Below are 106,872 nucleotides of genomic sequence, written 5' to 3' on the forward strand. Positions count from 1 at the left end.
CACACACCAAGACTTTCGCAATGCGCCGGTTGATTGTCTCCGTCCGTGCCGCCGAGGGGTACCCCGTTGCCGTCTAAGATGACCGGCGGGGTGCCGCTGGCCCCCGGCGGGGTCGACAGCGGCAACGCGATTTTCGCGACCTTCTTGCGGTCGTTCATGTCGAGCCGATCCCGTCATAGACTTCCTCAACCGTCGCCAGGGCCGAGCGAAGCTGCCGGAGATAGGCGTCGGTCATTTCCTTGTCGCCCGGCGCGACGGGATAGCCCACAACCGTCAAGCGCCGTTCGACGCTGGCGATCTCATGGACAAGCAGGCCGCGCAAACAGCCGAAGTCGAAGGCCGAAAAGGTGACTGAGATTGCCGGATGCGTCATGATGCCCTCACGCCCAGGATTTGCGCCTTGATCGCCTCGGCCGTCTCGGCCGACATGCCCTTGGCCTTGGCGACGGTGTCGACGGCCTTCTCGACATCGGCCTTGAATTCCTTCGCCACCTTGGCGCGGCGATCGCTGGACACGCTCTGCGCCTGCGTCGCCATCTTCAGCGCCGTGGCGAGCTGCATGGCGCCGATCGGCGCCATGCCGCTCTCCTGGGCGTCGGTCAGCAGCTCGAACACAAGGGACTTGATCGTCTCGGCCGCGATCAGCGTCAGATCGTCGGAACTCTGTGCGTCGAAGCGTTTGGAAATGGTGGCGGCGATCTCGCGGGTATCCTCCAGGCGGCGGGTCAGCATCGCCAGCCTGATCGAATAGCGGTTGAACGCCGAGAAGGAAGGGATGACGAATTCCAGCTCGCCTTTATGCTCGGCCTGCAGGGCCTGCATCTTCAGGAAAAACTCTTCGTAGATCTCGGTTTGGGTGCGATCGCGATCCTGCAGCGCGGTAGCCGCCCAGGTGATGATCGGGCCGCACTCGTCGGGAAGACGCTCGATCGCTGAAAGCTGACCACGGCCTTTGCGTGCCATCTCGCTGCCTCAGTCCGGATCGCTGGGACGCTTGACGCCTTCCAGGAACTGCGCCCGTTCAATGTGGGCGCGCCCGGCCTTGCGAATGGTGGCGACCATCACCGATCCGCCGACGATGTTGCGGACGGCGCCAGCGGTCTTTTCGAGAAACGTCAGCTGGTTGCGGATGTACGCGCGCGTCTTGGTGTATCCGAACCGCTTCAGCTCGAGCTCCAGGCGGCCCTCATGCATGGTGCCGTTGTCTTCGGCAGCCAGGGCGCGGAGAATGATCAGCCGGATGTCCTGCTCAACGTAGTCGTCGTAATCGTCAATGTTCAAAGTCATGCCGCCTTCGCCCTATCCAGCAAGAATTCCTCCACTCGACGGCTCGTCCGCGCGGCGGCCTGGGTTTCCGCCTTGACGTTGGCCATCTCTATTTGGATGTCCTTCATGGTCATCTGCAGCTGGTGCACCATGTCCTTGTCTGGCAGGTGCTTCATTTCGCTCTCAATCGACTGAATGCGCGAACCGTAGTCATCCAGCTTTGTCTCCAGTCCCGAACAGCGATCCTCTACGGCCGTTTTGTGAACTTCGAGATCGCTTGCCGTTTTCTTTGCTCCGCTGGTCATGAGCGTGAAAACGGTCGTGCCCAGATTGAGGAGAGTGGAGGCGGCGAGAAGCCAGGGCATCAACGCAGTGAGATCCATCAGGCACGCTTCCTGTTCTGTCGTTCAATGAAGGTCTCGCAGTCGATGCACCTGGTGCAGTTCGGGACCGCGTCACGCCGGGCATCGGGTATGCGCTCGCCGCATTCGCAGAACGGCGAGCTAGTCACCTCGACGGCAGCGTATTGCCCCCGGAGCGCCGCCTGGATGCGAGCGACGCCGGCGGCACACTCCTGCTCGACGCGCCGCTCGGCCAAGTCGATTGCTGCGTTGCCGGCCGTCATTTCGGCTCCCTCGCGGCCTTGCGCTCGTCATACCAGCCGGCGCAACCGTCGATCTGGTCGTTGGCATTGCCCAAGGCGATATCAGCCTTCTTGTTGGCAACGCCGAGCTTATCGCCGAGCTTGATGCCGCTGCGGTGGTGGCGGCGGCACTCCGAAGGATAGTTGGGCATGCGCCGCGCTTCCGCGACCGCGCGATCGGCTTGCGTCAACGCCTCTACGACGACGCTGGCCTTGGCCTTGTCGGGATAGGCTTTGCCCAGGGCAGCCTTATCGGTTGTGCAGGCTGTCAAGCAGCTGCTGATCAACAAGGCCGTCAACGCGGGCTTGAAGCACGGCGAGGTCATCTTCCGCTTTCCTTTTTTCGGCGTCGGTCAGTGTGAGCGTGGTTTCGAGGTGGACGCGGGCGGCCCGCTCATCAGTCGCAATCTTACTGGCCTCGTCGGCCTTGCCGTCGCTCCAGGCGCGCAGCCGGCGCTGTTCGACCAGCTCGGCATTGAGCGCGTCGAGCCTGGCACTAGCCACGAGTTCCGTCACGGCCTTGTCGACCGCCTGGCGCACGGCCGAGGCTTTGTCGAACCAAAGCCAGATACCCGCGGCGAGAAAGAACCACACCGGTAGCGTGATGCCGAACGTCAGCACCGGTAGCACCCATCTTTTCAAGAAGAGGCCAATAGCTGCGCCGGTCATTGCGCCAACCACCACCACAGCAGCGCCACGCCCACCAGGACGAACACCGTCGCGGTCCCCGATGCCGAGCCCACGAAGCTGGACCAGAAGATGCGCGGATCGATCATTGTACGTTCCCCTCGCTGAACGGTTCGGCCGGCTCGCCGCCGTCTGTCACTGACAAAGGTGTGGTGGACTGCCCGGACACCATAGCGCGGACGATCTGCCTCAGGTCCAAGTGGCCGATGCCCATGTAGGCTCCGCTCACCGCCAGGATCAGGCCGATCGCCGTCGCGGCAACGTAAGCCGCCTGGGCATAGACGATCGAGGCAAACACCGCCGCCCAGGCCAAGGCGCAATTGATGATGACCAAGCCTTTCGAGAAACGGCGGCTCTTCTGGACAAGCGACATCAAAGTTTCGCTTTCACCTCGGCCCGGAAGCGGTCGCCGCACTCGCGCGCCGTGTCGAAAGCGGGATCGAACGGCAGCTTGGCGATGTCCCATTTGCCGCGCTGCTGAATGCCGAGGTTGGCTTGCACCTCGGCATGCGACAGCACGGTGTGTGGTCCTACAAGGATCGTGTAGCGCCGGCAAAGCTCGGCGACGACAGTCGAGGCGGCGTCCCACTGCGCCTTCGTGAGCGGCTGCGAGCCAGCGTTGAACGGCCGCTCGATCGCGCCGGCCATCGCGCACATCGAAACGCCGATCGAGCCGGTGTTGCAGTTCAGCGTGTGCGCGGCATAGCCGGCCTTGGCCTTGGGTAGCGAATTGAGGTCGATCGACGGGACGCCACGGATCAGCTTGCCGTCATCCTCGATCAGCAGATGATAGTGCTGCCGGTCGAAATCCGTCGCCTTGTGGCTACCGGCCGTCCAGTGGAGGATGACGCGCTGGATGGTCGCATTGGGCAGCCAGCCGCTTGGGATGGTCATTGAGTGTCCGCCTGTGAAATCGGCCGGGAGAGCCCCGGCCATTTCGCAACACCATGCCTTCGGCGGCAGGCGGCAATCATGCCCGCCAAAGCGGGCGGTCTGTCAGTTGCTGGAAAAGAGGTCGGTCTGGCGCGGATCTCGGCTGCCCTTGACGGGCTTGTCCGGCATGCGCCGGAAGAGCTTGTCGACGCCGGTCTCGGTGATGCCGAGCCGTCCGGCGATCTCGCCGTTCGAGGCGCCGTTCGCGCGATACTGCCGTGCGCGAAGCTCGCGAGCAAGAGGCACGCGGATATACGATCCGGAATAGCGGCGGGCAAGCTTCTGGGCGGCCGCAGCGCCCAGGCTCCTGACAAGGGCTGTGTCGTCGCCGGACGCCGGCACGTAGAGACGGCGTCCGCCATAGGTTTCCGCGAGGCGCACGAAATCCGCCAGGCCTATCAGGCTGAGCAGCTCAGCGGATCGCAGTTCGTCGCTCACGCCACCTCCAGCCGCAGATTGCGCATGGTGGTGGTCAGCGTCTCGCGGTTCGGCCCGTGCCAGATCAGGCAGAGCGTGTAGAGGCCGCTGCGGCAGCGGTATAGGGCGGAATGCTTGGTCAGCGTCCAGTCGCAGCCCTTGGCGGCCGCAAGGGCATTGCTGGCCAGCTCCGAGGCCGCGAACGCCTCGATCTTGGCGAAGTCGATCTTGACCCGGCCGGTGAAACGTCTGCGCGTGCTCATGCTGGCTCCCACTCGATCAGCTTGCCTTCGAACAGGCCGGCGCCATGCTCGGCCTGCCAGAAGGCGCCCATATTCCAGCGGGCCGATCCGTGCCTGCCGATGCGCTTCCAGCGCCAGTCGCCAACGTGCTCGATCGCGAAGCCGTCCGAAGCGGCGAAGGCCTCTATTTCGTCGCGGTGGAGCGATCGGCAGTCGATGACGATAGAGCCGATGAACTCGTCCAGGAGTGGCGTGGTCACGATGGCGATCGGCAGCACGCGGACACAGATGGGGTCAGGATCGACCAGCTTGACGCAGGTTCGGGTCCGCATGCCCTGGTAGAGCTGCACCGGTTCACCCGGCCGGGCATGCCGCTTGCGTTCGGCGCGCACTGTGTGGCGCTTGATGAGACCCGACACCTGAGGCCCGAACATCGCCTTGAAGCTGTAGGCGACCATCAACCAACCCTCGCCTTGTGGACGCCGCTGGCGATGGCATCAAGGATCATCGATCCTCTGTGCTCTTCGACGAGTTGGATTGCCGCATCGTATTCAGCCCGGGTTGCGCCATCGAAGCGCGTCACCAAGAGATCCGCCGATGCTAGGAATCTTGCAGCGTCAATTTCGATATTCTGCGGGGTCTCTGCCAGAACGACGCGGGCCATTTCGACAGCCAAAGTGGAGTGTTTCTCGGCCATCAGCGTACCTTCCTGATCATGTCGCCAAGCGCGTTCATCACAGCCGGCCAGTCGCGATCGGTCATCTGGTCGAGCGGCTTCGCTGTGTCCCAAACGAACTGACGGAAGCCCTTGGGGTCGACCGCCTTAGCGACCGAGAGTAGCTGCCACTGTGCGAGTGCAATCTTTGCACCTGAAGGCCGCAGCCATTCCGGCGTGTTGACGGACAGGCTCCAGTCGACGCCGGCCTCCCGCGTCATCCAGGCTTTCAGCGCGTCGATCGCCTTGGCCGAGTCTTCGGCATCGAGGAGGAACCGGGTGTGCTCGATGCCGGTCTGCCGCTTTACGAACGACAGCATGGCGGCGTCGCGCCGATCGCGGATGATGCCGAGGTTCCAGGCGGCGATCCAGAGCGCCTGCAGCTTCTTGGCGAAAGGCCCCTGAAGGCCCTTTTCAGCCGGCTTGAAACCCTGCCGGCGTTGCTCTTCGACAATGCGCAGCTGCTCGCGCTCGTTCATCTCGCGCAGGCTGCGCTTGCCAGTGACACGCTGGTAGAGATCGCGCGCGGTGTCTTCGTCGAGACCGAGCTGCTTGTTGGCGACGTGGATGGCGGACAGAGTGCTCATGATGCCAATTCCTCCGCATCGTCCAGGACGGCGTCCACCAGGTCGCTTTCGGCAACCGCGTCGACGATCATCCAAGCGAGCGTCTCGCGAGTGAGGCCACGCCTCCTGGCGTGGGGCGCGAGGCGTTGCAAGAGGCCGACCGGCAGGTGAACGGTCCGGCAGGTGCTATCGCCGCGCTGGGACTTCGGCGGGTATCGGCGAACCGAGCATTCGAGCGCTGAGACAGTCGACGGAGATATGCCGATGCGCTCGGCGATGGCGTTGATCTCCATGCCCTGGGCGCGGAACGCCGCCACGGCAGCGGTGCGGCTCGGATAGCCAAGGGTCGGCTTGGCGCTGCTCATGGCTCGTCCCTCCGCTCGATCGGGACCGGGCCGCTTCCGTGTGCATTGAAACCGTCATCGACCGCGATCTTCTTGCGGGCGGCCGTGCGCCAGTTCGTCAGGGCGCCGGTTGTCCCGCTGGTCGAGCTGGCACGCAGGCCAGCCATTATGACCGAATGTTCACTGGCCGGGCGCGGGTTGAACCTTGCGCCTTCCTCGTTCGTGAAGAACTCGACCAGCTTGGCCTCTGCCATGTCGTGGCGGGCGCGCCATGCCGAATAGTCGGCGTGCCGGAATTCGCCGGTTTCGGCCTTGGCGACCGCCAGCTTCTCGTCGAGTAGCGCGACGAGGCGCTCAAGAGTTTCGATCCAGAGCGTCATTGCCATCACGCCTTCGCCAGGTCGATCGTGACCGCCCGCCAGTCGGCGTCGAGACGGTCGCGCTCGTAGCAGCGGACATAGATCTTCGAGCCGACCACGCGCATGGCGTCGCGGATGGCCGCCATGGCGCGTTGCCAGCGCTCGTCGCCGATATCGAGGCGCAGCAGCATGAAGATCGCGGCGCGGTTGATCTGGCCTTCCTTGTCGGTGTTGAAGGCGCGCGTCACGATAGCGCGGATCTCCGGCCGGCTGTCGGCTGACCATTCCGTCAGGCACTCGTCGATCAGGCTCTTGGCGATCTGCAGCTGGGCGCCGAAGTCGATCGTGTCGGCGACCTGCACCTTGACCATCTTCATGCCGTCGAAGGTCATGAAGGTCTTGTTGCCCTTCGCACCGCCCTTGCTCGCTCCGTATTCCTGGGCGAGCAGCGCCTCGAAGGCGCCGAGGTCGTTGAACGTATGTTCCTTGAAGCGGCCGATCTGCGCCGAAAGATCGGTGGCGTAGCCGAGGATGGTGCGGACCGTTTCGTCTTCGAGCATCTCGGACGGCTTGATCATTTCGACCGGCACGAGATTGCCCTTGGCGTCGGCCATATATTGCTTGTCGCCGACCAGGACTTTTCCGGTGGCACGGGCTTCAGTTGCTGCTTGCATGATCATTCTCCTGTTGGGCGGTGGTAGGGGATAGGGCTCGGCATGAAGGCGAGCAGGTCGCGGACGTGGGCCAGCTGGTGTGCGACATGCTGCTGATGTTCGACGCCGGCCAAGCTGGCCCAAGCGCCCTGGTCGAGAGCTGAGATCAGGAGCCTGGTCTCCAGCGCGATCGCCCACAGGCCTTCGGTGGCCATCGCAAGGGCAAGCACCTCGGCCGTGGTGGCCCGGACACCGTTGCGCTCGGGGTCGGCGACAATGCGGCCGCACAGGTCGATCATGTCGAGCTTGGCGACGGCGGCCAGCAGCGCTTCACTTGCGGGCATTGTTTTGCCTTTCCAGTTCCTTCTTGAGGCGAAGGGCCGACCGTTCCAGCGCCTTGCGCGCCGGGATTTCACCGGGCGAGAACTTCGCCTGCAGCAGGCGATCAACGGCGGCACCGACTTCCTTGCATGCTGCCATCATCTTGCGGTCAGTTGCGTTCGGGTCGGGCCGGCGCCTAGGCGTCGTCGCCTGGATCTCTTCGACGACAATTTGCAGCACTCGGCCCATAGCCTTCATGGCAAGGTCGGTTGTGACGATCTTGTCCAACGGGTGGCTCATGCCGCACCTCTCGGCCGGCCGTCCGAAAACGGCCGCGGGATGACCGGGAACAGCCGCACGTTCGACCCTGGCCGGCACGCCGCCTCGGCGATGCGGTCGGCCTCGGCCTCGCGCTCTGCCTGCGCCTGGTCATTCCAGACCTTGCAGCTCAACCGATTCTCGATGTCGCGGGCTTTCCCGCGAAGTTCCGTGATGCATTCGCAGAGAACGCGGGCGTCCTCGGGATCGAGGATGCGGGGCTCGTGCTGGTAGTCGGAAATCAGGTCACGCAGTTCGGACAGGCCGTCCGAGAGCGCCAACGACATTCTTTCGCCCATGGCTATTTTCTCCTTTGGGGGCAGGTTTTGCAGGCGTGGAAAAGTTGGGCGCGATGCCGCGACGTGGCGCGGAACGGCTCCTTCTGTTCGGTGAGGCAGCGGTCGCGGCCGATCTCGCCGAGCACCGGGCATTCGACGGTGGCGGCCATCAGGGCGCCGCGCACCATCTGCTCGACGCGGGCGACGTCGCCGAGATACTTGCCGCTGATGATGGTCGAGACGGCCGAGCGGCTGTAGCCGATGCGCTGGCCGGCAACGCCGAGATCACTGGCATCGGCAAGCCGGGCCAGCTCGTCCAGCCAGTCGGGCAGCGGCGAGCCGTACGCGACCATGGCCTTTTCGACAAACGACTGGCCGGCCGGCCGGCTGTGCTTGACGGGGCCGCGGTTCATGGCAGCACCTCGCGCGTGACGGGTCGGCCGATGACCGTTTTGCTGTTCGGATCGAACACCATTTTTGTGGCGAGGATCTTCGGTGCCTGCAGGCCGAGATTGTGCACAAGCCGATAGCGCCCTGGGCTGCCGGCCACGACGCCAGCGGTAGACAGCGCGTAGAGATAGGCTTCCACCGTCCGCCGAGGCACGTCAGGGCAATTTTCTGCCATGTCGGCAAGGCTGAACACCTTGGCCATCTTGATCGCGCGCCAGACCTGCTCGATGGCTGTCTCGGGCGGGGTCTTGCCGTCCGGCGTCAGCCGGGGTGCTACGGCCGGCCGCTTGGCCAGGCGATAGACGACGGTGGCCGGGAGATTGGCACCGCCGCCATGGCTGGCGGTCTTCTGGTCGACGACTTGGGCAATCCCCGCGAGGCGAAGCTTCCGAACGAACCTGCCGACCGCTTGCGTCTTGACGTTCGTCCGATCGCAGATCTGCCGCACCGTCCAGGGACCGCCGAGATCGAGATCGCGGATGATCGACCAGTAGCCGGCTTCGCCGCGCGGCACTGCGATGCTGATCTGCACGATATCGAGGATGGATCGCCCGCTCATGCGAACTTCCTCGGGGTGAATTTCGGCGTGCTGAAGATCGCGACAGCACCGCCGAAAGCGGCAAGGTCGATCTGTTTCGTTCCGAGTATCTGGCTGGCCTCAACCACCTTGGTCAGGTTGACGACGATGCGGCGCGTGTTGCCCTTGGTCTTGTCGAGAATGGCGGCGGCCAGATCGCTGGCGATCTCGATGCCGGGGCAGCGATTGGCGGCGAGCAGGCCAAAATCCTCGGCGTCGCAAGGCACGGCCGACAGCCATTCGAGCACGCGGTTGTGCACGCGCTCGAACTCCTCGAGATATTTGGGCAGCATCTCCTCGCCGATCATGACGACCGGCGCGCCCGACTTGTCGGTCAACTCGCGCAGCAGGTCGACGAAGCGCTTCTTGGCGACAAAGTGCGCCTCGTCGATGATCAGCGGCCGGCGCGGTTCGGCCACCATCAGCATGATGGCGTCGGTCTTCAGATCCTCGATCGAGCCGCGCGGGCGTGTTTCGCCCAGCTCGATCAGGATTTGCGAGAGAAGCGAGCGCGCTGTGGTGAACTGGCCGCATTCGACATAAGCCGCCCGGTAGCGATTGGCGCCATAGATCCCGGACTTGGTCTTGCCCCAGCCGGACGGGCCGGAGAACACGGCGAGCCCCGGCAGGTCGGGGTCGCGGTCGACCATCTTGGCAAGCAACGTCGAAAAGGCCGCGACGTTCTTCAATGGCGCCGGCCGGTTGACTTTCAGTGCTTCGTTCATCATTTTCCTCGTTGTGTGGTGCCGCCATCTAGCGGCTCTGTTCTTGCGGAGAGCCCGGTTTGCAGACCGGGCTTTTCCGTTACTCAGGACAGGTACGCGTCCCCGAAATCGCGGTGCATGCCTTGCTGGGCCTTGAACTCGGCTGACAGCTCGTAGCCGCCGAGCCAATGGGCATCGGCAGCAACCACCGGCTCCTCGGCTTCGATGCGCTGGCGAAGGGAGAAGGCGCGCCGGTAGCGCTCCTTGGCCGTTTCCGGCAGCGCCACCACATTGGTGTCCTTAGGCAAGTGCGCGGTGCGCAACGCCTCGATCTCGTCCTGCCGACGCTGGAGCTTCGCATCCGTTCGCGCGAACAACTCGGCCTCGTCCTGCCGCGTCATCTCCTCGATCAGCCGACGATGCGCGGCCGCCGCTGCCGGGTCGAGCGGCTGGCTGGGATTGAGCCGCTCGCCGAGCGCCTCGATCGCCGCAGCGATCTGCGGTGTCGAATGCGCCTGGTCGCGCTTTGGCAGCGGTATGACGTTCGGCGCGTCGCGGCGCGCGACTTCCAAGGCGCGCTCGATCAGCGGCGCGCCCTTGGCAATCTTCTTCATGTCCGCCTTCAAGTCGCGGGTCAGTTCATTGACCAGCTCGCTGCGGATCTCCTTCGCGGCGCGCACCAAAGTCTCGGGGTGGATGCCGGAAAGCTCGGGGCAGATCGCGTCGCCGAGGAACTCAGCGCCGTCCTGGGCGAAGGCATAGGCGCGGCCGGCATCGTTCGGGTCCTGCCGCACGAACACGGCGGTGCCGGGCAAAATGGTCGGCGTCATGTAGTGATAGCCGTCGATGCGGATGCCGAGCTTGGTCACGATGCGCTGGCCATCCGAGCCGGCGACAGGCATCAGCAGCAGGTCCAGGGCGCGCTCGTCGACCTTGCGCGGTTGCTTTGTCGAGGCGAGCGCTGTGGCGAAGGGCGTGGCGTTCTTCAGGCCAGCATGCGGCCTGTGCTGATAGACGGTGCTTGCCCAATCATCGACGTGCTTCTGCAGCTGCGGGCCTGTGAGCGTGACGCCGAAGACTTCCGCGTCGCTCTCGCCTAGACGTTGCGCAAAGCTCTTGCGGCTTTCGATCGCCTTGCGGTCGGTGACCGAATGGCCGACAAAGCCCGGCAACAGCGGCCCGACGTCGTGCTGAAACGTCTTGATGACGCGCTCGACATGGCCCTTCTGCTCGGGCGAGTAGGCGTCCGACGTCTCGGCCTCGATGCCGAGCGAGACGAACAGCCTTTGCGTGTCCTGGGCGACGAAGTCGGAGCCGTTGTCGGTCTTGATGACGTCGGGCACGCCCCACGCGATGATCGCCTTTCGGATGAGCAGTGCGACGGCCGAGGCGCGTGGCGTCCGCGACAGCAGCCAGATGCTACGGCGGGTGGCGATGTCGATGCACGCATAAACTGAATGCCGGCCGTCGGTGCACAGCGCATCGACCGGCGAGGCGTCGATCTGCCAGAGTTGGTTCGGCTCGGTGATGTGGCGCAGCATGCCTACGCCGGCGGGCGCCATGTGCGAGCGATAGCGGTCGGGGTTGGTAAGCTTGATCAGCTCGACCTTGTGGCTTTCCCTCAGGCCCTTCAGCGCATGCTGGAAGGTTCGGACGGGCGGCATCGGTATGATGGTTTCATCGCCCTTTGAAACCGTTTTCAAAGTGTCGCCGAACTCCGACCGGCAGAGGGTACGGACATGGTGGCCGGACAGATGTGGCTGCTGCGCGATCAGGGCCAGCATGAAGGCGCTGACCGCACCGCCATTTGCGGTTTCGAGGATGCCGGTGCCCTTGCGCGCCTGGGCGGGATCATGCGCGAGCGCGTTGACCTTGCCGTCGCGCTTCTGCGACTGCCAGCGGGCAAGCGATCGCTTCGACAGGGAAGGCACGATCTCTCGCACCCATTCGTCGATGGTGAGCGAGCCGACATTGTATCGATCGGTGAAGACCTGGACGCGGGTGGCATAGCCGAGCTGCATGCCGCGCGAAAATTTCTCGAAGGCGGCGACGATCGCCAGCCGGGCATCACGCTCCTTTTGCGCGCGGGCGGTCAGGCTGGTATCCGGCGCGGCACTCGCTGGCGTGACCGGCCGTTCGATGACGAGGTGCTTCTGCTGATAGGCGACCTGGGCAAGCACCGGTAACAGCGAGACGTGATATTCGGTAGCACCGCCCCGACCGGCGCGTTGGCGGGCCTGTGTGGCGCGCTCGTCCCAGCCTTCACGCTCAGCCATCAACTGGACGCCGCGTTCGCTCCACGGCATGTCCGGCAAGGCCTCGGCGGCGATCTCGCGGGCGGTCAGGCAGTCTTTCATGCGGCCACCTCTGCACCCATGCGCCGGAGCATCCGGCGGACGAGGTAGCGGCCCTCAGCGGTCAGCTCCAGGCGGCCGGTCAAGCCGCCGCCACGGTATTTCAGGCGACCGCTCAGCAATCCGGCTTTGAGCGCGTCCTTCGTGACGGAGGGCGCGTGCGCCACGGCAAGGTAGAAGTCGGTCGGCTGGCAGAGATCATCCTTCCACCAGAACCACACTAGGTTGTTGATGAGGTCGGGGCGGAACTTTTCGAGGAGGTCGAGGCGGGCTTCGATCATGGCTTAGTTACCGCCCGCCAACAGATCGAAAATCGTCACTTGCCGAAGGATCGCTGCTCATGATGCCCCCCCCCCAGACTTTTCGGATTTGGCGGCTATGAAGGCCCGTATCTCGGCCTCGTGCGCTTGGCAGAACATCAGGGTCGCCAGCACGGCCTCCATGCGGCGCATGCAGAGGTCGGCTTCCGCCTGTTTCATCTTCTTGTCGCGGACGCGGATCGGGAACACGTTGCGGCGCAAGGCCAGCTCGCGGTTCACCTCTGCGATCTGCCCGAGGATCGGGATTTTGCCGTCAGCCATTGGATGCAGCCTCGCTTGCCTTCACGCGGTCGTGCTCGCTGGTCAGCCAGTCGATCGCCGCGTGCATGGTCGAGAACTTGGCGCTGTTGGCTTCGCTGACGGAAATCCGGTGGATCGAATAGGCGACCCATCGTTCCGCGCGGTTGTTGCCGGCGAATTTGGCGATCGTGCCAAGGCGAACGCCGTCGATGACGATGCCTGTCATGCTCGTGCCTGTTGGTTGGCGCCCGCCGCGTCTGTGCGGCGGGCGCTGCTGGCCGGGGCGGCTTGGGAGATCGCCTCGGCGGATTGGAGGGTGCGGATGGCTTCTTGCGTGTAGCCGTGCAGCTGCTCGCGCATGTGCTGCTTGGTGTCAGCATCCTCGCAGCGCAGCATTTTGAACTGCCAGCGGACGAGCCAGTGCGCCTGCGAGGCCGGAAGCCTGAAATAGTGATCGGGGCAGAAGATGCCTGTCGCAGCGTTCGAGCATGCCGGCATGGCGCAGTGGCTCATGACCAAAGGCCTCCGCCATGGACATGCTTCTGGACACGGCGCCGGAATGCCGCGCCGGCCGCGAGACGGGCACCCTGCTGGCGCGTGAAAAACACGTGCAGGCCGTAGAGAAAGACAGCGTAGAGCAAGGCGCCGGCGAGGGCGATTGCGAGGAAGCTCATTGGCCGAGCCTCCAGGCGATGACAGCCGCCGAAATGCCGGCGCTGCCGAAGGTGGCGAAGGCGACAAAGCCGGCCACTGCCAGCAGCGACAAACAGTCTTGTGCAAGGTCGAGAAGATCGCGTCTCATGTGAAAGCCTTTCATCGTTTCGCTTTCCACTGTGCATCGAACGCCTGCCTATCGAGGGTCGCCCGCTGGATGGCCTCGTCGGCCATTTCCCGCATGATCAGCGCCTCGTATTTTTTGGGGACGACGATCATCCCGGCCTCTTCCAAAAGGGTGTTGAGCGCGCGTACGTCGCCGGTGACCGCGATTAGAGCGAGCAGGCGGAGCGCCGAAATCGAATGCTCCTTGGCCTGGCTGGCGTAGGCATCCAGCATCGGCTTGGAGACCTCGTCCTTCAGGTAGTCGGACATTGCCTGGGCAATATCGGCCCGGCTCTTGTCCGCTTCCGTCAGCGTCAGGCTGACGGCCTTCGACAGTCGTCCCGCCATCGACCAGGCCTGGACCTTTTCCGCATCGAAACGCTCGACCACTGGCGCCGGCTGGTAGTCGCGGAACAGATCCAGGGTCGAGTTGTTGCGGGGTGGCCTGGCCATCAGCTCTGCCGGCCTTTCATCCACCGTTGGATGGCGGCCTCGTGCAGCTCGAAGAACCGGTCTTGCTCGCTTGTCTTCATCTTCGAGAAGTCGGTTGCGAGCTTCTGCCAGCGCGGCTCGGTCGCCGGTTTGGGCGTCCGGTCGAGGGTGGCGATAGCATCGGCTACCGAGCCAGCTTGTGGGGGCTCACTGGTCAGCAGCGCGGCAATATCGGCCTGACGCGTTGGCTGTTCGGCTGCTAGCGCCAGAAGCTCGGATTGGTTGTCGGCGATGCCGTGTAGGGCGATCTGGTCGCGGACGTCTGTGGCAATCGTTGCGATCTTCACGGCGTTGAAGATGCTGCGTTCTGACAGGCCGAACGCCTTCCGAGCGGCCTCCGAAAAACTAACTGCAAACTTTGCAGTAGTTTCTTCTAATGTAATCTTCTTCGGCCGCCCCCCACGATTTGCAACGTGCGCAGCCTCGTAGATCTCGCGCCAGCGGGCGATGTCGACGGCGCGATCAAGGGCGCTCAACTCCCGCCGCGCGAGGTTCTCGGTAATTTCGGCCAGCGCGATTTCAGCCTCGGACGCGAAGTCCTCGGGGCTCTTCACAACGGCTGCGATCGCGGGCGAAGCGAGAAGTTTCGCGGCGGCTAGGCGGTGATGGCCGAACACCAGCCGGTAGCGCTCGCCGGTGGCGATCACCTCGATCGGTGTCTTCTGGCCTTGGGTCCGAAACAGATCAGCCAGCGTTTCGACCCATGCAGGATCAAGCTTGCGCCGGCCGGCTGCGACATCGATCAGGCACACGTCAATGGCAGAAATGACGGCCGGTTTGGACAGATTGGCCATCAGAAGCGGCCTCCGATGTCAAAAGCAGCGCTGCGATTTGCTCTAGTCGGCCCAAAATCGGCGCTGATAATCTCGGCGTTCTGTGCTGCGTGGAGTTGCGTGATGTCGAACGGGTTTATTGACGGTCGCCGGATTTCCGGCATGCGTGCAAGGGCGCTCGGCATGGCTCAGGCAGCCTCGCCGGGGATCTCGAAGAACCAACTGTCATCCCAGGACAGGCCACGGCCGATCGCCGCCGCACGAATGCGCTGCATCTCGCGCAATGAAGGGCGCCTGATACCACTTTCCCAGCGCGAGACTTGGCTCTGTCGAACGCCCGCTAAGGCGGCCATTTCAACCTGAGTGATGGCAAATATGTTGCATCGAATGTGATGGAGTTGGTTCATGCTCGCATTTCATCCCAACAGGGATAAAAGTCAATCCCTATTGGGATTAGGTTTTGATTATCCCTTCTGGCATATTGAGGCGATGGATGTTCCGGTCGTTCTGAGGGCGCTATTGAAGGCTACCGGCTGGACGCAGGCCCGGTTGGCGGGACGTTTGGGCGTCAATCAAAATGACATTTCGCGATGGTTAAAGGGGCGGGAACCACGCGGGAACGCAATGGAAGCGATTCGAACGCTGGCCCTTGAGCACGGCGTCCTTGAAGATCCTACGCTTCGCGGATCCCCTCAGGATCCGAACGAACGTCGCCTACAGAGCGTGTTCGCGCGCGTAGCCGCAGCGCCACTACTGCTTCAGGATCGAGTTATCAGTTTCGCGGAATTTCAGCTTGAGCAGTTCGAACGTCAAAAGAAGTCGCGCGAAACCGCTACGTAAGCGCTTTGATGATCGATGGCCCATTCGCCGCCATAGGCGGCATGCATGGCCTCAGCGAGCGCTTCGGCACATCGCTGAATTCGGTCCAGCGGCGCCGCAGCCCCTACCTCGCTCCCTGCCATCGACGCCGCCGCCAGCAAGAGCCCCGATAGTGCTACCCGCCGATTGACGTTGATACTGCCCGCCGCTTCTTGCCCGTCCAATTTCCGTGACCCGCCCTAGTTATTATTTTAGAACCATACAGGAAGATATTCCTCGCCGAGGTACCCTTAGGGCGCCTCCGAGGTGTCCCAATACGAGACGCTTACAACCATCTGTATCTGCTTAACAGCTTCCCTCAACCTTTAGCGATCGGCTGTGGATAGTGGGGATCAATTGCACATTTTTCGATGTTTTTTGCACTATATCGAGTCGCCTGGGTTTCCGCCATAAAATCGGCGCCATGCCGCCGAAGCAAACAGACGAGTCGAGCCCGGAGCGCGAGCGCCACAATCTTCATATGACGCCGGAACTGAAGGCACGTCTGGCCGATGCGCGTAATAAGAGCGGCAACAGCATGAATGGCGAAATTCATTCCCGCCTGGAAGCGACATTCGACGACTCTGCTCAACGCATCGCTGCAGTGATCTTGCCGCTCCTTCAAAAGCTCGACGAGGGCGATCAGGCAAAGTTTGCGGACTTGATTGCCGCTATGGCTAGATGACGCGTAGCCGAGGGCTCTTCCCAGCCAGCGGGAAATTCGGGCGCGGGAAGCTTTCGGAGTTCGGTCGCCTCGTCCTGAGCTGTGGTTACGGGCCAACTCTCTGATCTCGTTACCGATTTCCGGCTGATGGGCGTTGTTTTCAAAACTCCGAAGTCGTTTCGGAGTTTGTCGCCGGCGCTCCAGCCCCTCAGATGAAGTTTGAACGCCTTGTTTTCCGGGCTTTTGCCCGATCTAAGTGGTGCCATCTGATCTTGCGCGCGGTCGGCCCGCCGGCCGTTTTGGTGCCAAGTGAAGTTGCGCGGCCGTTTTCTGGCCACCGGGCTTTCTGGCCCCGCCTGTTACCGCTGAACGCCTTGTTTTCCGGGCTTCTCGCGGCTGTTCCCGGCAATTATCACCTTTTCCCAGGATTAGGCGGCTGATGCCATCTGATCTTGCGCGTTACAGGTCGGCCGCCGGCATTTCGTGCCGCATGTGCCGGGCACCCGCTTCCTCGATGCGTCCTCGGCCGGCGAATTCGCCACCGATGCCGAGCTGGCACTGGCGGCAAACTGGGACCGCACGGCGTCGAGCGTCAAGCACATGACGTTCATCGCGCTGAAGACGACCGAGGCCTGATCGGGCGAAGGGGCGGGCGTCAGACGTCCCGCCCCTTCGGGACACCAGGTCGGCGAATCCCAAGTTCACCCGCTGCGCTGCGTCGGAGTGATGTGAATTTTGGCGTTCGCTACAACATTCATGTTGCCCTTTGGCCAATCGACGGCACCAAACAGTTACAAGAAAGGGCGATGCTGCCTTGTCTTGGTAAGGGAGGTCACCATGAACATGAAGTACAAAACAGTTCAGGAAGTGCTCCGAAAAGCGGGCATTGTCATGAGCAAGAAAGGGGAAGTTCATCGCATAAACTTCTTCAGCGGCCTGGAAGACACCGCCTACTACACGCCAAGTCTTCAGGACGCCCTGGACAGGGGCTTGGCTTTGGCGGGAGGTGCCGGAAGGGTGAAAGCAAGCGTCTTTGCCAAGTCAGCTGAAACAGGGATCTCGACCGGCGCACACGTCGGCTGACACAATTCAGGCAAGACATCGCCGCGTTGCGCGGCGGTGTCGTGAAACTGCAATAGCCGAAGCATTGCCGTCTTCCTTGCTCGAATGGGAAAAAGACGGCTGACGAAGCGTCTGCCACGCCGTTTCATGACGGGCGGGTGGCGTCGTGACGGCCCCCGTGCACGAGACGTGCAACGTTCTGCCCAAGCCACAAATCACAAAAAATCCCCAGCCGCTTCGAAGCGGCTTTTTGCCGTGGAGGCACCATGCCCCGTTTTCTCCGACCAACCATACAGACAGAGGCCTGAGCCATGGCCATCACCCCGCTCGACATCGCCAACATGGCGCTCGCCGTGCTCGACGAGGCGCCGATCGAAAGCCTCGACCAGGACGCCAAGGCGGCGCGCCTGCTCAATCTGCATTTCGACCTGACCCGCGAGGCCGAATTGACCAAGCATGCCTTTGTCTTCGCCATCCTGGCGGCCTCGGTCGCCGGCTTCGACACCGGCGGCGGCGCTGGCACGCTGAACTTCGCCTATGAGCTTCCCGCCGATTGCCTGCGGCCCTTGCCGCTGACAGGGAATGGCGAGCCGGATGGCGTGCCGCTCTCATGGCGGCAGGAGGCCGGGCTGATCTATTCGGATCAGGCCGGGCCGCGCATCATCCGCTATGTCGCCAACCTGACAGACCCCAACGACTGGGACGCGCTGTTCACCGAGGTGCTGGTGGCGGCGCTCGCCATCAAGATCGCCCATCCGTTGACCCACAAGGCCAGCATGATCGACGTCGCCCGTAGCGCCTATGACAGGGCGCTGGATGCAGCCTACTCGGCCAATGCGATCCAGCGCGGCGGCAGATTTTCGACGACGTCCTGGGCTTTCCAGCGCAGCGACAGCCGGGGCGTCGGCCGATGACCACGCTCTATCCGATCCAGGATGCTTTCATCCGCGGCGAGATTTCTCCCCGCTTGCATGCTCGCGCCTCGCTCGAGCTTTACCGGGCGGCGCTGTCCAAATGCACCAATTTCGTCACGCTGCCGCATGGCGGTATCAGGAGCGTGGCGGCACCTATTTTTGCGCGCAGGTGAAGGCTCCGTCAAAGGCGACACGGCTGATCCCGTTCATCTTCTCGGCTGATCAGGCCTATGCGCTCGAATTCGGCGATCTTTACATCCGCGTCTATGCTTATGGCGCGCGCGTCGGCACGGTCGAAGTCGTTTCGCCTTATCCCGAGGCCGATCTCTTCGACCTGCAATTCGTCCAGTCGGCAGACCAGATGTGGATCACCCATAAGGATCATCCGGTCAAAGTGCTGACGCGCACCGCGCACACGACCTGGACGCTGGCCGATTTCGTCTTTCTCGACGGCCCTTACGACAAGATCAACACCACCGCCACGACGCTAACGCCGGCCGCAACCGGCAACGCCATGCCGGTCATGGTCGCGAATACGCTGCCAAGCGGCACGGTCAGCAACAGCAACGGCTCATCCGACGTGTGGCAGGTGTTCGATGGCGACAAGCAGAAGGGGGAGAACATAGCGGGCTTTCCGAGCGGGTATCTGCGCTACCAGTTCGGCGGCGGGGCCAAGACGGTCGACGCCTACTGGATTACCGCGACGAATGATCACTCAGACACTGCATCGCCGACCCAGTGGCAATTCCAGGCCTCGCACAACGGCACCGACTGGACGACGCTCGACAGCCGCGACGGAGAGACCGGCTGGTCCAAGTCGGAAACCCGTTTCTTCGACGGCTTCAACAACACGGTTGCCTACGAATATTATCAGCTACTGTTTTCAGGTGGCGGCAGCGATGGAACCGCTATCGCCGAACTGGCCCTGCACGAATACGCGCCGTCGCAAACGCCGTTCGATCTCTCGGCCTCCTCGATCGTCGGCATCAACGACGGCATCGGCTTCCAGACCAGCGATATCGGCCGCGCCATTCGTCTGCTTGGCGCGGATGGCTTCTGGCGCTGGGCCAAGGTCGTTGCCCGGACCAGCACCACGGTGGTCACGGTCCAGTTGTACGGGCATGCTCTGCCCGATCTCAGCCCGATCATTCGCTGGCGTCTCGGCACGTTCGTGCCCGGCAAGTATGTCCAGAGCGGTTCGCTTTACGAGGAGCGCCTGGCGTTCAGCCGAAAATTCTCGGTCTATGCCTCGCAAACCGGCGATTTCGACAACTTCGCCACCGGTGAGAAAGACACCGACGCGCTGGAATTCGTGCAGGCAGGTGGCGGTCAGGCCAACGACATTACGTGGGTGGCGGAATCGGACGGCGCGCTGATCATCGGAACGCTTGGCGGGGTGAGGGCGCTGTCGGGCTCCGGGATCGACGAGGCGCTGACGCCGTCCTCGTTCAAGAACCGCCGGTCGCGGACTTTCGGTTGTGCCCCGCTGCGTCCCGTCGACGCGGGGCAGTCGTTCCTCTATGTCACCCGCTCCCGCAAATCGATCGCCGAGCTGACGCAAAACGCCACCGGCCGCTTCACCTCCGACGATGTCGGTCAAATATCGGAGCACATTCCCAAGAAAGGCGTCGTCGAACTCGCCTTCCAGACCGACCCCGACCCGCTGCTGTGGTTCCCGCTCGGGGATGGCGAACTCGGCGGCTACACGCACCAGCCGTCGCAGGACGTTCGCGGCATGCACATCCACCAGATCGCCGGAAGCTTCGCAGGATCGAACTGGGCCGTTGTCGAAAGCGCCGTGGTGACGCCCGGCCAGGACGGCAACGACGATCTCTGGCTGATCGTCAAGCGCACGATCGGCGGCGTGACCAGGCGCTATATCGAAATCAAGACCGTGCCGTTCGAGTATGGCGGGATCGGCGATGCATTCGAAGTCGACTGCGGCCTGACCTATTCGGGCGCCGCTGTGGGCACGGTCTCAGGGCTTGATCATCTCAACGGCGAAACAGCCGACGTCCTGGCCGATGGCAAGGTCTACAAGGGCCTTGCTGTGGCCGCTGGCGCGGTCTCGCTGCCCGGTGGGGCTACGGCAGCCAAATGGCAGGTCGGGCTCGGCTACCAGTCCGAAGCCAACACGCTGGAGCTCGATGTCGGCGGCCGCGACGGATCGATCGTCGGGCGGCGCAAGAAGGTGGCCAAGCTCATTCTTTCGCTGCTGGAAACCGACACAACCGGGCTTCAGGTCCAGTCGTTCATCCGCGGCCGCTGGGAGCAGGTTCGCATCCCGTCCGTGGTCGCACCCGACGGCATGGCGAAATTGTTCACCGGCAATGTCGAGGTGCCGATCGACGATAGCTGGGAAGGGCAGGGGCGGGTGAAGATCCGCCACGTCAATCCAACGCCCTGCACGATCAGGGCGATGACACCGGTGTTCGACGCCGAGCCTTAGAAACTGCTGATCTCCCCCCTCGAGGGGGAGATGTCGCCGAAGGCGACAGAGGGGGTCGGTTCGTCCTGACGCGGCCTCCTATCGCCTCCATCGCGGGGGAAGAACGCCGGCGCTCCACGCGAGACGACCCCCTCTGGCCTACCGGCCATCTCCCCCTCGAGGGGGGAGATCACCCGCTCCGTCTTCCATCGCTTCCCCAACCAAGGAACCCACCCGTGACCCCAACCCATGCCGAAGACCTCGGCAGGGCGCGGACGGCTGCCGATTTCGCTGCCATCCGCGCCTTGCTCGACACCGACCTCAACGATGCGATCGCCCGCAAGGGCGAGCTGGAAACGGAAAAGTTTCACGCGATCTTCGGCGCCGGAAATTTGACGGCGGCGCGTGCCGCATTGGACGACTGCAACGCTGAAATCGCGCTGATCGAGAAAACCATCGAGGACGTGGACGAGCGCCGCGTTGGCGCCCCCCTGGACGAACCCCCCGCCGAAGCCGTCGCCGCCACGCCGGCGCCGGGCGACGCGGTCAGGACAAAGGCCGAGGCGCTCGGCGAGCGCTGGCGCACGATCCACTGGCTGATCGAGCAACTGCGGCAGGAGCTGTTCGCGGCCGATGCCTTGAGCCGCGCCGTCATCGTCGCCAACGGCCATTTCGATGCCGACGGCGCCGTCGACCTGAAGGTCAACCTGACCACCATCCGGCGCACCGCCATGGCCGGCCCGCGGGCCGTCGCGCCATCGCGTCTCAGCCGCCCGGCAATCCAGGCCGACCGGCTGCTTTTGTCCTTCCTCAGCCCCGGCGGCGTGCTCGACCGGCGGCCTTCGATCGGTGCGCCGGTCGACGGCATCAAAAGCAAATTCATTCCCGCCGGCGAACGAGGCTGACCATGTGCACACTAGCTCTTATCGGTACGGCGCTTTCGGTCGGCGGCGCGCTGGCGGAAGGCCAGCAGTCCAGGCAAATGGCCGACTACCAGGCCAAAGCCTATGAACAGCAGGCGCGGGCCGACGCCCAAAGCTCGGCCTTCGAGCAGGGCCAGGAGCGCCATAAGCAGGATCTGCTGCAGGCGCAGGCGCGTGCCCAGGCCGGCGCTTCGGGCGTCGCCATCGCAGGTTCGCCGACCGAGGTGCTGGCAGCCAATGCCAGGCAGGGCCAGCTCGACCTCAAGGCGATCCAGTACGGCTCGCAGCTGCGCCAGAACGGTCTCGCCACGCAGGCGGCGATCGCGCGCTTTTCCGGCAGGCAGGCGGTCGGCGCCTCGATCTTCAAGGCCGGCGGCAACCTCGTGTCGGGCATCTCCGGCCTCTACGACCCGGCCAAGACGGTGACGTTCGGCAGAAGCGCCTTCCCGCCGGCGCCGGGCGGAGGCCTCTACTGATGGCCACCATCCCGCTCCAGCTTGCCCAGCGCCGGCTCGATACCGGCAATGTGGCCTCATATCCCAACGGCTCGCCAGTGGGCGCCGCTATGCAAGGCTTTGGCGACGAGCTGTCGGCGATAGCCGAACGCTTCCGGCAGCAGAAGCAGCAGCAGGATGCGTTCGACGCCGACATTATCGGCCGCGAGCTGAACGCACGCATAGCGCACGCCGAGGCCGTGGCGGTGCAGACCGCGCCGGCCGACGGCGGCGGCCTGCACGACTTCATGTATGGCCAGCTCGATCCGCGCAGCGACGGCGTCGTCAGGCCCGGCCTGTTCGACCAGATGTTCGACGACACCGTAGCGAAAGTGCCGGAGGGCGAACGCGCCAATTTCCTCGCCCAAAAGCAGGCATTGCGGCTGGCCGGCTCGGCGCGCATGGCCGCGCAGCAGCACGCGCGGCGCCAGAACTATGAGCAGGCCGAGTGGAGCAAGGTCGAGGACGGCTACACAAGCGCCATCGCGCAGGGCGACCCGGACGACACAGGAACATTCGAGGCGATCCGGCAGAGCGGGCTCGAGCTGATCGGCAAGATGGGCAACCCGGTGGCCCGGCAGGCCGCCGAGGCCGCCTGGCGCAGCAACACGGCAAAGGCGCTCGCCCAGGCGATGATCGCCAAGGACCCGAAGCGCGCTGCGGAGGTGCTGGGGACTGGGCCGGTCTCAACGGACGGCAGGACTAAGGACGATACCATCGAAGCTGTGGGCGGACCTCGGGCGAGTGGGTCCAGCGTGCTGGCGACGCGCGAAGCGCCCGTAGGTGGCCTTCCGTCCGACGAAACACCTATCCGCACGGGTTCCGTGGGGCCCGTCGGAAATACGGCTTGGGCTGCCGCAGGACCCTGGATTGCCGACTTGTCGCCGGACACGGTTCAGGATCTCGGCCAGAAGGCGCAGGTAGCGACTGTGGCAAGCCTGGTCGATGCGCGCACGAACATCGACATCGCCTTGCAGAACGCGCCGGCTGCCATTGCCAATACCGGCAGCTATTCTGGCAAGACACCGGGTGCCGAAGACTTCACTGCCGTGTACGGCGCCGAAGATGGCGGCAAGCGTCTCCAAGCCTTCGACATAACGGCTGATATCGGCCGCGCGGTTTTCGACATGCGACCCGTCCCGAACCAGGCGATACACGCCCAGATTCGGGATTTTGAACCCGGCCCCTACGGCTCGCCGGAAGAGCGGGAGCAATATGAGATAAGGGCCGGCGCCGCGCAATTGGTGCTGGGTGCCAGGCGCGCCGATCCCGCCGGTTACGTCGGCCAACTGTTCCCGAACCATGCTCCGGACTGGGATAAGATCACAGCTCCTGAGGATTATAAGGCTGCCGTCACCTGGGCCGTCGCTGCTCAGCAGGAGTTGGGCTTCGACCGAATACTGCCAATGCCCTGGGCCGTAGCTGGCCAGCAGGCGGCGAAATACATCGACCAAGGTGTGCCGTTCGAAAAGCGCCTTGCCAAATTGAGTTCGATCGTCCTGGCGGTTCGCGATCCTGATGCCCGCAAGGCGACAACCCAACAGATTTCTGTGGCGGCGGAAGCCCAGTGGCGAGCCGAGGCCGCCCAAGATCCGAACGTCGCGCCAGAGTCGTTGGAAGCCCAGGTTGCGGTGCTCAAGAACGGGCTGGCGTGGATCGGGGAACATCCGGCCCAAGCCCAGTACAGCGCCATGCCGTGGCTACAGCAATTCGGCTTGGCGTTCTCGGATGTCGGCCGCCTCACGGCTAAGGGCGCGGCCGCCGGCGGTGCGGATGCGATCTCCGCCGGGCTGGACTCCGTTTGGTCGGGAGGAAACTACCAGCACCTCCTCGAAGATGAACAGGCCAAGACCGAGGACGCCGAGGACCGGGCCGGCTCGGCCGGTTGGGCGGCGGAAGCCCTCGGCACCGGCTTAAGCGGATATGGCCTGGCGGAGAGTTTGTTCGGTTTGCTGGGCCGGGCAAGCGTTGGCGCGGCGGCAGAGAACGGCTTGATCGGTCTTGCTGCCCGAACTGGCGTCGGGGGTGTGGCGGGTGGCACTTATGGCGGGGCATACGCCTTCAACACAGGACAGAGCGTCCCCTGGGGAATTGCCAACGGCGCGCTTTGGGGGGCGGGCGGCAATGTCCTTGCCGAAGGGCTCAGTGCCGTTGGCAGCCAGGTGTTGGCAAGGCTTGCCGGGCGTTCTGCGAATGCTAAACCTGATATCGTACTGGATAGTGGGGCTCCCCCGGTTTCTGTCAATGCAGAAGAGATTCCGATCTCGACCGGCAAGGCCCGAGAAATAAGGAGGCCCTATACGCATTTGGAAGATCCTCCCAACGTTGCGTCCGGCAAGGATCCAACAAAGAAGCAGAAGATAGCTATTTTCGAGGAAAATAAAAGGGTGAATGATGGAATTTTGAGATCGGATGAGAGTGGTATAGAAATAATTCCAGCAAAGAAAAGCAAAAGAGGCGTAACTCCTCCAAAAAATGAAGCTCATATCGATCACATAGATCCGGTTAATCCCGCTGACAAGACAAAATCGTCAGGATCAAATAGCTATAAAAATCTTCGTCTTACGGCTGGGTTTGAGAATATAGAAAAAACGAACAAATAGGTGACATATGACCGAATGGAAGTTCGAAAACCCAAAAAACACAGCCGTTATTTCGACTCGGAAGATATTTAGGGGGGGCGGCTGGATTGCGTATGTGTCACATGATGATGACGGCGACGATAATGAGTCGTGGCAATTCTACGGAAATGAAGCTGAAGTTGATCAAGATGACCTAATTTTAGTGGCCTTGGTCGAGGTGGTCGAGCTTGATGGAACTGTTGCACAGTTGGCGGATTTGCCGTTAGGCTGGCGTGCGTGGCGCGATACAAAGTCTTCGCCATGGAAGCGGGACAAAATCACCTAAACACATTCTGAATGGTAGCGGAGTTTACTCTGCTTTGACCCGGTAAAAGTAAAAAAAGGCGTTACTCCTCCGCCAACGAATCACAGTTTGATCACATCGATCCGCTTATTCCAGTTGATCCGACAAAGACTCCCGGATCGAATAGTTACACCAATGCAAGGATGGTTGCAAGAATTCGAAACAGAGAAAGTGGAACAAATAGGCGCTGTGATGACTAAATGGAAGTTTGAAGACCCCCAGAACGTAGCTGTTTTTGTAAACAGGAAAGCTATACCCAATGGTGGGTGGGTTGCTCGCGTCGTGCATGATGATGATGACGGATCATGGCAGTTTCACGCGGATGAATCCGAAGATTTCGATGAAAGCGATATTATGATCATAAGCCTAAAAAATATGGTTGAAAAAGACAAGACTATTATGCAGTTGGCTGATTTACCTTACGGCTGGTATGCTTGGCGCGAGACAAAAACCTCGCCATGGAGGCGAGGCAAAACCCTCGACGAACACCCAGAATCGGAGCGGAGTTAGTTTCGACTTCCAATTGTAACGGTTGACATGGGTGATTGCGACGCTGAGCGGCGGAGCCGACAGCGGTGCAAGAAACCGGGGCGTCACTTCGCACGGAGCGTTCTGGCAAGGACCAATCAGCCCACGGGCCGGAATATGGATGTGTCTCACGAGAAAGCGCTGGCCGACGGGGGGCAGATCACCTCTCAAACATCACGCATCGTGCGAGAGCAGATCATATTAAACACCATGGCGATGCAAGAGACTATGCTCGCTGGGCAAGAAGAAGACGGCTCAAGCAAGAAATGAAAGGGAACACAAGTGGTCGAGAGAAATTATAGCGACGTCAAACCCGACTTGACTAGCGTCACCCGCTTGCCGTCGGCTGACAAAAGCACAGGCGATGAAGAGCTTGATGCTGCACGTCTGGAAGCCCGAAAATATCTTGATTTCTATGATTGGGTTTCAGACATCAAGGGGGAGTACCTTGGATACGGTGCCGATGGCATAATCTATATTTCCTCTTCGAGATTGTTCCGGGCAGGCCAAAAGTTGACCCATGGATATGGGTAATCGTCGGCGATGTGCCCCCGACATATCTGCCGGCTGTGGACGCCAAGACTCCATACGAGGCGCTGGATGGATATATCGGCGCCATGGAAGAGTGGGTCGAAGCTGCGCGACGGGGGGACTCGGTGGCAGATCTAATCCCGGTCAATGTGCCGGCTAGCCCAGCCAACGCCGAAATGTTGGATAGCCGTCTCAAATTTCTCGACGAAAGGGTATTGCCGGAACTTCGAGAGTGATCGGTTGCCGCTTGTCGGCAAGCGCCGTCGGTTCCTTGACGAGAACGTGCTTCCGTTGCTCCCAAAGTGATGTACAGCCACGCTCCGTCGCTCGTCGCTGATGCAGGCCCGGCAGTCGGCTCGACCGGGTCAGCGCTGGCGCTATCACCGGTGAGTACGCCACTCCGGCGATGGCAACCACTCCGGGGTTTGGTGCCACTATCGGGCCAGCGGTCTGATTGTGGTCACGATGCTGGCTTATGGCCTGCTAACCGCCGGGCGGTCAGTTGGCGGTGCCTCCTGGATCGCCTCCTGTTTAAGATGAAGGATTGACCTGTTGCGCACAGACACTTTTCCGACCATGGCAAGGATCGTTTTTCTGCTCACCTTGGCCGGCGTCCTCCTGCTCGCGCTTTCGCCGGTGCGCTTCCTGCAGGAGTTGGACATGGGCTTCACCTTCCAGCACGACAAGCTCAACCACGCCGCGGCGTTCGCGGTGTTGGCGGCACTCGGAAGCCTCGGCTGGCCGGAACACAAGACGAGACTGGTTTTGCTCCTCGCCATCACCGGCGCGGCGATCGAGCTGCTTCAGGGCGTGCAGCTGATCGCGCGCGATATGGATGTCCTCGACTGGGTCGCCGACTGCGCCGGCATGGCCTGCGGGCTGGCGGCCATGGGCGGCACAAGAAGGCTGATTGGCGGATTGCTGTAGCCCTGGACCGCGTTGCCGCTCGCTGTCTGAAAAATGTAAATCGCCGGCTGCGCCAGATAGCGCGGTGTCCGGCCGCGTAGCTTAAGTCTCCCACCGACAACACCGAACCCCTTCCAGCCTCGCTTATGCGGGGCTTTTTTTATGGAGCAAGCCCTCATGTCCCGACCTGCAACTGCCGCCGTTCGTCTCCTGACAGGCGAACGCGAACCCGTGCGCCTCGCGACTATGGCCGACATCCTCCTGCACGGCCTGCAGACGATCGACGGCGTGCCGGTCGAGGTCGGCGACCGCGTGCTGGTCAAGGACCAGGCCGACCCGACGCAGAACGGCATCTACACCGCGAGCGCAGGCGAATGGTTCCGTGCCGCCGACGCCCGCACCACGCGTACCCTGCAGAAGGGCACGACCGTTCACACCCAGATCGGATCGCTGAATGCAGACCGCGTGTTCGAGTTCACGGCCGACGAGCCGGCCGTCGGCGCCGATGCCATCACCATCGCCGCATCCGTTTCGCCCGACATCGCCGATGTGGTCGATGAGGTCGAAGCGCTGCGCGATGAAACCCAGGCCTTGAAGGATGCTGCCGCAGCCAGCGCCGGCCAGGCATCCGCCAGCGCAGCCGCTTCCGCCGCGAATGCCGGACAAACCACAGCCGACCGGGCTGCCACCAATTCCGATGCCGTCGCTGCCGCGGCGGCCGTCATCAGCGCTCAGGCTGCACGCGACGCTTCGCTCTACGGCAAGGGCATTTTCCCGACGACGGCGGCGGCAATCGGCTTCGGCGTCGCCGGCAACGGTGCGATCACGGCCGGCTCGGGCGGCGCCAACGGCATGTTCGACCTGGCGTTTACCGGCGGCACCGGCTCGGGCGCGGCCGGCCGCTTCGTCGTGGCGGGCGGCGCGCTGACGCAGATACTGATCACGGCGCCGGGCTCCTACACAGTGGCGCCGACGTTCAGTTTTGCGGCGTCGGCAGGGCTCGCCGCCGCCGCCGCCGCGGCGGTGCTGGGCAGGAATGTCGATGTCGGCGAGTATTTCTGGACCGAAGTTTCGAATGGTTCTTTGGGGTTGTACAATGTCGGGGCCGGACCGGTAGCAGCCGATACGGGTGTCCGGGCGGCAACGGCGGAAATTGCCCTGATCAGCTCAAGGATCGTCGGACGCGTTCCGATCACGGGTTCCGTCGGCGGCACGGTGATTACGAACGACAGCGTCTATTTTTGGCCTGGATCGCTGTCGACGGTCGATGAATATCTGTCGACCTTGGAGCTTGGATTTGGCATCGTGCCGGGGACAGCCCACATCGTTATTGCCCACGTCGAGGGCGACGGGACGCTTAGCCTGGTTTCCGACCAGACAATGTCCGTTCCAGCCGGCCCGTCGTCTGTTGTTTCAGGGCTTTCGATCCTGAAGCCTGCCGGCAGCGTCATGGGCCTCCAGCGCACTGGCGCTGGTAGCTGGTACTATACTGCCGGGGCAATTCCGAACGGCGAAGTCGAGTGGTTCACGGCGGCGGTTCCGGCCTCGCACACTGCCAAGACTATAGGCGCTGTAAATGGTCCGCAGTGGAAGGCGACCTTCACCGGCGAAGTCGCCGTCAAGGCGCGTGCTGCCTATACCACAGCAAACGGTCTCGTTTCCGCTGTTGGCGTTAGCCAGGAAATCGGCTGGCCGACGCTGGTCAACACGGGGTCGGACGTTCCGGGCAGCTACAGCGTCATCATGCAGACGCCAGCGCCAGCCGACGGCCATATTACAGCGGTCGACGTTGGCGCTGGCGCTGGCGCCGGCGCTGCGCTCATTCATGTAGTGGACTATCTCGGCGGGTTGGTGGTCAATGTCCTAAGCACATATGCGGTGACGCTGGTCAACGGGGTCGCTCATATCCCGCTGGGTATCCCAATCCCAGCCGGCAAATATCCGGCGATCAGCGGTGGCGCCTACAAATTTCAAAACAACGTCAACCCGCAAGGCATCCCGGCATGGATCAAATCAGGCGCGCTGTCGAATGGCGCGACCGTAGCATCGTCCGCCCAGCATCGGTACGAGGTCCGCTTTACGATCAAGACCGGTCTGCTCGCCGATGCCGACCGGGCCTTGACCGGCGGCGCCAGCAATACCGGCATGAACCTGCTGGCTGACGCCGATCCGAACGGCGTCGTCGATGCGACCGCGCTGTTTGCGTCCGCGGCGAGCGCTCATCCCAATCCCCATGTGCCGCCTGGAAATTTCGCCTTGACGGCCATTCCCGCATCTGGCGACGGTTTTTGGGGACCTGGCAAGCCGGCCGTCAACAGTAAGCGCTTCTTCATTCCGCGCCGGCCGTCGCTGCAAAATCTCTATGACGGCTTTCGCGCGACGATGGCCGAACACATCGCCAACAACGATGTGCTCTGCCTGATCGCCGATAGCATCGGCCATTGGGCGCTTGCCAGCGACGGGCCGAAACACTGGTTCAACCTGGTTACGCGTTTTGCCAATATCGGCATTGCCGACGATGAACCGGGCATGACTGCTTTGCGGCCAAGCTCTACCTATCTTCCGACTTTCTATGGCGTCACCGTCGCCGGGAGCGTGTTGACAGGGTCGCGCGGGCCGATCGGCGAGAGCATCATCCTCGCCGCCGGCGCGTCCTTGGCGTTTACCGGCACCTATGAACAGGTCGACGTCCACTACACTCAGGACGCCGCTCAGGGATCGCTTGCCTTTGTCTTCAACGGCGGCGCGGCGTACAAAACCGTCAACTGCGCTGGCGCCCTGGCGCTTGATCAGTATTCGGGGCCTTCGCTCACCGGGCAGGCGGCAAGCGGCAATTACACTCTTACGGCTGTCGGCGGTCCTGTCGAGATTACCGGGCTCATCAGGCTTGGCGTCAAGGCGGCCGGCTCGCGTCCGCGCCTGCGCACCTTGCGCGCGGCACACGGCAGCTATGCCTTCTCGTCATTCAACACCGCGCGTCTTACATCGGCCGCCGCTCAATGCGGCTACGCCGGCGGCAAGATCGTGCCCATCCTGGCGCTCGGCATCAATGACAGCTTTGGCACGCCGCCGGCCACGATATCGGCAAACATCGCAACAATCATCAACACGTTGGAAGCGGCCGCTGCACCGCGTATCCTTGTGATGCCGCCGACGCGGCCGTCAGCCGCATGGGATGCAAGCTACACGGGCGGTCGGACCTATGATGCCGCCCTTGGCGCAATCCGTCAGACCTATCGATCGCGCAATGTGCTGACCATCCCGATCGACGGCTTCGACTACATCAATTCGGGAAACTATCAAGAGGGCTTGCATTTCAACGATGCCGGCCATGACGGCAATGCGCTGCGCTTCATCGAACAAGTCGCGGAAAGGGGATAAGCAATGGCATTCGCTATTCAGCATAAGGGCGAAATCATCACCGAGCTCGAGGAGGGCGAGGAATGGCTGGTGGTGGGCGCAATGATCATGGTCGCAAAGCCGAAGGATCCGGCACACAGCCGCGAAATCCCGGTTCCTGACGGCGACATTGAGGGTCTCGTTGAGGTCTGGGTAGGCGGCGCCGTAGTCGACGCTGGACGCCATTCGCAGGCAATGGCAGGATGAGGTCGGCGGGGGCTATCCTTGGAGGATTGTCCCATGGCGCATGCCGGCAGCATCATCGACATCTATGACGACTATTACGCCGATGGAAAAGTAGCCGCAAAACGGGACATAGCTTCAAACCAGTCGGTCGGGCACATCGAAGCGGTCATTCAAGGCCAATTCTTCGACAGGATTCTTGACATCGGGGCGGGCGAAGGTGCGGTGCTGGATAAGCTGAACAGGAAGGGGCTCGGTAAGAAGCTTGGCGCCGTCGAGATTTCGAAGAGCGGCGTCGAGGCCATCAAGGCAAGAAAAATCGCCAAACTGGACAGCATCGACGTATTCGACGGCTATCACATCCCTCATCCCGACAAGTCGTTCGATCTTGGGCTTGCCATTCACGTCGTCGAACACGTCGAGCACGAACGGATGTTTCTGAGGGAGGCGGCTCGGGTCTGCGAGAAGCTCTATATTGAAGTGCCTTTGGAGCATACGCGAGATCTCAGGAAGGCCATTCGGATGTCAGGGCCGTATGGGCATATCAACTTCTACACGACCCAAACGTTTGAAAACCTTCTCAAAACGTCTGGGCTAAAGGTCGAACGGCTAAAGGTTTTTGCGCACGACCTCGCTTATGAACAGCACCTGGCTGGCGAAAAAAAAGGATGGGTAAAACACAGACTGCGGACCGAATTTCTAAGGTTTGCACCCAAGACGGCGATGCGCAGCATGGCCTACATGGCCGGAGCTCTGTGCTCAAGTCGCTGATCTAGCAGCAGCGCCGCCGATTTGCTTTGCAGGATTACCGCCGACCATACTAAAGGGCGGCACGTCTTTCGTGACGACAGAGCCCGCACCAACGACCGATCCCTTGCCGATCGTTACGCCCTTGAGAATAATGACGTTGAAGCCGATAAAAACACTGTCTTCAATCTTCACTGGCGCAATGGTGATCTTTGACCAGTCCTTTTTTCCCTGATGCCAGTCGGCGACATCTTCCTTGCGGTCTTGCCAACCCGTCGCGTGTGAGTTGTGATCGACGACTGTGGTACCCCAACTAATGATCACGTCATCCCCGATTTCGATCTTCTCAGCCGCCACGAGGTGGCTCTTGCCGATATAGGATCTTTTTCCAACGGTGATCTTTGCATCGGCGCGATCGAAGGAAAAGACGCTGTTGATGATGCATTCTTCGCCGATCGCATGCTTGCCTCGCCGCAAACTGCGGACGCTCCGCAAACTTAGCTTCGTTGCGGGGCCGGAGTTGATGCCGGCTAGGCGGTAGAGGAATGGTGGAACGAATGGCATATCAGTTGCGGCCGAAGCGCGACTTTCGCACCCTCTCAGCGAAAAGCTGCGATCGCTCGAAGAAATGCTTCCAATGTTGGTGTTCAGATACCCCTTCGAAGAATGCCCGCGCCGCGTCTTCGAGGTCCGAATCAATAATTGCACGTGGGATCGGTGGCTCGTCGGCTAACTGAGCCGACAACCGAAATCGGCTGTTCGCAATAGACAGGTCAGCCTCCATCATCCATGCGTCTCTTTACGGCCTAGCTATTGCGACAAGCGGCGGCGGTTTGCAAGCTTGCGAGACGATCGCGTCCGCCAATATAGACGCCGTGAAAATCGCCGAAAGACGTCAGAACAATCGGGAGCCGCGCGAGGTCACACCAACATGGCGCTGCAACTCGACCAGAAATCCTGGGGGGAGAGGTTTCGGCAAGAGTTTATCGCTGACGCCGACGCAGACCCACCGCGGCGGAGCCGCTACCGTCTGCTGTCCTGCGGCTTCTGGTGCGGGTCCTGGCTTTTCGACCACCAGACAAAATACAGCGAGCCCATCTTCATCACAGGCACGCGGCGGTCGCGTTCCCTGGCCCGCAACTCACGATAGGTCTTCATCTTCAGAGTGCCGCCAGGCAACCTGATACGCACTGCCATCGGTCCAACTCCCGTTGTGCAACGCAGCAATTTTCGTGCAATGCGGTAAGTAGAGACCTTCCGTTACGGAAGAGTCAACAGCAGGATCATCAACTTATTTTGCGAGCTGGCCCGCGGAGGCTTCGCGGCGGGCAGACGCATGTCCGGCCGAAGGAGCTTCATCCTGGCGACTGATCATCAATCAGGCGCTGGCGGTTCGACCACCAGGTGAAATAGATCCGGCCGATCTTGACGACGAGTATGCGGCGGGCGCGTTCACGGTCGCGCAATTCGCGGTACACCTTCACCTTCAGTGTGCCGCCAGGCATCCTGATACGCACCGCCATCGATTCCGCCACCCCATTGTGCAATGCAGCATCAGAGACCTTCCGCTGCGGAAGAGTCAATGCCTGCCCGCTGACTATTTCTGGGACTAGTCGAGCGGTCTCGGAGGTTTGGCGCACACAGCGGTTCCTGATCACCGAGGCGGCATGCCCCGTCGGGATCGTCGGGTGCGCGGGCTATTTCCTGGGCGAGGATTTTCTGGGCGAGGACGGGCGATCGGACACGCCGCTCGGCCACCAGATGACGAAGTAATTTCCGAGCTGCCAAACCGGCACCTCGCGATTCTGCTCGCGGCGCCGCAGCTCGTCCCTTTTCTTGATCTTCAAAGTGCCGCCCGGAAGCCTGATTCTTATCGTCACGTGTCCTCCCGTACCCGCTACAGGTACGAACGATAGACGGGAACAGTTTCATCCCGGCTAAGCAATTTCATCCAGGCCGAGCAATTTCGGCGCGGGTAGACGCAGCGCGCCGGACCGCAGCGAGATCGCCGGAACCGGCTTCATTTGAAGAAATCCGCAATGCCGTTGATGGCCAGCACCGCATAGACGATCGGTCCGGCGATAAACGCACAATAGAGGCAGAGGATCGCCGCCAGCACCAGCAGCAGCGGCTTGTCGCGAGCGACGGCGCGGAGCTCGGACTTCACCGACCAGCGCGCCGCAGCGGTTTGTTCATCATCAGACATGTGCACCATCCCGCGGCCATTTCACACGGCAGGTCGAAAACATCAACCTTCCTTGCCACGGCAACATCGGCACGGGCTGCCGCCCAATTCTGCTTTGCCGCCACGCATCTGCTTTTTCAACCTCAAAACCTTGCCCGCGAGGGCGGAAAGGACTGCCCATGGACATGACGTTCAGGGGCGCCGCCAGGCGCCTCGATGATATAGACTTGCCGAAACTCGGTGCCCGGATCGGCGTCGGCGAGGACGAGATGCACGCGTTCCTCGATGTTGAAACCAGCGGGCACGGCTTCGACGCCGTTGGCCGGCCGGTCATCCTATTTGAACCGCACGTCTTTTACCGCAACCTGTCGGGTGCCAAGCGGGCACAAGCGGTAGCCGCCGGCCTCGCTTATCCGAAGTGGGGCGAGAAGCCCTATCCCATGGATAGCTACTCACGGCTCAGGGCAGCTTGTGCGATCGACGAAACCGCGGCGCTCAAATCCGCGTCATGGGGGCTGGGTCAGGTCCTCGGCGAGAATTTCAAGGCCGCGGGCTTCCTTACCGTGCAGGCGATGGCCGAGGCAATGATGGCGGACGAGGCGCTGCAGCTCGGCGCGGCAATCGACTTCATCGTCGAGAACCGGCTCGACGGCAATCTGCGCAATCATGACTGGTCGGGATTCGCCAAGGGCTACAACGGCGCCGGCTATCGCAAAAACTCCTACGATACCAGGCTTGCCGAGGCCTATCGCAAATGGTCGCGCATCAAGGACACGCCCTGGCCGTCTGCCGGTCCGGCGTCATCCGCGGTCGTCCCTGCAGCCCCGCCAGAGCCCGCTAAGCCAATTGCCGTTCCACAAGCGACCGCTACGCCCTCTGTGCCTCCTGTGCCTGCCGCCAGGCCCGGCTTCTGGGCAGCGCCGATCGCCGCCATCCTCAAACTATCAGCCATCCTCAAACTGTTTGGAAGGAAATGACATGTGGACCCGGATCAAGAGCTTTTTCCGCGACAGCGAGACAATATTCTGGGCGCGGCTTCAGGCGGCCATCGGCGTCATCGCGGCCATCGTTACCTATGTCGACCCGCAGGTTCTTTCGCCGATCATCCCGGGGGAATGGTTCCCCTGGTTCCTCGTCATCAACGGCGTTTTGACCGAGTTCCTTCGCCGTCGCCGCGCGGAGGATCTGTGATGGCAGCGCTTCTCAGCATTCTCAGCGCCATCCTCGGCAACAAGGTCGTCATGACGGTATTCGCCGCTGTGGCCGGCGGCATCGGCCTTTATGTTGCGGGCGGCATCAACCGGGCGAAGAAGGAGGCGGTCAAACAGGCCGAGGCAAAAGTCGCGGCCGCCGAAGACCGCCTGGAAATGAGGCGCGAGGCCGCCGCCGAAGAGCGCAAGGCCGCCGGCATGGCCGATGCGGCAGCAAGAGGGGAGGCTGCGAAATGGGCAAAGCGCTGATCCTCTGCGTGGTGCTCGCCGGCTGCACGACAACCGCACCGGCCGGCAATCCGCGCCAGGTCTGGTGCGACCACAACCAGCCGCGCCGGCCATCGGCGGCCGTGGTCGCCGCCATGACCCGGCCAGAGCTCGACGAGATGAACGCCTTCAACGGGCAGGGCGCCAGATGGTGCGGTTGGACGCCATGATGCACGAATTGCTCGATGTTCTGGGCATCAAGGCACCGGTGTTGGTCGCCGGCTTGTCCGGCGGCATTTTGCGGGCCTTGTCGCGCCATCGCTACAAAGTCCGCGAAATGGTGGCCTCGCCGATCTGCGGCGCGCTGGCGGCGGCCTATCTGACGCTGCCGGTCGTGCATTATTTCCGCGCCGCCGGCCTGCCCATCCCTTCTCCGGACGACGACACCACGACGCTGGCCGCGGCTTTTCTGATTGGCGTCTCGGCGATGTGGATTTCGGACATCGTCTTCGAGGTTATCGTGCGCCGGTTCGGGCCGGTGAAGGAGGAATAAGCCGCCCAAGCCCGACGAAATAGTGACGTTCGGTTGGAGCCCGCCGCGCCGCAAGGTGCGGCGGGCTTTTTGCATTTTCCCTCGCATTCTGTACGATCTGCCTCTGCGCGACGGCGGCTCGATCCGGCGCTGCCCGAGCAAGATGCGGGTTAGGCATGGGAGATGGTGTCATGCTTGCCAAGGTCCTGACACAAGCGGCGGTCCTGACAGCCGGGGCGCTTCTGTTTGCCGCGACGGCCCACGCCCGGCCGGACAGCCGCGCGATGACGTGCGAACAGGCACAGCTTCTGATCCAGAGGCATCGCTCGGTGGTGCTGACCACCGGCCAGAACACCTACGACCGTTACGTCCGCCAATTCGGCAATGAATGCGACTGGCCGCAGGTGCCGCGCGCCGCTTATATCAAGACGCGTGACGGTCAATGTCCGGTCTATCGCTGCCAGGATCCGGTCTTCGACCTCCCGGACTGAAAGCAAGGATTTTTCATCCGGCCGCCGATGCAGAATGCGGAAGGCGGTGGCTCATTCCTCGTCGAAAGCACCACGTTCCCGTTCGAGATCGCGCGAAATGACGCGTTCATCGGTGTCGTCCGGCAAGGCCTCGTCGCTTTCCTGGTAAGCGTTATCGTCGTCCTCCTCCGGCAGTTCGCCGCTTTTCTCGACGTCATAGCGAATATCGCCGTTTTGCGGCACGCCGTTAGGGAGGATTCTCCCGCTCCGGATGGCATCCCAGTCCTGCTGCTGGATCGTCGGGCTCTCCGTCTCGTCGTCGGTTCGTTCTTTCCTGCGCGGTTCCATCGCCGGTTCTCCATAATGTCAGCGGCCCTGAATTGGCTCAGTGGTTGAACTCATAAGTCTGGCGGCCGGTTCCGTGCCGCTGCGGTCCGGGCGCATTGCCGCACGACGGAACCAATCGCGCCTGCCCGCCTTCACATTCAGAAGATACTGGCGCGAAAGGAGCTCGATATGAGACCGCTCATTTTCTTGCCGTATATGCTAGGTGCGCTGCTGCTGGCGGTGCCGGCGGCCGCGCAGCCGGGCGAACAGGCGCAATCCGACCGCTGCAAAGTCGAGCTGCCGGACCAGAACAGCGAGCAGCAGAAGCCGGCCGGCAACAATTTGTCCGATACGCTCGAGCCATGCGGTGGGGTCCTGAAGCCCCCGCCAACGGGCGATCAGGGCATGGCGGCGCCACCGCCGGACGAGGGCAGGACCCCGGTGATCAAGCCCGGCGAGGTGCCGCCACAGCCGCCAAAGCAGTAGCAGCGACGAGCGGCAACTTCGCGCCGCTTGCGCCGGCAGGTTTGTTGCACTCGCTTAGGAACATTAGCTTGTCCTAAATGTTATTTCAGACGCAGTAGATATCACCCCCCTCCGGTATCGCTGCTGATCGGGAAACCGATCGGCCCGCGTCTTGCGACGCGGGCCACCGCAGTTCATTCGCAGTCCATTCGCCGCACCGCACGGGCACTTCACCGCTGTTCGATTAGCCGCGACTTACGGAACAACAAGGTGGCGTGGGCGTTTGCCTAGAGGGTTCGCCGCTTCGACCGGAATGCCGCGTCGCAATTGTAAGGGCGAGGCCCGTAACAACAGGAGTAGACGATGAAAATCCACCTTGTTCCTGCTGCGGCGGGATTGGCGTTGCTTGCCGGCGTCGGCGTGGCCACCGCGGACCAGGTGATTGTCACGCCCGAACAGCAGACGGTCATCCGCGAATACGTCCACAAGCACCCGCTTGCGTCGATCAGTCTTCTGGGGGTGGAGCTCAATATCGGTTCCACGTTGCCCGATACGGTCGAGCTGCAACCGATCGATGTTCCAGACGTGCGGTACAGATACGTCGTCGTCGGCAATCGCACCGTGCTCGTCGACCCAGGCACCCGCAAGATCGTGCAGGTCATCGAGTGATCGGCGTTGCCAAACCGCGAACCGGGTTTGGAAAGGTCACGGTCTAATAACCAAATCAGAGCTCCATCCCGAGCGATCGGGATGGAGCCCTTATCGTCTCGAAACAAGGAAAGGAGCCATTCCCATGCTGCCGCATGTCGAGCCGGTCAACGTGGCCGCCGCCGTCGACAAACTGCTTGCTGAACGAGGCGATGGCCTGCTGTCGATGAAGGCGGCGATAGCACTGTTGCGCGAACGCACCGGAACCGAGCGCTCGGACGCGGACCTTGAAGGGCTGATCATCAAGAAGGCGGCGCTCCTCGGCGTTGCTGTCCTGTGTGACAGAGAGGTTCAATAACGGTGTTGCCTGCCGCTCATGACGCGGGTCGAAATTTCAGCTAGAACAAGGTTGCTTACGCATGAACCGAGCCGACGGAGGTATCAGTGACGGACAGGCAGGAACGGATTCGCCAGCGGGCACACGCGATCTGGGAACAGGCAGGCAGGCCCGATGGGGCACATCAGCAGCATTGGGATCAGGCTACCGCCGAAATCGACGCGGAAACCGCCGCGCCGGGGACCGCCAGCCGACCGAAGCCGAAAGCACGCCAGCCTAAGCCGGCCGCCGCCAAGGAGGAAACCAAATCCAAGGCGCGACCACGCAAAGCGTGAACTCGAGCGGATTTGATTCCATCGCTGGATCTCGCCGTTCGGTTGGACGGGACCAGTCCTAACCGGTCCCGCTGCCGTAAGCCCACCCGCGATTGTAAACCCGATTGTCGCGGCTAACTACTTACCGCAATTGTTGTCGTTGACAGTCGGTGAAACCGTCCCGGCAGGCTTGTTGGACGCATCGGGTTGAGCTCCCTGCGGGGTTGCAGGGCAGTTTTCATCCGCATTGGAGTTCGTGGCACCCGTCGTACCCATCGTGCTGCTGGTCGTGCCAGGGTCAATACCGTTCGGCTTGGGCTGGACGACGATGCTCTTCTCGCTGCCAGGCGCATTGTTGTCCGAGCCGGCGTTCTGGGCCATCGCCGCCGTCGCCAGACCGGCCGCAAGTATGGAAGCTGTCACGATTTTCGTAAGCATGCTGATCTCCATCGTTCGGTTATCATCATGTGGTGACTACAGAGAAAGCAACCCGGGTGATGGAAGGTTCCGGCAAAAATGACGCAGCACGGTGAAGCAAACCCGCGCAGCGCGGACCTTCTCGGTCCATTGTTCTATTGCCGTAGGTAGGTTTGATGTTGTGGGTTGCAGATTAGGAATTCGCCTTCTTTTGGCCGCCGACCGTCGCGACGTCCGTCTGTTGCGGCGCCATCAGCTGAGTCTCGCATCGCTTCAATCGGTAGAGGCCGTCCCAAAGTAAAACTTTCGGAAAATTTCACTACAAATTTCACGCGGCTGTTATTTGAAAATATACCATGGGGCCAGCGAGTTGACCGGCAAAGAAACCGATTATCTTCTTGCAAATTAGTAGGTATGCAAGCGGCGGCGTCGCGGGCTGTTCAGCGCAACTACAGCAAGGAGAGTGTTATGATCACAATAATCAAAACAATCACCGATGCGGTGGCAGGCAGCGCAGTTATTTTCGTGCTCTCGATGCCCGTGAATGCCGCGGACGGAATTGCCGTTGGTGTTGGAACATCCATCGGCGGCATCAAAGCCGGCCTCGGCGCGACGGTTGGCGGTCGCGGCGGCATCAACACCGGTGCCGGCGCGACGGTTGGCGGCAGCGGCGGCATCAAGGCAGGCCTCGGTGCCTCGGTGGGCGGCAGCGGCGGCGTTAACGCCGGTGCCGGCGCAACGGTTGGCGGTTCCAGCGGCATCGCCGCGGGCGTCGGCGCGTCGGTCGGGGGCAGAAGCGGCATCAACGCCGGTGCCGGCGCGACGATCGGCGGTCCCAGTGGCATCGCCGCGGACGCCGGCGCATCGGTCGGGGGCAGAAGCGGCATCAACGGCGGTGCCGGCGCGACGATCGGCGGTCCCAGTGGCATCGCGGCGGGCGCCGGGGTAGGTATCGGCAGCGGCGTTAATGCAGGTGCCGGGGTCAGGGTCGGCAGTGGCATCAATGTCGGCGCAGGTGTCGGGATCGGTGGTGGAAGCAATCCGTCCAACCCGGGCAGTCCGTCCAATCCCAGCAATCCCAACAATCCCAGCTTGCCCCAGGTCGTTGCCGACATGTCGGGCGACAAGTTGGCCAGGATGAAGAAGCGCTGCGTTGACGTGCTCAGCAGCGCAGGCACTTACGACAGCGATCTGCGCCAATTGTGCCTGCTGATCGCCCGCCGCTAAGGCGAATACATCGGAAGAAATGTCGGACCGGGCCGAGAGGCCTTCGTCCACCAAACCTCCAGCAGTCCAAAGCCCGCCATTGCGGCGGGCTTTTTTGCCGAGCACGTGGCGGCAGCATGGCGGGGGCTCACACGAGCACGCGCCTCAGTGTGTTTGACGGCCAGGATCCGGCGAAGCGGACGCTCCGTCTTCCAAGGCGTCCCAGCCCACGGCGGGGCTGCTTTGCATCAGCTGAGGGCACGCAAACTCCGCCAGATCGGTTTCCGCGAAGCCGTCGAACTCGATAGCCGCCCCGTAGAGCTGGGCTGCTTGCATGACGAGCAATTCGATGTCTTCGCGCGCAACATTCTCGGCGAGGTTCTGCAGTCGCGCGGCTTCGGCGACAGCAGTCAGATTGATGGCAATCCCGGACCGCAATGTAGCCCGAACTCGGGAACTGACGTCTTCGTGCAGGCGAACTGAAAATCCGTAGCGCATGGAAAAACCTTCCCTTCAGGAGCGGTTTGTCCCTCGTGTTCCACGATGCGCCCAGGATTCGCGATTGGCAAGCGAAATTCCTTAAAACTCGTTTTATGTCAAATAGTTAGCGTATTTTGTTGATTGCCCATTTGATGCTTGTTCCGCTTCATCGGACTTCTGCATGACTCGCTGATCTGAAGGCCTTGACGCATTCTGCTCACGTACCTAACTATACAGAAAATTAGGAACATACTAACTCAGCTGCGTTTAGGCTGGTATGAATGGAGGCCGAGATGTCCGAACTGGAACGCCCGGAACGATTGCAGATCATGCTGACCGTCGATGAACTGGCGGCATTGGAGAACTGGCGCTTCGACAAGCGCATGCCGAGCCGGTCGGCCGCGGTACGGGAACTTTTGAGGCGAGGCCTCACAGCCGATGGTTTCCTGACGGCGGCACATGGGACCAAGTCGCGCGACTTCGGCATTCTGCCGCATTCTGCAGATGGTGACGGGGCAGTCGAGGGGTCTTCCAGCAGCGAACAGTGACATCTCCAGCGACCCCGTTTGCCCGCCGCACCTCGTATGGCCTTCACGGCCTCTGGGTACCATCAAGCAGCTTGGTCTATCTGTGTGGCCTCCGCGGTCGGTTGACAGAGCTGGCGTTGCAGATACATTGCACAGGACTATACAGGTGCAATGAACAGGTATGCCTATGGTCCGCCGCGTGGTCCCATCGTCTCCCGGTACGGGCAAGCCCGAACAGATCGCCACGGTTCTCGAACATGAAATCCGCTCCGGTGTTCTGGGCTTCGGCGACCGGTTGCAAAGCGAGAACGAGCTCGTCCAGCGTTTCTCCGTCAGCCGCAACACCGTTCGCAAGGGCCTCGAGGAACTGTCCAGCCGCGGGCTGATCACCACCAAGGTCGGCATCGGCTCTTTCGTCACCTTCGATGGCAAGCCCGTTGATGACTCAATCGGTTGGTCGCGGGCGCTCGCCAACGCCGGCGCAAATGCCGAGACGCGGACGCTGCGGCTCGAGGTGATCGAGGACCCCGATCTTGCCGCACTGCTTGGTATAGAAAACCCATTTTTCATCGCTGTCGATCGGGTGCGCACCAATGCCAGCGACGGCCACGCTATCTCCATTGAGCGCAGCCGCCTGCCATTGTCACCCGAACTGGAGGACGTGCCGTTGCGCGGCCTGCGCGAAGGCTCACTCCACCAGACGCTGCGCGGCGCCGGCCTCATTCCCGACCATGGCGAGGAATGGGTCGGCATTGAAATGCTCAACGCCGACGATGCCGCAATCCTCGGCTGCCCGCAAGGCACGCCGTTCCTGCGTGGTCGCCGGTTAACCCGCGCCGCCGATGACCGGCCGATCGAATATGTGACCAGCCTGCTCAACCCGGCGCATTTTGCGCTGCATATGAGGTTCTGAGAGATGCCGGACGACACCGGGAGCATAACCGATCGGGCCATGGGAGCGCTTGTGGGCGGGGCACTGGGAGATGCGCTGGGAATGCCGACGCAGCTTTTGTCGCCGGCGCGGATTGCCGAACTCTACGGTCATGTCGAGGACTTCATTGCTCCTTTCCCCGACCATCCGGTGTCGAAGGGACTCCCGGCCGGGACGATCACCGACGACACAGAACAGGCGCTTCTGCTTGGCCGTATCCTGGTCGAATCCGGTAACCGGTTCGACCATGCGAGGTGGGTCAGCGCGCTGCTCGACTGGGAACGCGATGTCAAGGCGCGCGGCAGCTACGATCTGCTGGGACCATCAACCAAACGCGCCATCGACGCGATCAATAACGGTATGCCAGCCGAGGAAGCGGGACGCAGCGGCGACACAAATGGTGCAGCCATGCGCATCGCGCCGGTCGGCATCATGATGCCGCCAGAGCCGCTTGACGCATTGGTCGGCAAAGTGGCCGAAACTTGCAGGGCGACGCACAACACGTCAATCGCAATCGCTTCGGCCGCAGCGGTCGCTGCCGCCATCAGTCGCGGCATCGCTGGCGGTGACTGGCGCGCCGCTTCCGACAGAGCCATCGCCGGGGCGAGGCACGGGGCAACGCTCGGGTATTGGGTGACCGGCGGTGACATCGCCGCGCGCATTGGGTGGGCGCAGAAGCTCGTACGCGGCAAGGAGACGAGTGACGCGATCCGGCTGATCACCGATCTGGTCGGCACCGGCGTCGCCAGTCAGGAGTCCGTTCCGGCTGCATTCGCGGTGCTGGAAGTCGCCGGCGGCGATCCCTGGCAAGCGGCAGTCATCAGCGCCAATCTCGGTGGCGACACCGACACGATCGGCGCCATCGCGGCCGGCATGGCCGGTGCCTGCACCGGCTTTTCCCGATTGCCACAGAAACACATCGCCCGGATCAAAGGCCTAGACATTGGGCGGGTGCGCGCGCTCGCCGCCGACTTGGTCGCCCTGCGGGCGGCGAAGAGCAGGTCCGGCAAGGATGCGGCAGCATGAGCGGGCGTCTCGTCCATATCGGCAGCGCGGTGGTCGACTATGTCTACCGCATCGATGCCTTGCCGGCACCGGGCACGGAGAAGACCGCGTCAAGCTATGCACAAGTCGCTGGCGGCGGCTTCAACATGATGGTCGCGGCCAGCCGCACCGGCATGAAGGTGGTGTTCGGCGGCCAGCTCGGCAGCGGACCCAATGGCGACTTCCTGCGCGCGGCCTTAGCAACTGAGGGAATCGAGACACTCACGCCGCCATCGGCGGTTATGGACAGTGGCAATTGCGTCGCCATGATCTCGAGCGATGCCGAGCGCACCTTCGTCTCATGGCCTGGTGCGGAGAGTGTGCTCAGCCTTGACATGATGGCGCTCATCTCGGTCGCACCGGGCGACTGGGTGTTCACCTCCGGCTATACGCTTAGCTATCCGGGAAGCCGAGAGGCGCTTGTCGACTGGATCGAGGTGCTGCCGGCGGAAATTCCTTTAGTCGTCGATCCGACGCCGATCATCTCAGACATTCCGCGCACCATTCTCGACCGGGTGCTGGCGCGCACGAGCTGGCTGAGCTGCAACGCCGCCGAAGCGGCTGAGATCGCCGGCACCGGCGATGTAGAGGCTATTGCTGCCCGGCTGCTGGCCAGCCACTGCCCCAACGCGGCAGGCGTTGTCGTCCGCGCTGGCGCAAAAGGCTGCTTCGTGCGGCTGGCCGACGGCACCGCCCAAGATGTGCCCGGGTTCAAGGTCGCGGCGGTAGACACTAACGGCGCCGGCGACACTCATATCGGCGCCTTAGTCAGCGCGCTGTCGCACGGCGTGTCGCCGTTCGAAGCGGCGCGTTACGCCAATGCGGCGGCGGCGCTCTCGGTCACCCGCCATGGCGGGTCGTCGGCGCCGAACGACCAGGAGATCCAGCGATTCCTCAGCCATGACGATCGACCGACGACCGTGCATGGCCGGAAGCAAGAGGCCCATTTGTGACAGCCTAATGGGATAACAAGCCCGCCAACCGGGCAATAATGAGAGGAACGAACATGCGCATGCCCAAACTGACTGCTTTTCTGACGGCAACCGCTGTCTTCGCTTCGGCGCTTACGCTGGCCGCCAGGGCCGACGAGGTGCACGTACTCAACTGGAAGGGCTATGGCGCCGACGAGCCGTGGGCCATAGCCGCCTTCGAAAAGGCAACCGGCAACAAGGTCGTCAACGACTTCTTCAATTCCGAACAGGAAATGCTGACCAAGCTCAGGACCAATCCCGGCCTTTACGATGTCGTCATGATCAATGCCGCCTTCAACGATCAGGCGATGGCGGAAAAGCTCATTCAGCCGATCGACACGTCCAAGCTGCCGAACTATGCCGACATCAGCAAGGACAAGGCCGGATCATCGATGCTTGTCCATGACGGCAAGGTCTATGGGGTGCCGTGGGTTTGGGGGCTGACGGCGCTCGCCATCAACGACAAGTCATTCGACAAGCCGCCGACCAGCATCGCCGAAATGTGGGATCCCGCCCACAAGGGCCGCGTTACCATCCGTGACGATGCCGTCGAGGCCGTGCAGTTCGGCGCCATCGCTACCGGCCAGAACATCAACGACGTCAAGGACATGGAGGCGGTCAAGGCGAAGCTGACCTCGCTGATGCCGCAGATCAAGACGTTCTGGAGCTCGGAGAACGACTGGAACCAGATGGTTGCCTCCAACCAGATCGACATCGGCACCTATTGGAGCGGCTCGGCCGACCGCGCCAAGACGCATTTCAAGCTGCCGGTCTCGCTGGTCATTCCCCAGGAGGGTGCCGTCGCCTGGCTTGACGCCTTTTCCATTCCGGTTGGTTCCAAGAACGTCGCCGGGGCGCAAGCCTTCATCAACTACATGATCGACCCGAAGTTCTATGTCGAATGGGTCACCAAGGTCGGAGCCCCGGTATCCGCCAACACCAAGGCTGTAGAAGCACTTCCCGGGGATGCGTTCAACCGCAAGGTGATGGGTGACCCGGCAGTCGCCAAGCGCATTCAGTTCCAGGCGCCGATCACAGACGCCCAGCGCGAAACCTATCTGTCGCTCTGGCAGCAGCTCAAGGTCGACGTGAAGTAACAGCAGAAGCCGGGATCAGCCGACCAAACATGTCGGCTGATGCTTCCCCATCCTGGGAGGAGGATGTCATGGCAGCACAGGTTGCGGCCGCGTCGCGCAGCGGATTGAGATCGGCCTTGCCGCTGCTGGCGCCTGCCTATCTCTGGCTGACGGTTGCGATCTTCCTGCCGCTCTCAGCCATGGTCTTCTTCTCCTTCATGACCGACCTGCCGCTGTCGGGAAAGCCGTGGGCATTCACGCTTGAAAACTATGCCGCCTTCTTTTCACAAAGCCTTTATCTGACATTGCTTTTGGCCTCGCTGCGCCTCGGCCTCGAGGTGACGCTGTGGTGCATCGTCATCGGTTATCCCGCCGCTTATGTGCTGGCCAAGGTGCTGAAAGGCCGCAGCCGAGAGGCGATTTTCCTGCTCGTCATCCTGCCGTTCTGGTCGAACGGGCTGGTGCGCATCTTCTCCTGGGCGATGGTGCTGCGTGAAGGAGGCATTCTCGACACCGCGCTCAACGCCGTGCTGCCGTTCAAGATCAACATCGACCTGATGTATTCTTATCCGGCCGTCATCATCGGGCTGGTGCACTCCTACGTGCCTTACATGGTGCTGACCTGCTACTTGACCCTGCAGGCCATCGATGACTCGCTGATCGAGGCCGGGCGCTCGCTCGGCGCCTCGCGGCTGCAGGTGCTGAAGCGGGTCATCATTCCGCTGTCGATGCCGGGGCTAGTGGCGGGCGCAGCCCTCATCTTCGTCCCGGTCGTTGGCTCGTTCATGGAGCCGCGCATCCTTGGCGGCCGTATCGGCACCTTTTATGGCACTGTCATCGAGGACCAGTTCGTCGCCGTGTTCAACTGGCCGCTGGGTGCTGCGCTCTCCTTCATCCTGCTGGCCGTCGTGCTGGTCATCCTGGCGGTTGCCTCGCCGGTGCTGAGGAGGGCTACGTGATGGCGACGACACGGGTCCTCGAATGGCTCGGCCGCCTCTATATCTGGCTATTGCTTGCCTTCCTCTATGTGCCCATCATCATCATGGCTCTAATGTCTTTCAACGTTTCGCCCTTCTACCAGCTGCCGTTCGAATGGACGACGGAATGGTATGCTTCGCTGTGGCAGAACGACCAGCTCATCTCAGCAACCTGGAACAGCCTCGAGATCGCTGTCATCACCACCATCATTTGCGTGGTGCTTGGCTCGGCGGCGTCACTGGCGCTCTACCGTTATGAGTTTCGCGGCAAGAAATTCCTGCAGGCGCTGCTGTTTCCGCCAATCGCCATTCCGTGGCTGATTACCGGCACGGCGATGCTGATCTTCTTCTTCGGCGTCGGCATCGGGCGCGGCCTGTTCGCCATCCTGCTCGGCCACGTCGCGCTTGCGCTGCCCTACGTCATTGTCGTCGTGTCGGCCCGACTGCAGACCTTCGCGCCCGAGTTGGAAGAGGCGGCGCGCTCGCTCGGCGCCAATCAGTGGCAGGTGACGAACCGCGTCACGCTGCCCTGGATCATGCCGGGCGTCATTGCCGGCGGGCTGTTCGCCTTCGCCGTGTCCTTCGACCAGTTCGTCGTATCCTACTTCCTGTCGACGCCCGGCCAGACGACGCTGCCGGTCGAAATCTACGCCGCGATCCGCAAGGGATTCACACCCGAGATCAATGCGGTCTCGACGATCATCATTGTCGTGTCGATGGCACTGATGCTGCTGACGGCGCGCTTCTTCAAATTCGGCGGAGAGAAGTAATGGCTGGCGTCCAAGTAGCGAACGTGTCGCGCGCTTTCGGTGCCCATAAGGCGCTGGACGATGTCTCCATCGATTTCGCCGACGGCGGCTTCTATGCCCTGCTCGGGCCGTCAGGCAGCGGCAAGACCACGCTGCTGCGACAAATCGCGGGCTTCGACTTTCCCGATTCCGGCCGCATCACCATAGGTGGTGAGAGCGTCGAGCGGGTGCCGGTCGAAAAACGGCGCATCGGCATGGTGTTCCAGAACTACGCCCTGTTTCCCAATATGAGCGTTGCCGGCAATGTCGCCTTCGGCCTGTCGGTGCGCGGCGAGCCCAAGGCGGTGATTGCCAGCGAGGTACAGCGCGCACTCGATCTCGTGCAACTCGGCAGGCTCGGCGGCCGCCGGCCGCACCAGCTGTCCGGCGGCCAGCGCCAACGGGTTGCGCTCGCTCGCGCGATCGTCATCCGGCCGCGCGTGCTGTTGCTTGACGAGCCACTCGGCGCGCTGGACAAGGCGCTGCGCGTCGACATGCAGATCGAGCTCAAGCGCATCCAGCGCGAGATCGGCATCACCACCATCTTCGTCACCCACGACCAGGAAGAAGCGCTGACGATGAGCGACCGCATCGGCATTCTGCGCGATGGCAAGCTGGTGCAGGAAGGCTCGCCCGAGGAGATCTACGATCGGCCGAAGAGCGAGTTTGCCGCCACTTTCCTGGGCGACGCCAACATCCTTCGCGGCGACAGCACGGGCAACGGCATCCGACTGCCTGACGGAACGGGGATTGCCGCAGGCGCGGGGGCTACGCTTGTCGCCGGCATGAAGGCGAGCTGCGCCGTGCGGCCCGAACGAATCCGCATCGCCACCAATGCCGGCGTTCCGGACCGAGCCCATGCCAACATGCTCACGGGGCGGGTCTCCAAGCGTATCTTCGCCGGCAACAACAGCACGTATTTTGTCGATCGCGATGGCCAGACAATCAAGGTCATCGTGCAGAACACCGGCATCGAAAAGCTGGCGGAAGGACAAGAGGTGGTGCTGCGCTGGTCGCTGGAGAGTACGGTGCTGATCGCCGCGAGCTAGCAGATTCAATCCTTCAGTCTTGCCAGACGCCCCGCAGTCGGGGAAAGCATGGTTGGGCAAACTCCGAAGCGGAATACTCGATGCCCCTTGAATTGAATGCCGGCGACCAGTCGATGCTGCATGGCGAGCAAGGCTCGGCAGCCGCTGCCGCCATGAAGATCCTGGTTGCCTTTTCGAAGGCGGTCGGGGCGCGCAAGTTGCTGGACATTGCCGGTGCCCATATCGACGGCTGCCTTTATCACGGCCAAGCCAGCCTCGATTTCGTCGAAAGGCTGATCGAGGGCGGCGGCCGCGTTCGGGTGCCGACGACGCTGAATGTCGGCTCGTTCGATCTGATCCATCCCGGGCTGGTGAAGATGACGGCCGCGGAAGAAGTGCCGGCGCGCCGTCTGATGAAGGCGCATCTGGAACTCGGCTGCCAGCCGACCTTCACCTGCGCACCCTATCAGACCCGGTTCCGGCCAAGGTTCGGCGAGCAGATCGCCTGGGGTGAATCCAACGCCATCGTATTTGCCAATTCGGTGATCGGCGCGCGGACCAACCGCTATGGCGATTTTATCGATTTGTGCTGCGCAATGACCGGGCGCGCGCCGGCATGGGGGCTGCATCTGATCGAAAACCGGCGTGGCCAGATTCTGTTCGAGCTGACCGACGCTGCCTTAGAGCCTACCGACGCTCTGTTTGTCGGCGTCGGGCTGATCGTCGGGCAAAGGAGTGGCGACCGCATTCCGGTGATATCGGGCCTGCCGCAGCCGCGCGACGAGGACCAATTGAAGGCGCTGGGGGCGGCGGCGGCAACGACGGGTGCCGTGGCGCTGTTTCATGCCGTCGGCATCACGCCGGAGGCGAAGACGCCGGATGAGGCGTTGCACGGCCTGGCGCCGGAGGAAAAAATCCGGATCTCTCGCGCTGACATCCACCGTGCGCTGGCCAGGCTGTCGAGCGTCCCCGACGGCGTGCAGCTTGCAGCCGTGTCGTTAGGCACGCCGCATTTCTCCTATGACGAGTGGATGCGCCTGTTGCCGCTGCTGCGCGAAGTCGGTCCAGGCAAGGGTGTCCCAATCTATGTCAACACAGGGCGCGCGACGCTGACGCGGCTGCAGGAGGAAGGCGCACTGGCCGGCATGGAAGCCTTCGGCCTCGTTCCGGTCACCGACACCTGCACCTATGTCACGTCGATCCTCGAGCGTCTCGATGGCGTGGTGATGACCAATTCGGGCAAATGGGCGCATTACGCACCTGGCAATATCGGTGTCTCGGTGGCCTTCGGTGACATGGAAGACTGCGTCCGCTCGGCTGCGGCCGGCCGCGTCGTGCGAGGCGCGCCATGAAGACGCCGGCCAGAACCGGTACATTCCACCTTTCCGGCTCGGCACGAGGCCCAGCGCTGGTGCTTTCGCAGGCGCTCAGCTTCTGGGGCGGGATCGACGTCGAAACGGGCGACATCATCGACCATTCGCATCCGGACCTGGGCGGCAATATCGCCGGCAAGATCCTGGTGATGCCGAGCGGGCGAGGGTCGTCGTCCTCGTCTTCGGTTCTGGCCGAAGCGATCCGCAGAGGCACGGCGCCGGCCGGCATTATCCTGGAGCGGCCGGACCCGATCCTTGCCGTCGGCGCCATCGTTGCCGAATTCCTCTACGAAATCAGCATGCCGCTGGTTGTCTGCGACATGTCAGGCATTGTCTCCGGCGACCGGATCGCAATCGGTCTGGGCCAAGATGCGCAAGCGATGGTGAGCAAGCTCTAGCCGGCCATCAGTCCCGCCGTGCCCCGCCGCCAGTGGGCTGCCGCCAGTGTTTCGTTGCGGCCGAGCGCCAGCGTGCCGCGCCAGTGTTCGCGCACCGTCGTGGCGGCTGCCGCTTCGGCCGCGAACCAGCCGAATGCCGAACCGGCCGGCCATGCGACCAGCCTTACCCACAGGAGCGAAATGGCATGGTCGGCAGTGATAGCGGGCAGATGCGCTGGTTTCGATCGGGCAGCATGACGGTTATGCTGCCGCTGGCGTGTCTGTCCTTGCGCCGTCTTGCGGGTTCAAGGCGCTGGCCGCCGAGACGGTCGTCGCCGGCGGCGGAGACGAAGGCGCTGTTCGTATTGGACGGCGCATCTATGATCGGCTTCGGCCCTCCTTTCAGATCTCCGGAATGCTTTCCCTGAAGATCACCTGCAGCCTTGGCTGGTGCAATTCGTAAGGCAAGCCCCTGACCGCATGGCTCAAGGTATTGAGCGCCTCGCGGGCCTCGACGCGCGGGTTCTGGTCGATGACCGCGTCGAGCGTGCCGTCGAGCAAGAGCTCCTTGGTGCCCTCCGTTACCTCATGGCCGAGAAAGACCGTCGACAGTGCACGCCCGCGCTCCTTGAGTGCGCGGGCGATGCCGGTGTTGCCGGCGCCGACATTGTAGATGGCGGCCAGGTCCGGGTGCCGGTCCAGCAGGGCGGAGGCCTCCGAATAGGCTTTTTCCCGGTCGTCGAGCATCTCGCGCATCTCGACGATCTGCAGATTGGGCGATTCTTCCGTCAGTATGTGGCGGAAGCCCATCTCGCGCTCTTCGTGGCCGCGGTAGGAGAGCGAACCGGCGAACAGCGCGACCTTGCCCGGACGCCCTGCGCCCATGAAGCGGTTGAGAAGGTAGCCGGCGAGCCGGCCGGCGGCGCGGTTGTCGATGCCGATATAGGCAACCCTCGGCACATGCAGGATGTCGGAAGCGATGGTGACGACCCTGACGCCGCTGGCCGAAAGCGAGCGGATCGCCTCACGCACAGTTGGATGGTCGAGCGCGATCACACCAACGCCCTGCGTCTGCCCGTGCAGTTCCTGCAGCAGACGGGCAAGCCGGTCCGGATTGAAGCCTTCGATAGTAGCGACGCGGACGTCGAGGTCGGGCCGCGCCTGCGCCTGCGCCTCGATCTGGCGGTGCAGCATCTTGATGAAGGAATTGGTGCCGGCGGGCAGGGCGAAATCGAGCCGTATTACCTCACCGCGCAGCGCGTTGAGCGAGCTCGGATTATTCGAATTTTCAGCGATATAGCCAAGCCGCTGCGCCGTTTCGAGCACGACCTCGCGGGTGCGCGCCCTGACCCCGGCGCGGTTGTTGAGCACACGGTCGACCGTGGCGGCCGAAACGCCGGCCTCCCGGGCTATGTCTGTCAGGGTGGACCGCACTGTCGATCACCTCATTCCAAAACGCGCCAGGGGCGCATCGCGATCACGCATTTCATGGGTCCACCGTCGGAGAGCGGCTTCATCGCCGTCCGCGATTCTGATGGGAAATGATGTAACCGGCCTTGGCCGATGCGCAAGCCGCTGCGCTACACCAGAGTGCCCAAGCAGACCAAAGCGGGGAGGTGGGCAGCCGGGCTCCCTCAAATTCAAGCACTGGCTTCAGTATGAGAGCCTTTACAAACGCCATTCTTCCCTCCCATGAGATGTTATGAGGTGTATTGATTATTTATGATGTTGACAGCCTTCGCATAGTGCCGTCAATATCCATCATAAGGGCCGTGGAGGAACAAGGCCCTGAGGGAGGAGTTCCAATGTCGAATTTGATCCGCGTGTCGCGGCGCCGTTTGCTGGCGTCCGGTGGAAAGGCGGCAGTCCTTGTTGCTGCCGCGGGTATCGCACCGAAATTCATTCGTCCAAGCCGTGCCTATGCGGCCGATGCCCTGGCGCCCGGCATGATCGGTGGCCCGACGGGCTTCGACGGCTCGGAGCGCTATCAATATGGCGCCGATACGCCGGAGGGCCGCGCCATCGAGGCGGCCAAGGCGATGAAGGGCGCCGGCAAGGCGCCGGCCAAGATCGTGCTTGGCCTGTCCGACGGCTCGATCGGCCAGCTAACCCAGCCGTTTCCGGCCGGCGCGCCGTCGATCAAGGATCTCTGGGAGAAGGAAACCGGCATTCCGTTGGAAATCGTCGGTGTGCCAAACGGCCAGGAATTCACCAAGACGATGCAGGACATCTCCACCAAGGGTGGGGCGTATGACATCTACGCGGTCGAATGGAACCGCCTTGGCGACCTCGCCGAAACCGGCGGCATCCTCAAGCTCGACGACTTCGTCGCGCAATACAAGCCGGAATGGGACGATCCCGAGCGCGGCTATGTCGACGGCGCCAAGGGCGTCTCGCTGCTCAATCAGTATCGCGGCTCGACCTATGGCGTGTCACTGGATGGCGACTTCCAGACCTGGGTCTACCGTACCGATCTGTTCGGCGACGCAAACGAGAAGAAGGCCTTCTCCGACAAATACGGTTATGAACTGGCGGCGCCGAAGACGTGGAAGCAGCATGACGAGATCGCGGCCTTCTTTCAGCGCCCGGACAAGGGCCTGTTCGGCTCGACCGATCTGCGCAACCAGGGCTGGGGCTACACCAACTGGTATCAGCGTTATGTCTCAATGGCTTCGCCCAATCAGTTCTTGTTCGACGATGCCGGCAAGCCGCTGATCAATTCTGAGCAAGGTATCGCGGCGACCAGCGAGTACATCGCTTCGCTTTCGCACCATTCGCCGGATGCGATCTCCTGGGGCTGGCCGGAGCAGTACGGCAATTTCGCCAAGGGCGGCGCGGCCATGACCTGCGCCTTCTCCAATCTGCCGAAATTCCTCGACAATGCCGGCAACAAGGATTCAGCTGTCACCGGCAAGATCGGCTCGATGCTGCCGCCCGGCCGCGAAATCGACGGCAAGCTGGTCAGCCGGTCGGTGCTGTGGCTCAATCTGTCGGCGTCAGTGTCCTCGCAAGCCAAGAATCCGGAGGCCTGCTACCTGTTCCTGCAGTGGCTGGGCTCAAGCCGCATCTACGCCTGGATGACTGCCAATCCGGGCGGCTACTTCGATCCGTTCCGGCTATCGGATTTCTCGGATCCGCTGGTTCGCCAGACCTATCACGCCTACCACATGGACGTGGTGCGAGAGACGGTCGCCCGCACCGTGCCCACCATCAACTATCCCGGCGCTACCGCCTTCCACAACGCGCTGGACGAGAACCTCGTCGCCGCGCTGACCAAGGCCAAGACAGCCGAGCAGGCGATGGCCGACACCGAGGCCGAGTGGAAGAAGATTGCCCGCCGCACCGGCGAGGAGAAGCTTCTCGAAGCCATCAAGACCAACAAGGAGGCCTGGCCGACCGTCCTCGATCCGATCGCCTGATCCTTCCAGGATCCTACCAAGAAGGGGAGGAGCGGTCGCTCTTCCCCTCGGCAACGAAGGGCCCAGCAAAGCCGCAAGATGAAGCGTTCAGTTCCTTTCGAGATATTCCGCTATGCCGCGATCCTTGCGGCGATGGCGGTGACGCTGGTGCCGATCCTGTGGATGGTGTCGATGGCGTTCAAGCCGATCGCCGAATGGTCGGCGACCGGCGCCGACCTGACATGGTGGCCGAAGAACCCGACACTCAGCAATTTCCGCTTTGTCTTCGGTGAATCGACCAACAATCTGATCGTCGCCCTCGACCGCACAGCTTTGAAGCCGATCCTGTCGTCGCTGCTGTCGGCCACATTCGGTACGGCAATCGCCATGTCGGCGGGCACCGCGGCGGCCTACGGGCTGTCGCGCTTCGGCTCGGGCCAGAACCTGCCGCTGGCGCTGATCCAGCTTCGCCTGTTTCCGCCGATGGCGGTCATGACCCCGGTGATGATCATGTGGGCCTTCCTCAATTTCACCGACAGCTGGTGGGGGCTGTCGTTGATCTACGGCATCGTCACGCTGCCTTTCGCCTTCTGGCTGATGAAGACCTTCTTCGACGACATGCCGCGCGAGATCGAGGAGGCGGCACTGGTCGAGGGCTGTTCGCGGTGGCGCGTCTTCATCCGCATCACGCTGCCGATGATGCGCGCGCCGCTGGCCAGTGCCGCGCTGTTCGTCTTCATCCTCAACTGGTCGGACTATCTGATTGCGCTGCTTCTGACGACGCGCGAATGGGTGACGGTCCCTGTCTACATGGCCTCGCTGTCCTCCTCGATGACCGGCCAACTCTACGGCGCCAAGGCAGCCCTCGGCCTGATAGCCGCAGTGCCGCCTGTCATCATGGGCATCGCCATCCAGCGCCATCTGGTGCGCGGGCTGACCTTCGGGGCGCTCAAGCAATGAGCGCGGTGACTGCGACGATTTCGGAGGGCGACATGCAAGCCTCCAAAGCGGCGTCGGTGCTGCCGGACGAGGGCGCAAAGCTCGGCTTCCGGCTGACGCTGCCGGCGCAGATCCTGGTGCTGTTCATCGCCGTCTTCCCGCTCCTGATGCAGCTCTACATCAGCCTGACCGACTGGTCGCCGCTGTCGGGCACCGGCTGGTGGAACGCCTGGTCGATGTGGAACAGTTTCGCCAACTACACCGACCTTGCCGCCGATGCGCGCTTCTGGAGTGCGCTGAAGCGCACGGCCATCGTCATGATCGTCTGCGTGCCGGCGGAGTTCCTGCTCGGCTTGGCGCTCGCGACACTGTTTGCCGACGAGTTCCCCGGCAAGCGGATCTTCTACTCGATCCTCTTGATGCCGATGATGGTGGTGCCGGCGGTGGCCGGCTACATGTTCTTCATGCTGTTTCAGTCAGGCGGCCCGGTCAACGACATCCTGTCGGCGATCTCAGGCTTTCCCGTCACCATCGCCTGGCTGTCGGACCCGACGCTGGCGCTCATCGCCGTCATGGTCGCCGATATCTGGCAGTGGACGCCGCTGATGTTCCTGATCCTGCTTGCCGGCCTGGTCGGCGTGCCTGAGGACCAGATCAAGGCGGCGACGCTGCTCGGTGCCAACCCTAGGCAGCGCTTCATCACCATCGTGCTGCCGAAGATGAAGACGATCATCGTCATCGCGCTGGCGATCAGGGTGATCGAGAACTTCAAGATATTCGACACGCTTTACATCATGACCGGCGGCGGTCCCGGCGTCGCTACCGAAACCATCTCCGTCTACATCTACAAGCTCACCACCCAGGACCTGATCTGGGGCTATGTGGCGGCAATCGCGCTGGCCATACTGATCGTGCTGTCCATCGCTGCGGTGTTTGCCATGAAACGCATGGCCCGGGTACGCGAGGTGGCGGCATGAGCACCATCCACCTGCAGAACCTGGTCAAGAAATTCGGCGACTTCACCGCGCTGAAGACGATGGACCTGGCCATTGCCGACGGCGAGTTCATGGCGCTGCTCGGACCCTCGGGCTGCGGCAAGTCGACGACGATGAACATGATCGCCGGCATGGAAGGGCCGACCAGCGGCAAGATCCTGTTTGGCGAGCGCGACATGGCCGGCGTGCCGATGGGGCGGCGCGGCGTCGGCTTCGTCTTCCAGAACTATGCGATCTTCACTCATATGAGCGTGCGGCAGAACCTCGCCTACGGGCCGAAAATGCGCGGCGCATCAAAGGCCGAGATCGGCCGCCGTGTCGGCGCCATTGCCGAGATGCTGCAACTGACGCCGCTGCTCGACCGCAAGGCGGACAGACTGTCGGTCAACATATTGCAGCGGGTGGCGATCGGCCGTTCGGCGATCATGGAGCCGGCGATCTTCCTGCTCGACGAGCCGCTGTCCAATGTCGATGCCGCCTTCCGGGCGGTGATGCGGACCGAATTGAAGCAGTTGCAGCGGCAGTTCCGGCAGACCATGGTCTACGTCACCCACGACCAGCTCGAAGCGATGACCATGGCCGACCGCATCGCGGTGATGGACCACGGCGTGCTGCAGCAGGTCGGCACGCCGCTCGAGGTCTATAACAATCCGGCCAATGTCTTCGTCGCCCGCTTTATCGGCGCGCCGGGCATGAACCTGCTCAAGGGCAGGCCGGCGGAAAGCGACCGTGGTCTGGTCATCGATCTCGGCCCGCTCGGCGTGACACCGCCGCTGCCGGTCGAGATCGCCGATGCCGTACGCAGGATGCGCGGCGAGGTGTTTTATGGCTTTCGACCGGAGCAGGTGACGCTGGCTGAAGGTGGCCGTGGCCTGTCCATGCCGGTGAGTTTCGTCGAGCGGATCGGCGCGCGCACCATCATCCACCTTGGCGACGGCGAGACTGCGGTGAAGGCGGTGTTCGACAATGATGTCGGGCTGGCGATCGGGCAGACAGCTGTCGTCGCGCCGGCGGCGGAGGCGGTGCGCGTCTTCGACGCCGCCACCGGTCTTGCATTGAGAGCAGGTTGAGATGGCCGATATCGTTTTCCATAATGTGACAAAACGCTACGGCAACACGCTGGCCGTCGACGATGCGTCATTCGCGGTCGACGACAACGAGTTCTTCTGCTTCTTCGGGCCGCCGCTGTCGGGCAAGTCGACGATACTGCGTCTGGTGCTCGGGCTGGAAACCCCGGACGCGGGCGAGATCCTGATCGGCGGAAAGCCGGTCAACACGGTGTCGCCGGCCGAGCGCAACGTCGCCATGGTGTTCCAGAATTTGGCGCTGTTTCCGCATATGAGCGCGCGCGACAACATCCGCTTTCCGCTGGTCGAACGCCGGGTCGCCGAAGCCGAGATCGAAAAGCGCGTCGCCGACGTCGCGGCCAAGCTGCATATCGGCCATATCCTGCACAAGCCGCCGGCGCAGCTTTCGGGCGGCGAGCGGCAGCGCGTGGCGATTGCCCGCGCGCTGGTGCGCGACCCGGCCGCCTATCTGATGGATGACCCGATTTCGGCGCTCGACGCCCGGCTGCGCGAGGAGACGCGCGTCGAGCTCAAGCGCATCCAGCGCGAGCTTGGCAAGACGCTGATCTATGTCACGCACGACCAGGAAGAGGCGATGTCGATCGCCGACCGCATGGCCATACTGGAGAACGGCAAGATCAGGCAGATCGGCGCGCCGGCCGAGATCTATGACCGGCCGACCAGCACTTATGTGGCGCGGCTGCTCGGGTCGCCGATGATGAATATATTGAAGTCGGTGCACGGCGCGGAAGGCGTGGAGGCGGCGGAAGGCACGATCCGCATCGCGGACAAGGCTGCGCCGGCCGATGCCGTCGAGATCGGGCTCAGGCCGGAAGACATCAAGGTTAAGGCCTGGTCGGAGGAGGGCGCGGGCCGCCCGGCGCGAGTGTTCGAGGTCGAGCCGCTCGGCGGCTACACCGTGGTGACGCTCGCCGCCGGAAAGACGCGTCTGCGGGCGCTGTTACGCGGCCAGCCGGACGTCAGGCCGGACGCGATGGTGGTGATATCCTGCGAGCCGGGCAGGGTGCATTATTTCGGACAGAGCGGGGGAGCCTTGGCACGATGACGGCGGCTGCAAGGAACGAGCTTCGGGAGGAACATATGGCAAGCCAAGAAATGGTGGGCAACGGCTTCGAGCCGGACGTTAAAGTCCGCACCAGGGAATACAGGATCGGCTGCGTCGGCGCCGGCATGATCATGGCCGAATGTCACCTTGCCGCCTACAAGGAAGCCGGTTTCCCCGTGGTGGCGATTGCCTCGCGGACCAAGGCCAGCGCCGAGAAGGTCGCCAAACGCTGGGATATCCCAACCGTCCACGACACGCCGGAACAGCTCATCGAGGACAAGAACGTCGAGATCATCGACCTTGCCTTTCCACCGGACCAGCAGCCGGCGCTGATCCGCCATGCTCTGAAGCAGGCACATATCAAGGCGATCCTGGCGCAGAAGCCATTGGCGCTGTCCCTTGAAGAGGCCGTCAAACTTCGCGACGAGGCGGCCAAGGCAGGCAAGATCCTCTCGGTCAACCAGAACATGCGTTACGACCAGTCGATGCGCGTCTTGAAGCAGATCATCGATAGCGGCGCGCTCGGCGACATCGTTTTCGCCCAGATCGACATGCATGCGATCCCGCACTGGCAGAGCTTCCTCGAGGACTATGACCGGCTGACGCTCGCCAATATGAGCGTCCACCATCTCGACGTATTGCGCTTCCTGTTCGGCGATCCCCTGGAGATCACCACCCTGACCCGCAAGGATCCGCGCACCCGCTTCGATCATTCGGACGGCATCACCGTGTCGACGATAAAGTTCCCGTCGGGCGTGCTCGCCGTATCGCTTGAGGATGTCTGGTCCGGTCCGCGCCAGGAGGGCTACAAGGACGACCAGCACATCAATTGGCGCGTCGACGGCACCAAGGGCGTCGCCAAGGGCACCATCGGCTGGCCGACTGGCGCTGCCTCGACGCTGACCTATGCCTCGACCGAGACCACCGGTGGTGAATGGGTGACGCCCAGTTGGGACACGATGTGGTTCCCGCATGCCTTCATCGGCGTCATGGAGCAGCTCCAGCACGCGGTTAAGACGGGCGAGCCGCCGGCGCTCTCGGTCGCCGACAACGTCAAGACCATGGCGCTGGTCGAAGCCGGCTATCGCTCGATCGACATGGGTCGGACAGTCAAACTTTCCGAAATATCAACTGACTGAGTTACTTACAGGGAGGACTTCACACCATGATGCAGGCAGGTATTTTCACGGGTTATTTCCCGTATGGCCTCAAGGAAACCGCGCAGAAGATCCGTGCGCTCGATTTCAACACCGTGCAGCTCGACCTGCATTTCAGGGATATCGACCTTTCCGCCGGACAGATCACCAAGGACAAGGCCAAGACTGTCCGCGATACGTTCCGCGACCACAATCTGCCGATCTGCTGCGTATCGGGCTACACCAACATCATCCATCCGGATATGGCCGAGCGCGAGCGGCGCGTCGGTTATTTGAAGGAGATCATCCGCAATGCGCGCCATTTCGGCACCCCTTACGTGATCTCGGAAACCGGTACCTACAACACCGAGTCCGACTGGGTGCATCACCCGAAGAACAAGACCGAGGAAGGTTTTGAGGAATGCCGCAAGGTCATCGCCGACCTTGCCCAGACCGCCTATGACCACGGCGCGGTCTTCCTGCTCGAAACCTATGTCAACAATGTCGTCGGTTCGGTCGAGGAGACGGTGAGGATGTTCGCGCAGGTCGACCACCCAGGCCTCGGCCTGCTGATGGACCCGACCAACTATTTCGAAACGCACAACATCGACAGGATGGACCAGATCCTGAACCAGGTGTTCGACACATTGGCCGACAAGATCAAGATTGCCCACGCCAAGGACGTCAAGCGTTCCGGCGGCGACAAGTCGGAAAAACACGCAGACATCGGCGACGAGGACGCGCTGGAGAGCCACACCTTCCGCGGCGTCGGCGAGATCGAGCTGCCGGCCCCCGGCCTCGGTTCGCTGAATTACGACCTCTATCTCAAGCGGCTGGCCGAAAAGCATCCGAACATCCCGGTCATCATCGAGCATCTTTCGGAAGACGACGTGCCCCGTGCCAAGAAATTCCTCGACGGAAAATTCCGCGCCAACGGACTGTGATGGCGCGGTTCGGCTACGAAACAAGGGAGGAAGAGAAATGTTGAAATTCGCGTTGAAAATCGCTGCCGCGGCGACGGTTCTCGCCGGTGTGGCGCTGGGTACACCGGCGCTGGCGCAGGACGCCCAGAAGACGTTCTACCTGCTGTCGCATGGCGGCCCGTCGGATGCCTTCTGGATCGACTGGAATGCCGGCGCGACCAAGGCCTGCGACCAGCTCAAGGTGACCTGCAAGATCTCGTTCAGCGGCGGCGACATGGCGGCGCAGAAGGAGGCCTTCAACTCGGCCCTTGCCGCCAAACCGGACGGCATCGCCACCACCTCGGCGCAGCCCGGCCTGTGGACCGAGGAGGTCAAGGCAGCCAAGGCGGCCGGCATCCCGATCGTGTTCTTCAATACCGACGATCCGGCAACCGGCCGGCAGGCCTATGTCGGCGCCGACCTTAAGGAAGCCGGTGTCATCTGGGCGAAATATCTGGTCGACCACAAGATGGTGAAGCAGGGCGACAAAGTGTTCCTGCCGGTCGAAGTGCCGGGCGCCAGCTACCAGCAGCTCGAGACCGAAGGCATCGCCAGCGTCTTCGATCCGCTCGGCATCAAATATGATGTGGTCGATTGCGGCACCGATCCGGCCGGCATCATCGCCAAGATGACCGACTACATGGTCGCCAACAACCCGCCGGCGATCATCGCGCTCGGCGATTCCGTCGCGGCCAGCGTCAAGCGGGTGTTCGACGGCGCCGGCGTGCCGCCCGGCAAAATCCCGGTCGTCGGCTGGGGCAATTCGAAGGAAACGGCCGAGTCAGTGAAGTCTGGGTTCATCAACGCGGCTGCCTGGCAGTTCCCGTCAGCGCAGGGCTTCATGCCGGTGGCGCTGCTCGGGTTGGCCGCCGCTGGCGAACCGATCGGCTACGACATCCACACGTTCAGCCTCTACGACGCGTCGAGCGTCGAACCGATCCTGAAACTCTACAACAAGTGATTGAAATTGACGCTCGCCGCGCAGGCGGCGGGCGTCACCTTGAAATATGGTCGAAACAGTCATGACAATTGCCGCAGAAGAGGAAATGCCGCGTGCCAAACGCAGGTCGAGCCTGATGCGCTCGCCGCAGTTCTCTTCGCTCGTCATCCTGATTGTCCTGCTGGCGGTGTTCGGGATCGCCGACGCCAATTTCCTGTCGCCGCTCAACATCTCCAACATGATGGCGTTCCTGCCCGAGCTCGGCATCATCGCGCTCGGCATGACGCTGCTTCTGACGGCGGGCGAGTTCGACCTTTCGGTCGGTGCCGTGTTCGGGCTAGCGCCGGTCGTGGTCATGCTGCTGGTGCAGAACGGCGGGTTTGATATTGGCGTCGCGCTGTTGGCCGGCCTGCTGCTCTGCATAGCGATCGGTGCAATCAACGGCCTGATCGTCACCAAGATCGGCATCTCCTCCTTCCTGGTGACACTGTCGATGTTGCTCGTCGTGCGTGGGGCAGCGCTTTACATCACCCAAGGCTTTCCGCTGAAATCCTGGAACCAGCCAGGCTTCTTCGTGACGCTGCTGGCCGGCAGCTTCAATATCGGAACGTTCCGTTTCTATACCTCGCTGTGGTGGTTCATCGGCCTGTCGCTACTGGCGATCTATGTGCTGCACTACGCCAAGCTCGGCAACTGGATCAGCGCTATCGGCTCGAACCGTAACGCCGCCGTAGCGCGCGGTGTGCCGGCCGATGCGGTCAAGATCTGGCTGTTCATCCTGACCTCGGTGCTGGCCGGTCTCGCCGGCATGATCAGCGCCTTTCGCATCTCTGCCGCCTCGCCGGTGGCAGGCACCGGGTACGAGCTCGAAGTGATCGCCATGGTGGTGGTCGGCGGCACCGCGCTGACCGGTGGACGCGGCACCATTTTAGGCACCATCGTCGGCGCGCTGATGCTGCGCAGCATCCGCAACGGCATCGTGCTGATCGGCGTGCCTGGGCTCGCCTATAACATCTTCGTCGGCGTCATCATCCTTGCCATGCTCATCCTGCACGCTTTGCTGCAGAAGAACGCCGCCAGGAGCTGACGATGGAAGTGCTTCGGCTGCAGAACCTGCAAAAATCCTTCGGCAGCGTCCGCGCCCTGAAGAACGCGTCCTTCGCGCTCAATGAGGGCGAAGTGGTGGCCTTGCTCGGCGACAACGGCGCCGGCAAATCGACGCTGATCAAGGCGATCTCCGGGGTCTTTCCCGTCGATCGCGGCGAGATCTATGTGCGCGGCCAGAAGGTCTCCATCGGCTCGACACGCGATGCGATGGATCTCGGCATCGAGACCATCCACCAGGACACCTCGCTGGCGCCCGATCTCAGCATCGCGCGCAATCTTTTCCTCGGCCGCGAGCCGGTCAATCTCAAATGGCTTGGCGTGTTCGCGCCGCTCGATCTCGCTCGATTGCGCGATGCTGCGTCGGCTCTATTGAAGCGCGTCGGCATCTCGAAGAAACTCGACGCCGATGCGCTGGTCAGCACGCTGTCAGGCGGCGAGCGTCAGTCGATCGCCATCTCGCGCGCCATGCAGTTCGCCGCCAAGGTCATCATCCTCGACGAGCCGACCAACAATCTCGGCGTCGAGGAAACGCACGGCGTGCTGCGCTTCGTCAAGGAAGTGCGCGACGCCGGTCACTCGGTGCTTTTGATCACCCACAACATCCATCACGTCTTCCAGGTCGCCGATCGCATCATCGTCATGCGCCGCGGCGAGATCGTCGCCGAGCAGACGGTCGCCGACACCGACCTGCTGACCGTGGAAAGCATCATCACCGGCGCCGACATGTCGGCCCTGCTCAAGGAGACGAGAGCGAAGTGAAGGACGGGAGCAAAGTGAAAGAACTGGCCGTCACATGGTAGAGCTTTACGGCAAGACGCTGTCGCGCCGGCAGGTCTCGGAACGGTCCGGCATGCTGTCGCAGTTCGCCGGCGTGCGGCTGATGACGCTCGGCGACGGCGTCGAGCGCGGCATCCGCATGCTCGAATTCCGCACCGGCTCCGGCCTGCGCTTCACCGCGCTGGTCGACCGGGCGCTCGATATCGCCGATTGCGATTTCAGGGGCCAGGCGATCGGCTGGCACTCGCCGAGCGGTTTTCGCCATCCCGGCCTGCACGAGTATGAAGGCGAGGAGGGATTGGCGTGGGCGCGGTCGTTTTCCGGCCTTCTGCTGACCTGCGGCCTCGACCATATATTGTTCATGAACGAAGTACCGGCCGATACCTACAACTACCCGCCGAAGACGACGGTGCGCCATTCGCTGCACGGCCGCGTCAGCACCATTCCGGCGCGGCTGACCGGCTATGGCGAGACCTGGGACGGCGACCGCTGCGTGTTGTGGGCCGAAGGCATCGTCCAGCAATCGACTGTATTCGGCGAGGATCTGCACCTGCTGCGGCGGATCGAGGCCGATGTCGGCGGCAACGAGATCCGGCTTTCGGACCGTGTCGTCAATCACGGTTTCAACCGTACGCCGCATATGTATTTCTACCACATCAATGTCAGCCATCCGGTGCTCGACGAGGGCGCGCGCTACCTGGCGCCGATCCGCGACGTCGTCTGGGCAAGCCATGCCGGCGAGCGCTATGAAGTGCAGAAGGTTGGGTACCGCACGGTGCCGGCGCCGCAACCGGGATTCAAGGAACAGGTCTGGCAGCACGAACTCGGCGCCGACAGCGCCGGCGAAGTGCCGGTGGCGGTGGTCAACGACAGGCTCGGCCTCGGCTTCGAGGTGGTCACGCGCAAGGACCAATTGCCCTGCGCCTATCAATGGCAGAATTTCCAGGCCGGGCAGTACGCGCTTGGGATCGAGCCGTCGACGCATCATGTGCTGGGAAATCTGGCGGCGCGCGAACGCGGCGAGATGATCTGGCTGGAGCATGGCGAGAGCCGCTCCTACAATGCCGTTTTCCGGGTTCTCGACGGCGCCGGCGAGATCGCCGTCGCCGAGAGCCGGATCGCGGCAATCGCCACGCAGCCGCAGCAGGATTATCCCCAGCCGTCGGGCCATTTTCCTGTTCTTGGAGGCAGGTCGTGATAATGGCGACGACGATACGGGACACCAGTTGGGAGGCTGGTTCCGGCTGGAGCGGGGAGGGCTCGCGGCCGATCGGGAATTGGAGGTCACAATGGCTGGCACGGTAAAGCGCGATTACAGCCTGGTCGGCGAAAGCACGCGCAGGGCGATCGAAACCGGGCTTGCCTCGGCGGAGTGGTACCACACGGATGTTCCCCGCAAGGCGATCAAGGAGTTGATGCAGCGCTCAGACGGCCCGGCGATCCGCGACACGATCATCTGGATCGTCGCCATCCTCGGCTCGGCCGCCGGCGCCATCTATTTCTGGGGTACCTGGTGGTGCGTGCCGTTCTTCTTCGTCTACGGCGTGCTCTACGGCTCGTCCAGCGACTCGCGCTGGCACGAATGCGGCCATGGCACTGCCTTCCGCACGCGCTGGATGAACGATGTCGTCTACCAGATCGCCAGCTTCATGCTGATGCGCAACCCGGTGACCTGGCGCTGGAGCCATGCCCGCCACCACACCGACACCATCATCGTCGGCCGCGACGCCGAGATCGCCGTGATGCGCCCGCCGGACCTTTTGCGTGCGGCGCTGGCTTTCACCGGCATCCTCGATTTTCGCTATTCGCTTCCGGCACTGGTACGCCAGGCGTTCGGCAAGCTGACGCCCGACGAGAAAAGCTACGTTCCCGAGATGGAACAGCACAAGGCCGTCATCGCGGCGCGCTGGCACATCGCCGTCTACATCGCCACGATAGCACTCGCCCTCACCATGCAGTCGTGGGTGCCGGTGGTGCTCATCGGCGTGCCGCGCCTCTACGGCACCTGGCACATGGTGATGACCGGCCTGCTGCAACACATCGGTCTGGCCGACAACGTCGTCGATCACCGGCTCAACACCCGTACCGTGTACATGAACCCGATCAGCCGGTTCATCTACTGGAACATGAACTACCACGTCGAGCACCACATGTTTCCGATGGTGCCCTATCACGCGCTGCCCAGGCTGCATGAATTGATCAAGCACGATCTGCCGGAACCGAACCCGTCGATATGGCATGCCTATCGCGAGGTCTGGCCTGTCCTGCTCAGGCAGCTCAAATACGAGGATTATTTCCTCAAGCGCGAACTGCCGCCAACCGCACGGCCCTATCGTGGCGAATTCCACGAAGTGAACATGTCGGCAGCGGCTGAGTAGGTACTGCGCACCAGCGCAACGCAGAAATTTCGGGAGAAGCAGAGATGGCCGATTGGGTCGAAGCGTGCGCCGTGGACGATGTCGAAGAGGAAGATGTCATCCGCTTCGACCATGGCGGCCGCACCTTCGCGATCTACCGTTCGCCGGACGATGAATTCTTCGCCACCGACGGGTTTTGTACGCATGAGAAGGCGCATCTGGCCGATGGGCTTGTCATGGACGACATCATCGAATGCCCAAAGCACAATGGCCGCTTCAATTACAAGACCGGCCAGGCCAAAGGGGCTCCCGTCTGTGTCAATCTGCAGACCTATGCGGTCAAGGTGGAAGCTGGCAAGGTGATGATCCAGATCGCCTGACCGGCCTTCTGTCACGTAGCAAAGGGAACCAAAATCCATGAGCCGGAAAAGACCGACCGTCGCAGACCTGCGTGCCATGAAGGGCAAGCGGCAGCTGACGATGCTGCGCGTGCTGACGATGGACGAGGCCGAGGCCGCCGAACGCGCCGGCGTCGATATCGTCTCGGTGCCGCCGGAGCTGGTGCTCAATCCGCAATACCGCGATGCGGCACCCAGCCTGTTCACCATGCCGGGCGAGAATTTCTTCGAAATCGGCACCGCCGATGATTTCGTCCGCTGGGCGTTCCGGCTCTACAAGGCCAGCGCCGATGCGGTCTATTGCAGCGCCGGGTACGCCACCATCAAGCGGATGGCCGACGATGCCATTCCGGTGATCGGCCATGTCGGCCTCATCCCGTCACGCGCCACCTGGACGGGCGGCTTCAAGGCTGTCGGCAAGACCGCCGATACCGCCATGCAGGTGTTCGAGGCGGTGAAGCAACTGGAGGCCGCCGGCGCGATCGGCGCCGAGATCGAGGTGGTGCCGGTCGAGGTGGCCAAGGCGATTTCGGAACGCACGTCGCTGATCATGCTGTCGATGGGAGCGGGCACCGGCTGTGACGCGCAGTATCTGTTCGCCGACGACATCCTCGGCCAGAACCGTGGCCACATGCCGCGCCATTCCAAGGTCTATCGCAATTTCGCCGCCGAATACGATCGCCTGCAGGCCGAACGAATCGCTGCCTTCTCCGAATATGTCGCCGATGTGAACAGCCTGGCCTATCCCGAAGACAGGCACGTCGTGCACATGGACCCGGACCAGCTCAGCCTGTTCCTGGAGAAGATCGAAGCCGCATAAGACGCCCCGGCAGCGGCACAAAGCATCATCGCGGATCGTGAAAGGCCGGTTCGGCGCCAGGGCCGGGTCATCGCATGGCCGGCTGCGATGCCACACGAAAGTTTGTTGGACCAGGTCTGGACGGCACCGGCCAGATGCTGTTGAAGCCGGTGCGTCATCGGTTTGCCGGACAATTGTGCGGTTGCCGATGGAGCGGGTGAAAATTCCCCTTCGGACAGTTCTGTGCATGACCGCCATTCCCGAAAACAAAGCCTTGCCCGAAACCGCGCCGGCGGCGCGGCAAGCCCGGCGGGTGGCGCTGATCGTCGCCGTCGCCTTCTTCATGCAGCTTCTGGATTCGACCATCATCTCGACGTCGCTGCCGCAGATGGGAGAATCCTTCGGCGTGCCGGCGGTGGCGATGAGCATCGGCATCACCGTCTATATGCTGACCATGGCGGTGTTCGTGCCGCTGTCCGGCTGGGTTGCCGACCGTTTTGGCGCGCGCAACATCTTCCTCGTGGCGATCGCCCTGTTCACATTGGCCTCGCTCGTTTGCGGCATCTCACAGAACCTGGCCGAGTTCGTCGCCGCACGCGCGGTTCAGGGCCTGGGCAGCGCGCTGATGACGCCGGTCGGCCGCATCCTGGTATTGCGCAACGCGCCGAAATCCGAGCTTCTCAACGCCACGGCGCTGATCACCTGGCCGGCGCTGTTTGCGCCGGTGGTCGGGCCGGTGCTTGGCGGCTTCATCACCACCTATCTCTCCTGGCACTGGAATTTCTTCATCAACATCCCGCTTGGCGTTGCCGGTTTGGCACTGGTCGCCCGCTTCATTCCCGGCGACCGCGAAGCTGGGGCCAAGCCACTCGACTGGCCGGGCTTCCTGCTGACCTCGGTGGGGCTCGCCGCGATGCTCTATGGCCTCGAGCGCATCGCGCATCCGGAAGAGGGTGTGTTGCCGACCGTGGCACTGCTCGGCACGGGCATTTTGGTCGGCTGGCTGGCGGTGCGGCATCTGCAACGCGCCAACCATCCGCTGCTCGACCTCACAGCTTTCAAGGTGCAGACCTTTGCCATCTCGACGCTGTCGGCCGGCACGATCTTCCGCATCGCCATCAACGCCACGCCGTTCCTGCTGCCGCTTTTGTTCCAGGTCGGCTTCGGCCTGAGCCCGGTCGATGCCGGCATGATGATCCTGGCCTATTTCCTCGGCAATCTCGGCATGAAGGCGGTGACGACGCCGACACTGAGGCGCTTCGGCTTCCGTTCGGTGCTGATCGTCAACGGGGTGATCGCCTCTTTATCGATCATGGCCTGCGCGGCGCTTTCGCCGCAGACGCCGCAAGCGTTGGTGGTGGTGCTGATGCTGATCGCCGGCCTTTCGCGCTCGATGCAGTTCACCGCGCTCAACACACTGGCCTTCGCCGATGTGGCCTCACCGCAGCGCAGCTCGGCGGCGACGTTGTCCAGCATGCTGCAGCAGATGGCGATGCTGTTCGGCGTAGCGGTCGCCGCGGCACTGCTCAACCTGTCGCAGATCGCCAGGGGCGCTGCGGCGCTCGATCTCGTCGACTTCCGACTTGCCTTCGTGGCGATCGGCGTAATCGGGCTCGTCGCCTCGTGTCGCTTCCTGGCGTTGCCGAAGGCTGCCGGCGCCGAGGTCTCGGGCCATGTTTTGCGGATTTGACGCAGGAATCCAGCGGCAATCGCGGACATAAATTATGCCTGCTTCGCTCGTTCCGGAGCAAACCTTTGCCGGCGCTTCGATCGGCGCGATCAATTGCAAAACAGCTTGAGTTCCCGGCATTGCGCCAGCCTCGCCAATCGGTGCATCCAAGCGCGGAATTTCCTCGCAAGCCGGCCTGCAATGCGCGGATTCATTTGACGAATTGGTCTTGAGCCGATTAGCTTTCGTTCCGATGGCCGCAGAGGGAGCAGGGCGTAGCCATCGCGGGTGAAAGCGGGCAATGAACGCGACCGGCTGGCTAAACTGGAGAAGCCTTAACCAGGAGGGCATTGTCTTTGCCATCGCGGTTGTGCTGTTCATTGCCGCCGCCATCGGACTGCCCGGGTTTATCAATTCGAACAATCTCGTTGCCATCGTGCGCTCGGTCTCGGTGCTGGGCATATTGGCGCTCGGCATGGCGGTCGTCATCATCGGCAGGGGCATCGACCTGTCGGCGGTGGCGATCATGGCGATGTCGGTCGCGTGGTATCTGCAACTGCTGAATTCGGGGATGCCCGACGGGCTGGCCTTCGCCTATGTGCTCGCCGGTGTTCTCGCCATCGGGCTGTTGAACGGAATCCTGGTCGCCTACGCCGAGGTCCCGGCGATCTTCGTGACGCTGGCGACCGCATCCTTCGTCTTCGGCTATGTGCGTTCACAACTGATCACGCAGGACGCCGTGCCGGTGCCGCCCAGCCATTGGGTCGAGCGTCTGGGCGGGCTGCGTTTCCTCGACATCCCGGTCGAGGTGTTTGTCTTCGCCGGGCTGGCTTTCGCCTTCTTCCTGTTCCTGCGCTACACCAAATGGGGCCGCTACGTCTATTTCGCCGGTGACAACCCGGTCGCGGCGCGCAATATCGGCATTCCAGTGCGCCCGATGCTGGTGCTGCGCTACGTGCTGTCGGCCCTGGTCTCGCTGGTGGCTGGCCTGCTCACCGCCGCCAGCCTGCATTCGATCAACACCCGCATCGTCAATTCCACGTTGCTCTACGACATCGTGCTGGTGGCGGTGATCGGCGGCATCGGTCTGTCGGGCGGGCGGGGCGGGGTGCGCAACGTGCTGGTGGGTGCCGCGCTGATCGGCATCCTGCTCAACGCCATGACCATCATCGACATTCCGCTGCTCTATCAGAACCTGATCAAGGCCGCGATCCTGCTGGCGGCGATCATCGTCGATGGGTTCATCAATCCGCGCGACGAGCAGACCGCGCAGCAAGGCGACATTTAGACTGACGCGAACGGTTGGGGCCGGCCGCGAACGACATACCAAACCAGAGGATGTGACATGAAAATCATCAGGACATTTATGGCTGCCGCGGCAGCGCTTGCCATCTCCGCCTTCGTGGCGCCGGGCTTCGCTGCAGAAGATCCGGGTCCGGCCGCCTATTCGCAAGCGCTCAAGGGCAAGCGTGTGATGCTGGTGCCGATGGCGATGGGCTTCGACCTGGCACAGGGCTGGGCGCATTACCTGAAGACGGAGGTCGAGGCCTGGGGCGGCGTGTTCGAGACGCGTGACCCGAACTGGGTGGTCGATGCCGGCGCGCAGGCGATAACCGACGCAATCTCGTCGGACGCCAGGCCGGACGTGCTGATCATCCATTCGCCGGACCTCAATTCCTATGCCAAGCTGATGAAGAAGGCGCAGGCGGCCGGCACCTATGTGCTTTTGGTCGACAATCCGGCGAACTTCCCGGCCGATGCCTTTGTCGGCAGCGACTGGGATCGGCTCGGCCAGCTGGAAGCCGAAGCGGCGATCAAGGGTTGTGGGCCGAACTCCTCCAAGAAGATCGGGCTGGTGCAGGGCGACCAGGCCAACTCATCGAGCCTCTACCAGTATGCCGGCATCATGAAGGTGCTGGACAAGAACCCCGACTTCAAGGTCGTGGCCAAGCCGGACTCCAACTGGGATGCGACGACCTCGCGCAACGTGACGACGACAATGCTGCAGCAGAACCCCGACATCTGCGCCATCATCGATTTCTGGGATGGTGACGCGACCGGCGCATCGGCTGCGATCCGCGATGCCAAGCTCGAGGGCAAAGTCTTTCTGGTCACCACCGGCGGTGGCGAAAAGACTGCCGACTGCGACAAGCTGCAGGACGGCACCTATGGCGCGGTGGTGATGACCGACCTTGCCCGCCAGTCGGGCGACATGAACGCCGTCATCAAGTTCCTGTTGCAGAGTGGCCAGCCGGCCGGCACCTCGCACACCTACATCTATACGCTGGAGAAGGCGACAACCAAGGCCGACCTCAAGCCAGACAGCTGCTGGGACTTGAAGGCACTGCAAGCCCAAGCTGCGGCCAAGTAAACCGCGGGTCCGTTGCAAGCATCGACGAGGTGGCCGGACCGGGTTCGGCCGCCTCTTTCTCTCTTGAGTGGCAGCAGCAACCGATGTCCTTTCGCGAACGCCTTCAATCCTGGCGCTACAATCTCGTGCCCGACCACCTCGTCGGCGAGATCCTAAGCAAACGCTGGACCGACAACGCCATTCCTTTCCTGGCGCTGGTGGCGACGCTCAGCGTGTTCGGTTCGATCATCCCCGGCTTCTTCAAGCCGATGTCGCTGCAGGAATCGACCCGCCAGCTCGGCGAGTTCTCGCTGGTCGTCAGCGGCATGACGGTGGTCATGCTGGGCGGCGGCATCGACCTTTCGGTCGGCTCGATCTTCGCGCTGTCCTGTTTTTCCGCCGTGTTCGTCTTCTTCATCCTCGAACAGTCGGTGTGGCTGGCGCTGGCCGCTTCGATCGTCACCGGCCTGCTGTTCGGCGCGATCAATGGCTATCTGATCGGCTATTTCCGCCTGCGCGCTTTCCTGACGACACTGGTCACCTTCATTTTCGGGCGGGCGCTGTTCGACATATTGGTCACCACCTATGCCGCCGACGTGCAGCTTTCCGATGCCACATCGGATGTGCTGGACTTCATCGGCGACGATACCTTCTGGGGCCTGTCGGTTGCGGTGTGGGCGGCGATTATCCTGGCCATCATTACCCACGTCGCGCTGACGCGCTCGCGGCCCGGCTGGCACGTGCAGGCGGTAGGCGGGTCGCGGCGCTCGGCCCACAATGCCGGCATCCGCGTGCGCCGCACCGTGTTCATGACTTATGTGTTCTCCGGCTTCTGCGCCTCGCTCGGCGGCTTTCTCATCGCCTGCCGGCTGAGCGGGGCAGGGCCGGGAACCGGCCTCAACCTTGAGGTCATGGCGTTGACGGCGGCGGTCGTCGGCGGCGTCAGCCTGGGCGGCGGCCGCGGTTCGGTGATCAAGGGGCTGATGGGCGCGATCATCGTGCTGACGATGACCAACGGGCTGATCCGGCTGGGCTATGGCACCGGCACCAACCAGATGGTGCTGGGCATCATGCTGGCCGTCGCTGTCACCATCGACATTCGCTGGCTGAAGAACCGCCACAAGGTTCTGGACGAGGTCTATGTCGCACCGGTCTACCTGAAGATGGGGGCAACGCAGTCGGCGGCACCGGGTTCGGGCACCCCTTACGAACTCGACAACCGATTGTCGGAGGCCGACCATATCGGGCTCGGCGAGCTGGAAGGGCCGGAAGACGTCATCCTCGACCGCGACGACCATCTCTATTGCGGCACCAGGCATGGCGAGATCGTCCGCTTCTTCGCGCCGGACTACAAACGCTCGGAGGTCTTTGCCCATATTGGCGGCTTTCCGCTCGGCCTGGCCTTCGACAAGACAGGCAATCTGATCAGCTGCGTTGGCGCGATGGGGCTTTATTCGGTCTCGCCGCAGCGCGAGGTGAAGCGGCTTTCGGCGGAAACGTCACGCTCCTGGACTTCGATCGTCGACGATGCGCGGCTGCGCGACCCCAATGATTGCGACATCGCGCCGGACGGCCGCATCTACTTCACCGATTCCACCAAGCGCTATGACGCGCACGACTGGGCGCTGGATTCGATCGAGAACCGCGCCACCGGGCGGCTGCTTGTCTATGATCCGAAGGACGGTTCGACCAAGACATTGCTCGACGGCTACCGCTATACCAACGGCGTGTGCATGGCGCATGACGGCAAGTCGCTGTTTTTTGCCGAAAGCTGGGCCTGCCGCGTGCATCGCTATTGGCTGGTGGGGCCGAAAGCAGGCACCGCCGAATGCGTCATCCGCGACATGCCGGGCTACCCCGACAACATCAACCGAGCGTCAGACGGCAATTACTGGATGGCCTGGCTCGGCATGCGCACGCCGAGCTTCGACCTGTCGCTGCGCCATCCCGACATGCGCAAGCGCATGACGCGCCGGCTGCCGCAGGACGAATGGCTGTTCCCCAACATCAACACCGGCGGTGTGGTGAAATTCAACGAGAAGGGCGGCATCGTCGAGGCGATGGGCGACCTGTCGGGCGCCGCGCATCCGATGGTGACTTCGATGCGCGAGCACAAGGGTTTTCTGTTCGTCGGCGGCATCCTCAACAACCGCATCGGCCGCTACCGGATTGCCGGCGCCGACCCGAACTGGACCAGCCCCGCTTCTTACTGGGGTGCCAAGCCATGATGCTGGACCCGATCCTCGACATCTTTCGCGGCAAGGCGGTTACCATCCCGCCGCTCGACGGTGCCTTCAGGCCGAACACGCTGCTGGACGATGTTGCGGCCTTCGCCGAACTGCCCGAGCCCGACAATCTGCTGGTCGCCGACGGCCGGCTGCTGGCGTCCAGCGGCAATGCCGTCTACGCGCTCGCCGCCGGTGGCGCGCCTGTTCTGGTCGAGACATTTCCGGCCGCCGTCACCGCGCTCGCGCGCTCGCCCGCCGGCGAACTGACGGTCGGGCTCGAAAGCGGCAGGCTGCTGATTGCGGGCAAGGAGGCCGCCCTGCCGGCCGAGATCCGCTGCATAACAGCACTCGCCTACGCAGAAGATGGCACACTTTGGCTGGCCAATGGCTCGGCCGAACACGCGCCGTCGGAATGGGCCGCCGATCTGATGAAGAAGGGTGCGTCGGGTTCGCTGTGGAAGCGCGATCCGGCAGGCAGCGAATTCCGCAAGCTCGCCGGTGACATCGCCTTTCCCTATGGGCTGCATCCAACCGGCAAGGACGTGTTGGTCGGCGAGAGCTGGCGGCACCAACTCGTCCGCTTCGACAGCGCGACAGGCAGCCGCTCGACGGTGCTGGCGCATCTGCCCGGCTATCCCGCGCGGCTATCGCCCGCCGCCGATGGCGGTGCCTGGCTGGCGCTGTTTGCGCCCCGGAACCGTCTGATCGAATTCGTGCTGCAGGAAACGCACTATCGGAACGACATGCTGGCGCAAGTGTCGCCGCAACACTGGATCGCGCCGGCACTCGCCTCCAACCGCAGCTTCCTCGAGCCGCTGCAATGCGGCGGCATCCGCACCATGGGCATCCACAAGCCGTGGTCGCCGAGCCGCTCCTACGGGCTGGTGGTCAGGCTCGATCGGGAGATGCGGCCGCAATTCAGCCTGCACAGCCGCGCCAACGGCACGCGCCACGGCATCTGCAGCGTGGCGGAGACAGACGGTCGCCTCTTCATTGCCTCGAAAGGCGGCGATTGCCTGCTGGCCATCGACCTGGCTTCAGGAGGGCATCGCTGATGGAACCGATCGTCCGCCTGGAGAACGTGACCAAGACCTATCGCGGTGTGCCCGCGGTGAAGAATGTCAGCTTCGAGTTGCGCAAGGGTGAGATCCACGCGCTGCTCGGCGAGAACGGTGCGGGAAAATCGACGCTGACCAAGATCATCGCCGGCGTTGTCGACGCGACATCGGGAAAGATGTTCCACAAGGGCCAGGAGATCGCCTACGCCTCGCCGCATGCGGCGCTTCAAGCCGGCATCGCCATGGTGTTCCAGGAGACCAGCCTGGTGCCGTCGATGACCGTGGCGCAGAACCTCTATCTCGGCACCGAGAGCTTTCTCAACCGGCTGCGCGGCACCTACATCTCGGCGCAGCAGTTCCTGCAGTCGCTGAATTTTCCTGTCGACCCCAATGCCATGGTGGCGACGCTGGGCGCCGCCAAGCGGCAGATGGTCGAAATTGCACGCGCCGTCCACCACAATGCCGAGATCATCATCTTCGACGAGCCGACGGCGACGCTGACGCCAGAGGAAAAGCGGCACTTCTTCGCGCTGATCCGCCGGCTCAAGGCAAGGGGCGTGTCGATCGTCTTCATCAGCCATGCGCTCGAAGAGGCCCTTGATATCGCCGACCGCATCACCATCCTGCGCGACGGCGAGCTGGTGATTACCGACGACACCGCCGCTTTCGATCGCGACAGGATCGTCGCGGCGATGGTCGGGCGCACGCTTTCGGGACAGCTCTACAGCCAGCGCGACGAGACCAGGCTGCGCAAGCCCGGCAAGAAGGTGCTGTCGGTACAGGACATCTCGATGAGCAATGTCGTGCGCAACAATTCCTTCTCGATCTTCGAGGGCCAGATCACCGGCGTGTTCGGGCTGATCGGCTCGGGCCGCACCGAGACGTTCAAGATCGTCTCCGGCATCTACAAGCGCGACTTCCTGCGCGGCGGCACTATCGAGCTGCACGATCGGCCGGTGCGCTATCTCGTGCCCAGCAAGGCGGTGGCGGACGGCATCGTCTATGTCACCGAAGACCGCAAGAGCGAGGGGATTTTCGAGACGATGGACGTCGCCGAGAACCTGTTCGGCGGCTTCCTGGCGGCAGGGCGGGAAAAGGGCTGGGTGATCAATGCGCAGGAGATGCGGGCGCTGTCGGCCGAATGGACCAGGACGCTGAACGTCAAGGCGATCAACGACAATGCCCGCGTGGTCGAGCTTTCCGGCGGCAACCAGCAGAAGGTGGTGATCGGCAAGGGGCTGGTGCAGAAGCCGCGCATCGTCATCTTCGACGAACCGACGCGCGGCGTCGATGTCGGCGCGATTGCCGAAATCCACCAGATCATCAACCGGCTGGCCGATGAAGGCCTCGCAGTCGTCGTCATCTCGTCCTACCTGCCGGAGATCATGAACCTGTCCGACCGCATCCTGGTCTGCCGGCAGGGCCGCATCGTCGAGGAGTTCTCGCCTGCGGAGGCGACAGAGGAGAAGATCATGTACGCGGCGGTGCACTAGGTTTCCTGGGCGCGGAAGGTTGACATTTGGACGGTTTTTGCGCCGGCGGATCGTACACTTTGGAGATTGGCCGAGGCGCCGTCGTTTCGTCATCCTGGGGCGAAGCAAGGAGCGAAGCGACGCGGCGCAGACCCCAGGTTCCATGCCGCTACATCAGAGCGCTGCAGCGGTGCAGCATCCTGCTCCGCTGCACCCTTCGGCTAAGGTCACGGCATGGATCCCAGGGTCTCCGCGACGGAGCTTCGCTCCTGCTTCGCCCAGGGATGACGAAGGTGAGGGGCCTCGGCCAGCTTTACGGTCTTGCCTCAGCGCGTCAATTGCTGATTCATCCAAGGCGGTTAGCCGCCTTTTCTCCCGACCTGCTTCAACGACCTCGCATCGTGATTCAAACGAAAGGAACCTGCCCATGGCCACCACAAGACTTCTGACCGATGCCGAGGTCGAGGCGATTGCCGCCGTAAAAGCCGTATTCGACGACATCCGTGCGACGCGCAAATCTGACTTCGTCAACAACTTCTGGCGCGGGCTGGCCAATGATCCTGCGTCGCTGAAGCGGGTGTGGGAACAGCTCAAGACGGTAATGGTCGCTGACAGCGCCATCGACCCGCTGACCAAGGAGATGATCTACATCGCCGTCTCGACCGCCAATGGCTGCTCCTATTGCGTCCACTCGCACACCGCCGCAGCGCGGGCCAAGGGCATGACCGACGCACAGCATGGCGAGCTGGTGTCGATCATCGGGCTGGCCGGGCAGACCAACCAGATGGTCACCGCGATGCAGGTTCCGATCGACCCGCAGTTCGAGGTGAGGTGAGCGCAAAGGTAGAAATCATTCCGTATTTTCGATGGCGAGCTGTGTCAGCGAACTATTTTGTAACTGTAGAAACTCGATTGAAAACGCTACAGCGAAGGCGACGAAATTGATGCATGAATGATGGCGCAGCGACGCGTCGCTGAAACAGCGTGCGGACGGATGCCGCCACCAGAAGCGTCTGTGCATGAGATCGAGCGTTGAGCCTTACAGGCAGCTATCGACGACGGCCATCGGCACGAACTAAGCTTTGCCGCCTATCAATAGCAGGCCCGAGTTTTCCACCATGGACTGCCCCGGCGGGAGAATTTCGACCGTGTCCTTTGCCTCGTCAAAATGAACTAGGGCATGCTTGTGCAAGTCTTTTAACACCGTACGCTTGAAATAGCTCGAGTTGTGATAATCTGCCCATTTCCGCAGCACTGTCGCGTTAACCGGCCTCGCCTCGGCATACAGCAGGATCAATACCTTCTGGCTGACTGTCTTTGCCGGCTCAAGAATTCGTCGCGTGTCACCACTGGACCAAACTATCTGGAACGTACGCGCCGTGACGGCCTCCACCAGCGCGTGGGCGTCATCAAGGGCAAGGTCAGATAACTGGCGTACAAATTCCGCCATTACCCATTTCATACCTCTCACGAAGAATTCTGCGTCCATGTGGTTTGGACTGACTTCCGAGCTTACGTGACCAATGGCCCGGTTGTTTCTTAGCTCGTAGAGTGAAATGAGAATTTTGGGTATTTGAACGCACATACCCCTTCCCTTTGTTTGATTGTGCTGCTCCAGTTGATTGCACTTCAGCGGAAAATTGTCCGGCTTATGCGGAGTGTACGGAAACTTGCCAGCCACGTGCCCAGCGCAGATGCAATACGCAATCTCGCAGAACTTGCCGGCCTTAACACCGACGCTCTCCCAGTCGCCTGCTCGATATTCATCTAGCGCTTGCTCGAACTCGGCAAGGAGAGGATCCTTTAAACCGTCAGGTAGAACCTTGAGGGCGTCGCGGATAGAGGACGAGCTCAAGCTTAATCCCTATCCCAGTAATATGCCCACGGGCTACTGGAATCCTTTTTGGTACGTTGCATGACGTGTTTCTTGAGGAGACCATCTAACGCTGCAGACACTTGGTTGGAGTTGTGGGTCCAGCCCTTTTTCTGTAGTCCGCTTATGATGCTTCCAAGACCGTGTTGCTCCTTGAAAAAGCCGTCCGCTTTGAGAGTCAAAATGCGGTCGCCACAGGACTGGCCCTTCGGGGGTATAACTCCTCTCCTTCGCTTAACCTTAGCCTTGCCGGTATCGTCTGCGGGCGTTGTGTCGCCATTGGCGAGAAGTTCCTCCTCGGTCTCTTGACTGGCTACTTGGCTACGTGGGCGACTGCCAAAACCCGCCTGTTCTACCAAAGGCAAGAATTTAGCGAGCGCGCCCTCGACAAATTCTCGCTCTCCCTCGATTTCTATTACACCCGCAGGGGCGTCAATATGAACCCGGTTTGCCATGTGTTCGACTCGCTTTATGATTCGGTCGAACAATTGGGCCCGTTGCCCAGCCAAATCAAGACAATTGAAACACGCTTTTACCTAAGCAAGCATTTACCCACGACTTATTGTTAAATATCGAAGCTGATGTACACCTCGCACAGAAATTGACCTGATCCTGCTTGGAGGTGAAGTGAGAGCTTAGGTCACACTGGCCGATATACCTTCGCCGCCGTGTTCCAGAAGATATCCGCCTCTGCCGCCGTGCCGTGCTTGCCCACCGCTTCCCGGTGCGCCCTGATCAGCTCGGCATGGCTGGTCCACAGCTTCTCGATCGGGAAGTTCGAGCCGAACATCAGATGATTGCTGCCGAGGATGTCGATGGCATTGTCGACGATATAGGCGATCAGCGCCGGGTCGTTGCGGTGGACGAAGGTGCCGAGGCCGGACAGCTTTGCATAGAGGTTGGGCGCCGCTGACAGCGTGCGCAGGCCGGACTTCCACGCCTCGGTGGTCTCCGGCTCCATGTCGGTCAGCATGCCGGCGTGGGTGAGGATGAAATTCGTCTCGGAGTTGTCGCCGACGAGCGTCAGCCCGTCCTTCATCTGGGCGGGGAAAAGCTGCAGGTCGAAGGACAGGCCGTAATCCTTCAGCCGCGCGACATTGGCCCGCACCTTGGGATCGATGACCTGATCGGCCGAGGCGGCGAAGCGGAAGGCCGGCGTTCCGTGCCAGTGCAGCTGCATGCGCACGCCGCGCAGCAGCGGATACTTGATCAGCCGGTCGATCTGGGGCCTGATATCGTCCACCGTCATGTCGGCATAGCCGACGATGGCGTGCGGCCAGCCGGTTTCTTCCGCGGTCTTCTGCAGGAACGCGACCTCGTTCTCGAAATCCTCCTTCGCCCAATTGGTCTGTACGTAGACCGCCTTCTCGACGCCCGAACCTTGCTGGTCGGCGAGGAATTCCTCGATCGGATAGTCGCGGCGGATCGGCTCGTAGGGGCCAAAGATGCGCGGCACCATCGGTCCCCGCAGCCAGGGCTGGTCCTCTCGGCGCCAGATGTGGAAATGCGCGTCGATCGCCTTCTGCATCACAAAACCCTCTTCCAGATTGCCGCGGCCGCCGGGGCGGGGCGGGCGAGCGACAGGATGAAATCGGTGAGGCCGGCGATCGAGGAGCCGTCGACCAGATCGTCGAGCACCGGCAGGATGGCGCGAAGTGCTGCCGTGGCCGGCCGGAAGCGCGGGTCGCCGGCCAACGGCGTCGCCAGCGAAAGCCGAAAGGCGCGCGCGCTCAGCCGGCGCATCGCCGTCTCCAGCTCGGCATGGTCGCCGCGCTCCAGCGCATCGGACAGGATGACGATTGCCGCCCCGCGCGCAAAAGCGGAGAAGCGCGGCACCGATAGAAACGCGAGCAGCGTCGGTCCCATGCGGGTGCCGCCGTCCCAGTCGTCGACCTGGGCAGCGGCGCGGGCCAGCGCCTGGTCGCGGTCGCGAATGCGCAGCGCCGAGGTGATACGGGTCAGCCGTGTGCCGAAAGTGAAGATTTCCGCCCGGTCGGCGCCTTGCACCGCCGCGTGTGCCAGCTTGAGATAGTCTGATGTGTAGAGCTTCATCGAGCCGGACACGTCGATCAGCATGAGAAGCTTGCGCGGCACTGTCTGCCGCCGGCGCAGCAGCGGCGAGGGGATATCGCCGTCGGCACTGACGATTTCGCGCAGCGAGCGGCGCAGGTCGAGCTTGCCGCGGGCATTCGTGCGCACGGTGCGGAAGGAGCGGCGCGCGGGCAAAGCGGTGGCGAGCTTGCGGCGGAAGGCGGCAAGCCCGTCGCTATCGCGATGGAACTCGCGGACGCTCAACTGTTCGCTCGCCGAAGACAGTTCGCCGCCTTCCTCCTGGCGGATCACTTCGATTCCCTCTTGGCTCGTTCCGCCATCGTCCTTGACGCGCGTTTCCTCGTCGGCCTCGCCTTCGACCACGGCAGCGGTGCTGCCATAGAAATGGCTCCGGAAATGCGCCTCGAACTCGTCGCGGCGGTCGGGCGGCGGCGCCAGCGTGGCAAGAGCCGCCTCGTGGATGTCGGCCATCGAACGGGGACCGAGCAACGTCACCGCTTGCATGAAGCCGGAGACCTGCTCGGGTGCTATGACAAAGCCGTAGCGGCGCAGAAGGCGGGCAAAGCCGAGCAAGGGTGCTGCTCCTTGAGGCAGGCCCGCCGCGCTCACGCCAGCGCCTCCTCGACAATCTTGCCGAGCTCGGGCGCGATGCAGGAAAGGTCCTCCTCGTCCTTGATCAGCACGCCAATGGCCCGGCGAAATGCTTCCGGCCACGGACTGCCGCCCTTTTCGAGGATGGTCGCGGCATTGGCCCATTCGACCGCCTCGGCGATGCCTGGTGGCTTGGCCAGCGGACGGGCGCGAATGTCGCGCACGGCCGAGGCAACGGCGCGGGCCGTGGCCTCGGCGACATCGCCGGTGCGCAGCATGATGATCTCGGCTTCGCGCCCGGCGTCGGGATAGGTGATCCAGTGATAAACGCAGCGTCGCCGCAGCGCTTCGGCCAGTTCACGGGTGCGGTTCGAGGTCAGGATGACGATCGGCTGCGCCGTCGCGCGGATGGTGCCGCGCTCGGGAATGCTGATCTGGAAATCGGACAGGAACTCCAGCAGCAGCGCTTCGAATTCATGGTCCGAGCGGTCGATCTCGTCGACCAGCAGCACGCGCTTTTCCGGTGCCTTCAGCACCTGCAGCAGCGGCCGCGCGATGAGAAAACGGTCGTCGTAGATGTCGACCTCGTGCTCGCCGGCATGGCGGATGGCGAGCAGCTGGCGCTGGTAGTTCCACTCGTAGAGCGCGTGTGCGGCGTCGATGCCCTCATAGCATTGCAGCCGCACCAGATCGCGTCCGAGCACCTCGGCTATCGCCTTCGCCGCTTCCGTCTTGCCGACGCCGGGCGCGCCTTCGAGCAGCAGCGGCTTGCCCAGCCGGATCGCCAGGAAGATGGCGGTGGCCAGGCTCTCATCGGCGAGATAGTGCGACGCGGCGAGGCGGGACGCCACCGCCTCCGGCGAGGTCGCGACGGTCTCGGCACTTCTCTTGGGCATTTCCAGCACTCAGTTCGGGGCTTGCGCCTTCAGCGCCCGCAGGATGCGCTCCGGCGTGATCGGCAGCGTGTCGATGCGCACACCGACCGCGTCGAAGACGGCATTGGCGACCGCCGGGATCTGCGGGTTGGCGCACATTTCGCCCGGCCCCTTGGCGCCATACGGCCCGTCCGCCGAGGGCCGTTCCAGCACGATGATCTCGGTTTGCGCGAGATCGCCAGGACCCGGCATCAGATATTGGTTGAAGTCGGTGCCGCCATGGTCGCGGTTGGGATAATAGGGCTCGGTCGTTTCGTAGAGCGCATGGCTGATGCCCATCCACGAGCCGCCGACGAGTTGCTGCTCGACCATTTTCGGGTTCAGCGCGCGGCCGATCTCGAACACGTTCTTCACCGTCAGCACGGTGACCTCGCCGGTCTCGTCGTCGACTTCGACCTCGGCCACTGTGCAGGCGTGCGCATAGCAGGTCGAGGGCTTCATCGCGCCGGTTTCCTTTTCGGGATAGGAGCGCGGGATCAAAAACATGCCGCGGCCGGAAATCGAACGGCCGCGCTTGAAATGCGCCGACAGCGCGACATCGAAGATCGAGATCGATTTCTGCGGCGCGCCCTTGACCAGGATGTTGCCCTGGCCATCGGTCTCGAGGTCCGAGGCATTCACCTCCAGCTCCTTGGCCGCCACTTCCAGCATCACCTGGCGGGCTTCCCTGGCCGCCTGGATGACGGCGTTGCCGGCGCGGTGCGTGCCGCGCGAGGCGAAGGTGCCCATGCAATGCGGGCCGGTGTCGGTGTCGGCGGTGTCGACGACGACGCGGTCGGTCGGCACGCCGATCGTCTCGGCGCAGATCTGCGCCATGATCTGCTTCATGCCCTGGCCGAGGTCGACGCTCGACAGCGTGACCATGAAATTGCCGGTCGGCGTCGAATGGACCAGCGCCTGCGTCGGGTCGCCGCCGAGATTCATGCCGGTCGGATAATTGATCGCGGCGACGCCGCGTCCGCGCCTGATCGCCATCTCAAGCTCCCTTCGCGTAAGACGACATCGCCATGAATTTTTCCGCTACCGGCCAGTTGGCGGCGCGCGAGGCTTCCTGCATGCACTCGATCAGCGCAGCACCCTCGGTCGGCTGCCGATGTGCTTTCATGTCGCCATCGCGATAGGCGTTGATGAAACGGAATTCGAGCGGGTCCATGCCGATCAGCCGGGCGAGCTTGTCCATCTGTACCTCTAGCGCGAAATCGCCAATGGTGACGCCGAAGCCACGCATCGCCGAGGACGGGGTGCGGTTGGTGTAGACGCAGTAGGTGTCGATCCAGACATTCGGGATCGTATACGGGCCGGGATAATGCCCGGCGCCCTTCTGCGCGCCGTAGGGCGAATGGCGCGAATAGGCGCCGGCGTCGGTGTAGCCGGTCACTTTGCGCGCGACGATGCGGCCGTCGTTCATGACGCCGTCCTTGATGACGACTTTCTCGGCGGCGCGCGGCGAGGAAATCTGCATCTCTTCCTCGCGGCTGTAGATAAAACAGACCGGTCGTCCTGTTATTTTGGCGCCAAGGATGGCAATCGGCTCGACGATGACGTCGACCTTGCCGCCAAAGCCGCCGCCGACAGTGCCGCCGACGAAATGCAGCTTGTTGCCGGGCATCTGCAGGATGATCGAGGCGTTATCGAGGGTGAAGAACATCGCCTGCGTGTTGGTGTAGCAGGTGAAGCGGTCGTTGCCCTCCGGCGCGACGATGCAGCCGGTCGTTTCGGTCGGCGCATGCTCGATCGGTGAAGACTGGTAGGTCTGTTCGAGCACGTGGTCGGCTCCTGTAAAGCCTGCCTCGACATCGCCGAAGCGCACCTTGCGGCATTCGCCGCTGTCGTAGAGGTAATAATTCCGGCCGTGATATTCGTTGACGATCGGCGCGCCGGGCTTCAGCGCTTCGTCCATGTCGAAGACGGCCGGCAGCACCTCGTAATCGACCTTGACCTTGGCGGCGGCTTCCTGGGCGGCGCGCTCGGTCTCGGCCAGCACCGCCACCACCGCCTCGCCCTTCCAGCGCACCTTGCCGTCGGCCAGCACCGTCTCGTCCTCCGGCCCGATCTGGATCAGGATCAGGATGGTGTAGACATTGTGCGGCACATCCTTGGCGGTCAGCACCTTGACGACGCCGGGGTGCTTTTCCGCCTCTGACGTATCGATGCTGCGGATGCGGGCGTGATGATGCGGGCTGCGCACCATCTTCAGGTGCAGCATGCCGGGAAAATTGCGGTCGGCGAAATAGGCGGTCTTGCCGGTGACATGGCCGGGCGAATCCGAACGCGGCCGCGGCTGGCCGATCTCGTGCAGATCGTCCTTGCGCTGGTCGGCAAAGTAGCTCTTGCGGAGTTCCATCTTTTTGACTCCCCTCAAGCCGCGTTCTGCGAATTGGAGCGCGCGGCGCTCAGCACCGCCTGGATGATCGGTTCGTAGCCGGTGCAGCGGCAAATATTGCCGGACAGTGCCTCGACCACATCCTCGCGGCTGGGGTTCGGCGTGTGATCCAGCAGCACCTTGGCGGCCATGATCATGCCCGGCGTGCAGAAACCGCATTGGGTGGCGAAAGCATCGAGGAAAGCGCGTTGCAGCGGATGCAGCACGCCGCCTTCCGCCAGTCCCGAGGTGGTGGTGACGGTTGCGCCATTGCAGGTCTCGGCCAGCGTCAGGCAGGACAGCCTGAGCTCGCCGTCGATGATGACCGAGCAGGCGCCGCAAGTGCCTTGATGGCAGCCGCCTTTTGGCGAGGTGTCGCCGATCTTGTCGCGCAGCGCATGAAGCAGCGTTGTGCCGCTGTTGATGAATTCGGCCTTTTCGGCACCATTGAGCGTGAACTGAACCGGGACCTTTGCCATCTTTTTACTCCTTGCGCCGCAGCCAGGCGGACATACGCGCCACGGTCTTTCAGGCGAGCAGCAGCCGGCCGAGATGGACCGGCAGGACTTCGTTGCGATACCAGGCACTGGCGATCGAATCGGTTCGCGGCGAAGTGCCGTCGCGGGCAACAGCCAGTGCCGGTGCGATGCCCTCGCTCGTGAGTTCCCGGCCAATCAGGGCCTTCTCCGCCGCCCTGGCACGGATCGGCCGGTCGGCCATGCAGCCGAGCGCGATCCGCGCTGACGACACGGTGCCGTCCGGTGCGTGCTCCAGCACGGTCGCGATGCTCAGCACCGAAATGCCCTTTGGCTTGACCCTCGACACTTTCAGGAAGCGAAAGCCGCCTTCCTTCGGAAGCGTGAAGCCGACCGCGGTGACGATGGCGTGGTTGCTTTCGCGTTTCGCCAGGAAGGTTTCGATCGGGAGTTCGCCGTCGCCGGTGTTGACCGTTGCGTCCAAGGCCAGCAGCGCAACGGTGAAATCGCCGTAAGGCGTTGGCGCGAAGAGATTGCCGCCGACGCTCGCCATGTTACGGATCGCCGGGCCGCCGACGGCGCGCGCGGCGTGGGCCAGCGGGGCGAGATCCGGATGGCGGGCGATCGCCGCCATGGTCACCGAGGCGCCGATGCGGACCGTGCCGCCGGAGACGGTGATGGCCGACAACGCCGGGTCGGTCGACCTGACGAAACCGGAGATCGACACGTCGCCTTCATTGACGGCGCGCACGACCAGCGTGCCGCCACCGAGATAGCGGGCGCCGGCGGCTTTCAGCGCCGCGCCGGCGTCCTTCACCGTCGGGAAAGTCTGCAATGCAAGCGCCATGGAACACTCCCTTTTTCGGGCTTAGTCCGTCATTCAACTCTGGCCGGCAAAGTGGTTCTTCAGGGCGTTGAACCCGCCCTGGAAAACATTGGCGCCCATGCCTTCGGCCAATTTATCGGCTTCCTCGGGAGCGGCGTCGAAGCTGGCGGTCCATTCGGCATAGGTGCGGTCGCCGTCGGTCACCCGCCGCAACTGCAGCGTCGCCTTGTGGTTGGTGAGCGGCTGCGGCGTCTCCAGGATGGCGTAGCTGACGAGGAAGTTCTCGTCGGAGAAATCGAGCAGCTTTTCGCGCAGGCGGGCGCCGCTGGCGAGCTGGAAATTGCGCACGCAGCCGATCGTGCCGGCATCCTTGCCGTCCTCGATATGGCTTTCGACCATGCGCGGGTGCCAGGTCGGCAGGCCGTTGAAGTCGCGTATGCGCGCCCAGACCTTTTCGACCGGCGCGTCGATGACGCTGGAGATGGTGACTTTCGCCATTTGAACGTTCCCTCGCAAATCAGCTGCCTGGGAGGGTAGGGCGGCAGGCTCGGCGGCGCTTATCAATGCGTCTTGAACGCCTATCAAATAGTCTGAAAAACGGGCGCTCAGCTGATCGCCCGCGCCGCTTCGCGGTAAAGCGTCGGCGGGACGCCGACATGGTCGCGGAAGAAGCGCGAGAAATTGCCTTGCGTGGTGAAGCCGAGATTGCAGGCGACCGAGATCAGCGGCTCCTGCGACCACTGCAATTGCCGCACCGCTTCCTCCATGCGCAGCGTGTTCCAATAGACGTTGGGCGTCAGATTGGTCTGTTCCTTGAACAGGGCGAAGAAATGCGGCCGCGACAGGCCGACGCTGCGCGCCACGTCGTCGAAGCAGATGCGCTCGCAGACATTGGCTTTCATCAGCTGGATCGCCTTGCGGACGCGGAAATCCTGCATGGTGCTGACGCGGGTGCGCACGGTCTGCGGTGCGGAGGCATCGGCGGCATCGAGCACGCTGTCGATGAAGCGCTCGATCTCGTAATTGGCGATGTCGTCGACGCTTTCATTGTCACTGAGATGGTCGAGAAGGTTGGCCGCTGCCTTGTGCAGCCAAGGCTCGAGCGTGATTGCCGGGGCGGAGAACAGTGGCGCGGCGGAAGGCAGCTCGCGGCGCCTTCGAGCCCAGTCCGGATCGATGTAAAAGGCGAGGAACAGGCCGGGCGTGCCGTCGCGGGACAGAGCGTGGCTGTGCGGCTGGAAGGAATTGATGCCGGCGGCGGTGCCCGGTCCAAGCCGCACCGTCTCGCGGCCGATGGTCATCTCGCCGGCGGTGCCTTCCAGCCAGATGATGATATGCGCCTCGACATGGGCGTGGGTGACGAAGTCGCTGGCGACGTTCAGGACAGAAACATGTCCGAACCGGCCCCAGTAGAGCCTGATCGCTTCCGTCATGGGTATATCCTCCCGCAGGCGACTGGCCTCCCTTCGCCTGCTGCGAGCGATTGTGCGGCGCAGTTCGGGCTTGCGTCAAGACGGATGTGCACGTCCGGGCGCCGGCCATGCGCCGCACCGGCGGATTATCAGACCCGGCGATAGGAGCGCGTCCCCTTCTCCCCCTGTGGGAGAAGGTGGATCGGCGCGCTAGCGCCGAGACGGTTGAGGGGTGTTGGAAGAAATGAGGCGATGCCAAGCTGGAGCACCCCTCATCCGTCGCCTTCGGCGACACCTTCTCCCACAAGGGGAGAAGGGGAGGCTGCGCTTGAACGTCAGTCGTTGCGCCTGAAATTGCGGATGCGGTCGAACAGCACGGCGAGCAGGATGGCGCCGCCGATGAACACGCCTTGCCAGAAGGCATTGATGCCGAGCAGGCCGAGGCTGTTGCGGATGACCTCGATCAGCGCCGCGCCGACGACCGCGCCGAAGGCTGTGCCCATGCCGCCGGCCAGGTTGGCGCCACCGATGACGGTGGCGGCGATCACCTGAAGCTCCATGCCGTTGCCGAGATTGGTGGTGACCGCGCCCAGCCAGCCGGTCTGGATGATGCCGGCAAGGCCAGCCGCCATTGCCGAGATCATGTAGACGACGACCTTGATCTGGCGCACCGGAACGCCGGTCAGCGTTGCCGCATGCTCGTTGCCGCCGATGGCGAAGATGTGCCGGCCGAATTTCGTCCAGCGCAGCACAAAGCCGGTAATCAACGCCAGCACGATCATGTAAAGCACCGGATTGGCGATGCCGAACACCCAGGCGCCGCCGCCCAGCGCCAACAGCTTGTCGTGATCCGGCCCGAACTGGAAGACGACGGTGTTGTTGGAGGCGACCATGGCTAGGCTGCGCGCAATCGACAGCATGCCGAGCGTCACCACGAAGGGCGGGAAGCCGAGATAGGCGATCAGAACCCCGTTGAAGGCGCCGATGATCAGCGCTGTGGCGATCGCAGCGCCAATGCCGATCTCGATGCCGTAGCCGGCATGCATGGTGACGGCCAGCACCATCGAGCACAGGCAAAGCACCGAGCCGACCGACAGGTCGATACCGCCGGTGATGATGACGAAGGTCATGCCGAGCGCCACGATGGCGACGAAGGTGACGTTGCGGGTGATGTTGTAGAGGTTCTTGGTCGTGGCAAAGGAATCCGTTGCCACCGACAGGAACAGGCAGGCGAGGATGACCGCGATCACCACCCAGAAGGTCTGGCTGGCAAACACCTTGCTCAGCAAGGTGTGCTGCTTGTGCGCGATCGTCTGATCAAGGGTGACTGCCATTATCGACCTTTTTTAGTCATGGTTGAGGCGTCAATCATACCTGTTCGATGGCGCCGGTGATGAGCCCGGTGACTTCTTCCGGCGAACTCGATGCGATCGTCTTGTCGGCGACCTTGCGGCCGCGCCGCATGACGATGACACGGTCGGCGACGTCAAAGACGTCGGGCATGCGGTGGCTGATCAGCACGACGGCGATGCCCTGGTCGCGCAAATGGCGGATCAGGTTCAGCACCTCGGCGACCTGGCGCACCGAGATCGCCGCCGTCGGCTCGTCCATCAGCACGATCTTGGCCTGCGAAAGCATGGTGCGGGCGATCGCCACCGCCTGCCGCTGGCCGCCCGACATTTGTTTGACCAGGTCGCGCGGGCGCGTTTCGGATTTCAGCTCGGCGAAGATCTGGCCGGCACGCTTGTACATCGCGGCATAGTCGAGGATGCGAAGCGGCCCGAGGCCGCGGCGCAATTCACGGCCGAGATAGACGTTGGCGGCGGCCGTCAGATTGTTGCACAGTGCCAGGTCCTGATGGACGATTTCGATGCCGTGCTGGCGCGCCTCGACCGGCTTGTGCAGGATCAGCTCCTTGCCGTCCATCTGCATCGTGCCATGGCTCGGCGGGAAATTGCCGGCGATCATCTTGACCAGCGTCGACTTGCCGGCGCCGTTGTCGCCCATCAGGCCGACAACCTGTCCGGCCTCGATCGACAACGACACGTCGTTGACCGCCTGGATGGCGCCAAAATGCTTCGAAATGTTGGTGAGTTCGAGAACCGCCACCAGCCTTCTTGCCTCCCCGTGCTTTGCGGCCTGCGGTTCTGCCGCGGCCATTCGCTCTCCCCAGTTCCTCCCGGAAGCAGCGATTTTGCCCATTTACGCATAAGCCTCCTTGGCGTCAACCACGGCTTCTTTCGAAAAATCAGTTTTGTAGGACAAATAGCATTGACGTCGGTGACAAGGCGATATTAGCTAAGTGTCGGAGGAGCTTGCGCCGAGCCACCGGGTTGCCGGAAGGAATCGGTGAGGGTTTGTCGGTCAGGGATTTGGCAACCGGCGATATCTGTCGGTGCCGGTCTGAGACTGAATATGAAAATGCTTATCGACCTGGCTTGGCGACACGAGTGCGACGTCCTCTGTCATCTTGCTCCGGGTCGGTCTGTGTGTGGCGGGCACGCGGTGTCCGTTTGTTTCAAAAGGGAGGACTGACATGAGGAAATCACTATTGCTCGCTGCCGCCGCCGTCATGGCGCTGGGTGCCGGGCCGGCCATGGCCAAGAAACAGCTCGTCATCGTCGTGAAGGGTCTCGACAATCCATTCTTCGAGGCCATCCACCAGGGTTGCGAGAAGTGGAACAAGGAAAACGCCAGCTCGGAATATGAGTGCTTCTACACCGGACCGGCATCGACCTCGGATGAGGCGGGTGAAGCCCAGATCGTCCAGGACATGCTGAGCAAGCCCGATACGGTGGCAATGGCGATTTCGCCGTCGAACGCGCCATTGATCGCGCAGACGATCAAAAGCGCCAATCCGTCGATCCCGATCATGACCCTCGACGCCGACCTCAGCAAGGAAGATGCGGCGCTGCGCAAGACCTATCTCGGCACCGACAATTACCTGATGGGTCACAAGATCGGCGAATACATCAAGAAGGCCAAGCCGAATGGCGGCAAGATCTGCACCATCGAAGGCAATCCGGCGGCCGACAACATCCTGCGCCGCGCGCAGGGCATGCGTGACGCGCTGTCGGGCAAGGACGGCCTCGCGGCGCTGGCAGGCGAAGGCGGCTGGACGGAAGTTGCGGGCTGCCCGGTGTTCACCAATGACGACGGCGCCAAGGGCGTGCAGGCGATGACCGACATCCTCGCCGCCAATCCCGATCTCGACGCCTTCGGCATCATGGGCGGCTGGCCGCTGTTCGGCGCTCCGCAGCCCTACCGCGACCTGTTCAAGCCGATGGCCGACAAGATCGCCAGCAACGCCTTTGTCATCGGCGCCGCCGACACGATCGGCGACGAGGTGGCGATTGCTCGTGACGGGCTGGTGACCGCGCTGGTTGGCCAGCGGCCGTTCGAGATGGGCTACAAGGCGCCCTCGGTGATGATCGACCTGGTCGACGGCAAGCCGGTCGCCGATCCGGTGTTCACCGGCCTCGACGAATGCACCAAGGACACCGTCGACACCTGCATCCAGAAGTAGGTTCGCAATTTCGGGGCGCCCTTCGACGGGCGCCCCGTTCGCACTGTCCATACAAAACGCACGAGGCGACGCTGCTTTGGAGCGTAGGCCGCTGCTTTGCCGTGCCCTGAGTTCAGGCTTTCGACAAGCAGTTGCCGGGGAATACCAATGCCGGACGCGACATCAAAAAAGCGACCCGCCAAATTCAAGGCAGAGGCTGAGCGGCCGGCCGGCGTTCGGCGTGCCGACGCCGCACACTTTCCCGGCTCGAGTGTGCATGCCTCGCTCGCCAATGAAATCGGGCTCAGGATCGTGCGCGGCGACTATCCGCCGGGAACCATCCTGCCCAACGAAGCCAAATGGTCGGAGACCTTCGACGTCAGCCGCTCGGCGGTGCGCGAAGCCATAAAAATGCTGATGGCGAAGAGCCTGCTGGCGTCACGCCCGAAGATCGGCAGCTGGGTCGAGCCGAAGGAGCGCTGGAACCTGCTCGATCGCGACGTGCTGGCCTGGTATGCGACCTCGCCGGACCGCGAGGTGTTCCTCAGGACCGTGCAGGAATTCCGCCACATCATCGAGCCGGAGGCCAGCGCCTTTGCCGCCATGCGGCGCACCGACGAGCAGATGGCCGAGATCAGCCAGGCCTGCCGCGAGATGGGCGAGGCGACCAATCTGCAGGAGCGAACGCGCGCCGACACGCGATTTCACCTCGCCATCCTGCGGGCCTCGGGCAACGATCTGCTGGTGCCGCTCGGCGTGCTGATCGAATCGGCGCTCGACCATTTGTTCCAGTTCGTCACCCGCGAGACCAGCGATCAGCGGCGGGCGCAGGCACTGCACGAGGCAATCGAGAAGAACATCCGCCTGCAGCGGCCCGCCGCAGCCCGCGCCGCGGTGCACAGGCTTCTCGCCAACACCGACGACGTTATCGGCCGGTCGCGGCGGTGATTTGTACCGCAAAGTCCGGCGCCGCCCTCATCCGACTGCCGCCACCTTCTCCCCGTATAGTGACGGGGAGAAGGGGCTGGCCGCGATCTTGGCACACTCTTTGCAATGGAAATAGTTGGCGAAATCATCAGCGAAAGCGTCCTTCTCCCCGTCACTATACGGGGAGAAGTGCCCGGCAGGGCGATTAGGGGCGGCGCTGGCGTTGATTGAAAAATAGTGCGCCGTGCGCATTGCCCATGCGCTTAGATCGTCTGCATTTTTCGCATCCTTGGCCGGCATGACGTCGACACCGTTGAGCTTTGTGCGACCGGGGGCGTATTTTGTTCTTGCTTTGTGCCGGCAGCTATGCTACTAATTTGGGTATGGTGCCAATTGGCTCCAACGACCCGCCCACCGAGGCGGTTTTTTTGTTTTTGGCTTCTTCCGATCGGAAGTGCGCGTGCTTTGGTGCACAGACTTCTCGCCAATACCGACGTTATCGGCCGGTTTCGGCGCTGATTCGATCGTTTCTCGGCCAACTGCGTGTAAGTCGGGTCAACCAGCAACGAAGGTCGATCATTCCCGTTAGTCGCAAATCGCAAATTTAGGAGATTAGCCGAAACCCTCCCTTCGTCATCCCAGGGTCTGCGCGACGTCGCTTCGCTCCTGCTCCGCCCTGGGATGACGAAGGTGTGGTGTCATATGCTAATCGCCAGCGTTGGAGATTGGCGGATGTAGCTGGTCGGCAGCGAACGTTTGCAGTTGCGACACTCCCAGGCGTTAATCCCAACGTTCTCAGATCGTCTGCTTTTTCCCATCTTTTGTCGGCATCAGGTCGACGCCGTTGACCTTGCCGATATGCGTGGCCAGCATCGGCACGTACTGATCGGCGGGGCCGGTGGCAAAGGCGCCGGCGAAGGCGTTCTTGGTGGCGTTGCCGAGCGGGTTGGCGATGCCGGCAGCACCCGCCATCGATTCGAGATAGGTGAGATCCTTGAAGGCGTTGGCGATGGTGAATTTGTGCGCGTCGCGGTCGCCTTCCAGCGTCCAGCGCATGAAGGTCTGATAGAAACCGCAATCCATGCGACCGTTGCGGATGACGCTGTCGAAGCGCGGCGGCGAGATGCCGACCTTCTGCGCCAGCGCCAGCGCCTCGGAATAGATCGCGGCGTAGCCGAGCGAGATGAAATTGTTGAGCAGCTTCATGCGGTGGCCATCGCCGGTGTCGCCGATGTGGACGATGCGTCCGGCCCAGGTTTCGAGCACCGGCTTCAGCCGGGCAAAGACCGCATCGGGCGCGCCGACCATGGCGTCGAGCGTGCCTTCCCAAGCCTCCTTCGGGGTGCGGCTGAGCGGGGCATCGACATAATCGACGCCGAGCCCCTTGAGTTCGGCGGCCAGCGCCACCGTCGAAACGGGATCAGAGGTCGAGCAGTCGACGACAACCGATCCCTGCTTCAGGCCTTCCTTGAGGCCGCCTGGGCCGCGGATGATGGCTTCGACCTCGCGCGAGCCGGTGACGCAGATGAAGACGATATCGGATGCCGCCGCGACATCGCGCGAGGTCGCCGCTTCCCTGGCGCCGCGGCCGAGCAGGTCTTCCGCCGGCGTGCGGTTCTTGCGGCCGAGAAACGTCAGCGGATAACCCTTGTCGACGATGTTCTTCGCGATCCCGTGCCCCATCAGGCCAAGCCCGATGAAGCCGATCTTTTCGCTCGCGGCAGTCGTGTTCATGTCGTTTCGTCCTATTTGCAGTGATGGATGACGGCGCTGCACATTGCCGGCGAATTGTTGAAGCGGGTTTTTGCCGCATGCCATGGCAGGCGATTGCAGAGTTCGATATTGTCTGACAATACACATGAATTCCAGGGAGAGCAAAATGACGAAGCGGATCATGTTCACCGGCGGCAGCGGCAAGGCCGGGCGCCACGTCGTGCAGTATCTGGTCGAGCAAGGCTGCCAGGTGCTCAACATCGACACCAAGCCGCTCGACAATCCCAGGGTGCGCACGCTGATCACCGACATCACCGACAGCGGGCAGGTGTTCAATGCGCTGTCGAGCTATATCGGCCTGCATGAATTCGACCCGTCGCTGCGCACGCAGCCGGTCGATGCCGTGGTGCATTTCGCGGCGATCCCGCGCATCATGATCACGCCCGACAACGAGGTGTTCCGCATCAACGCGCTCGGCACCTACAACGTGATCGAGGCCGCGGTGAAGCTCGGTATCCGTAAGGTGGTGATCGCCTCCAGCGAGACGACCTACGGCCTGGTCTTCGCCCACGAACCGCGCGATCCGACGTATTTCCCGCTCGACGAGGCGTACGACGTCGATCCGATGGACAGCTATGCGCTGTCCAAGGTCGTCAACGAGAAGACCGCGCGGGCGTTTGCACAACGCGATGGCAGCGACATCTATGCCTTGCGCATCGGCAACGTCATCGAGCCGCATGAATATTCGCTGTTTCCGAAATGGTTCGCCGATCCAGGTTTCCGCAAGCGCATCGCCTGGAGCTATATCGACGCGCGCGATCTCGGCCAGATCACGCTGCGCGCCATCGAAAAGGACGGGCTCGGCTATCAGGTGTTCAACGCGGCCAACGACGACACCTCGTCCGATCTGCCGACAGCCGAACTCCTGAAGCGGTTTTATCCCGATGTGCCGGTCAAGGGGGAACTTGGCGAATACGAGACGCTGCTCTCCAACCGCAAGGCACGGGATATGCTCGGCTTTCGGCCGGAGCACAGCTGGCGGAAATACGTCAAGACGACCTGACGGAGGCAGCTGACGCGGAACCGGCACTGGGCCAGCCCCGAATTGCTGGTCATGAGGCCAGGCTCACGTGTTTGCCGCGCGCGGCAAACTCGAGCTACTTGTCTTTCCAGAATTCGGCCTGGAGTTGCGCCGCTTCATCGGCAAGCAGCGGGCCGACGACTTCAGTCGGACGCTGCCCGGCTTCGAAGACGATCCTGCAGGGCAGGTCGAGTGTGGGATTCTCGACATGTGCACCCGTTACCCGCTTGAGGTCATGTTCGCTCTGCCCAAAGACGACCCGTCCGATGCCCGCCCAATAGATTGTGCCGGAGCACATCGCGCAAGGTTCGGCCGACGTGTAGAGGGTGCAGGAGGCCAGCTTTTCGAGATTGACATTCATCCCCGCCCATGAGGCCAGCAGCCTTTCGGCATGAGCGGTGCGGTCGCCGCCGCCGGCTTTGTAACCGTTGGGCTGCTCGCGCAACACATTGCCGTCCTTGTCGGCGAGCAGCGAACCAAAGGGATGGTCGCCAGCATCGCGGGCCTTGCGCGCGACTTCGAACGCCTGACGGAGCAGCCGCTCATCATAAGGGCGTTGTGGCATCGGCAGACCCTCCGTCAGCTGCAGCGGGGTCTTTGCCGTCGTCAATCACTTCGTCGGCTTCCTCGCCTGTCGCAATGCGCATTACATGGACTGCGTTGCCGATCACATCGGCGGGGCGCTTCTGGCCTCTAGGACCGGTTGGCATAGGCTGGCTTCCCAAGTGTCCGGGCATCATTCATGCAGTCGGCCTTTATAGCCTCATAGTCCGGGCCCTGCCGTTCAACCGAGCGTCCGTCATAATGGCGACCGCTAAATCGGTACATGCCAGCTGAGATCTCGCCAGAGGTAAACGTCCAACCTTCCAATGCGTCTTGATTGTGATCGCTCACGATTGCTCCCATGCTTTCCGGTAAGCATACAGGAGCTCAGCCCGATATGGGAAATGCAGATTGCATTCCGTCAAATTTCAAACTGAGACACTACCGGCCGCTGGCGTCACTGGCAAGCTTTGGGAAATCAGTGATATCGTTGCGCTGATCCAAGCCAAAGAGGCAGAGAAGCCTATGGTTCGCGGCCAAAAAGCAGGGAGTGAGGACATTTGAAGTACGAGTGGGCGAACAATCCTCACTTGTTCATTCCAATAACAGCATGTGTCGTTGTCTTGGCCCTGAGTTTCGCAGCCATGTTCGTCGCACTCCTAAGCATAATTCTGCGCACCGATTTCTATGGGTCAATCGATGAGCAGAACCTTCCATGGGGCGAACGACTGGGGAAGCGAGACGCAAGGCTTCGTGCTGGATTTTGGTCAGCGCGCTTCCTGATACCGCGCCGGGTGATTGCATATGGTGCTGTTGTGTTCTTCTGCAGCTTCGGTGCGGTTGAGCTTATTTTAACCGTCTTCGGCCATCCGTCTTGATCGAATTTTCAAACTGACCCACTCCCGCCCAGGCTCAAGCCTCGTTGCGGCTAGGGCGTTGAGCCAGCCAGATGCTGCCGATGACGAAAACGACGCCGGCGATTTGAGGCAAGGTCAGCGTCTGATCCAGGAATACCCATCCAAGCAGCACGGCGGTCACCGGGCTGAGGAAAAGCAGCGATGACACCACTGCGGATTCCAGTCGCGCAATGCCCCGGAACCAGAGGACATAAGTCAGCGCCGCACCGATCAGGCCGAGCCACACCAGTCCAAGCAGGTTGGCCGCGGTCGGGAACGGGATGGGTGGTTCGAAAAGCAGAGCCACCGGAACGAGAAGGAGACCGCCGGCGGTCAGTTGCCATGCCGTAAAGGCGAGCAGCGATGCTGGCGGCTGCCACTTGCGGCTCAACACGCTTCCGAAGGCCATTGAGGCCGCCCCGGCGAGGCCGGCGGCAACGCCGGCCGCATCGAGCGTCGCGTTCGGGGTCAGCACCAGCAATGCAACACCGGCGATCCCGACAAGGGCGGCGACAATCGCCAACCGGCGGACAGGGCTGGCAAGCAGGGCAGCAGCGAGGAAAATCACAATCAATGGCTGGACCGACAGCACGGTCGCCGCGACCCCGCCCGGAAGCCGGTAGGCGGCGACAAACAACATGCTCAGGAAGATCGAGATGTTGAGGGCTCCGAGGACGAAACTGCGCAGCCACCAGATGCCGGTTGGCAGTTGCCGAACGATCGCCAGCAGCAGCAATCTGGCGGGCAAGGCACGCAGCATTGCGACCGTCATCGGCGAAAAGTTGGGCAGGAACTCGGTGGTCACGATATAGGTGCTGCCCCATATCGCGGGTGCGATGGCTGTAAGCAGCAGATCGGAACGGTGCGTTTTCATAAGATTTCCAGAACTTCGGCAAGAGGGCGGCACGGCTTTTGCGGCCAGTTTCCGGGCGCGGCGCGGCCGACCGCGATGAGCATCACCGGCACTTCATTGCGCGCAAGGCCAAACTCGCGGGCCACGCCTTCGGCATCGAAGCCGGCCATCGGACCGGAGACGAGGCCCAGCGCTTCGGCCGCGAAAATCAGCGTTGCAGCGCCAAGCGTTGCCGAGCGCACCGCTTCGTCGCGGGCCGCTAGAGGATCGGCATATTGTGCGCGGGCGCCTTCCTGCCAGCCCGAAGCCATATCCACCGGCATGAAGCCGGCTTCCACGAAAGGACGCAGCCTTGCATTGAGGGCAGCGTGGTCGGGGAGTACGCCGCAGATGATGAAGGTGACCGCTGCTTCCTGCACCTTCACCTGGCCGTGGGCCACGCTTCGCAACCGCGCCTTTGCTTCCGGCGTCCGCACCGCGATGAACCGCCAATTCTGAAGGTTGTAGGCGCTTGGCGCGCGCGTTGCGAGGCGTGCCAGTTCCTCGACCTCGGCATCCGTCAATATATGCGAGGCATCGAACCGATTGGCCGACATGCGCCGCTCGATAAGGGAAATTGCGGGGTTGGTCATCATGTCATTCCGAAACTGAGAAAGTCGTTCGGGAAGCAGATATAGAATTTACCAAGGAGCGATAATATGCAACAATTGCAAGACATTGTTTACTGGAAGAGAATGGTGAGATGGATCGCCTGACGGCGTTGCAGGTTTTCCGCCAGGTGGCGGAACTGAACAGCTTTGCCGAAGCCGGACGGCGGCTCGGTCTCTCGCCACCCGCGATCAGCAAGAACATCGCCGAGCTGGAGGCGGATCTGGGGGTGCGGCTCATCAACCGGACGACGCGGCGCATGGCGCTGACCGAAGAGGGCAGGATCTACCTGGAGCATGTCACGCAGGGGCTCGATGCGCTGGCCAGGGCCGACCAGGTGCTCGGCCCGATCAAGACGGCGCCGAGCGGCACGTTGCGGGTCAGCGCGCCGATGACTGTCACGTTGACGCGGCTTTCGGCTGCCATGCCCGCGTTTCTATCGCGCTATCCCGATTTGAAGCTCGATCTGCACCTTGATGACAGGCGCGTCGATATCGTGCGGGAGGGATTTGACCTTGCCATTCGCGGCAGCGACAATCTCGAGGATTCCAGCCTGGTCGCCCGAAAGCTTGCGGTCATGCCGCATGTGCTTTGCGCAGCTCCGTCCTATTTTGAGACGCATGGCCGGCCCAAGACGCCTGCCGATTTGAAGGCGGCCAATTGCATCCGGTTCAGCCTCTCGGGGCATGCGGACATATGGGAATTCCGCAAGGACGGCCGTGCCGAGCGGATCGCCATCGACGGACGATACTCGGTTTCTTCAAGCCTTGCCGTGCGCGATGCGCTGGGCGCCGGCTTCGGCGTCAGCCTGATCCCCTATCCCTATGTCGAGAGCGATCTGAAAGCAGGCCGGCTGCAATCGGCTCTGGATGACTGGGACAAGGTCGAAACCACGCTCTACGCGGTCTATCCGGCGCGGCAGCATCTCGCCCCGAAAATCCGCGTCTTCCTTGATTTCCTGATCGAGGAATTCAGTCGGGACAAAGAGAAGCCGTTCGTGCCTCCCCGGCGTGAACGCTCGGCAAAGCGCGGTGTCGGCGAGGCGACGGATGCGGAAAATCAAACTGAGATATTGCCGTCGATCTCATCTCCTTGACACGCCTCCAAATCCGGACTTTGTGGAGCCATGCAGGACGCGAAGCCGAATAAGGGAAAGACAGCGGCCGAGGCGTTCGCCGAACGCACGAGCGGTATTCGCCGGGCCGATGCGGCGCGCATGCCGGGGTCGAGCGTGCATGCGTCGCTCGCCAACGAAATCGGGCTGAGGATCGTGCGCGGCGACTATCCGCCGGGAACCATCCTGCCCAACGAAGCCAAATGGTCCGAGACGTTCGACGTCAGCCGCTCGGCGGTGCGCGAAGCCATAAAAATGCTGATGGCGAAGAGCTTGCTGTCGTCACGTCCCAAAATCGGCAGCTGGGTCGAGCCGAAGGAACGCTGGAACCTGCTCGATCGCGACGTGCTGGCCTGGTATGCGACCTCGCCGGACCGTGAGGTGTTCCTCCGGACCGTGCAGGAGTTCCGCCACATCATCGAGCCGGAGGCCAGCGCTTTTGCCGCCATGCGGCGCACCGACGAGCAGATGGCCGAGATCAGCCAGGCCTGCCGCGAGATGGGTGAGGCGACCAACCTGCAGGAGCGGACGCGCGCCGACACGCGTTTTCATCTCGCCATCCTGCGGGCCTCGGGCAACGATCTGCTGGTGCCGCTCGGCGTGCTGATCGAATCGGCATTCGATCATCTGTTTGCTTATACCACGCGGGAACTCGACGATTTGCAGCATGCGCAGAGGCTGCATGAGGCAATCGAGAAGAGCATCCGCCTGCAGCGGCCGGATGCGGCGCGCAATGCGGTGCGCAAGCTGCTGGCCAATACCGACAGCGTCATCAAGTCCAGATAGCGCCGTTCGGCTACAGGTGGAGTGCTCAGTCGAAGGGTGCGGTCGCGAGATGCCGCCGGGTCAGCCCGATCAGCAGCGCCTGGTCGCGGGCGGCGTGTTCGGGTGGGTTGACGACCGCATCGCCATTGACGATCGCTGCCCAGAAGCCACGCATCTCTTCGACGAAGGCTTCGGCGTAACCGGCACGCAAATCTTTCTTCGACAGCGTGTGACCGTCCGAGGTCGTCACCGTCAGCCGGGTCGGATGATGGTTGAGCCAGGGCGAGGGGAATTCGAGCTCGAGGCTGGCATCGTCGAAGAACAGCGTTATCCGCTCCTTGTAGTCGGCGAGCTTGGGTACGGTGAGGTGGGTCATGGTCCACAGCGCCTGCCCGTCCAGCAGCTTGACGGCGCCGTGGCCGCCGTCGCCATTGGCAAAGATCTGCGCGCCGACGACCTCGCCGTCCGGCACGCCGAGCGCATCGAGCAGGCCATGGACGGCATTGACATCGTGAATCAAGGCCGAGCTGTAAGCGCCGGTAAATCCACGGAAAGCGAGATCGGTCAGATGCACGCCGACGGCCTCTTCGACCTGGCGCTTCTGCTTGGCGGCGACAGTGGCGACCATGTCTTTTGGGATATCGGTACCGCGCCTGTAGGGCTGATGGGCGATGAACGGCCAGGCGTCGGGATCGTTTACCTCCACCGAGACCGCGCGCAGCGTGCTCGATGTTCCAGGCAGCGAAGCGAGCGCCAGCCGGTAATTCGGGTCGAAGCGCTTCATATAGCCGACCTGAACGATTTTCCTGGCGGCGTCGCGCGCGGCGATGATCCCGGCGATTTCCGCCAGCGAATAGCAGAGCGGCTTTTCGCAAAAGACATGCAGGCCAACTGCCAGCGCCGCCAGCACCTGTTCGTGATGCAGCGGGTCCGGCGAGCCGATCACCACCGCGTCGAGGCGCTGGTCGAAGAGCTGGTCGATCGTTTCGAAATTGGCAATGCCATGGGTGTCGGTGACGAACTGCCGCGAAATCCTGGAGGGATCGGCGACCCCGACCAGCTCGAACAATTCACCGAGGCGCAGCAGATTGGGGATATGCTCGACCTGCGAGATCATGCCGGCGCCGACGACCCCGACGCGTATCCTGCTCATTGGATCATTCCCCGCAATGTCCGATTGTCAGCTCAAGGCGCCGCAGGCGGCCGGTTGCCGATCTGGGCGAGCAGGCCGGCAATCTCCGCCTCGACCGCTCTCAGGTCCTCGCCGCCCGACATGATCGAGATGACCTCGTCGCGCGAAATCTCGGACTTGGCGTAGGTGCCGCGATTGCGGCCGCGGTTGAGCAGCGTGAAGGTGTCGCCGACCGGATAGGCGTGGTGGATGTTGTGGCTGATGAAGATCACGGCCAAACCCCGCATGCGCGCTTCGATGATGAACTTCAGCACCATCGCCGCCTGGTGGACGCCGAGTGCGGAAGTCGGCTCGTCGAGGATCAGCACGCGCGCGCCAAAATGCACGGCGCGGGCGATCGCCACCGACTGGCGCTCGCCGCCCGACAGCGTGCCGACGGCTTGCGTCGGATCGCGCACGTCGATGCCGATATCGGCCATCGCCTGTCTGGCGATGGTGTTGGCGCGCTCTTTGTCGATGCGCGAGAAGGGCAGGCTGCTTTTGGTCGGCTCGCGGCCGAGGAAGAAGTTACGGGTGATCGACATCAGCGAGATCATGCCGAGGTCCTGGAACACCGTTGCCACGCCGAGCTCCTGCGCGTCGCGCGGGCTGCGGAAGGTGACCGGCTTGCCGTCGACCAGGATTTCGCCCTTGCTCGGCCGATAGACGCCGGACAAAACCTTGATCAGCGTCGACTTGCCGGCGCCGTTATCGCCGAGCAGGCAGTGGACCTCGCCCGGATAGACCTTGATGTCGATGTTCTGGAGGGCGCGCACCGAGCCGAAATTGACGCTGACGCCGCGCAGTTCCATTGCCGGTTCGGTCATTTGGGCCGGTTCGGTCATTTGGGCCGGTTCGGTCATTTGCCACCTCCGCGGCCGAGCGCCTTCAGCCTGATGTAGTTGTTGACCAGCACGGCCATCAGGATGACGATGCCGAGGAAGACCTTGAACCAGTCGGTGTCGATGCCGGTGTAGAAGATGCCCATCTGCACCAGCCCGAAGATCAGCGCGCCGAACAGCACGCCATAGACGGTGCCGTAGCCGCCGGTGAGCAGCACGCCGCCGATGACGGCGGCGATGATCGCCTCGAATTCCTTGAGCAGGCCGCGCGTGGTGTCGGCGGAGCCCGCCTCCATCACCTGGATGGTGGCAAGCAGCGTCGCCGCGCAGGCGGTGTAGACGAACAGGCTGATCTTGACGCGATCGACCGGCACGCCGACGTTGCGGGCTGCGATCAGGTCGCCGCCGGTGGCGAAGATCCAGTTGCCGTATTTCGTCTGGGTGAGCACGTAGCCGGCCAGCGCCGTCAGGCCGAGCCACCAGACGATCGACATCGGAATGCCGGCAACGAACGGGATGCCGTCGCTGCGGGTGGCTACCCAGCCCTGCGCGCCCATCCAGTGGAACAGGCCGGTGAGCAGATGGCCGTTGAAAATGCCGGCCGTCGCCGGATCCGGTGCGCCTTCGAGTATGTAGGGGATCTGGGTGCGGCCGGTGACGGCGCGGGTGATGCCGATCGACAGTCCGCGCAGGATATAGAGCGTGGCAAGCGTGACGATGAAGGAGGGCAGGCGCGTCTTCACCACGATCAGGCCGTTGAGATAGCCGGTGAGGATGGCAACGGCGAAGGCACAGGCGATGCCACCCCATAGCGGCAGGCCCCAGTACTTCACCGTCAGCCCGATGACGACACCGGCAAAGCCGACCATGGAGCCGACCGAAAGATCGAACTCGCCGGCGATGATGAGGAGTGCTGCCGCGGTGGCGACGATGCCGAGCTCCGCCGACAGCGTCAGGAAGGTCATCGATCCCTGCAGCGAATAGAGGTTTGCCGCGCCCGGCAGCAGCGCAAAGATGATGATCGTCGCAAGCAGCCCACCGGCGGCACCGGCTTCCGGCCGGCGCAGCCACTGGGTCAGCTTGCCGGTGCTGGCCAGCCGCTCGTCGGCGCCGGCGGCCCGCTTCGACGTCATGCCGAAGCGGTCGGTCGCCTTCAGTTCGCCCGGAGGTATCGCCTTGTCTTCCACGACCGCCATTAGGCTCTCCAATCGCTCAATTCGCAATCTTCGAACGGATCGGGAGTGCGCTTGGCGCATTCTCCCGTTCCGTCGGAGCGCTTGCCTAGCGGATGCCCTCTTTGGCGAGCGCCAGGATCGCCTTGGCTTTTTCCGGCGAGTCTATGAACAGCGGTCCGGTATAGGCGTTGTTCTGCGGCCAGAAGCCGTGCGTCGCCTGCTCGACCAGATAGATCACCGGCAGATAGCCCATCAGATATTGCTGGGCGTCCATGCCGAAGCCCATTTCGCCGGCCACGACCGAATCGAGAACCTCCGGGCTGATGTCGAATGTGTAGAGCTTGAGCTTGCCGAACAGTTCCTTGTCGCGGAACATCGGGATCAGCGGGTTGGCGGCGGTGGCGCCGAGCGCAAAGACGGCCTGCGTGTCGGGATGCGCCGACAGATAGGCCTCGGTGCGGCGCTGGACGTCGGCGGGATCCGGCGCCACGGCCAGAACCTCGGTGCCGCCGCCGGAGGGCTTCAGCCCGTCATTGAGGCCCTGGCAGCGCTGGTCGAGGCTGACATTGCCGACCTCGTGGTTGATGCAGACGACCTTGAGCGTGCCTTCCTTGGCCAGCCGCTCGCCGGCCTTCTTGCCGGAATCATATTCGGAAACGGTGCCGACATAGAGCGTCGTGCCGAGCTCGGCGCCTTCCTTTTCGCCGGAATCCAGAACCACCATGGGAATATTGGCGGCAAGCCCGGATTTGACCGATTTGCCGAGCGCATTGGCGTCGGCGATGGAGACGGCGATACCGTCCGGCTTGGTGGCGATGGCGGCGTCGAGAAGCCGGGCCTGCTCGACCACGTCGAAGACCTGCGGCGCGTAATATTCGACCTTGGCGCCGGTGAGGGCGGCCGCGTCATCGACGCCGCGCTTGACCACCGACCAATAGGGATCGGACGCCGACCCGTGCACCACGAAGGTGATGCGGACGTCCTTCGGATCCTTGAGCCCCGCGGCATGCGCGATACCCGTCATCAGGCCCGCCGAAACGAAGGCGCCCAATGCCACTTTCAGAAGAGTTTTCATCTTATTCTCCCATTTGTCGTTGCAGTTCCAATCCCTCTGGCGCCGTTTTCCGGCCGCGACGATCGGCTCACGTTGCGGATCGGGTGGCCGCTTTGCGGGCCTTTGCCGACGCCAATCGCTGTTCGCCCACGGTGTGGCCGCGGGCTGTTGTTGATGATCGCCCGGCCGAGAGCGTGGCGCGAAGCTCCTCGCGCAACGGCTTCATGCCGATGACGTCGATCGGCTGTGCGGCGAGCCAGTCGCGAAAGCCCTGGTCTCGGAACAGCTCGTACTCTTCGGTGCGAATATAGGCGGAGCGCGGCTCGATCAGCTCGAGTTCACCGGGCGCGTTGCAATGCAGGCAAAAGAAGGTCAGGCCCTCGCGCACACCCTCGATGAGCGCCTTGTAAGCCGGCTCGATCGGCCTGGAACGCGGCCGGCCCCAGGTCGTCTGGATGGCGGCGTCGAAAATGGCAAAGCCGCCAGCGCGGGCCAGCGCCACGCCGCGCTGGAACGCCTCCTCGGTGACGCCGACCAGATTGTCGTTGGGGGAATAGGCGGACAGGGTCTTGGTCAGCAGCACGGGCAGCTGATATTCGAGCCCGAGCTTGATGTAGATGTCGCAAAATTCCGGCGACAATGCCGCGCCCATATGCGCGTCGAGATGGGTGACGTCGATGCCGGCGCGATAGGCGGTGTCGATCTGGGCGCGAAGCTCGGCCTCGACCGCCTGCGGCACCGCCTTCCGGCGCGTGGTCGCCACATCGGGCCAGAAGAAGCCGAACTCGTCGGTCAGGCCGGCCGCCCGCGACGGCGCGGTCAACGGCCGCCATTTGTAGTGCTGCTTCTCGCTGTTCAGCGTCAGGTGGACGCCAAGGTCGAGGGCAGGGTTGGCGGTGGCGCTTTCGGCCATTTCGAGGAACCACGGGCACGGCACCATCACCGCGCCGGAACTGCAGACGCCCAGCCCGCTCAATTCGAGGAAGGCGCTGTTGGCGCCGTGGCACATGCCGACATCGTCCTCGTGGAGCACGATCCGTTTGCTGGAGCCGGCGGCGTTCACGACCGGCCGCCTTCCCGCCGGCGCGCCGGTTTCGAGGGTCTTCCAAAGTGTGTCCCGTATTTCATGGAACCAACCGTTTGCCCAACTGGCCGGAATGGAACGCCGAAAGCTGGGTTTCCGACAGGGCCACTTTGGCGAATTCGGATGGGTACGATTTGCCTGCCGGCTGAGACACTTAGCTGCCGATTTCCCCAGTCACGGTTCAAAACCAGTCATAGGAACCGTCTTCCGGGCGCAGATGGCTTGGTCGAATAGCGGCGGAGTGGTTCTTTCAAACTGTGCCGACAAGCCTACAGCTGTCCACACCATCAAGCGACCACATTATCAAGTGACCCACACTATCAAGTGACTGGAGGCCTGTCATGTACACCGCCGGCGAAGAGGAAATCGAAGCCATTGCCAGGGTGATCCGCTCGGGCGCGCTGTTTCGTTACGGCAAGGACAGCGAATGCGACCGCTTCGAGGCCCGCTATGCGCAGCATCTTGGCGTCGAGCATTTCGCGCTGGCCGCCAGCGGCACCTATGGGCTCGCCGCCGGCCTGATCGGCCTCGGCATCGGCCCGGGGGACGAAGTGCTGGTGCCGGCGCACACCTATATGGCGACCGCGACCGCGGTGCTGTCGGTAGGGGCCATTCCAGTCATCGTCGACATCGACGAGAGCCTGACCATCGATCCCATGGCCTTGCGCGATGCCATCGGGCCGCGCACCAGGGCGGTCATCCCGGTGCATATGTGGGGCGCGGCCTGCAACATGAATGCGATCATGGACATTGCTGCCAAGCGCGGCTTGCTGGTGCTGGAGGATGTCTGCCAAGGCATCGGCGGCGGCTATGAGGGCCGCAAGCTCGGCTCGATCGGCCATGCCGGCGCTTATTCCTTCAACTACTTCAAGAACATGACCTCGGGCGAGGGCGGCGGCATCGCCACCAGCGATCCGAAAGTGGCGGAGCGGGCGCGCTGCGCCATCGACCCTTGCCATTTCTACTGGCAGGGCAGAAGCGACAGCATCAAACCCTTCGCCGGCATCGGCGCGCGTGCTTCCGAACTGATGGGGGCGATGCTCAACGTCCAACTCGATCGACTGGACGGCATCATCGAGGCGATGCGGGCCGAGAAAAAGACGGTGCTGGCCGGCACCCGCCACCTTAGCAATCTTGGGCTGACGCCGTCGCCGATGAACAGCGCGGACGACGATTGTGCCGCACAGGTGATGTACCTGCTGCCGAGCGAGCAGGCGGCGCAGACTTTTTCGAAAACCATTCCGAGCGTCGTTGCCGGCAAGACCGGCCGTCACAATTTCACCCAGTGGGACCAGGTGCTGATGCATGAAGGCGCGCATCATCCGGCGCTCAATCCTTACGCACTGCCCGAGAACCAGGGCCTGCGGCTGGATTATTCCGACGACCTCGGCAAGCGCTCGCTAGACATCCTCAACCGCACCGTGATGGTCGCCATGAACCCGGCGCACAGCGATACCGATATTCAGGACATGATCCACAACATCGACGCGGCGGCGCGGGTGGCGCTGGAGAATGCTTCGCTCGATGATATCGAATTGCGCAAGGCGGCACCGGTCGATCTGCAGAAGTTCGACAGTGTGAACTAGACCAGATCCGGCGCGGTTTGCTACCTGCGGCCGAGTTCCTTGTCCGGCGGCCGGGCGAGGATTCCGGCCGGCATAACCGGTCGCCAAAAAATCCGCAGGCCCGTGTCGGATAGGCCGGGCTCCGCTCGTCCTAGGGGGCATCGATCAACAACACGGAGGATTAACGATATGCCCGGCACCGTACGGCTGCACCGCGTTCTGACAACCAGCCCGGAGAAAGTCTACCGAGCGTTCCTCGAAGCGGACGCACTTGCGAAATGGCTTCCGCCGAACGGCTTCACCTGCACGGTTCATCACTTCGAGGCGAAAGTCGGCGGTACGTTCAAAATGTCCTTCCGCAACTTCACCACCGGCGACAGCCACTCGTTCGGCGGCGAATATGTCGAGCTCGTGCCCAATGAGCAGCTGCGCTACACCGACCGCTTCGACGACCCCAACCTGGCCGGCGAGATCGAGGTGACCGTGACATTGAAGAATGTGTCGGTTGGCACCGAAGTCAATATCACGCAGGCAGGTATTCCAGACGCCATCCCGGTTGAGGCCTGCTATCTCGGCTGGCAGGAGTCGCTGCGAAATCTGGCGAAGCTCGTTGAACCCGAGATCAACCCGTAAGATAAAGCGCTGCCCTGGCGGGTCGGCGTCGCTAACCGGAAACCCAGGGATGACGCCGTTCTTCCCACCCAACATGCGCCGGGGCCGGAAAGGCGGGATCGGCGAAGCAGCCGACCGCGACGGCGATCCATTCAGGCTTTCGCTCGGGCTCCCAGAAGACGCTCGAGCCGCAGCCCGGGCAGAAATGGAAAGTGACGTGGTGGCCGCTCCGAGCTGACCGGCTGTAGGTCTTGGCGTCGCCTTCGGCTTCTACCTTGTCGCGCGCAAAGAAGGCGGCGACGCCGTATGTGCTGCCGGTCCGTTTCTGGCAGTCGAGGCAGTGGCACTGTGCGACCAGTTGCGGCTCTCCGTTACAGGAGATCCTCAGTTGCCCACAGGCACAGGATGCGGTTCTCATGGCAATCCTCATGGTTCAGATGAATGCGTTGCCCGCCTATACCGGCGGTTGGCATGCTTCTGGTTTTCGGGGAGGTTCGGCCTTGGGAAGCGCGCTTTGCGCGAACGCCGAAAAACAAGGACCGACGCCCCATCTTCCTAATCACTGCGGGCGATTGACTCAACCCCGCGGTGAACGAGATGGAGAGCCGGCTCTAGCTTCTGTCCAATCTTAGAAACGCGGCGCGCAGCGCCAGCACGGCGCGCAGGATCTGGCGTTCGTCCATTGCTGCATAGCCGAGCAACAGGCCGTGCTCGGGTTCTGTGGAATGGTAGTTGATCGAGATGCCCTGGACGTCGAGCCCTTCCTTGACGGCGGCGGCAACCACGTCGCTGTCCTTATAGGGCCTGACGAAGCTGGCCAGCAGCTGCATGCCGGAATCGTTTTCCGTGACGGTCAGCCATTCGGCCAGATGCTCCTGGCATAGCTTGACGAAGTTCGCCTGCCGGCGCGCATAGAGCCGGCGCATGCGTTTGAGATGCGTGGCGAAATAGCCCTGGGTGATGAAGTCGTTGACCGTTGCCTGCAGGATCAGCGGCGCGAACTGACCGGTGATGCTCACTGCCCGGTCGAAGGGCACCGACAATTCGCGCGGCACGATCAGATAACCGATGCGCAGCGCCGGGATCAGCGTCTTGCCGAAGCTGCCGATATAGACGACGCGGTCGGCATGATCGAGCCCGCGCAGCGCCGGCACCGGCCGGCCGCGGAACCGGTATTCGCCGTCATAGTCATCCTCGACGATCCAGGCGCCGTTGCGTTCGGCGATGTCGAGCAACTGCAATCGCTCCTCGATGCGCATGATTGTGCCGAACGGCCATTGGCAGGATGGCGTCACATAGATCAGCCGCGGCGGCGGCAGCTCCGGATCGGCAAGATGCCAGCCGCGCCGGTCGACCTTCAACGGTGCCAGCCTGGCGCCGCTGGCGAGAAAGGCGCTCTTGGCGCCGAGATAGCCGGGCTCCTCCATCCAGACATGGTCGCCTTCGTCCATCAGCACGCGCGAGACGAGATCGAGTGCTGCCTGCGCGCCGGTGACGATGATCACCTGGTCGGCGGTGCAGCTGATGCCGCGCGACAGGCCGATGGTCGAGGCAATGGCCTGACGCAGGCCGGGGTGGCCGGCAAAGGAGAGATAACCAAGCAGGCTCTCGTCGCGGCTGCGTGCATTGCGCACCAGAAGGCTTGACCAGATGGTGAACGGAAACGACGCCGTTTCAGGCACGCCGGGATGGAAATTGATGACGCCGGCATTGCGTGGCGGCTGCGGGCCGTTGACGATGGTCTGGCCACGCCGCGACAGCTTTTGCGGCGCTGCCAGTCCGGCGCGCAGGGATGCCAAGGGGCGGTTCTGCTGGATCGGCGCCACCCAGGTGCCCGATCCGGCACGCGCCTCGATAAAACCTTCGGCAAGGAGCTGGTCATAGGCGGCGATGACCGTGTTGCGCCCGACCTTCAGATCTTCGGCCAGCGAGCGCGTCGACGGCAGCAGCGTGTTCTGCGGGATTTGGCCATCAAGGATGAAGCGTCGCAAGGCGCCGTAGATCTGACGATGCATCGGTTCTTCCGAAGCGCGGTCGACCGACATGATGTCGAGGGAAAGGCGCATGTGGTCCGCCACGGCACTATCCCCCGACGAACCGGGCGGCGCGGGCGATCTTTTCCTCGTTGAGCCGGCAGACGGTGTCGAGCACCAGTCGCCTGGTTTCGGGGCTGATCTCGCGGCTGTTCTTCAGCGCGCGATGCACGGTGGCGGCGCCAAGTTCCGCCTTCTCGGCAATCTCCCGGATGGTGCAAAGCCGTTCCATGCCAAGCGCAGCTTCGAAAGCCATGTCGCTCCTCCTCGGTTGCATCAAGGCACGGCTTCCGGCCGGCCTCAAGCTTGAAAGTCGGGGTTTGAAATCCAGAGCCGGGATTCTGCGATCCGCGCCGCGCAGGGAGCAAGGCGGCGCGGATCGCCGGGCGCCTTCGCGTCGCTAACCCCATCGAGGCGCGCGCCCATTATGTTCCTCCGGCTCGCAATGCGGGCCGGTCATTCTGCCTGCCGAGTCGCCACTTCGAAGCCGGCCTCGCGGGTGGTGGCGAGCAGCGAGAAATAGCCTTTGCTGGCATAGGTCAGCGGATGCGCCTTGGCCGGATCCTGCTCGGCTTCGACAACGAGCCAGCCTTCATAGCCGCGCGCGGCGAGGAGTTTCAGCAATGACAGGAAATCGACCGAGCCGTCGCCGGGCACGGTAAAAATGCCGTCCATTACCGCCGCCATGAAGCTCATGTCCTCGCGGCGTGCCCGTTCCAGCACCGCCCTGCGAACGTCCTTGCAATGGAAATGCACGATACGGTCGAGATGCCGTTGCAGCAGCGATTGCGGGTCGCCGCCCGAAAACAGGCAGTGGCCGCTATCGAACAAAAGGCCGACGCTTCGGCCCGTCGCCGCCATCAGCCTGTCGACTTCATCGTCCGTCTCGACGATGGTGCCCATGTGGTGGTGGAAGGCCATGCCGACCCCGAATGCAGCCATGCGGTCGGCGAGGGCGGTCAGTTTCTCGCCATAGGACGGCCAGTCCCTGTCGGCGAGGCGCGGACGCTCGGAGATCGGTGCGAAAATGCCGTCATGGCGACCGCGCGAGGTGTCGGCGTAGACGACGATCCTGGCGCCGAGGTCGCGCAGCAACGTCAGATGCGGGGTAATCGCCGCGAA

Annotated in this window: 136 protein-coding genes (1 of these 136 only partly in view); 67 read left to right on the forward strand and 69 right to left on the reverse strand. The window is 62.7% G+C overall.

Annotated elements, in window-relative coordinates; translation table 11 throughout:
• Positions 1-154 precede the first annotated feature (154 nt).
• From NKI97_RS20045 to NKI97_RS20205, 33 genes are all read right to left on the reverse strand, one after another.
• Positions 155-373, reverse strand: a complete 219-nt coding sequence (locus NKI97_RS20045) for a hypothetical protein (protein ID WP_352516678.1) — start codon at positions 371-373, stop codon at positions 155-157.
• Entirely contained in the window at positions 370-963 is a 594-nt protein-coding gene (locus NKI97_RS20050) for a DUF3486 family protein (RefSeq protein WP_352516679.1), read from the reverse strand. The genes NKI97_RS20045 and NKI97_RS20050 overlap by 4 nt, the downstream gene beginning before the upstream one ends.
• A 9-nt stretch (positions 964-972) precedes the next feature.
• Positions 973-1,287 (reverse strand): VpaChn25_0724 family phage protein, encoded by a 315-nt coding sequence (locus tag NKI97_RS20055; protein WP_352516680.1) that lies wholly within the window; start codon positions 1,285-1,287, stop codon positions 973-975.
• Entirely contained in the window at positions 1,284-1,649 is a 366-nt protein-coding gene (locus tag NKI97_RS20060) for a DUF2730 family protein (protein WP_352516681.1), read from the reverse strand. Before NKI97_RS20060 ends, NKI97_RS20055 begins: the two co-directional genes overlap by 4 nt.
• Positions 1,649-1,891 (reverse strand): TraR/DksA C4-type zinc finger protein, encoded by a 243-nt coding sequence (locus NKI97_RS20065; RefSeq protein ID WP_352516682.1) that lies wholly within the window; start codon positions 1,889-1,891, stop codon positions 1,649-1,651. Before NKI97_RS20065 ends, NKI97_RS20060 begins: the two co-directional genes overlap by 1 nt.
• Positions 1,888-2,181 (reverse strand): hypothetical protein, encoded by a 294-nt coding sequence (locus NKI97_RS20070; RefSeq protein WP_352811735.1) that lies wholly within the window; start codon positions 2,179-2,181, stop codon positions 1,888-1,890. The genes NKI97_RS20065 and NKI97_RS20070 overlap by 4 nt, the downstream gene beginning before the upstream one ends.
• Positions 2,159-2,578 (reverse strand): hypothetical protein, encoded by a 420-nt coding sequence (locus NKI97_RS20075; protein ID WP_352516684.1) that lies wholly within the window; start codon positions 2,576-2,578, stop codon positions 2,159-2,161. The genes NKI97_RS20070 and NKI97_RS20075 overlap by 23 nt, the downstream gene beginning before the upstream one ends.
• A gap of 103 nt (positions 2,579-2,681) precedes the next feature.
• On the reverse strand, positions 2,682-2,969 hold the full coding sequence (locus tag NKI97_RS20080) for a hypothetical protein (RefSeq protein WP_352811737.1): 288 nt from the start codon (positions 2,967-2,969) through the stop codon (positions 2,682-2,684).
• Positions 2,969-3,490, reverse strand: coding sequence for a peptidoglycan recognition protein family protein (locus NKI97_RS20085; RefSeq protein WP_352811739.1), 522 nt, complete (start codon positions 3,488-3,490; stop codon positions 2,969-2,971). The genes NKI97_RS20080 and NKI97_RS20085 overlap by 1 nt, the downstream gene beginning before the upstream one ends.
• A 102-nt stretch (positions 3,491-3,592) precedes the next feature.
• Positions 3,593-3,967 (reverse strand): hypothetical protein, encoded by a 375-nt coding sequence (locus NKI97_RS20090; RefSeq protein ID WP_352516687.1) that lies wholly within the window; start codon positions 3,965-3,967, stop codon positions 3,593-3,595.
• Entirely contained in the window at positions 3,964-4,209 is a 246-nt protein-coding gene (locus tag NKI97_RS20095; protein WP_352811743.1) for a hypothetical protein, read from the reverse strand. The genes NKI97_RS20090 and NKI97_RS20095 overlap by 4 nt, the downstream gene beginning before the upstream one ends.
• Positions 4,206-4,646, reverse strand: coding sequence for an ASCH domain-containing protein (locus tag NKI97_RS20100; RefSeq protein WP_352811746.1), 441 nt, complete (start codon positions 4,644-4,646; stop codon positions 4,206-4,208). The genes NKI97_RS20095 and NKI97_RS20100 overlap by 4 nt, the downstream gene beginning before the upstream one ends.
• Positions 4,646-4,885, reverse strand: a complete 240-nt coding sequence (locus NKI97_RS20105; protein ID WP_352811750.1) for a hypothetical protein — start codon at positions 4,883-4,885, stop codon at positions 4,646-4,648. The genes NKI97_RS20100 and NKI97_RS20105 overlap by 1 nt, the downstream gene beginning before the upstream one ends.
• A complete protein-coding gene (locus NKI97_RS20110) occupies positions 4,885-5,490 on the reverse strand; it encodes a regulatory protein GemA (protein WP_352811752.1) in 606 nt (201 codons plus the stop codon). The genes NKI97_RS20105 and NKI97_RS20110 overlap by 1 nt, the downstream gene beginning before the upstream one ends.
• Positions 5,487-5,834, reverse strand: a complete 348-nt coding sequence (locus tag NKI97_RS20115; protein ID WP_352836174.1) for a hypothetical protein — start codon at positions 5,832-5,834, stop codon at positions 5,487-5,489. Before NKI97_RS20115 ends, NKI97_RS20110 begins: the two co-directional genes overlap by 4 nt.
• Positions 5,831-6,193: a hypothetical protein gene (locus NKI97_RS20120; protein WP_352811755.1), complete on the reverse strand. Its 363-nt coding sequence runs from the start codon at positions 6,191-6,193 to the stop codon at positions 5,831-5,833. The genes NKI97_RS20115 and NKI97_RS20120 overlap by 4 nt, the downstream gene beginning before the upstream one ends.
• A gap of 5 nt (positions 6,194-6,198) precedes the next feature.
• Positions 6,199-6,846, reverse strand: a complete 648-nt coding sequence (locus tag NKI97_RS20125) for a DUF3164 family protein (RefSeq protein ID WP_352811758.1) — start codon at positions 6,844-6,846, stop codon at positions 6,199-6,201.
• Positions 6,847-6,848: 2 nt separating this feature from the next.
• Positions 6,849-7,169, reverse strand: a complete 321-nt coding sequence (locus NKI97_RS20130) for a hypothetical protein (RefSeq protein WP_352811760.1) — start codon at positions 7,167-7,169, stop codon at positions 6,849-6,851.
• Complete coding sequence (locus tag NKI97_RS20135) at positions 7,156-7,446, reverse strand: hypothetical protein (protein WP_352811763.1); 291 nt, start codon at positions 7,444-7,446, stop codon at positions 7,156-7,158. The genes NKI97_RS20130 and NKI97_RS20135 overlap by 14 nt, the downstream gene beginning before the upstream one ends.
• Positions 7,443-7,763, reverse strand: coding sequence for a hypothetical protein (locus tag NKI97_RS20140; protein WP_352811765.1), 321 nt, complete (start codon positions 7,761-7,763; stop codon positions 7,443-7,445). Before NKI97_RS20140 ends, NKI97_RS20135 begins: the two co-directional genes overlap by 4 nt.
• Before the next feature lie 2 nt (positions 7,764-7,765).
• Positions 7,766-8,155: a transcriptional regulator gene (locus NKI97_RS20145; protein WP_352516698.1), complete on the reverse strand. Its 390-nt coding sequence runs from the start codon at positions 8,153-8,155 to the stop codon at positions 7,766-7,768.
• Positions 8,152-8,751, reverse strand: coding sequence for a hypothetical protein (locus tag NKI97_RS20150; protein WP_352516699.1), 600 nt, complete (start codon positions 8,749-8,751; stop codon positions 8,152-8,154). The genes NKI97_RS20145 and NKI97_RS20150 overlap by 4 nt, the downstream gene beginning before the upstream one ends.
• Positions 8,748-9,497: an AAA family ATPase gene (locus tag NKI97_RS20155; RefSeq protein ID WP_352836180.1), complete on the reverse strand. Its 750-nt coding sequence runs from the start codon at positions 9,495-9,497 to the stop codon at positions 8,748-8,750. The genes NKI97_RS20150 and NKI97_RS20155 overlap by 4 nt, the downstream gene beginning before the upstream one ends.
• Before the next feature lie 80 nt (positions 9,498-9,577).
• Entirely contained in the window at positions 9,578-11,830 is a 2,253-nt protein-coding gene (locus NKI97_RS20160) for a DDE-type integrase/transposase/recombinase (RefSeq protein WP_352811770.1), read from the reverse strand.
• Positions 11,827-12,108 carry a hypothetical protein gene (locus tag NKI97_RS20165; protein WP_352811773.1) on the reverse strand — a complete coding sequence of 94 codons (282 nt, stop codon included), beginning with the start codon at positions 12,106-12,108 and terminating at the stop codon, positions 11,827-11,829. The genes NKI97_RS20160 and NKI97_RS20165 overlap by 4 nt, the downstream gene beginning before the upstream one ends.
• Positions 12,109-12,165: 57 nt before the next feature.
• Positions 12,166-12,408, reverse strand: a complete 243-nt coding sequence (locus NKI97_RS20170; protein WP_352811775.1) for a hypothetical protein — start codon at positions 12,406-12,408, stop codon at positions 12,166-12,168.
• Positions 12,401-12,613 carry a hypothetical protein gene (locus NKI97_RS20175; RefSeq protein ID WP_352571279.1) on the reverse strand — a complete coding sequence of 71 codons (213 nt, stop codon included), beginning with the start codon at positions 12,611-12,613 and terminating at the stop codon, positions 12,401-12,403. The genes NKI97_RS20170 and NKI97_RS20175 overlap by 8 nt, the downstream gene beginning before the upstream one ends.
• The gene (locus NKI97_RS20180; RefSeq protein ID WP_352836185.1) at positions 12,610-12,900 is read right to left on the reverse strand and encodes a hypothetical protein; all 291 of its coding nucleotides are present in this window, start codon (positions 12,898-12,900) and stop codon (positions 12,610-12,612) included. The genes NKI97_RS20175 and NKI97_RS20180 overlap by 4 nt, the downstream gene beginning before the upstream one ends.
• A complete protein-coding gene (locus NKI97_RS20185; protein ID WP_352571277.1) occupies positions 12,897-13,061 on the reverse strand; it encodes a hypothetical protein in 165 nt (54 codons plus the stop codon). Before NKI97_RS20185 ends, NKI97_RS20180 begins: the two co-directional genes overlap by 4 nt.
• The gene (locus NKI97_RS20190; protein ID WP_352452373.1) at positions 13,058-13,189 is read right to left on the reverse strand and encodes a hypothetical protein; all 132 of its coding nucleotides are present in this window, start codon (positions 13,187-13,189) and stop codon (positions 13,058-13,060) included. The genes NKI97_RS20185 and NKI97_RS20190 overlap by 4 nt, the downstream gene beginning before the upstream one ends.
• Before the next feature lie 11 nt (positions 13,190-13,200).
• Positions 13,201-13,659 (reverse strand): hypothetical protein, encoded by a 459-nt coding sequence (locus NKI97_RS20195; protein WP_352452374.1) that lies wholly within the window; start codon positions 13,657-13,659, stop codon positions 13,201-13,203.
• A complete protein-coding gene (locus NKI97_RS20200; RefSeq protein ID WP_352452375.1) occupies positions 13,659-14,492 on the reverse strand; it encodes a ParB/RepB/Spo0J family partition protein in 834 nt (277 codons plus the stop codon). Before NKI97_RS20200 ends, NKI97_RS20195 begins: the two co-directional genes overlap by 1 nt.
• A 167-nt stretch (positions 14,493-14,659) precedes the next feature.
• Positions 14,660-14,878 (reverse strand): helix-turn-helix domain-containing protein, encoded by a 219-nt coding sequence (locus NKI97_RS20205; RefSeq protein WP_352452376.1) that lies wholly within the window; start codon positions 14,876-14,878, stop codon positions 14,660-14,662.
• On the opposite strand from NKI97_RS20205, the gene NKI97_RS20210 reads away from it, so the two are divergent.
• From NKI97_RS20210 to NKI97_RS20285, 16 genes are all read left to right on the forward strand, one after another.
• Entirely contained in the window at positions 14,877-15,311 is a 435-nt protein-coding gene (locus tag NKI97_RS20210; protein WP_352452377.1) for a helix-turn-helix domain-containing protein, read from the forward strand. The genes NKI97_RS20205 and NKI97_RS20210 overlap by 2 nt on opposite strands.
• Positions 15,312-15,753: 442 nt before the next feature.
• Positions 15,754-16,014 carry a hypothetical protein gene (locus NKI97_RS20215; RefSeq protein WP_352836189.1) on the forward strand — a complete coding sequence of 87 codons (261 nt, stop codon included), beginning with the start codon at positions 15,754-15,756 and terminating at the stop codon, positions 16,012-16,014.
• A gap of 462 nt (positions 16,015-16,476) precedes the next feature.
• Entirely contained in the window at positions 16,477-16,629 is a 153-nt protein-coding gene (locus NKI97_RS20220) for a hypothetical protein (RefSeq protein ID WP_352836192.1), read from the forward strand.
• A gap of 201 nt (positions 16,630-16,830) precedes the next feature.
• Entirely contained in the window at positions 16,831-17,076 is a 246-nt protein-coding gene (locus NKI97_RS20225) for a hypothetical protein (protein ID WP_031211513.1), read from the forward strand.
• 290 nt (positions 17,077-17,366) lie between these two features.
• Entirely contained in the window at positions 17,367-17,969 is a 603-nt protein-coding gene (locus NKI97_RS20230) for a phage connector family protein (RefSeq protein ID WP_352836194.1), read from the forward strand.
• On the forward strand, positions 17,966-18,142 hold the full coding sequence (locus NKI97_RS20235) for a hypothetical protein (RefSeq protein ID WP_352836196.1): 177 nt from the start codon (positions 17,966-17,968) through the stop codon (positions 18,140-18,142). Before NKI97_RS20230 ends, NKI97_RS20235 begins: the two co-directional genes overlap by 4 nt.
• On the forward strand, positions 18,139-20,418 hold the full coding sequence (locus NKI97_RS20240) for a phage tail protein (RefSeq protein ID WP_352836199.1): 2,280 nt from the start codon (positions 18,139-18,141) through the stop codon (positions 20,416-20,418). Before NKI97_RS20235 ends, NKI97_RS20240 begins: the two co-directional genes overlap by 4 nt.
• 215 nt (positions 20,419-20,633) lie before the next feature.
• Positions 20,634-21,302 carry a hypothetical protein gene (locus NKI97_RS20245; protein WP_352836202.1) on the forward strand — a complete coding sequence of 223 codons (669 nt, stop codon included), beginning with the start codon at positions 20,634-20,636 and terminating at the stop codon, positions 21,300-21,302.
• A gap of 2 nt (positions 21,303-21,304) precedes the next feature.
• Complete coding sequence (locus NKI97_RS20250) at positions 21,305-21,796, forward strand: hypothetical protein (RefSeq protein ID WP_352836205.1); 492 nt, start codon at positions 21,305-21,307, stop codon at positions 21,794-21,796.
• Positions 21,796-24,417, forward strand: coding sequence for a hypothetical protein (locus NKI97_RS20255; RefSeq protein ID WP_352836208.1), 2,622 nt, complete (start codon positions 21,796-21,798; stop codon positions 24,415-24,417). The genes NKI97_RS20250 and NKI97_RS20255 overlap by 1 nt, the downstream gene beginning before the upstream one ends.
• 7 nt (positions 24,418-24,424) lie before the next feature.
• Positions 24,425-24,721: a hypothetical protein gene (locus NKI97_RS20260; protein WP_352472061.1), complete on the forward strand. Its 297-nt coding sequence runs from the start codon at positions 24,425-24,427 to the stop codon at positions 24,719-24,721.
• 87 nt (positions 24,722-24,808) lie between these two features.
• On the forward strand, positions 24,809-25,249 hold the full coding sequence (locus NKI97_RS20265) for a hypothetical protein (RefSeq protein WP_352836211.1): 441 nt from the start codon (positions 24,809-24,811) through the stop codon (positions 25,247-25,249).
• A 1,101-nt stretch (positions 25,250-26,350) separates the two neighbouring features.
• Positions 26,351-26,725, forward strand: a complete 375-nt coding sequence (locus NKI97_RS20270; protein ID WP_352749445.1) for a hypothetical protein — start codon at positions 26,351-26,353, stop codon at positions 26,723-26,725.
• A 156-nt stretch (positions 26,726-26,881) separates the two neighbouring features.
• Entirely contained in the window at positions 26,882-30,085 is a 3,204-nt protein-coding gene (locus tag NKI97_RS20275) for an SGNH/GDSL hydrolase family protein (protein WP_352749795.1), read from the forward strand.
• Between the two features lie 3 nt (positions 30,086-30,088).
• A complete protein-coding gene (locus NKI97_RS20280; RefSeq protein WP_352579390.1) occupies positions 30,089-30,310 on the forward strand; it encodes a hypothetical protein in 222 nt (73 codons plus the stop codon).
• A gap of 33 nt (positions 30,311-30,343) precedes the next feature.
• Positions 30,344-31,057, forward strand: a complete 714-nt coding sequence (locus NKI97_RS20285; protein ID WP_352749792.1) for a class I SAM-dependent methyltransferase — start codon at positions 30,344-30,346, stop codon at positions 31,055-31,057.
• Here the strand turns inward: NKI97_RS20285 and NKI97_RS20290 are convergent.
• From NKI97_RS20290 to NKI97_RS20310, 5 genes are all read right to left on the reverse strand, one after another.
• Positions 31,046-31,597, reverse strand: coding sequence for an acyltransferase (locus tag NKI97_RS20290; RefSeq protein WP_352579389.1), 552 nt, complete (start codon positions 31,595-31,597; stop codon positions 31,046-31,048). The two genes, NKI97_RS20285 and NKI97_RS20290, sit on opposite strands and share 12 nt — an antisense overlap.
• Position 31,598: 1 nt before the next feature.
• The gene (locus NKI97_RS20295; protein ID WP_352579388.1) at positions 31,599-31,820 is read right to left on the reverse strand and encodes a hypothetical protein; all 222 of its coding nucleotides are present in this window, start codon (positions 31,818-31,820) and stop codon (positions 31,599-31,601) included.
• A 236-nt stretch (positions 31,821-32,056) separates the two neighbouring features.
• Positions 32,057-32,230 carry a hypothetical protein gene (locus NKI97_RS20300; RefSeq protein WP_352452704.1) on the reverse strand — a complete coding sequence of 58 codons (174 nt, stop codon included), beginning with the start codon at positions 32,228-32,230 and terminating at the stop codon, positions 32,057-32,059.
• A gap of 158 nt (positions 32,231-32,388) precedes the next feature.
• Positions 32,389-32,556 carry a hypothetical protein gene (locus NKI97_RS20305; protein WP_352836216.1) on the reverse strand — a complete coding sequence of 56 codons (168 nt, stop codon included), beginning with the start codon at positions 32,554-32,556 and terminating at the stop codon, positions 32,389-32,391.
• Positions 32,557-33,053: 497 nt separating this feature from the next.
• Entirely contained in the window at positions 33,054-33,239 is a 186-nt protein-coding gene (locus tag NKI97_RS20310; RefSeq protein WP_352452706.1) for a hypothetical protein, read from the reverse strand.
• A 158-nt stretch (positions 33,240-33,397) separates the two neighbouring features.
• Between NKI97_RS20310 and NKI97_RS20315 the strand changes: the two genes are divergently transcribed.
• The 6 genes from NKI97_RS20315 to NKI97_RS20340 all read left to right on the forward strand — a co-directional run bounded on the left by NKI97_RS20315 (position 33,398) and on the right by NKI97_RS20340 (position 35,659).
• Positions 33,398-34,195 carry an N-acetylmuramidase family protein gene (locus NKI97_RS20315; RefSeq protein ID WP_352836218.1) on the forward strand — a complete coding sequence of 266 codons (798 nt, stop codon included), beginning with the start codon at positions 33,398-33,400 and terminating at the stop codon, positions 34,193-34,195.
• A gap of 1 nt (position 34,196) precedes the next feature.
• Complete coding sequence (locus NKI97_RS20320) at positions 34,197-34,409, forward strand: hypothetical protein (protein WP_352452708.1); 213 nt, start codon at positions 34,197-34,199, stop codon at positions 34,407-34,409.
• Entirely contained in the window at positions 34,409-34,678 is a 270-nt protein-coding gene (locus NKI97_RS20325; RefSeq protein WP_352836221.1) for a hypothetical protein, read from the forward strand. The genes NKI97_RS20320 and NKI97_RS20325 overlap by 1 nt, the downstream gene beginning before the upstream one ends.
• Positions 34,663-34,866, forward strand: coding sequence for a hypothetical protein (locus NKI97_RS20330; protein ID WP_352452710.1), 204 nt, complete (start codon positions 34,663-34,665; stop codon positions 34,864-34,866). The genes NKI97_RS20325 and NKI97_RS20330 overlap by 16 nt, the downstream gene beginning before the upstream one ends.
• The gene (locus NKI97_RS20335) at positions 34,866-35,189 is read left to right on the forward strand and encodes a hypothetical protein (protein WP_036245970.1); all 324 of its coding nucleotides are present in this window, start codon (positions 34,866-34,868) and stop codon (positions 35,187-35,189) included. Before NKI97_RS20330 ends, NKI97_RS20335 begins: the two co-directional genes overlap by 1 nt.
• A 170-nt stretch (positions 35,190-35,359) precedes the next feature.
• Positions 35,360-35,659, forward strand: coding sequence for a hypothetical protein (locus NKI97_RS20340; RefSeq protein WP_352749671.1), 300 nt, complete (start codon positions 35,360-35,362; stop codon positions 35,657-35,659).
• A 51-nt stretch (positions 35,660-35,710) separates the two neighbouring features.
• On the opposite strand, the gene NKI97_RS20345 is transcribed toward NKI97_RS20340, so the two are convergent.
• Positions 35,711-35,986: a hypothetical protein gene (locus NKI97_RS20345; RefSeq protein ID WP_352452712.1), complete on the reverse strand. Its 276-nt coding sequence runs from the start codon at positions 35,984-35,986 to the stop codon at positions 35,711-35,713.
• A 168-nt stretch (positions 35,987-36,154) separates the two neighbouring features.
• On the opposite strand from NKI97_RS20345, the gene NKI97_RS20350 reads away from it, so the two are divergent.
• The 4 genes from NKI97_RS20350 to NKI97_RS20365 all read left to right on the forward strand — a co-directional run bounded on the left by NKI97_RS20350 (position 36,155) and on the right by NKI97_RS20365 (position 37,750).
• Positions 36,155-36,451, forward strand: a complete 297-nt coding sequence (locus NKI97_RS20350) for a hypothetical protein (protein ID WP_352571258.1) — start codon at positions 36,155-36,157, stop codon at positions 36,449-36,451.
• Positions 36,452-36,793: 342 nt separating this feature from the next.
• Positions 36,794-37,099 carry a DUF1236 domain-containing protein gene (locus tag NKI97_RS20355; protein WP_023675766.1) on the forward strand — a complete coding sequence of 102 codons (306 nt, stop codon included), beginning with the start codon at positions 36,794-36,796 and terminating at the stop codon, positions 37,097-37,099.
• Positions 37,100-37,223: 124 nt separating this feature from the next.
• On the forward strand, positions 37,224-37,436 hold the full coding sequence (locus tag NKI97_RS20360; RefSeq protein WP_352452715.1) for a hypothetical protein: 213 nt from the start codon (positions 37,224-37,226) through the stop codon (positions 37,434-37,436).
• 86 nt (positions 37,437-37,522) lie between these two features.
• On the forward strand, positions 37,523-37,750 hold the full coding sequence (locus NKI97_RS20365) for a DUF2934 domain-containing protein (RefSeq protein ID WP_352452716.1): 228 nt from the start codon (positions 37,523-37,525) through the stop codon (positions 37,748-37,750).
• Positions 37,751-37,867: 117 nt separating this feature from the next.
• Here NKI97_RS20365 and NKI97_RS20370 read toward each other — a convergent pair whose 3' ends face one another.
• A complete protein-coding gene (locus NKI97_RS20370) occupies positions 37,868-38,167 on the reverse strand; it encodes a hypothetical protein (protein ID WP_352452717.1) in 300 nt (99 codons plus the stop codon).
• 393 nt (positions 38,168-38,560) lie between these two features.
• On the opposite strand from NKI97_RS20370, the gene NKI97_RS20375 reads away from it, so the two are divergent.
• Positions 38,561-39,373, forward strand: a complete 813-nt coding sequence (locus NKI97_RS20375) for a hypothetical protein (RefSeq protein WP_352836224.1) — start codon at positions 38,561-38,563, stop codon at positions 39,371-39,373.
• 144 nt (positions 39,374-39,517) lie between these two features.
• On the opposite strand, the gene NKI97_RS20380 is transcribed toward NKI97_RS20375, so the two are convergent.
• A complete protein-coding gene (locus NKI97_RS20380; RefSeq protein WP_352836226.1) occupies positions 39,518-39,850 on the reverse strand; it encodes a hypothetical protein in 333 nt (110 codons plus the stop codon).
• A gap of 275 nt (positions 39,851-40,125) precedes the next feature.
• Here NKI97_RS20380 and NKI97_RS20385 point away from each other — a divergent pair, with 275 nt between their 5' ends.
• From NKI97_RS20385 to NKI97_RS20430, 10 genes are all read left to right on the forward strand, one after another.
• On the forward strand, positions 40,126-40,380 hold the full coding sequence (locus NKI97_RS20385; RefSeq protein WP_292664224.1) for a hypothetical protein: 255 nt from the start codon (positions 40,126-40,128) through the stop codon (positions 40,378-40,380).
• A 166-nt stretch (positions 40,381-40,546) separates the two neighbouring features.
• Positions 40,547-41,272 carry a GntR family transcriptional regulator gene (locus tag NKI97_RS20390; RefSeq protein WP_352452745.1) on the forward strand — a complete coding sequence of 242 codons (726 nt, stop codon included), beginning with the start codon at positions 40,547-40,549 and terminating at the stop codon, positions 41,270-41,272.
• A 3-nt stretch (positions 41,273-41,275) separates the two neighbouring features.
• A complete protein-coding gene (locus NKI97_RS20395; protein ID WP_352749661.1) occupies positions 41,276-42,316 on the forward strand; it encodes an ADP-ribosylglycohydrolase family protein in 1,041 nt (346 codons plus the stop codon).
• A complete protein-coding gene (locus NKI97_RS20400) occupies positions 42,313-43,287 on the forward strand; it encodes a PfkB family carbohydrate kinase (protein WP_352749658.1) in 975 nt (324 codons plus the stop codon). Before NKI97_RS20395 ends, NKI97_RS20400 begins: the two co-directional genes overlap by 4 nt.
• 53 nt (positions 43,288-43,340) lie before the next feature.
• The gene (locus NKI97_RS20405; protein ID WP_352749655.1) at positions 43,341-44,402 is read left to right on the forward strand and encodes an ABC transporter substrate-binding protein; all 1,062 of its coding nucleotides are present in this window, start codon (positions 43,341-43,343) and stop codon (positions 44,400-44,402) included.
• Positions 44,403-44,470: 68 nt separating this feature from the next.
• On the forward strand, positions 44,471-45,340 hold the full coding sequence (locus NKI97_RS20410; RefSeq protein ID WP_352452723.1) for an ABC transporter permease: 870 nt from the start codon (positions 44,471-44,473) through the stop codon (positions 45,338-45,340).
• Positions 45,340-46,128, forward strand: a complete 789-nt coding sequence (locus NKI97_RS20415) for an ABC transporter permease (protein WP_352452724.1) — start codon at positions 45,340-45,342, stop codon at positions 46,126-46,128. Before NKI97_RS20410 ends, NKI97_RS20415 begins: the two co-directional genes overlap by 1 nt.
• Entirely contained in the window at positions 46,128-47,195 is a 1,068-nt protein-coding gene (locus tag NKI97_RS20420; RefSeq protein ID WP_352452725.1) for an ABC transporter ATP-binding protein, read from the forward strand. Before NKI97_RS20415 ends, NKI97_RS20420 begins: the two co-directional genes overlap by 1 nt.
• A gap of 80 nt (positions 47,196-47,275) precedes the next feature.
• Positions 47,276-48,526: an aconitase X gene (locus NKI97_RS20425; protein WP_352836230.1), complete on the forward strand. Its 1,251-nt coding sequence runs from the start codon at positions 47,276-47,278 to the stop codon at positions 48,524-48,526.
• Positions 48,523-48,945: an aconitase X swivel domain-containing protein gene (locus NKI97_RS20430; protein ID WP_352836233.1), complete on the forward strand. Its 423-nt coding sequence runs from the start codon at positions 48,523-48,525 to the stop codon at positions 48,943-48,945. Before NKI97_RS20425 ends, NKI97_RS20430 begins: the two co-directional genes overlap by 4 nt.
• Here NKI97_RS20430 and NKI97_RS20435 read toward each other — a convergent pair.
• Both NKI97_RS20435 and NKI97_RS20440 read right to left on the reverse strand, forming a co-directional pair.
• On the reverse strand, positions 48,942-49,154 hold the full coding sequence (locus tag NKI97_RS20435; protein WP_352836311.1) for an SIP domain-containing protein: 213 nt from the start codon (positions 49,152-49,154) through the stop codon (positions 48,942-48,944). The genes NKI97_RS20430 and NKI97_RS20435 overlap by 4 nt on opposite strands.
• A gap of 172 nt (positions 49,155-49,326) precedes the next feature.
• The gene (locus tag NKI97_RS20440) at positions 49,327-50,358 is read right to left on the reverse strand and encodes a LacI family DNA-binding transcriptional regulator (protein ID WP_352708553.1); all 1,032 of its coding nucleotides are present in this window, start codon (positions 50,356-50,358) and stop codon (positions 49,327-49,329) included.
• A gap of 371 nt (positions 50,359-50,729) precedes the next feature.
• Between NKI97_RS20440 and NKI97_RS20445 the strand changes: the two genes are divergently transcribed.
• From NKI97_RS20445 to NKI97_RS20545, 21 genes are all read left to right on the forward strand, one after another.
• Complete coding sequence (locus NKI97_RS20445) at positions 50,730-52,343, forward strand: extracellular solute-binding protein (protein ID WP_352452729.1); 1,614 nt, start codon at positions 50,730-50,732, stop codon at positions 52,341-52,343.
• 78 nt (positions 52,344-52,421) lie between these two features.
• The gene (locus NKI97_RS20450; protein ID WP_352541114.1) at positions 52,422-53,282 is read left to right on the forward strand and encodes a carbohydrate ABC transporter permease; all 861 of its coding nucleotides are present in this window, start codon (positions 52,422-52,424) and stop codon (positions 53,280-53,282) included.
• Complete coding sequence (locus NKI97_RS20455) at positions 53,279-54,238, forward strand: carbohydrate ABC transporter permease (RefSeq protein WP_352836236.1); 960 nt, start codon at positions 53,279-53,281, stop codon at positions 54,236-54,238. Before NKI97_RS20450 ends, NKI97_RS20455 begins: the two co-directional genes overlap by 4 nt.
• Complete coding sequence (locus NKI97_RS20460; RefSeq protein ID WP_352836238.1) at positions 54,235-55,326, forward strand: ABC transporter ATP-binding protein; 1,092 nt, start codon at positions 54,235-54,237, stop codon at positions 55,324-55,326. The genes NKI97_RS20455 and NKI97_RS20460 overlap by 4 nt, the downstream gene beginning before the upstream one ends.
• 1 nt (position 55,327) lies before the next feature.
• Entirely contained in the window at positions 55,328-56,389 is a 1,062-nt protein-coding gene (locus tag NKI97_RS20465) for an ABC transporter ATP-binding protein (RefSeq protein ID WP_352836241.1), read from the forward strand.
• Between the two features lie 50 nt (positions 56,390-56,439).
• Positions 56,440-57,528 (forward strand): Gfo/Idh/MocA family protein, encoded by a 1,089-nt coding sequence (locus NKI97_RS20470; protein WP_352836314.1) that lies wholly within the window; start codon positions 56,440-56,442, stop codon positions 57,526-57,528.
• 26 nt (positions 57,529-57,554) lie between these two features.
• The gene (locus NKI97_RS20475; RefSeq protein WP_352749758.1) at positions 57,555-58,469 is read left to right on the forward strand and encodes a sugar phosphate isomerase/epimerase family protein; all 915 of its coding nucleotides are present in this window, start codon (positions 57,555-57,557) and stop codon (positions 58,467-58,469) included.
• A gap of 37 nt (positions 58,470-58,506) precedes the next feature.
• A complete protein-coding gene (locus tag NKI97_RS20480) occupies positions 58,507-59,448 on the forward strand; it encodes a sugar ABC transporter substrate-binding protein (RefSeq protein ID WP_352749756.1) in 942 nt (313 codons plus the stop codon).
• A gap of 61 nt (positions 59,449-59,509) precedes the next feature.
• A complete protein-coding gene (locus NKI97_RS20485; RefSeq protein ID WP_352749754.1) occupies positions 59,510-60,514 on the forward strand; it encodes an ABC transporter permease in 1,005 nt (334 codons plus the stop codon).
• Complete coding sequence (locus NKI97_RS20490) at positions 60,511-61,293, forward strand: ATP-binding cassette domain-containing protein (protein WP_352749807.1); 783 nt, start codon at positions 60,511-60,513, stop codon at positions 61,291-61,293. Before NKI97_RS20485 ends, NKI97_RS20490 begins: the two co-directional genes overlap by 4 nt.
• Before the next feature lie 34 nt (positions 61,294-61,327).
• Entirely contained in the window at positions 61,328-62,509 is a 1,182-nt protein-coding gene (locus tag NKI97_RS20495; RefSeq protein ID WP_352836245.1) for an aldose 1-epimerase family protein, read from the forward strand.
• Between the two features lie 91 nt (positions 62,510-62,600).
• The gene (locus NKI97_RS20500) at positions 62,601-63,689 is read left to right on the forward strand and encodes a fatty acid desaturase family protein (protein ID WP_352541109.1); all 1,089 of its coding nucleotides are present in this window, start codon (positions 62,601-62,603) and stop codon (positions 63,687-63,689) included.
• A gap of 44 nt (positions 63,690-63,733) precedes the next feature.
• Positions 63,734-64,048 carry a MocE family 2Fe-2S type ferredoxin gene (locus NKI97_RS20505; protein ID WP_352465283.1) on the forward strand — a complete coding sequence of 105 codons (315 nt, stop codon included), beginning with the start codon at positions 63,734-63,736 and terminating at the stop codon, positions 64,046-64,048.
• Between the two features lie 37 nt (positions 64,049-64,085).
• Positions 64,086-64,886, forward strand: a complete 801-nt coding sequence (locus NKI97_RS20510) for a 3-methyl-2-oxobutanoate hydroxymethyltransferase (protein ID WP_023675787.1) — start codon at positions 64,086-64,088, stop codon at positions 64,884-64,886.
• Positions 64,887-65,112: 226 nt separating this feature from the next.
• A complete protein-coding gene (locus tag NKI97_RS20515; RefSeq protein ID WP_352452738.1) occupies positions 65,113-66,555 on the forward strand; it encodes a DHA2 family efflux MFS transporter permease subunit in 1,443 nt (480 codons plus the stop codon).
• Positions 66,556-66,835: 280 nt separating this feature from the next.
• Complete coding sequence (locus NKI97_RS20520) at positions 66,836-67,822, forward strand: ABC transporter permease (RefSeq protein WP_352836248.1); 987 nt, start codon at positions 66,836-66,838, stop codon at positions 67,820-67,822.
• A 57-nt stretch (positions 67,823-67,879) separates the two neighbouring features.
• Positions 67,880-68,905 carry a sugar ABC transporter substrate-binding protein gene (locus NKI97_RS20525; RefSeq protein ID WP_352503657.1) on the forward strand — a complete coding sequence of 342 codons (1,026 nt, stop codon included), beginning with the start codon at positions 67,880-67,882 and terminating at the stop codon, positions 68,903-68,905.
• Between the two features lie 83 nt (positions 68,906-68,988).
• Positions 68,989-71,112 carry an ABC transporter permease gene (locus tag NKI97_RS20530; RefSeq protein WP_352836251.1) on the forward strand — a complete coding sequence of 708 codons (2,124 nt, stop codon included), beginning with the start codon at positions 68,989-68,991 and terminating at the stop codon, positions 71,110-71,112.
• The gene (locus NKI97_RS20535; protein WP_352836253.1) at positions 71,109-72,167 is read left to right on the forward strand and encodes an SMP-30/gluconolactonase/LRE family protein; all 1,059 of its coding nucleotides are present in this window, start codon (positions 71,109-71,111) and stop codon (positions 72,165-72,167) included. Before NKI97_RS20530 ends, NKI97_RS20535 begins: the two co-directional genes overlap by 4 nt.
• Positions 72,167-73,663: a sugar ABC transporter ATP-binding protein gene (locus tag NKI97_RS20540; protein WP_352836256.1), complete on the forward strand. Its 1,497-nt coding sequence runs from the start codon at positions 72,167-72,169 to the stop codon at positions 73,661-73,663. Before NKI97_RS20535 ends, NKI97_RS20540 begins: the two co-directional genes overlap by 1 nt.
• A gap of 406 nt (positions 73,664-74,069) precedes the next feature.
• Entirely contained in the window at positions 74,070-74,477 is a 408-nt protein-coding gene (locus NKI97_RS20545; protein WP_352836259.1) for a carboxymuconolactone decarboxylase family protein, read from the forward strand.
• A gap of 240 nt (positions 74,478-74,717) precedes the next feature.
• Here NKI97_RS20545 and NKI97_RS20550 read toward each other — a convergent pair whose 3' ends face one another.
• Positions 74,718-75,497: a hypothetical protein gene (locus NKI97_RS20550; protein WP_352836262.1), complete on the reverse strand. Its 780-nt coding sequence runs from the start codon at positions 75,495-75,497 to the stop codon at positions 74,718-74,720.
• Positions 75,498-75,658: 161 nt separating this feature from the next.
• On the opposite strand from NKI97_RS20550, the gene NKI97_RS20555 reads away from it, so the two are divergent.
• On the forward strand, positions 75,659-76,084 hold the full coding sequence (locus tag NKI97_RS20555) for a hypothetical protein (RefSeq protein WP_352836264.1): 426 nt from the start codon (positions 75,659-75,661) through the stop codon (positions 76,082-76,084).
• Positions 76,085-76,155: 71 nt separating this feature from the next.
• Here NKI97_RS20555 and NKI97_RS20560 read toward each other — a convergent pair whose 3' ends face one another.
• The 11 genes from NKI97_RS20560 to NKI97_RS20610 form a co-directional block, all read right to left on the reverse strand.
• Entirely contained in the window at positions 76,156-77,043 is an 888-nt protein-coding gene (locus NKI97_RS20560; protein ID WP_352453752.1) for an amidohydrolase family protein, read from the reverse strand.
• Positions 77,043-78,176, reverse strand: coding sequence for a vWA domain-containing protein (locus tag NKI97_RS20565; protein WP_352453753.1), 1,134 nt, complete (start codon positions 78,174-78,176; stop codon positions 77,043-77,045). The genes NKI97_RS20560 and NKI97_RS20565 overlap by 1 nt, the downstream gene beginning before the upstream one ends.
• The gene (locus NKI97_RS20570) at positions 78,173-79,054 is read right to left on the reverse strand and encodes an AAA family ATPase (protein ID WP_352749739.1); all 882 of its coding nucleotides are present in this window, start codon (positions 79,052-79,054) and stop codon (positions 78,173-78,175) included. The genes NKI97_RS20565 and NKI97_RS20570 overlap by 4 nt, the downstream gene beginning before the upstream one ends.
• Positions 79,055-79,063: 9 nt before the next feature.
• Entirely contained in the window at positions 79,064-80,068 is a 1,005-nt protein-coding gene (locus tag NKI97_RS20575; protein ID WP_352836268.1) for a xanthine dehydrogenase family protein molybdopterin-binding subunit, read from the reverse strand.
• A gap of 1 nt (position 80,069) precedes the next feature.
• On the reverse strand, positions 80,070-81,437 hold the full coding sequence (locus NKI97_RS20580; RefSeq protein ID WP_352774448.1) for a xanthine dehydrogenase family protein molybdopterin-binding subunit: 1,368 nt from the start codon (positions 81,435-81,437) through the stop codon (positions 80,070-80,072).
• A 14-nt stretch (positions 81,438-81,451) separates the two neighbouring features.
• Positions 81,452-81,934: a (2Fe-2S)-binding protein gene (locus NKI97_RS20585; protein ID WP_352836271.1), complete on the reverse strand. Its 483-nt coding sequence runs from the start codon at positions 81,932-81,934 to the stop codon at positions 81,452-81,454.
• A 49-nt stretch (positions 81,935-81,983) separates the two neighbouring features.
• Positions 81,984-82,778 (reverse strand): FAD binding domain-containing protein, encoded by a 795-nt coding sequence (locus NKI97_RS20590; RefSeq protein ID WP_352836274.1) that lies wholly within the window; start codon positions 82,776-82,778, stop codon positions 81,984-81,986.
• A 33-nt stretch (positions 82,779-82,811) separates the two neighbouring features.
• Entirely contained in the window at positions 82,812-83,255 is a 444-nt protein-coding gene (locus NKI97_RS20595) for an SRPBCC family protein (protein WP_352836277.1), read from the reverse strand.
• A 107-nt stretch (positions 83,256-83,362) separates the two neighbouring features.
• Positions 83,363-84,190: a helix-turn-helix domain-containing protein gene (locus NKI97_RS20600; protein ID WP_352836280.1), complete on the reverse strand. Its 828-nt coding sequence runs from the start codon at positions 84,188-84,190 to the stop codon at positions 83,363-83,365.
• A 314-nt stretch (positions 84,191-84,504) separates the two neighbouring features.
• A complete protein-coding gene (locus tag NKI97_RS20605) occupies positions 84,505-85,503 on the reverse strand; it encodes an ABC transporter permease (protein ID WP_352453761.1) in 999 nt (332 codons plus the stop codon).
• A gap of 34 nt (positions 85,504-85,537) precedes the next feature.
• Positions 85,538-86,278, reverse strand: a complete 741-nt coding sequence (locus NKI97_RS20610) for an ATP-binding cassette domain-containing protein (RefSeq protein WP_023675804.1) — start codon at positions 86,276-86,278, stop codon at positions 85,538-85,540.
• A 427-nt stretch (positions 86,279-86,705) separates the two neighbouring features.
• Between NKI97_RS20610 and NKI97_RS20615 the strand changes: the two genes are divergently transcribed.
• Positions 86,706-87,695 (forward strand): sugar-binding protein, encoded by a 990-nt coding sequence (locus NKI97_RS20615; RefSeq protein ID WP_023675805.1) that lies wholly within the window; start codon positions 86,706-86,708, stop codon positions 87,693-87,695.
• A 147-nt stretch (positions 87,696-87,842) separates the two neighbouring features.
• The gene (locus tag NKI97_RS20620) at positions 87,843-88,622 is read left to right on the forward strand and encodes a FadR/GntR family transcriptional regulator (protein WP_352453764.1); all 780 of its coding nucleotides are present in this window, start codon (positions 87,843-87,845) and stop codon (positions 88,620-88,622) included.
• A gap of 27 nt (positions 88,623-88,649) precedes the next feature.
• Here NKI97_RS20620 and NKI97_RS20625 read toward each other — a convergent pair whose 3' ends face one another.
• On the reverse strand, positions 88,650-88,901 hold the full coding sequence (locus NKI97_RS20625) for a hypothetical protein (protein WP_352836283.1): 252 nt from the start codon (positions 88,899-88,901) through the stop codon (positions 88,650-88,652).
• 495 nt (positions 88,902-89,396) lie between these two features.
• Positions 89,397-90,335 (reverse strand): NAD(P)-dependent oxidoreductase, encoded by a 939-nt coding sequence (locus NKI97_RS20630; protein ID WP_352542925.1) that lies wholly within the window; start codon positions 90,333-90,335, stop codon positions 89,397-89,399.
• A gap of 145 nt (positions 90,336-90,480) precedes the next feature.
• Here NKI97_RS20630 and NKI97_RS20635 point away from each other — a divergent pair, with 145 nt between their 5' ends.
• On the forward strand, positions 90,481-91,377 hold the full coding sequence (locus tag NKI97_RS20635; protein ID WP_352836286.1) for an NAD-dependent epimerase/dehydratase family protein: 897 nt from the start codon (positions 90,481-90,483) through the stop codon (positions 91,375-91,377).
• A 94-nt stretch (positions 91,378-91,471) separates the two neighbouring features.
• On the opposite strand, the gene NKI97_RS20640 is transcribed toward NKI97_RS20635, so the two are convergent.
• Complete coding sequence (locus NKI97_RS20640; RefSeq protein WP_352683607.1) at positions 91,472-91,960, reverse strand: nucleoside deaminase; 489 nt, start codon at positions 91,958-91,960, stop codon at positions 91,472-91,474.
• 389 nt (positions 91,961-92,349) lie between these two features.
• Here NKI97_RS20640 and NKI97_RS20645 point away from each other — a divergent pair, with 389 nt between their 5' ends.
• Positions 92,350-92,502 carry a hypothetical protein gene (locus tag NKI97_RS20645; protein ID WP_352708113.1) on the forward strand — a complete coding sequence of 51 codons (153 nt, stop codon included), beginning with the start codon at positions 92,350-92,352 and terminating at the stop codon, positions 92,500-92,502.
• Between the two features lie 348 nt (positions 92,503-92,850).
• Here NKI97_RS20645 and NKI97_RS20650 read toward each other — a convergent pair whose 3' ends face one another.
• Positions 92,851-93,708 (reverse strand): EamA family transporter, encoded by an 858-nt coding sequence (locus NKI97_RS20650; RefSeq protein WP_352836289.1) that lies wholly within the window; start codon positions 93,706-93,708, stop codon positions 92,851-92,853.
• Entirely contained in the window at positions 93,705-94,319 is a 615-nt protein-coding gene (locus tag NKI97_RS20655; protein WP_502907116.1) for a nitroreductase family protein, read from the reverse strand. The genes NKI97_RS20650 and NKI97_RS20655 overlap by 4 nt, the downstream gene beginning before the upstream one ends.
• Positions 94,320-94,429: 110 nt before the next feature.
• Between NKI97_RS20655 and NKI97_RS20660 the strand changes: the two genes are divergently transcribed.
• A complete protein-coding gene (locus NKI97_RS20660) occupies positions 94,430-95,431 on the forward strand; it encodes a LysR family transcriptional regulator (RefSeq protein WP_352748972.1) in 1,002 nt (333 codons plus the stop codon).
• 30 nt (positions 95,432-95,461) lie between these two features.
• The gene (locus NKI97_RS20665) at positions 95,462-96,235 is read left to right on the forward strand and encodes a FadR/GntR family transcriptional regulator (RefSeq protein ID WP_352453268.1); all 774 of its coding nucleotides are present in this window, start codon (positions 95,462-95,464) and stop codon (positions 96,233-96,235) included.
• A 25-nt stretch (positions 96,236-96,260) separates the two neighbouring features.
• Here the strand turns inward: NKI97_RS20665 and NKI97_RS20670 are convergent, their stop codons facing one another.
• The 5 genes from NKI97_RS20670 to NKI97_RS20690 all read right to left on the reverse strand — a co-directional run bounded on the left by NKI97_RS20670 (position 96,261) and on the right by NKI97_RS20690 (position 101,519).
• Positions 96,261-97,367, reverse strand: a complete 1,107-nt coding sequence (locus tag NKI97_RS20670; RefSeq protein WP_352836294.1) for a Gfo/Idh/MocA family protein — start codon at positions 97,365-97,367, stop codon at positions 96,261-96,263.
• 32 nt (positions 97,368-97,399) lie between these two features.
• A complete protein-coding gene (locus NKI97_RS20675) occupies positions 97,400-98,212 on the reverse strand; it encodes an ATP-binding cassette domain-containing protein (RefSeq protein ID WP_352836317.1) in 813 nt (270 codons plus the stop codon).
• A gap of 32 nt (positions 98,213-98,244) precedes the next feature.
• Positions 98,245-99,360 (reverse strand): ABC transporter permease, encoded by a 1,116-nt coding sequence (locus tag NKI97_RS20680; RefSeq protein WP_352473541.1) that lies wholly within the window; start codon positions 99,358-99,360, stop codon positions 98,245-98,247.
• Between the two features lie 148 nt (positions 99,361-99,508).
• On the reverse strand, positions 99,509-100,477 hold the full coding sequence (locus tag NKI97_RS20685; protein WP_352453270.1) for a rhizopine catabolism ABC transporter substrate-binding protein: 969 nt from the start codon (positions 100,475-100,477) through the stop codon (positions 99,509-99,511).
• Positions 100,478-100,544: 67 nt separating this feature from the next.
• Entirely contained in the window at positions 100,545-101,519 is a 975-nt protein-coding gene (locus NKI97_RS20690) for a polysaccharide deacetylase family protein (RefSeq protein WP_352748976.1), read from the reverse strand.
• A gap of 362 nt (positions 101,520-101,881) precedes the next feature.
• On the opposite strand from NKI97_RS20690, the gene NKI97_RS20695 reads away from it, so the two are divergent.
• Positions 101,882-103,126: a DegT/DnrJ/EryC1/StrS family aminotransferase gene (locus tag NKI97_RS20695; RefSeq protein ID WP_352750389.1), complete on the forward strand. Its 1,245-nt coding sequence runs from the start codon at positions 101,882-101,884 to the stop codon at positions 103,124-103,126.
• A 168-nt stretch (positions 103,127-103,294) separates the two neighbouring features.
• Positions 103,295-103,738, forward strand: coding sequence for an SRPBCC family protein (locus NKI97_RS20700; protein WP_352836296.1), 444 nt, complete (start codon positions 103,295-103,297; stop codon positions 103,736-103,738).
• A 31-nt stretch (positions 103,739-103,769) separates the two neighbouring features.
• Here NKI97_RS20700 and NKI97_RS20705 read toward each other — a convergent pair whose 3' ends face one another.
• The 4 genes from NKI97_RS20705 to iolE all read right to left on the reverse strand — a co-directional run.
• Complete coding sequence (locus NKI97_RS20705) at positions 103,770-104,135, reverse strand: GFA family protein (RefSeq protein ID WP_352836299.1); 366 nt, start codon at positions 104,133-104,135, stop codon at positions 103,770-103,772.
• 193 nt (positions 104,136-104,328) lie between these two features.
• Positions 104,329-105,795, reverse strand: a complete 1,467-nt coding sequence (gene mocR, locus NKI97_RS20710) for a rhizopine catabolism transcriptional regulator MocR (RefSeq protein WP_245274662.1) — start codon at positions 105,793-105,795, stop codon at positions 104,329-104,331.
• 4 nt (positions 105,796-105,799) lie between these two features.
• The gene (locus tag NKI97_RS20715) at positions 105,800-106,006 is read right to left on the reverse strand and encodes a LacI family DNA-binding transcriptional regulator (protein ID WP_352683585.1); all 207 of its coding nucleotides are present in this window, start codon (positions 106,004-106,006) and stop codon (positions 105,800-105,802) included.
• A gap of 200 nt (positions 106,007-106,206) precedes the next feature.
• Positions 106,207-106,872, reverse strand: the 3' portion of a protein-coding gene (gene iolE, locus NKI97_RS20720; protein WP_352683582.1) for a myo-inosose-2 dehydratase. It continues 246 nt past the right edge of the window; 666 of the gene's 912 nt are visible here — the last part of the coding sequence; the start codon falls outside the window, past its right edge; its stop codon occupies positions 106,207-106,209.

It is taken from the genome of Mesorhizobium sp. M0296 (assembly GCF_040321675.1).
In the GTDB taxonomy this organism is placed as follows: domain Bacteria; phylum Pseudomonadota; class Alphaproteobacteria; order Rhizobiales; family Rhizobiaceae; genus Mesorhizobium.

Excerpts from the sequence above, each read along its gene's own strand:
- NKI97_RS20045 (WP_352516678.1), bottom strand. The coding sequence starts at position 373 with ATGACGCATCCGGCAATCTCAGTCACCTTTTCGGCCTTCGACTTCGGC.
- NKI97_RS20050 (WP_352516679.1), bottom strand. The coding sequence starts at position 963 with ATGGCACGCAAAGGCCGTGGTCAGCTTTCAGCGATCGAGCGTCTTCCC.
- NKI97_RS20055 (WP_352516680.1), bottom strand. The coding sequence starts at position 1,287 with ATGACTTTGAACATTGACGATTACGACGACTACGTTGAGCAGGACATC.
- NKI97_RS20060 (WP_352516681.1), bottom strand. The coding sequence starts at position 1,649 with ATGGATCTCACTGCGTTGATGCCCTGGCTTCTCGCCGCCTCCACTCTC.
- NKI97_RS20065 (WP_352516682.1), bottom strand. The coding sequence starts at position 1,891 with ATGACGGCCGGCAACGCAGCAATCGACTTGGCCGAGCGGCGCGTCGAG.
- NKI97_RS20075 (WP_352516684.1), bottom strand. The coding sequence starts at position 2,578 with ATGACCGGCGCAGCTATTGGCCTCTTCTTGAAAAGATGGGTGCTACCG.
- NKI97_RS20080 (WP_352811737.1), bottom strand. The coding sequence starts at position 2,969 with ATGTCGCTTGTCCAGAAGAGCCGCCGTTTCTCGAAAGGCTTGGTCATC.
- NKI97_RS20085 (WP_352811739.1), bottom strand. The coding sequence starts at position 3,490 with ATGACCATCCCAAGCGGCTGGCTGCCCAATGCGACCATCCAGCGCGTC.
- NKI97_RS20095 (WP_352811743.1), bottom strand. The coding sequence starts at position 4,209 with ATGAGCACGCGCAGACGTTTCACCGGCCGGGTCAAGATCGACTTCGCC.
- NKI97_RS20100 (WP_352811746.1), bottom strand. The coding sequence starts at position 4,646 with ATGGTCGCCTACAGCTTCAAGGCGATGTTCGGGCCTCAGGTGTCGGGT.
- NKI97_RS20105 (WP_352811750.1), bottom strand. The coding sequence starts at position 4,885 with ATGGCCGAGAAACACTCCACTTTGGCTGTCGAAATGGCCCGCGTCGTT.
- NKI97_RS20110 (WP_352811752.1), bottom strand. The coding sequence starts at position 5,490 with ATGAGCACTCTGTCCGCCATCCACGTCGCCAACAAGCAGCTCGGTCTC.
- NKI97_RS20115 (WP_352836174.1), bottom strand. The coding sequence starts at position 5,834 with ATGAGCAGCGCCAAGCCGACCCTTGGCTATCCGAGCCGCACCGCTGCC.
- NKI97_RS20120 (WP_352811755.1), bottom strand. The coding sequence starts at position 6,193 with ATGACGCTCTGGATCGAAACTCTTGAGCGCCTCGTCGCGCTACTCGAC.
- NKI97_RS20125 (WP_352811758.1), bottom strand. The coding sequence starts at position 6,846 with ATGCAAGCAGCAACTGAAGCCCGTGCCACCGGAAAAGTCCTGGTCGGC.
- NKI97_RS20130 (WP_352811760.1), bottom strand. The coding sequence starts at position 7,169 with ATGCCCGCAAGTGAAGCGCTGCTGGCCGCCGTCGCCAAGCTCGACATG.
- NKI97_RS20135 (WP_352811763.1), bottom strand. The coding sequence starts at position 7,446 with ATGAGCCACCCGTTGGACAAGATCGTCACAACCGACCTTGCCATGAAG.
- NKI97_RS20140 (WP_352811765.1), bottom strand. The coding sequence starts at position 7,763 with ATGGGCGAAAGAATGTCGTTGGCGCTCTCGGACGGCCTGTCCGAACTG.
- NKI97_RS20145 (WP_352516698.1), bottom strand. The coding sequence starts at position 8,155 with ATGAACCGCGGCCCCGTCAAGCACAGCCGGCCGGCCGGCCAGTCGTTT.
- NKI97_RS20150 (WP_352516699.1), bottom strand. The coding sequence starts at position 8,751 with ATGAGCGGGCGATCCATCCTCGATATCGTGCAGATCAGCATCGCAGTG.
- NKI97_RS20155 (WP_352836180.1), bottom strand. The coding sequence starts at position 9,497 with ATGATGAACGAAGCACTGAAAGTCAACCGGCCGGCGCCATTGAAGAAC.
- NKI97_RS20160 (WP_352811770.1), bottom strand. The coding sequence starts at position 11,830 with ATGAAAGACTGCCTGACCGCCCGCGAGATCGCCGCCGAGGCCTTGCCG.
- NKI97_RS20165 (WP_352811773.1), bottom strand. The coding sequence starts at position 12,108 with ATGATCGAAGCCCGCCTCGACCTCCTCGAAAAGTTCCGCCCCGACCTC.
- NKI97_RS20170 (WP_352811775.1), bottom strand. The coding sequence starts at position 12,408 with ATGGCTGACGGCAAAATCCCGATCCTCGGGCAGATCGCAGAGGTGAAC.
- NKI97_RS20175 (WP_352571279.1), bottom strand. The coding sequence starts at position 12,613 with ATGACAGGCATCGTCATCGACGGCGTTCGCCTTGGCACGATCGCCAAA.
- NKI97_RS20180 (WP_352836185.1), bottom strand. The coding sequence starts at position 12,900 with ATGAGCCACTGCGCCATGCCGGCATGCTCGAACGCTGCGACAGGCATC.
- NKI97_RS20185 (WP_352571277.1), bottom strand. The coding sequence starts at position 13,061 with ATGAGCTTCCTCGCAATCGCCCTCGCCGGCGCCTTGCTCTACGCTGTC.
- NKI97_RS20190 (WP_352452373.1), bottom strand. The coding sequence starts at position 13,189 with ATGAGACGCGATCTTCTCGACCTTGCACAAGACTGTTTGTCGCTGCTG.
- NKI97_RS20195 (WP_352452374.1), bottom strand. The coding sequence starts at position 13,659 with ATGGCCAGGCCACCCCGCAACAACTCGACCCTGGATCTGTTCCGCGAC.
- NKI97_RS20200 (WP_352452375.1), bottom strand. The coding sequence starts at position 14,492 with ATGGCCAATCTGTCCAAACCGGCCGTCATTTCTGCCATTGACGTGTGC.
- NKI97_RS20210 (WP_352452377.1), top strand. The coding sequence starts at position 14,877 with ATGCTCGCATTTCATCCCAACAGGGATAAAAGTCAATCCCTATTGGGA.
- NKI97_RS20205 (WP_352452376.1), bottom strand. The coding sequence starts at position 14,878 with ATGAACCAACTCCATCACATTCGATGCAACATATTTGCCATCACTCAG.
- NKI97_RS20215 (WP_352836189.1), top strand. The coding sequence starts at position 15,754 with ATGCCGCCGAAGCAAACAGACGAGTCGAGCCCGGAGCGCGAGCGCCAC.
- NKI97_RS20225 (WP_031211513.1), top strand. The coding sequence starts at position 16,831 with ATGAACATGAAGTACAAAACAGTTCAGGAAGTGCTCCGAAAAGCGGGC.
- NKI97_RS20230 (WP_352836194.1), top strand. The coding sequence starts at position 17,367 with ATGGCCATCACCCCGCTCGACATCGCCAACATGGCGCTCGCCGTGCTC.
- NKI97_RS20235 (WP_352836196.1), top strand. The coding sequence starts at position 17,966 with ATGACCACGCTCTATCCGATCCAGGATGCTTTCATCCGCGGCGAGATT.
- NKI97_RS20250 (WP_352836205.1), top strand. The coding sequence starts at position 21,305 with ATGTGCACACTAGCTCTTATCGGTACGGCGCTTTCGGTCGGCGGCGCG.
- NKI97_RS20255 (WP_352836208.1), top strand. The coding sequence starts at position 21,796 with ATGGCCACCATCCCGCTCCAGCTTGCCCAGCGCCGGCTCGATACCGGC.
- NKI97_RS20260 (WP_352472061.1), top strand. The coding sequence starts at position 24,425 with ATGACCGAATGGAAGTTCGAAAACCCAAAAAACACAGCCGTTATTTCG.
- NKI97_RS20275 (WP_352749795.1), top strand. The coding sequence starts at position 26,882 with ATGTCCCGACCTGCAACTGCCGCCGTTCGTCTCCTGACAGGCGAACGC.
- NKI97_RS20280 (WP_352579390.1), top strand. The coding sequence starts at position 30,089 with ATGGCATTCGCTATTCAGCATAAGGGCGAAATCATCACCGAGCTCGAG.
- NKI97_RS20285 (WP_352749792.1), top strand. The coding sequence starts at position 30,344 with ATGGCGCATGCCGGCAGCATCATCGACATCTATGACGACTATTACGCC.
- NKI97_RS20290 (WP_352579389.1), bottom strand. The coding sequence starts at position 31,597 with ATGCCATTCGTTCCACCATTCCTCTACCGCCTAGCCGGCATCAACTCC.
- NKI97_RS20295 (WP_352579388.1), bottom strand. The coding sequence starts at position 31,820 with ATGATGGAGGCTGACCTGTCTATTGCGAACAGCCGATTTCGGTTGTCG.
- NKI97_RS20300 (WP_352452704.1), bottom strand. The coding sequence starts at position 32,230 with ATGGCAGTGCGTATCAGGTTGCCTGGCGGCACTCTGAAGATGAAGACC.
- NKI97_RS20305 (WP_352836216.1), bottom strand. The coding sequence starts at position 32,556 with ATGGCGGTGCGTATCAGGATGCCTGGCGGCACACTGAAGGTGAAGGTG.
- NKI97_RS20310 (WP_352452706.1), bottom strand. The coding sequence starts at position 33,239 with ATGTCTGATGATGAACAAACCGCTGCGGCGCGCTGGTCGGTGAAGTCC.
- NKI97_RS20315 (WP_352836218.1), top strand. The coding sequence starts at position 33,398 with ATGGACATGACGTTCAGGGGCGCCGCCAGGCGCCTCGATGATATAGAC.
- NKI97_RS20320 (WP_352452708.1), top strand. The coding sequence starts at position 34,197 with ATGTGGACCCGGATCAAGAGCTTTTTCCGCGACAGCGAGACAATATTC.
- NKI97_RS20325 (WP_352836221.1), top strand. The coding sequence starts at position 34,409 with ATGGCAGCGCTTCTCAGCATTCTCAGCGCCATCCTCGGCAACAAGGTC.
- NKI97_RS20330 (WP_352452710.1), top strand. The coding sequence starts at position 34,663 with ATGGGCAAAGCGCTGATCCTCTGCGTGGTGCTCGCCGGCTGCACGACA.
- NKI97_RS20335 (WP_036245970.1), top strand. The coding sequence starts at position 34,866 with ATGCACGAATTGCTCGATGTTCTGGGCATCAAGGCACCGGTGTTGGTC.
- NKI97_RS20340 (WP_352749671.1), top strand. The coding sequence starts at position 35,360 with ATGCTTGCCAAGGTCCTGACACAAGCGGCGGTCCTGACAGCCGGGGCG.
- NKI97_RS20345 (WP_352452712.1), bottom strand. The coding sequence starts at position 35,986 with ATGGAACCGCGCAGGAAAGAACGAACCGACGACGAGACGGAGAGCCCG.
- NKI97_RS20350 (WP_352571258.1), top strand. The coding sequence starts at position 36,155 with ATGAGACCGCTCATTTTCTTGCCGTATATGCTAGGTGCGCTGCTGCTG.
- NKI97_RS20355 (WP_023675766.1), top strand. The coding sequence starts at position 36,794 with ATGAAAATCCACCTTGTTCCTGCTGCGGCGGGATTGGCGTTGCTTGCC.
- NKI97_RS20360 (WP_352452715.1), top strand. The coding sequence starts at position 37,224 with ATGCTGCCGCATGTCGAGCCGGTCAACGTGGCCGCCGCCGTCGACAAA.
- NKI97_RS20370 (WP_352452717.1), bottom strand. The coding sequence starts at position 38,167 with ATGCTTACGAAAATCGTGACAGCTTCCATACTTGCGGCCGGTCTGGCG.
- NKI97_RS20375 (WP_352836224.1), top strand. The coding sequence starts at position 38,561 with ATGCAAGCGGCGGCGTCGCGGGCTGTTCAGCGCAACTACAGCAAGGAG.
- NKI97_RS20380 (WP_352836226.1), bottom strand. The coding sequence starts at position 39,850 with ATGCGCTACGGATTTTCAGTTCGCCTGCACGAAGACGTCAGTTCCCGA.
- NKI97_RS20385 (WP_292664224.1), top strand. The coding sequence starts at position 40,126 with ATGTCCGAACTGGAACGCCCGGAACGATTGCAGATCATGCTGACCGTC.
- NKI97_RS20390 (WP_352452745.1), top strand. The coding sequence starts at position 40,547 with ATGGTCCGCCGCGTGGTCCCATCGTCTCCCGGTACGGGCAAGCCCGAA.
- NKI97_RS20395 (WP_352749661.1), top strand. The coding sequence starts at position 41,276 with ATGCCGGACGACACCGGGAGCATAACCGATCGGGCCATGGGAGCGCTT.
- NKI97_RS20400 (WP_352749658.1), top strand. The coding sequence starts at position 42,313 with ATGAGCGGGCGTCTCGTCCATATCGGCAGCGCGGTGGTCGACTATGTC.
- NKI97_RS20405 (WP_352749655.1), top strand. The coding sequence starts at position 43,341 with ATGCGCATGCCCAAACTGACTGCTTTTCTGACGGCAACCGCTGTCTTC.
- NKI97_RS20410 (WP_352452723.1), top strand. The coding sequence starts at position 44,471 with ATGGCAGCACAGGTTGCGGCCGCGTCGCGCAGCGGATTGAGATCGGCC.
- NKI97_RS20415 (WP_352452724.1), top strand. The coding sequence starts at position 45,340 with ATGGCGACGACACGGGTCCTCGAATGGCTCGGCCGCCTCTATATCTGG.
- NKI97_RS20420 (WP_352452725.1), top strand. The coding sequence starts at position 46,128 with ATGGCTGGCGTCCAAGTAGCGAACGTGTCGCGCGCTTTCGGTGCCCAT.
- NKI97_RS20425 (WP_352836230.1), top strand. The coding sequence starts at position 47,276 with ATGCCCCTTGAATTGAATGCCGGCGACCAGTCGATGCTGCATGGCGAG.
- NKI97_RS20430 (WP_352836233.1), top strand. The coding sequence starts at position 48,523 with ATGAAGACGCCGGCCAGAACCGGTACATTCCACCTTTCCGGCTCGGCA.
- NKI97_RS20445 (WP_352452729.1), top strand. The coding sequence starts at position 50,730 with ATGTCGAATTTGATCCGCGTGTCGCGGCGCCGTTTGCTGGCGTCCGGT.
- NKI97_RS20450 (WP_352541114.1), top strand. The coding sequence starts at position 52,422 with ATGAAGCGTTCAGTTCCTTTCGAGATATTCCGCTATGCCGCGATCCTT.
- NKI97_RS20455 (WP_352836236.1), top strand. The coding sequence starts at position 53,279 with ATGAGCGCGGTGACTGCGACGATTTCGGAGGGCGACATGCAAGCCTCC.
- NKI97_RS20460 (WP_352836238.1), top strand. The coding sequence starts at position 54,235 with ATGAGCACCATCCACCTGCAGAACCTGGTCAAGAAATTCGGCGACTTC.
- NKI97_RS20465 (WP_352836241.1), top strand. The coding sequence starts at position 55,328 with ATGGCCGATATCGTTTTCCATAATGTGACAAAACGCTACGGCAACACG.
- NKI97_RS20470 (WP_352836314.1), top strand. The coding sequence starts at position 56,440 with ATGGTGGGCAACGGCTTCGAGCCGGACGTTAAAGTCCGCACCAGGGAA.
- NKI97_RS20475 (WP_352749758.1), top strand. The coding sequence starts at position 57,555 with ATGATGCAGGCAGGTATTTTCACGGGTTATTTCCCGTATGGCCTCAAG.
- NKI97_RS20480 (WP_352749756.1), top strand. The coding sequence starts at position 58,507 with ATGTTGAAATTCGCGTTGAAAATCGCTGCCGCGGCGACGGTTCTCGCC.
- NKI97_RS20485 (WP_352749754.1), top strand. The coding sequence starts at position 59,510 with ATGACAATTGCCGCAGAAGAGGAAATGCCGCGTGCCAAACGCAGGTCG.
- NKI97_RS20495 (WP_352836245.1), top strand. The coding sequence starts at position 61,328 with ATGGTAGAGCTTTACGGCAAGACGCTGTCGCGCCGGCAGGTCTCGGAA.
- NKI97_RS20500 (WP_352541109.1), top strand. The coding sequence starts at position 62,601 with ATGGCTGGCACGGTAAAGCGCGATTACAGCCTGGTCGGCGAAAGCACG.
- NKI97_RS20505 (WP_352465283.1), top strand. The coding sequence starts at position 63,734 with ATGGCCGATTGGGTCGAAGCGTGCGCCGTGGACGATGTCGAAGAGGAA.
- NKI97_RS20510 (WP_023675787.1), top strand. The coding sequence starts at position 64,086 with ATGAGCCGGAAAAGACCGACCGTCGCAGACCTGCGTGCCATGAAGGGC.
- NKI97_RS20515 (WP_352452738.1), top strand. The coding sequence starts at position 65,113 with ATGACCGCCATTCCCGAAAACAAAGCCTTGCCCGAAACCGCGCCGGCG.
- NKI97_RS20520 (WP_352836248.1), top strand. The coding sequence starts at position 66,836 with ATGAACGCGACCGGCTGGCTAAACTGGAGAAGCCTTAACCAGGAGGGC.
- NKI97_RS20525 (WP_352503657.1), top strand. The coding sequence starts at position 67,880 with ATGAAAATCATCAGGACATTTATGGCTGCCGCGGCAGCGCTTGCCATC.
- NKI97_RS20530 (WP_352836251.1), top strand. The coding sequence starts at position 68,989 with ATGTCCTTTCGCGAACGCCTTCAATCCTGGCGCTACAATCTCGTGCCC.
- NKI97_RS20535 (WP_352836253.1), top strand. The coding sequence starts at position 71,109 with ATGATGCTGGACCCGATCCTCGACATCTTTCGCGGCAAGGCGGTTACC.
- NKI97_RS20540 (WP_352836256.1), top strand. The coding sequence starts at position 72,167 with ATGGAACCGATCGTCCGCCTGGAGAACGTGACCAAGACCTATCGCGGT.
- NKI97_RS20545 (WP_352836259.1), top strand. The coding sequence starts at position 74,070 with ATGGCCACCACAAGACTTCTGACCGATGCCGAGGTCGAGGCGATTGCC.
- NKI97_RS20560 (WP_352453752.1), bottom strand. The coding sequence starts at position 77,043 with ATGCAGAAGGCGATCGACGCGCATTTCCACATCTGGCGCCGAGAGGAC.
- NKI97_RS20570 (WP_352749739.1), bottom strand. The coding sequence starts at position 79,054 with ATGCCCAAGAGAAGTGCCGAGACCGTCGCGACCTCGCCGGAGGCGGTG.
- NKI97_RS20575 (WP_352836268.1), bottom strand. The coding sequence starts at position 80,068 with ATGGCGATCAGGCGCGGACGCGGCGTCGCCGCGATCAATTATCCGACC.
- NKI97_RS20580 (WP_352774448.1), bottom strand. The coding sequence starts at position 81,437 with ATGGAACTCCGCAAGAGCTACTTTGCCGACCAGCGCAAGGACGATCTG.
- NKI97_RS20585 (WP_352836271.1), bottom strand. The coding sequence starts at position 81,934 with ATGGCAAAGGTCCCGGTTCAGTTCACGCTCAATGGTGCCGAAAAGGCC.
- NKI97_RS20590 (WP_352836274.1), bottom strand. The coding sequence starts at position 82,778 with ATGGCGCTTGCATTGCAGACTTTCCCGACGGTGAAGGACGCCGGCGCG.
- NKI97_RS20595 (WP_352836277.1), bottom strand. The coding sequence starts at position 83,255 with ATGGCGAAAGTCACCATCTCCAGCGTCATCGACGCGCCGGTCGAAAAG.
- NKI97_RS20600 (WP_352836280.1), bottom strand. The coding sequence starts at position 84,190 with ATGACGGAAGCGATCAGGCTCTACTGGGGCCGGTTCGGACATGTTTCT.
- NKI97_RS20605 (WP_352453761.1), bottom strand. The coding sequence starts at position 85,503 with ATGGCAGTCACCCTTGATCAGACGATCGCGCACAAGCAGCACACCTTG.
- NKI97_RS20615 (WP_023675805.1), top strand. The coding sequence starts at position 86,706 with ATGAGGAAATCACTATTGCTCGCTGCCGCCGCCGTCATGGCGCTGGGT.
- NKI97_RS20620 (WP_352453764.1), top strand. The coding sequence starts at position 87,843 with ATGCCGGACGCGACATCAAAAAAGCGACCCGCCAAATTCAAGGCAGAG.
- NKI97_RS20625 (WP_352836283.1), bottom strand. The coding sequence starts at position 88,901 with ATGCCGGCCAAGGATGCGAAAAATGCAGACGATCTAAGCGCATGGGCA.
- NKI97_RS20630 (WP_352542925.1), bottom strand. The coding sequence starts at position 90,335 with ATGAACACGACTGCCGCGAGCGAAAAGATCGGCTTCATCGGGCTTGGC.
- NKI97_RS20635 (WP_352836286.1), top strand. The coding sequence starts at position 90,481 with ATGACGAAGCGGATCATGTTCACCGGCGGCAGCGGCAAGGCCGGGCGC.
- NKI97_RS20640 (WP_352683607.1), bottom strand. The coding sequence starts at position 91,960 with ATGCCACAACGCCCTTATGATGAGCGGCTGCTCCGTCAGGCGTTCGAA.
- NKI97_RS20650 (WP_352836289.1), bottom strand. The coding sequence starts at position 93,708 with ATGAAAACGCACCGTTCCGATCTGCTGCTTACAGCCATCGCACCCGCG.
- NKI97_RS20655 (WP_502907116.1), bottom strand. The coding sequence starts at position 94,319 with ATGACCAACCCCGCAATTTCCCTTATCGAGCGGCGCATGTCGGCCAAT.
- NKI97_RS20660 (WP_352748972.1), top strand. The coding sequence starts at position 94,430 with ATGGATCGCCTGACGGCGTTGCAGGTTTTCCGCCAGGTGGCGGAACTG.
- NKI97_RS20665 (WP_352453268.1), top strand. The coding sequence starts at position 95,462 with ATGCAGGACGCGAAGCCGAATAAGGGAAAGACAGCGGCCGAGGCGTTC.
- NKI97_RS20670 (WP_352836294.1), bottom strand. The coding sequence starts at position 97,367 with ATGAGCAGGATACGCGTCGGGGTCGTCGGCGCCGGCATGATCTCGCAG.
- NKI97_RS20675 (WP_352836317.1), bottom strand. The coding sequence starts at position 98,212 with ATGACCGAACCGGCAATGGAACTGCGCGGCGTCAGCGTCAATTTCGGC.
- NKI97_RS20680 (WP_352473541.1), bottom strand. The coding sequence starts at position 99,360 with ATGACGTCGAAGCGGGCCGCCGGCGCCGACGAGCGGCTGGCCAGCACC.
- NKI97_RS20685 (WP_352453270.1), bottom strand. The coding sequence starts at position 100,477 with ATGAAAACTCTTCTGAAAGTGGCATTGGGCGCCTTCGTTTCGGCGGGC.
- NKI97_RS20695 (WP_352750389.1), top strand. The coding sequence starts at position 101,882 with ATGTACACCGCCGGCGAAGAGGAAATCGAAGCCATTGCCAGGGTGATC.
- NKI97_RS20700 (WP_352836296.1), top strand. The coding sequence starts at position 103,295 with ATGCCCGGCACCGTACGGCTGCACCGCGTTCTGACAACCAGCCCGGAG.
- NKI97_RS20705 (WP_352836299.1), bottom strand. The coding sequence starts at position 104,135 with ATGAGAACCGCATCCTGTGCCTGTGGGCAACTGAGGATCTCCTGTAAC.
- NKI97_RS20715 (WP_352683585.1), bottom strand. The coding sequence starts at position 106,006 with ATGGCTTTCGAAGCTGCGCTTGGCATGGAACGGCTTTGCACCATCCGG.